Source organism: Selenomonas sp. WCT3 (assembly GCA_900100835.1).
Taxonomy (GTDB): Bacteria; Bacillota; Negativicutes; order Selenomonadales; family Selenomonadaceae; genus Selenomonas_A; species Selenomonas_A ruminantium_E.
On record FNCM01000010.1, the window covers coordinates 1 to 84254 of the forward strand.

Sequence of the window (84254 nt, forward strand, 5' to 3'; positions counted from 1 at the left end):
CACAAACTGGAAAAACAGGGAATGACACAAAGCATGTCCCGTGTAGCCCATTGCATTGACAACGGTCCTATGGAAGGATTCTGGGGCATCCTTAAGCGGGAGATGTACTACGGCAGACGTTTTACCAGCAAGTGTGAACTTATGCGTTCGATTGAAGCATACATTCATTATTACAACCACAAGCGTGTGCAACGTAACCTTGGTATCCTAACACCGATAGAGAAACATACCTTGTATTTAGCCGCATAAAAAGGCCGGCAGACGAATCTGCCGACCAAAGAAATCTTATATTTTTTTATTGTCCTCTTGACGGGGAGCAGTTCACATTGACTTACGGTAAAAGTCAATGGGCTTTTTATAGATTGCAGTTTGTAGGATAGTGAGTCTTGGTTCGAAGCAACTCTTCGCCGGCGCTAGGGGCAGTGCCAACACTACGCCAAGATGTTTTCCTAAACGAAATTTTTATCTTAAATTAAGCATCGGAAAAATCCAAAACGCGCTTCGCTTGGACGGTAGAATTTTTCCGACGAAAAGGGAGGATAAAAATTTCATTCTTAACGGAAAACATCAAAGCTTCGTTTATGGCACTGCCCCTAGCGTCGGCTGACTTCTGGAACAAAAAGCCTTCCCCTCTGGGGAAGGTGCCCCGTCAGGGGCGGATGAGGTAGCAACTTAAGTTATTATGCTTATCGTAATGCGTATAAAGGGACCTCATCCGAGCGCTTCGCGCCCACCGCCCGGGATGTCCACCGGACATCCGCAACTTCGTTGCCCCCAGAGGGGAAGGCAGTTTTGTAACGGCTCTAACCTAGGCGGCGAAGGACACAGTACCATAAGCGTAACCTTGACGTTCCGCGTGAAGCAAGAAATTTTTGCCAGCGTTCTCGTTGGAAAAGCAGTTTCGTTCAAGCGAAGCGCGTTTAACTGTTTTCCAACTCTTAATTAAAAGGCAAAAATTTCTTGTAGCGGGTTGTCACCGGTGAAGCGTTGGTACTGTGTCCCTCGCCGCCGGAGAAACACTTCGCCCCCATTTCTCTCCCCCACAAACTGCAATTTTATGCTTTTTCAAAGGTAAAGGTTCCATTCGAGAAGCCAATATTTACCGTATCGCCCTCCTGTACGTCTCCCTTGATGATTTCTTTGGACAATGCCGTTTCCACCGTATGAACCAGCAACCGGCGAAGGGGTCTTGCGCCAAAATTCGGGTCAAAGCCCTGCTCAGCCAAGGCGTCCAGTGCCGCCTCATTCCAGCCCAGAGTAATCTTAACCTGTTTCTGCAAACGCTCACCCAATTTCTGCAAGAGGATGGCGGCGATATTTTTGACCTGTTCCTTGGCCAATGCCTTGAAGACGATGATGTCATCCACTCGATTCAAAAACTCCGGACGGAAATACTCCTTCAAGATACCATCCACAGCCTTCTTGGCCTCCTCGTAATCCTTGTTCAAGATTTCTTGGGAACCAAGATTGCTCGTCATGATGATAACGGTGTTTTTGAAGTTAACCACCCGTCCCTTGCCATCGGTCAAACGGCCATCATCAAGAATCTGCAGCAGCACATTGAACACATCCCGATGGGCCTTTTCAATCTCATCGAGCAAAATGACACTGTAGGGACGACGACGGACGGCTTCGGTGAGCTGACCGCCTTCATCGTAGCCTACATATCCCGGAGGCGCACCAATCAAACGGGATACGCTGTGCTTCTCCATGTATTCACTCATATCAATGCGAATCATGCTGCGCTCATCATCAAAAAGACTCTCCGCCAGAGTCTTGGCAAGTTCTGTCTTGCCAACCCCTGTAGGTCCAAGGAAGATGAAGGAACCGATGGGACGATTGGGATCCTTGATGCCCGCCCGTGCCCGCAGAATTGCTTCACTGACGGAGCTTACCGCTTCTTCCTGCCCAACGACTCGCGTATGCAGAACCTCCTCAAGATGGAGCAGTTTCTCCCGCTCGCCCGTCATCATCTTGGCAACGGGGATACCGGTCCAACGGCTGACCACCTTAGCGATATCTTCCTCGCCCACCTCTTCTTTGAGCAGCTGTTCATCCTTGGACTTCTTCCCGATTACCTCTTCTTCCTCCTGGAGTTTCTTCTGCAGCTCTGGCAATTTGCCATATTTGAGTTCCGACAAGCGGTTGAGGTCGTAGGAGCGTTCCGCAGCTTCCATCTGGCTGTTCACTTCATCGATTTCCTTCTTGATTGCCCGAACTCGCAAAATGGCCTGCTTTTCTCCCTCCCATTTGGATTTTAACCGTTCCTCCTGTTGCATGAGTTCCGCTTTTTCTGCCGCCATGTTATCGAGTTTTTCTTTGGAAGCGGCATCGTTCTCCTTCTTAAGGGCCTGCTCTTCGATCTCTAGCTGCATGATTTTACGGCGAATCTCATCCAATGGTGCTGGCATCGACTCAATCTCCGTGCGCAGTTTAGCCGCCGCCTCGTCGACCAGGTCAATGGCTTTATCCGGCAGGAAGCGGTCGGAGATATAGCGGTCCGAAAGAACTGCCGCCGATACCAGCGCCGCATCACGAATCCGTACTCCGTGATGAACTTCATAGCGTTCCTTAAGGCCGCGCAAAATGGAAATCGTATCCTCCACCGTCGGCTCCCCCACCATTACGGGCTGGAAGCGGCGTTCCAGCGCCGAATCCTTTTCAATATACTTGCGATACTCGTTGAGCGTCGTCGCACCGATGCAGCGAAGCTCACCACGGGCCATCATGGGCTTTAAAAGGTTACCGGCATCCATCGCACCTTCTGCGGCACCAGCACCAACCACCATATGGACCTCATCGATAAAGAGCAAAATCTGTCCATCCGATTTGACGATTTCGCCCAGAACAGCCTTTAAACGTTCCTCAAACTCTCCGCGAAATTTCGCCCCAGCAATAAGGGCCCCCATATCCAGGGAATAAAGCGTCTTATTCTTCAAAGATTCCGGTACATCACCGGCTACGATGCGGCGTGCCAGCCCTTCGACAATCGCCGTTTTACCAACGCCCGGTTCACCAATCAGCACTGGATTATTCTTGGTACGGCGAGACAGAATCTCCACCGTCCGGCGAATCTCATCATCACGGCCAATAACCGGGTCGAGTTTTCCATGACGTGCCGCCTCCGTAAGGTCGCGACCATACTTCTCCAAGGATTTGTAGCCCTCCTCTGGATTCTCATTGGTGACATTCTGTTTGCGGTTCTTTTTGATGGAACTTTGGATGCCGCCCTTCGTCAGTTTAAATTCCCGGCAAACTGCCTGAACTTCATCACTGCCATCGATTACAATAGCCAACAGCAGATGTTCCGTTGAAACATAATCATCTTTCATTGACCCCGCCAAGGCTTCAGCCCGCCCTAAAACGCGAACCATATCCATGCCCATTCCCAGGCGATCCGAACCTTTTACACTGGGTATCTTATTTAAAACCTGCTCCAAGGATGCCTTTAGCAGCGGCAAATCCGTCTGGCATTCTTCAAAAATCGTTGCCAGCAAACCTTCCGGTTCTTTGGCCAGTGCCAGCAGCACATGTGCCGAGGTAATTTCCTGATGATAGCGCATTGCTGCCAGCTGCTGAGCCGACTGCAATGCTGCCATCGTTTTTGTCGTATATTTTTCCTGACCCATATCTATATCCTCCGTTATCTTATACGCATTTTAAACGGTTCCGTTTCTAATTCTTATTATACCGCATAAGGTCAAAAAGTCAAATGTTATTTTGACTTTTTGACCTTAAAGTCATTAATTCAAATTTCGCGATATTTATCCATTTTTGAGGATACCCAACTCAATACAAAATAGGTATAATCAATAGCGTAATAAGAAACATTCATGAGGGGGATACCAAAATGAACAAGAAAAAATTATTAGCCTGCGCCTTAGCTGCATCCATCGCTTGGGGATTTTCGATGGACACCCAGGCAGCTACCCGCAGTGAGCTGGCGGCTATCCAAGTAAGTTCGGCTAAAGACTTTCACTACTGGACTGCAAATGCACCCGCCAAAGAGCAGCTCATCGCCTATGTAAAAGATGTGACCAACAAAAAGAGCAAAAACTTCATTCCCGTAGAAGACCGCATCGCCGTCTTCGATTGCGATGGCACCCTGCTCTGCGAGACAGCACCCTTCTATTTCGACTGGATGCTCTACATCCATCGCCTGCAGGACGATCCAACTTATACGCCAACCGCTGAGGAAAAAGCCCGTGCCGCCCAGTTCAAAGAAGCTATCGCGACACATAAAGTAACCGATGAAATGGATGAATTCAAGAATCAGACCTTCCCCAGCGTATTTGCTGGCATGACGCCAGAAGAGTACAAGGCCTATGTAACGGATTACATGAACAAGACCTATGTTGAAGGCCTTTCCAACCTAAAGACCGGCGAATCCTTCTACCTGCCAATGGTAGAAGTTGTTTCCTACCTCAATAAAAATGACTTTACGGTCTATATTGTCTCCGGCTGCGAACGGGAGACCGTCCGCGCACTTGTCAAAGATGTCATGGATATCGCGCCGAATCACATCATCGGCACGGACCACTCCTTCCGCGCCATGAAGCAGGGCAAAGATGTCCGCGCGGACTTCCATGATTTCCAAAAAGACGATAAACTCGTCCGCGGCGATAAACTGGAAGATATCAACGTCAAGATGGAAAAGGTTGTCAAAATCGAGCGCGAAATCGGCAAAAAGCCGGTGCTCGCCTTCGGCAACAGCTCCGGCGATTCTAGCATGTTCGAGTACACGATTACCAACAACAAATACAAAGCAGCTGCCTTTACGCTGCTCTGTGACGATACCACCCGTGAATTCGGCAAACCAGCCAAAGCCGATAAAATGAAAAAATCAGCCGAAGCAAATGGCTGGACTGCTATCTCCATGCGAGATGATTTCAAAACCATCTATGGCGATAACGTAAAACGCACCAAATAATCCGCGTTCCCCCAATACCCCTTTATTGATTTTATAACCCTTAACAAAAGAAGTCTTGCCTCCACAAGGATTGGCAAGACTTCTTTTGTTTACAAGCGTTTCCACAGTTCCGTCAATTCCCGGGCTGCTGCCGCGGGATTATCGGCGCCAGCCACCGCGCTGATAACAAAGAAACCATCAACACCGGCGGCTTTTAGTGCCGGCAAATCGGCGGCCTTCACCCCGCCCCCCACTACCACGGGGACCGGACTTATGCGATGAAGCTCCGTCAATTCCGCAATGGTTCTCGTATGGCGGCTGCCATCCGCAGCTACCCCAGCATCCGGTTTTGAAGCAGTTGGATGCAGCGGGCCTGCGCCAAAATAATCGATATCCTGGGTATCAAACTGGCGGACATAATCCAGCAATTCATTGGTCCGGGCTGAAAGACCAATAATTGCATCCTCCCCCAAATACTTCCGACAAATATCCGGTGGAACATCCTGCTGTCCCACATGGATGCCATCGACTTTGATGCCCTGACTTCTAGCAGCCAGCACCACATCCAAACGGTCATTGACCAGTAGTGTCACCGAATTACTTTTCCCCGCTGCAGCAATGGCCTCAGCTGCCTTCCCACAAAGGCCTATAAGTTCCCGGGCCGAAGCCGTCTTCGAACGAATCTGTACGCAGGTAAAGCCCTGTTCCACCGCCATGCGGACAATATCCGCCACGGGGCGTCCCTGCGTATTTTCTGGTCCAACAATTAAATAGGAAGAAATATCCAACGCATTTTCTCGCTTCATGGGTTCCAACCACTTTCCTTTCCTCCGGATACAAAAAACCTGCTATCTTAATGATAGCAGGTTTTTCTTTCTTTATGAATGCTTAAAATCAAACATTCCATCATAACGAATCGATGCAATAAACATGCGATGCCAAGGGAAGGTCACCTGAAGAGAATCCACCTGCTTGAACTCTGGCAGATGGTCTTGACAGAACTGGCGCAGTAGACGGGTGGAGTCGGCCTCCATCTCCGGCTCATATTCACCAAGATACAGGTAAACCATGGGATTGCCCAAGCGTTCTATCTTATGGGCCATGGCCGTACGGACATTGGCCTGATAAGCCCAATCATCCAGATAACGGGTCATCAGGAGCTCATTGGCTTTCTCCTGGGGCAGACGGCTGGCCAGCATGCCCTGTCCCAAAGCAAAGCCAAGGCTGTTCGTTCCCGTATTCCAGCCGGAATAACTCTTCAATTTAAACAACAACTTGTTGGCCTTGAGATGGTACATCAAAACATTATCCGAACCGTTGGAAAAAGCGATATCGGCAATTCCCACCGCGCAGCCTTTGCGAATCAGCGTGCTGACCTGGTCCAAAAAAGCATAGGTTCCCGGACGATTCTTCCAGTTGTTGAGCGGAGCCGGCTCCCAGTCGCGAACGTGATTTGCCTCACCTGTTACGCCCTCGGGGGTCGTATTGACCAGCAGGGTAAAATCGGCCAATCCCGGCGCATCCACCAACTGTCCCCCAGCCACTGCCAGCTCCGTGCGAAGGGTAGCTTCAATGCGTTCATCGGAATAGGTGGGGATGGTATCCCCGCCCTTGCCAATATTGTAGCGGATAGCTACCTTCGGTACCACCTGCTCCCACTGATTGACTGCCCTAGTCATCAGCAGCATGGCGAATTCATCAATGCCCGCCACAATGTGGAAACGGCTGTCGGGAATATTCTTGGCATACTCCCGGAGCCACCGGTCTTCGCGATGGGTCTGAGAAAGGCTTGCATTATCGTCTTTGCCAATCAGCAGATAATCGATTTTGCCAGCCCGGGCATCATCAATCAGCATTTTGGTTGCTTCTAGATTATGCTGACGGCGCCCCAGCCAGTCCTTCAGGACTGGCGCTGGAATATCCTGGGTCAGCTGGGTAAGTTCTTGACGATCTTCCTCCGATAGGCCCTCCATCTCGGCTTTATCCATCAAAGCCGTATAGCGGAAAATCTTAGTGCCATAGGTGAAATAATAATCCGGGTCCTCGCCCCCCGACGCGGCGCCACTGCGCGGCGTCCGCATCAGCGACGTAAAGGCATAAATCTTCAACGAGGGATGAAGCGCCCGAAGCTCATGCAGGCGATTGGCCCGTTCCTTCAGCTCAGCCCGGGGAATCTCATGAACCCGCGAAGTTACCAACCCGCCATAAACCAGGGAATCCGTTGCTATGACAGCCACTTCCGCAGTCTTGGCATTTTCCTTTGTCCACTTCCAAAGTTCTTCCGTATCCCCCTTGGTGGTAAGCCCCCCCAAAAGCTTTTTGTCCGGCATGATGACCTCATACCCCAGCTCCTGAACGACCGCTGCGGTCTGCTCGCAGGAAGTTGGACGATTATCATGGGGAATGAATAATATCTTAGCCTTATGGTCCGGTGGTCCCGGTGGCTCCTGCGGTTCAACTTTTTGCTGCCGATGCCCTCCAATATTCCAGCGGGCCTCACCAACCGTCAGAGGCAACAACAAGAGTATCAGCAATCCCAATATGCCAGCCTTGGCTAACGTCTTTCGCATGAAAAAATCCTTTCGTAAATCGATTCTAAAGTCCTAATTTGACGAGATACGAACACTATTATACCATACTCAAACAAAAGAAAAAGCCTTTCCCAACGGAAAGGCTAATAAAATATTAATTTTTTATTCCTTTTGCCATGACGTTATACTCTATAACTGTGCCAGGAAATTCTGCATCATCCTATGCCCATCCGGCGTCAGAATTGACTCGGGATGGAACTGAATGCCTTCAATCGGATATTCCTTGTGCCGGACCCCCATAATCATGCCGTCAGCCAATTCGCTGGTGACTTCCAAACAATCCGGCAGAGTTGACCGGTCAATAATCAGCGAATGATACCGGCCGATGGGAATATCCTGAGGCAGTCCTTGATAAAGGCCTGTCCCCTGGTGCCGAAGGGGCGACGTCTTGCCATGAATCACTTCCCCCGTGCGCACCACCCGGGCACCAAAGACTTCGCCAATGGCCTGATGTCCAAGACAAATCCCCAGCATGGGCACCGCCCCTTTAAGCGTATCGATAAGCTCTTCGCTAATGCCAGCGTCCTTAGGCACACCTGGCCCCGGGGAAATCACGATGCCATCATAATGCCTATCCGCAACTTCCGCCACAGTAATCTGGTCGTGACGAACGACTTCCACTTCAGCTCCCAGCTCACTTAACAGCTGATAGACATTATAGGTAAAGGAATCATAGTTATCAAGCAAAAGTAACGACATCGTTTTCCACCTCCTCTACCACTTCAAACAAAGCCTTGGATTTCTGCAGGATTTCCTGATATTCCTTTTCCGGCACCGAATCGGCCACAATGCCAGCGCCAGACTGGATGACTGCCGTATCATCGTTTTCGATGCGCATCGTCCGCAGGGTGATACACATATCCATGTTGCCAGCAAAATCCATATACCCCACCGTTCCCGAATACGTGTCCCGCTTCACCGGCTCCAGTTCATGGATGATTTCCATGGCCCGAAGTTTGGGAGCACCACTGACGGTTCCCGCCGGGAAGGTTGCCCGCAGAACATCCATGGGCTTATATCCCTTCTTAATTTTTCCCGTAACCTCGGAAACCATATGCATGACATGGCTGAAGAATTCCACCTGCTTCAGTTTTGTCACCTTGACCGTTCCCGGTTCACTGATGCGGCCAAGGTCATTGCGGGCCAAGTCCACCAGCATGGAATGTTCGGCGACTTCTTTTGTATCGGCCTTGAGCCCTGCCGCCAATTCCTGGTCTTCCGCAGCATTTTTCCCCCGGCGGCGGGTGCCTGCGATGGGATACGTGTAGACATTATCCCCGGCTACCTTCACCAGCATCTCCGGCGATGCTCCCACCAATTTCACACTACCGAAGTTGAAATAAAACATATAGGGGGACGGGTTCACCTGCCGCAAGCGGCGGTAAAAGTGGAAACACGGCTTGGTTATTTTCTGCCGGAACTGGCGGGATGGTACCACCTGAAAGATATCCCCAGCAAAAATATAATCCTTGGCTTTGCGAATTGCTGACAGGAAATCGGCAGGAGCTTCGCCGTACTTTTTCAAAAAGTCCACCGGCTCCCGCTTGACCGGCGTCTCGATTTTATGTGGCTTGACGGGTTCCGCCAGCCGCTGCTTGAGCGCCGCCATTTTATCTTCAATAGCATTGTAGACCGCGTCGAGGTTTTCCGCCTCTTTGACATCAGCAAAATAAATCAGCCTGGCGTTATTGCGCAGGGCATCGTATACCACCAAAATACGGCAAATCATAAACTGGCCAAGAAGCTCCTCCTCGCCAAGGTCGAGTCCACGCACCCGGTCAAAGGTAGAGACAATCTCGTAGTTGAAATAGCCCACCATGCCGCCATTCGCCAGCGGAATCGCTGCATCTTCCAGTGCCGGGCTGAAGCGGTTCATGTAATTCCGGATTGAAGCTACCGGTTCCCCCTCCACTGTTTTCATCAAATCGTTCTCTTTGATAATCAATCGGTTCTTAAATACCTGCAGCCGGGCAAAGGGTTCAGCACCGATAAAGGAATAGCGGCCAAACTGCTGATGTGTGGTATCCACCGATTCTAAAATAAAGCCCTTGTGCTCATCCACCAATTTATAATACACCGATACCGGCGTATCCATATCCATATTGATTTCGGTTGAAACTGCGATAAGATTCTTTTCCTTCGCCAGCCGGCAAAAACCAGCGCGTGATGGTGTAAGTTCCATCCTGTCTCACTCCATTCTATAAAAAGGCCCCTGCAGGGAACGCCTGCAGGGGCTTTCTCCGGATCGTTTCATCATTACCGTTGCGGCAGATTAATCTCCTGGACGATTTTATGTTCATCGCGACCCAGGCACCATCCGAGGACTTTTATTTCCGAGTAGAGCATCACGCGCTGTTCACGGTTATCATTCTGAGACCGCATGAGCATCTGATACTGTTTTATGGCCTGCTGATATCGGGCCGAAATCTCCTGGACACTCCTCGGCTTCTCCGGACGGTTGCTGGCATGACGACGAATCATATCCTCTGCCGCATCAACGGTCTTAACATCTGTAATGATCATACTGGTCTTCCTTTCTGACTCATTTTACCTGATAGTATTATTCGTCATGAGAAAAGAAAACCCTTTTTCCTGCCAATCAGTGACTATAGCTGGCATCCAACGCATCGCGCATATCATGAATGAGCTGCATTGCCTCCGGCAGCTGTCCATCCAACAGCCGTTTGACCACAGCACTGCCAACAATTACGGCATCGGCATGAGCCGCCGCCGCCACAGCAGCTTCCGCCGAACCGATGCCAAAACCTACCGCCAGCGGCGTATCGGTGAACTTGCGGGCCGTTTCGCAAACGCCGCCAATCACGCTGTAATCCACTTTTTTGACGCCTGTTACGCCATTGTTCGATACACAATAGATAAAGCCACGGGCATCCTGGCAGGTATCCGCCATGCGCTGTTCCGTTGTCCCCGGCGTGATAAATTCCGCCAGCACGAAGTCATATTCCGCACAGATACGCCGCATTTCCCCAGATTCTTCATGGGGCACATCGGGAACGATAATGCCATCCATGCCAGCTTCCTTGAAATCTTTGACAAATTTCTCAAAACCATAGTGGTACATATTGTTGATATATCCCATGCCCACGATGGGAATGTCTGAGAACTTGCGGATTTCCCGCAATACTTCCAATTCCTTAGCCAGTGTCATGTTATTCTTCAACGCAATGACCGATGCCGTCTGGATTACCGGCCCATCGGCCATGGGGTCCGAAAACGGCAGTCCCAGTTCAATCAGACTGGCTCCGTTAGCTTCGGCCTGCTTTACGGCCTCCAGCGTCGTCGCTACATCGGGAGCACCACAAGTGATGTAGACGTATATTCCCTTTTTATTGGCCGCTTTGAGCTCGGCCATTCTCTTCTCGATGCGATTCATAACTCTACATCCTCCCCCAATGCTTTTGCTACCATTGCCACGTCTTTATCGCCGCGTCCCGACAGGCAAACAACTACCGTTTCCTCTTCCTTCGTCTGCGGCATGAGTTTTTCCAGATAAGCCAGTGCATGGGAACTTTCCAAGGCTGGAATGATTCCCTCGACCTTTGAAACACGCTGGAAGGCCTCAAGTGCCTCCGCATCCGTTACCGAAACATAGTCCACAATCCCTGCATCCTTAAAATAGGAATGCTCCGGACCGACACCAGGATAATCCAGGCCAGCAGAAATCGAATAAGCTTCTACGACTTGTCCATCATCGGTCTGCAAGAGATAACTGTAGGCACCGTGGAGGATACCCGGCTCACCAGCACCGGAAAGGGTTTTGGCATTGTCCGCCACCGCATCACTGCGGCCGCCAGCCTCAACGCCGAATTTCTTCACTTCCTTGTCGTTACGGAAATCATAGAAAGTTCCTATGGCATTGCTGCCGCCACCGACGCAAGCAACCATATAGTTGGGCAGGCCGCCAGTCTTTTCCTTGATTTGCTCCCGGATTTCCTCGCCGATAACTTTCTGGAAATCGCGAACAATAGTCGGATATGGATGGGGCCCAACCGCTGAGCCGATGATGTAATGGGTATCGGTAATGTTAGTCGCCCAATAGCGGATTGCCTCACTGGTAGCATCCTTTAAAGTACCCGTACCACTGGAAACCGGAATGACTTTTGCCCCCAAAAGTTTCATGCGGAATACGTTGAGTTTCTGCCGTTCCACGTCAACAGCCCCCATAAACACATGACATTCCATGCCAAAGAGAGCTGCCACCGTTGCCGAAGCAACACCATGCTGGCCAGCACCAGTCTCAGCAACAATGCGTTTCTTGCCCATGAGCTTTGCCAAAAGTGCCTGCCCCAATGCGTTATTGATTTTATGCGCTCCCGTATGAAGAAGGTCCTCACGCTTAAGGAAAATCTTCGCTTTGCCATAATGCTTTGTCAATTGTTCGGCATAATAGAGATTGGTGGGACGGCCTGCGTATTCGCGCAACAGGGAACGAAATTCCCGCTGGAATTCCGCATCATCTTTATATTTTTTATAGGCAGCCTCTAGCTCATTCAGTGCCGGCATGACGATTTCCGGTACATACTGTCCGCCAAACTTGCCAAATCTTCCTTTTGTATTCATGCTATTATCTCCTAATCTTCGGTATTTACAAAGTTCAATGGGAAAGCGTCCGGGTCATCGCCCCAATATCCTGGGAACGAACCAGCCCCTCACCTACCAGTATTCCATCGCAGCCGGCATCCCGGAGTACCTTGGCATCCTCGGCGCTAAAAACACCGCTCTCACTGATAAGGACGCGGTTGGAATCGGCGCTAGGAAGCAAATCCAAGGTTTGCTGAATATCGGTCTTAAAGGTCTTCAAGTTACGATTGTTGATGCCGATAAACTCCGCCGGCGTCGAAAGAGCTGCTTTCATATCCGTCTCATCGTGAACTTCCACCAAGGCATCCATCCCCAAACTCCAAGCCGTATAAAGATATTCCCGCAACTGCTCCGGAGTCAGGATTCTTGCAATCAACAGAATCGCATCGGCCCCCAACATCCGCGCCTCGTAAATCTGATATTCGTCAATGATAAAATCTTTCCGCAGCAGCGGCAGTTTTACCAGCTGGCGCACCTTGATAAAATCCTCATTACATCCTAGGAAATGCGGGTCCGTATGGACCGATAACATACTGGCACCACTTTCTTCATAGATGCGCGCCAACTCTTCCACCGTATGGGTCTTGTTAAGACGTCCCTTTGCCGGAGACTGAAGTTTGCACTCAGCGATGAGGTTCCAGTCACCCTTTTTAAATTTTTTGCTCATCCGGAAGGTATCCGGCTTTATCTTCGCTTTGATTTCTTCCAAGGGCATATCTGCCTTGGCTGCAGCGACAATTTCTCTTTTTTTCGCCACGATTTCTGCTAATATATCTTTCATTGACGCTTTCTCCCCCGCGGCAGGCTTCTAGCTCTTCGCATAAAGGCCTGTATCTTGCTGATAGATTTTTCTTCTTCTACCTCCAAACTGCCCGATACGTCCACTCCATAAGGATGGAACGTTCGCAGCACTTTCTGCAGGTTGTCGATGTTGATGCCACCGGCAATCAACACAGGTTTTTCCACTTTCGCTATCTCTTCGGCGGCGGACCGCCAATCAAAAGTCTCCCCGGTTCCACCGACCTTGCCTGGACGGAAGGCATCGATAAGAATCAACTCAGCCGGATACTCATTGGCTGCTTCCGCCGAAAAGTTGTCTCCATAACGGAATGCCTTGATAACGGAGCACTGTACCTTACGAGCATAAGCAGCGTTTTCGTGACCATGGAGCTGGACGAAATCAAGATGTACCTGGCGGACAATTTCATTGACTTTCTCGATATCTTCATCAACAAATACACCGGTTTTCCAAGAATGCTGCAACTGACTGCTGATTACGGCAGCGTGTTCCGGCTCAATATACCGATGGCTCTCGGGCCAAAAAATAAATCCAATGAAATCTGCGCCTGCCTCTTCGGCAACTTTTGCCGTCAACAGCGATTTCATACCACAAATCTTAACCTTCATCCACTCATCCCCTAATACTACAAAAGCCCCGACCGGAGAAATTCTCCAGCCGGGGCGAATCAGCTTCGCGGTACCACCCGTTTGCATGTATCAACTACATCTCATTCCGGCACAGGACAAAAGCCGATGCCGTAGCCCGATAACGGAGGCGGCCGTTCCAGCCTACTTGCAGACATCCATCTGCTTTGGGTGGACTCTCCCGGGACCATTCAGATTACCTCACTGACCGGACTTCACACCACTGGTCTCCCAGTCTCCGGCTCGCTTGACAGCTACCTGTAATCGTACTATTTCCCGTTCGTTGATTTTCCGTGTTAATCGACTGTAACTCTGTTAACCCGTCGATGTTTTACATCTTACACGCTTTTGTTTTCCTTGTCAATACATATTTTACATTTTATGTTGTTTTTTTGTTTTTTTGTTTATAAAATGAAACTATTGATTTTCCGACGAATAAGGTGGATAAAAATTTCGTTCTCAACGGAAACCATCAAACGCTTCGTTTATGGCACTGCCCCTAACGGCGGCTAGGACTGAAGCAATCCTAAAAAGGCAAAAACTCCCCTATGACGACAGTTTTTACTGCCTTCATAAGGGGAGTTTATCGAGTCAACGGGCTTTTATATCCTTACCTTTATTTACTTAGCCGGTTCTTCGGGAGCTGCCGGTGCGTCAACCTCGCCAGCTGGCGGTGGGCCGCCCTGCGGACCATGTCCATTCATATCCTGGGGACCGCGGCCAACATTCAGCACGCTTTTATCAACGCCCAGCTGGTCTGCTACATCACCCCAGCGATTGTTGATTTTCTTCATATCCAGAACACTCTGGATGTCCTTGTTGGCAGCTTTTGCCAGAACTCCTGCCGCCACAATATCCTGCGCATGATAGCCGTTTTTCAGCAGCGACGTGGCCGTATTTTCATCGATGCTGGCCTTCTCGGCAATCTCTTTTGCCTGCATCGTTGCCATCTTGTCCTGTACCTGCTCACGGGTGATGCCAAGCTCTTTGCCTACTTCCGGCCAGTCCTTGGTATCCGTCTTCATGCCCATGACATCCTTGAAGGATTTCCCGCTGATATTGGCAAACATAGCTGCCTGGCCAATATCACGGATATCCTTGCCCTCCTCAATAGCACTCTTGACTTCTTTCTCATCGACACCAAAGGTATCGTGAACTTTCTTAGCTGCATCATCTGCACTCATCTGTACCGGCGGACACGGTGCCATTTTGCCCTTCTGCATAACAGCCGGACGCTGGTGTTTGTCCGCATGGGAAACCGATTTGGCACTGGCGGCATTAACACCAATTCCCGTCAACATTGCACCAGCCAATATACCTGCTACCAATTTCTTATTCGCACGTTTCATATGTCACATCACCTTTCTATAAATAAACCTTTTCTTTATCCATTCCTCTTGCTGAATGGTATGGTCTAAGTATAACGAAGGGTATTTAAACTAGTTTTAAATGTCAATTAAATTCCAATTCGAATTCGATGGAAACCAACTGAAAAGATAACTATCATTTATTTTTAGAAAAAACAAGGAAAAATACGAGGAGATGTCGTATAATATATAATAGATTTTAGGAAAGAGGTGACTGTGTAATGACGGAACAGGAAATTGAAAAGCTTGTCCGGGAAAAACTTAACGATGCTTATCAGTCTGAGGAGCATCCGAAAAAATTCTTCATTACGGAGAATGGTCGTGGTGTTACGGACGGTGGCGATCTGTACAACGCTCTGCTTAACGACATGATGCGTGTTACGGAAAAAGCCCTGACGGAAATCCTGAAGGAAGCTCTGAAGAAGTAATTCCAAAATTGCAACATAAAGAACGAGCCAAGCGCTGCTTGGCTCGTTCTTTTCTATTATATATGCCAGGTAACGTAAAAAATCCCACCAGTCCAAAGACTGATGGGATTTTCCAATTCCGTATAAAAACGCAAGAATCAACGTTTCGAGAACTGAGAAGCCTTACGAGCTTTCTTGAGACCGTATTTACGGCGCTCTTTCTCACGCGGGTCACGCGTTACGAAGCCAGCTTTCTTCAGAGCCGGACGGAGCTCAGCATCCATTTCCATGAGTGCACGGGTGATGCCATGACGAATAGCACCAGCCTGACCAGTTACACCGCCACCTGCAACGTTAGCGATGACGTCATACTTGTCGTTAGTCTCCGTAAGGTTGAGCGGCTGACGAACAATCAGTTCCAGCGTACCCAGACCAAAATACTCTTCCATGCTACGACCATTGATCGTAACTTTGCCTTCGCCTGGAACCAGACGAACACGGGCAACGGAAGATTTTCTGCGGCCAGTGCCGTAGTAGCTTACTTGTGCCATTTAGAAGTTCCTCCCTTTCCAGATTAGCGAATGTTCAGCTCGAGCTTTTCCGGCTTCTGAGCTGCATGCGGATGCTCGCTGCCAGCATAAACGCTGAGCTTACGATACATCTGAGCACCGAGGCGGTTGTGCGGCAGCATGCCTTTGATAGCGTGCTCCAGAACGCGCTCCGGGAACTTCTCGAGCATCAGGCCAGCAGACGTGAACGTCGTGCCACCCTGGTAACCGGAATGACGGAAATAAGTCTTGTCCGTCAGTTTCTTACCCGTGAATTTTACTTTCTCTGCATTGATGACGATGACGTAATCACCCGTATCAACGTGCGGAGTAAAGGTCGGTTTATTTTTACCGCGAAGAACTTTTGCGACTTCAGCTGCGAGGCGGCCGACAGTCTGGCCTTCAGCGTCTACAACATACCATTTGCGCTCGATATTGGATGCATTTGCCATAAACGTTGTCTTCATGCGATTTCCCCCCTAATAATTTCATTTCTAATTTTATCGGTATATGATGCTCTTGTGTTCGGCTTCCGGGGCTAATGGATGCCTGATTCCGTAACATCACATAGAAATATTCTACTCATAAAAGTGCAACAAGTCAAGGACTTTTTTGCATTTCTCCAGAAATTTTCTCGAAGTTATCCACGAGCTTTTTGTGGATAACTTAATCTTTCCCTGTGAAATGTTTGATGGTCTTTTTTAGTCCCTTTTTTATGCTCGTGCGCGGTGTCCAACCAAGTTTCTCCCTGGCCTTTGCACAATCTAATATCAAACTCCCCAGAGATTGGCTGCCTGCTGCCCCAACCGAAACCTCCAGTTTTTTCCAAGTTACATCTTCCAGCAGCCGAACCAATTCTTTGGTATCTATCCCTGTACCGGAGCTCAGATTGTAACTTGTATTGACTTCCGCAGTCAACAGGGCCGCATAGATACCATCCGCTACATCACCGGCATAAACGAAATCATGAGACCTGCCATTGCCATAAATCGTTATCCCATTACCTGCCATGATTTTTTTGATAAAGGAACCGATAATACCACCTTCCCCTATATCTTGTTGAAATTCCCCATAGACATCTGCTAACCGCAGGATGATGTAATTGAGTCCATATAGGCGCTGATACATAATCAGATACTCTTCCACCGTCTTTTTACTAAGACCATAAAAGGAGCCAGGTGCCAGTTCCTGTGTCTCAGGAATCGGCTGCTTATTTTCCGGCCCCCTGCCATATACGGCCGAAGCAGACGAAAAGACAACCCGCTGTACATCACTTTTGCGGGCTGCCTCCAAAATATTGACGGTTCCGATTATGTTTTCCATCGCATCAAAGGCTGGATCCGCCAAGGAATCCTCGACTGTGGTCTGGGCCGCCAGATGTACAATCCAGTCAAAGCGTGCCTTCATAATGCGCGGGATTACCGCAGCTGACCGGACATCCATTTCCCAGGACTCACAAGCGGCCGGCACATTATCAAAGTCACCGGTGCTGGCATTATCGAGCACCGTTACCATGTGCCCCTCAGACAGCAGCCGCCGCACTACATGCGAACCAATAAATCCAGCTCCACCTGTTACCAAAACCTTCATAACAGATTCCTCTCTTTATTCCCTGAATCCTCAGCGCAGTTCTCCCAAATGCGCGGTACTGTTCAGCAGTTCAACGGTAGGATTCGCCGCCTTATCATAGCGCACGATATTTACCGCTGTGTTGAACTGACGGATGCTCCAAAGATACTGCAGCGGCATGTGAAGTGCCGCCGTCAGCATGGTACGCAGTACAGCCCCATGGGCTGCAATCATAATGGTCTCTCCCTCATGTCTATGAATCAGTTCCCGCAGCCGCGACATGGCGCGCTGCTGAACTTCGGGAAAAGATTCCCCATGGGGGATATTCAAAATATCCGGGTGCGCCAAGAAATTTTCCATGGCATCCGGCCATGAGGCAACGATCTGCTCATAGGTAAGACCTTCCCAATCGCCAAAGCTCAGCTCCCGAAAAGCAGGCTCCAAGTTTACCCCCAGACCGAACCGCTTCGCCACCGTCTCAGCGGTAACCTGCGCGCGAATGAGGTCACTGGAATAAATTGCATCGATATGCTCCACAGGAAAATTGGCCGCCAGTTTTTCCGCCTGCTCAATTCCTACTGCCGATAAGGCCACATCCGACTGACCTTGATATCGGCCGCTGACATTCCACTCCGTCTGTCCATGACGGACAAAAACAACTTTTACCATGTATTAAAAATCCTCCAATGCAGCCAGCAGCTGCTCGTTTTCAGCCGGCTGGCGGACGGCGATGCGCACATAGCTTTCGCCATCTAATCCTAAATAATTGGCACAATCCCGCACCAAAATTCCCTTCTCGCAAAGCTTTTGGGTAAATTCGCCGCTATTAAGTCCTGTGCCACGGATATCCAGCAGCATAAAATTGACACTTGGCCGATAAGCCCGAATCCCCTTGAATCCATTAATCCGCTCGTAAAAGCGCTGCATTTCCTCTGCGATGAATTTCTTGCTCTGCTGCTGGTAATCCTTATCCTGCAGCGCTGCCACACCGGCCTTCTGGGCCAGCAGGTTGACATTCCATACATCCTTGCCGGCATTGAGCTTTTTCGCCAGTATCGGGCCAGCCACGCCGAAGCCTAATCGCAAGCCGGGCAGGGCATAAAATTTCGTCAGCGACTGTATCACAAAGAGATTTGGATATTCCTCCACCAAATCGCGCACCGTATAGCGGCTATCATAGGGAAGGAAGTCCAAAAAAGACTCATCCACCACCAGCCACTGATGACCGCCACGCATCTCGTCCAGCAAGTGAACCAATTCGTTACGGGTAATGAGGGACCCTGTGGGATTGTTGGGATTTCCCAAAATGATGCAATCTGCCACCGCCAAAGCTCCCATAAAAGAATCCCAGTCGATGCGGAAATTATCATCAAGGTCCATCTGGAAGCAATTCACTTTCGCCCTTGCCGCCAGCGCCGCCCGCTCATATTCGCTAAAAGAAGGAACCGGCAGCAGCACATTGCGCGGACGAACCGTCTGCAAAAAAAGATAAAAGAGCTCCGATGCACCATTGCCTAACACCAAGTCATAGGACGGAACGTTATAACAGGCCTCAATCGCTTCTTTCAATTCCGCAGCGTTCGGGTCAGGGTAATGAACCACATCCTTTATTCCTAACGAAACAGCTTGATATACTGCTGAGGATAACCCCAGCGGATTAACATTTGCCGAAAAATCCAACCATGCTTCGCCATTGTCACGAGCAGTATAGATATTTCCACCATGCTCAAACTTATTCATCATACCTAATCACTCTCTTTCTTTTTCCAGCTTCCATGCCAGACATTTTTCTACGAATGATTTCGCAGCCTCCGGGCAGCCGGCAAAATGAAGATGCAAATAGCTGCCCAAGGCATTTTTACACTGCTGCCCAGCCCCATAGGTCTGGTTATTACGCAGCTTCGTGAAGCAAAATGGCCGCTTTCCATCCTCCGCAGCTTGTTCCACCGAAAAATGAAATTCGTGGCCATGAAGCTTTGTTCCCTTACTCCCCAACAGGGAATCCCCCATCAGGATGGCTTCCACATAGCCAACCATCTGCAGTTTCTTGGTCATAACCGCCTGTCCCGAAAACACGCCGGTCATGGCATGAACCTCGCCGGCAAAATCCTGCAAGCTGTCCATCAGGTACATATAACCACCACATTCAGCATAAATAGGCATACCTGCTGCTGCCTTTTCCCGAATTTCCTGCCGCAAAGACTTATTAGCAGACAATTGCGCCGCAAACATCTCAGGGAAACCGCCACCGATAAGCAAGCCATCTACCTCCGGCAGGCTGTTATCCCGAAGCGGACTAAAGGGAACGAGTTCTGCACCAAAGTGTTTCAGTATATTCAAGCTGGTGGGATAATAAAAAGAAAACGCTTCATCCTGGGCTACCCCCAGACGGCATACCGTCGGCTTCTGCTCATTTTCCAGGAAAAGTTCCTGGAAAATGAGCGGTTTTGCTGCCTTCGCCAGCTCCAGCAGTGCCTCAAGGTCTAACTGGCTCCCCACCGCCTGTCCTATCTTGTCAACTACGTCTTGTTCTTCATTTTCCTGTACGGGTAAAAGCCCCAAATGGCGCTCTGGCAGCTTCAGTTCCTCATTTCGCCGCAGCGCACCATAAACCTCCATATCGATTGCCTGCATGGCTTCACGAATCATGGCCTCATGGGTATCCGACCCCAAGCGGTTCAAGAGAACACCTGCCAATTGTACCTCGGGGTCATAATCCCGAAAGCCCTGAGCAATGGCCGCTGCCGATGCTCCCATAGATTTTGCATCTATGACCAAAAGCACCGGGGCATCCAGAAGCTTTGCCACCTGAGCCGTGGAACTCACCCCCCGCCGGCCCCCATCGTATAGGCCCATAACGCCTTCCACCACAGCGATGTCAGCCCCTTCACAAGCGGCGGCAAAAATTGCCGGCACAGCCTGCTCCGGTGTGAGCCAGGTATCCAGATTATGCGCCGTCCGGCCGCTGGCTAGTTTATGATAGCCCGGATCGATATAATCCGGGCCAACCTTAAAGGACTGCACCTTTAGGCCGCGTTCCTTAAGTGCAGCCAGCAGCCCCGTAACGATTGTCGTTTTTCCCGACCCCGACTGGGTTGCTCCAATGACAATCCGCGGGATGGAATACTGATTTGCGTACTGCAACGAAACACCTCTTCTGCTACGATACTTTGCTTATCTAAAAAGTTCTACAAACTCTTCACGTTTTCCTTCTGCCACCTGGACGCCACCGCTCTGCAACCTTGTCTGCATCATCAGTACCAAGTTGGGAAAACGATGACGAATCGCTCTAGTTGCCAGCTGCAGAGACGCATCGGGGAAATGCTCTGGCCAAAGGACGCCAATCACCGTGCCACTATGGGCGATATTAATCCCCAATGCCCCTTGTTCCCTGGCAAAAGCTAACAGCTCCTCCAAACCAGCTTTGTACAGAAGGGGTTGATTATTCAACGCACTCATAACTGCCGCCTCAGCAATCAGAGCCTCATCCTGTGCCTGCCAGCCTTTCTCGAATAAAGCCAATGCCTCAGCCGAACGATTTTTCCCACCATCATCCTTTACCTGCTCATGGTAGCGAAGGGTATCGACAACACCACCCGTATCGAAAATGGAAATACGAAAAGCCGGCAAGCCCTGATAACTTGCCAGCCAATCGCCATTCATATGGTTGATGCAGACCACCTGCGGATAAAAAATCCCATCGGTAGGTTCGATACTGGCGGCCAAGCGCATGATTTCCTCCGGATAGGTGCGATAGTCAAAGGCCAAAGCCACCGCCGCTACCGTTGCGGCAATATCCGCACTAGAAGAAGCCATGCCCTTCCCCCGTGGCAAGCTGGATTCTAAGCTAAGGCCCCAGGGAAGCTCCTCCTTCCCCAGACTCGTCAAAGTCTTCTCCAAGGCCATCAGCGATTTTCGCCCCAATCCATGAATCCCCGATAGCGCATCGGAAATCCGGACCGTCGTATAGCTTCCCACCGGACAGGTGACAAGAAAAGGGTTCCCGGCTTTCATCCCCTGCAGGAGTTCCCCACAGGAGCCAGGAACGCGAACCGTCAAATCCATACCTTACGCTCCTAAACAACTGCTTTTCAGCGCCACAAAATATGCAGACCCCCAGGAATCCAGGAAGTCACCAGAAATACGACCAGCACCATGGTCTCGGTTAAGGTCTCCACCGCTCCATAGGTATCTCCAGTCAAACCGCCCAGTTTACTGGTGAGCCATGCCCCCAGCAGCCAAGCAAAGCCCAAGCCTACAGCCAGGGCAGCAATGGCAGCTTGGCCCCAAGGAACTACGAACAGCAGCGTTGTAATGCTGGCAACTGCCAAAGTCTTCTTATCGGCCATATCCGAAAAGGCCTTGCCCATTCCTTCCGGACGAGCATAGGGAAAAAAGGCAATGACCATGACCATGGCCATGCGGCCGATAACCGGCATGACAAAAAGTGCCGTCATGAGCAGCACGAGCTTGATATCCCGCAACACTGTCCAATTTATCATCATCAACAACACCAGCGCAATGACTCCGAAAGCCCCTACACGGCTGTCCTTCATGATTTCCAGTTTCCGTTCCCGGCTGCGGGCGGAAAAAACGCCGTCGGCTGTATCCATATAACCGTCAAGCAACAGCCCCCCGGTCATGACAATCGGCAACAAAACCAAAACCGTCGTGACGAAATTGGCCCAGCCGAAAACCGCCACCAGACACCAGGTCACCAGCATGTAAATCAAGCCCAAAAGCCCCCCCACCAACGGGAAAAATTTTGTACTGCGGCCAAAATCTTCCACGGTCAAGTCAGGCTGCTCCTTCACATGAATGCGAGTCAAAAATTGCAATGCCGTAATAAATGATTTCATTGATAATATCCTCCTATATCTTCTGATACTATCTTTATCATAACCCAAACATGGCATAGGCAATAAGGATAAACATCACTGTCACGGTGTACATCATGCGAATGGATTCCATAATATGTTTGGGGGCTATCATCTCGATGACATCTCCCATATATGCCCGGAAATGTTTCTTGCCAAAGTACGAATTGACGCCGCCCAAGCGGACGTGCAAAGCCCCTGCCACAGTAGCCTCGGCATAGCCGCCATTGGGGCTCGGATGTTTTTCCGCATCCCGTAACATCACCCGATAGGCATTCTTGTAATCAAAGCCCAATATCCAGGCGGCGAAGATAAACAACACGCCTGTGAGGCGCGCGGGAATATAGTTTAAGGCATCGTCAAGCTTAGCTGCCGCCCGGCCAAAGTACAGATATCTGTCGTTCTTATAGCCAATCATCGAATCCATGGTATTGGCAGCCCGATAGAGCACCGCCAACGGCACCCCGCCGATGATAAAAAAGAAAAGCGGCGCAATAATGCCGTCAACAGTATTTTCGGCAATTGTTTCCACGGCAGCCCGGGCAATTTCTGAATCGTCGAGATTCTCCGTGTCCCGGCCAACAATCCAGCCAACTTTCTTGCGGGCTTCCTCCAGTTCACCGAGAATGAGCAGCGTATAAATCCCCTTCCCCGCCTTAGCAAGACTCTTTGGGGAAATGGTAAAGGACAGCAAAACACCGCCCACCACCGCTGGCCCAAAGGACCAGGGGATATGGTAAGACAACATCATGACAGCAGCAGCCACCTCATAGGAAACCAACAGCGTAATCAACACCAGCATGGCGCCCATCGCAAATTTTTTTCCATCGCTGTCTTCGTTTCGGTAAAATAACTTTTCCAAGGCACCGATGAGTTTTCCCATCAGCACCACCGGATGCCAGCGGCTGTTGGGGTCGCCGATAATGGTATCCACCAGAAAAGCGATAATTGCAGTCATCATAGTTTCTCTCCCATGATGGCTGCCAGCTTTTCCATATCGAGACTCTGGCGAACCACCGCTGCCAAATGATTATAAGCCTTTTCCTTTTCCGCTCTCACATTGCGCTGGATGGCAAGGGGCGCCATCCCCTTGCGGCCGCGCAGGGCATTAATCACCTGACGGCGGAAACCGTCGTGGTCAAAAATCCCATGAATATAGGTGCCGACCACTTCGCCCTGTTGGTCATCCTTTTCTCTTGCCACTGCGCCATCCCAGCTGTCCGCTTCCTGGGCAGCTTTGGCGCGGATATGGAAGGGATGATACACCGCCAGCCCGAACTCCGTCTTGCCCATATGAATCTCGTAGCCCGGCATATCCTTAGCCGCAAGCATTTGTCCCAGGAAGGGCAGCTGTACACAGTCTGCCACCACCTGAGTTGTGCGCTTCTGCGCTGCAAAGGTTGTCTCCATATCCAGATACCCAAGACCCTCAATATCCTCATGATCCGACTCGGTGTGTTCCGGGTCGTGGATGGCCTTTCCCAGCATCTGATAGCCGCCGCAGATTCCCCAAAGGGGCGTACCGCTTTCCACCCGGCGGGAAATTTCCGCAGCCATTCCCGTTTCTTGCAGATGAATGAGGTCCTCCGTCGTGTTCTTTGATCCTGGCAAAATAATCATATCCGGTTCGTCCAGTTCCTCTTTGCTGGAAACATAATAGAGAGATACATCCGGCTCTGCAGCCAAACTGTCAAAATCGGTGAAATTCGATAACTTCGGCGTCCGGATTACCGCAATCTTTATCGGTGCATCCACAGGAACCGCCTGCTTCTCCTCTAGGGAAACCGAATCTTCATCGTCGATGCCCAACGCCTCAACGTGAGGTACTACCCCTAAGACCGGTTTGCCGGTCTTCTGCTCCAGAAAATCGATGGCCGGTGTCAAAAGACTCACATCACCACGAAACTTATTGATGATAAGTCCCTTGACCAAATCCCGTTCGTCTTCCTCTAAGAGCTCCAAGGTTCCCACCAAAGCGGCCAAAGCTCCCCCTCGGTCGATATCCGCAATCAAAAGAACCGGCGCCTGTAAATATTTAGCCACGCGCATATTTACAATGTCATTGGCCTTGAGATTGACCTCGGCAGGACTCCCCGCGCCTTCGATGACAATCGTATCGTATTCTGCCTGCAGCCGTTCCAGGGATTCTTTCACCGCATCAAAGGCTTTCAGACTGTACCCTTTATGGTACTCGCGGGCACTCATGTTGCCGATTGGCTTTCCCATCAATACCACCTGAGAGCAGCTGTTGCCAGTAGGTTTCAACAGAACCGGATTCATGTCCACCATCGGCTCTAACCCTGCCGCTTCCGCCTGAGCCACCTGCGCCCGTCCCATTTCCTTGCCGTCACGGGTGACGTAGGAGTTAAGCGCCATATTCTGCGCCTTGAAGGGAACGACCTTGCGCCCCTGTTGATGGAAAATGCGGCAGAGGGCCGTGGTGATAATGCTTTTGCCCACATGGGAACTGGTCCCCATGAGCATAATAGCGTTGGACATGTGGATTCCTCCTTAAGCTAATGCTTTAATATTTACCGGTATTCCTGCTATAACCGCATAAACATCAGCAGCTGCCTTAGCCAGCTGCTGATTGGCCAGTCCGCTGATATCCCGATAGATGCGGCTGAGCTTATTTTCGGGAACGATTCCTGCCCCCACCTCGTTGGTGACAAATACCACTACTGCCCCTTGAGCAGCAGCAGCCTGAGCAGCTGCGATAAGCTGGCTGATTTTTTGATGGGTCAGGGCATAGATTTGCTCTGGCTTATCCAGCTCCTGTTCCTCCAGCTGACAAAGAATATTGCTAAGGTAAATCGTAATGCAGTCAAACAAAATGGCATCATGCTGCTTGGCTGCCGCTTCAATGGCCTGCTGGGCATCAAAGGGAGCCTCGTAAGTCTGCCAATCTGCCGGCCGACGCTTGCGATGAAGCGCTACGCGAAACCGCATCTCTTCATCAAAAATTTGTGACGTGGCAATATACGCAATGGCATGCCCGCTTTGCGCGACAATTTTTTCGGCAAAGGTGGATTTCCCCGAGCGGGCGCCCCCTGTCACTAAAACAATTTTGCCTGCTTTTTCCTCATCCATATCAGCCTCGGTCATTGTTAATCAAATACATCATAGCATTGATGGCAGCAGCGGCAATGGGGCTTCCCCCTTTAGTTCCCTCAACCGTTATATAGGGTACCATGCCATTTTCGGCCAGTTCTTTTTTGGAATCGGCAGCCCCCACAAACCCCACTGGAATTCCCACAATGCAGGCAGGACGGACGCCCTCTTCCCGAACGAGCCGAAGGACTTCAAACAGTGCCGTAGGCGCATTGCCAATGGCCACAATACTGCCATCAAGCTTTTTGCCGAACCGGCGCATGGCAGCCATCGAACGGGTTATTCCCTCAGCCTTGGCCTGTTCCGCCACCTCAGCATCGGCAATCAGACAGTGAACTTCGCCGCCAAAGGAAGCCAGCTTGCGCTTGTTAATGCCCGTGCGGACCATCTCCACATCGGTATAGATATCGGAACCACTGCGAAGTGCCGCCATGGCTTTTTCAATAGCTCCCTCACCGATGCGAATAATGGGCGCGTATTCCACATCCCCAGCCGCGTGGATAATACGGCTGTAGACTTTCACGGCCTTCTCATCGAGGTTCAGTCGATCAAGATAAGGGGCGATGATTTCCATACTGCGCGTTTCAATTTCCATCGGTTGTTTGATAAACTCCATATCCGTATCGCTCCTCTGCAAACTTCAGGATTTCCTCATAAGTCCTGCCAACATTTCCATAATCCATTACCGGCCGGTCGATGACAATGACCGGCAAATCCAGTTCGGCCGCCGCCGCAAACTTTGTATCGGTTCCGCCAATGGTGCCGCTGTTTTTGGTAACGATAACATCGGCGTTATACCGCCGGTATAATTCCTTGTTAAGCTCCTTGGAAAAAGGGCCCTGCATGCCGATAATCTGTCCTGGCGTAAGCCCTAATCCTTCGCACAAACGCATGACCTCCGCCGTAGGCAGTACCCTGGCAATAATATGGCAGTCGCGCAGGTGCCTTGACGTCGTAAATTTTTCCAGATTGCGGCTGCCGGTGGTCAGAAAAATATTCTTGCCCAATTTTGCGGCTAATTCTGCCGCCGCTTCGTAGTCATGCACCACCGATAACCGGTCATAGCTGCTAGATGTCAAATCCCGCTCATAACGGATATAGGGAATCTGCAAATTCTTGCAGGCCTCCAAGCCATTTTTTGACATATTCACCGCATAGGGATGGCTCGCATCCACAAACAAGCGAATGTCATGAACCTGCAGATATTCCTCCAATTCCTGCTGGTCCAGCGGCTTATCGTTGATGATGAAGTTACGGCCACGACAATCAGCCAACAACTGTTCCCCGTAGTGACTCACCACCGATGCCGCAACATCATAACCGTTATCCAACAGATATTTTGCCAATTCGCGGCCATCCTGGGTGCCGGCAGCGACAAAAATCATAAACCGTTCTCCTTATTCTGATACCCACGCGGGGTAATCATCCAGCCATCCTTTACATAAGTCTGGCTATTGCCGATGACCACCAAGGAAAACATATTGATGTCCTCTTGGGTGAAGTCTTCCAAAGTCGAAATGACCTTCGTCTCTTTATCACGGCTGGCGGCCGTGACAATTCCCACTGGGGTTTTCGGATCGCGGAATTTCAACATGATTTCCCGAACCTCTTCAATGTTTTTCACGCGCTTTTTGCTTTTGGGATTGTAAAGGGCGGTGACAAAGTCGCCCTGAGCCGCCATCTCAACGCGTTTGCGAATGAGTTCCCAAGGGGTCAGCAGATTCGAAAGACTGATAACCGCAAAATCGTGCATCAGCGGCGCCCCGAGAACCGAGGCGGCTGCATTGACTGCCGAAACGCCAGCAATAACGCCGCCAAATTCTGGACGCTGTGCCTTTTCCCGCTGGAGAATGAGTTCCAATACCAGACCGGCCATACCGTAGACGCCGGCATCACCGCTGGACACCACCACCGTATCCCGGCCTGCTGCCGCTTCATCCACCGCCATGCGGCACCGATCTATTTCCTGCATCATCGCCGTTCCGATGACCTTCTTGCCCATCAGCAGCGATTCCACCAGCTTGATATAGGTATTATAGCCTGCGACTACTTCTGCCGCTTCAATCGCTTTTCTAGCCCGCGGGGTCATATCCTCAAGACTTCCCGGACCGATACCGATTACTGTTATTTTTCCCATAATAAAGCTACCGTCACTTTCTCAAATTTGGTTTTGCGAAGGGCCATTCGTCCGCCACGCTCCCCCACGCAGCAATAAGCCGCAGCTTCGCAGACATTGCCGACGCCAAGGGTTTCTTTGACAAAAGGAGACTCCTCCAACTGATATTTGGCAATGGTCTGTTCCAATTCCGCTTTTTCATAGAACCGCACTGGCCGCGCCAAACTGTCCGCCGTGAAAAGGATTCCTGCCTCATGGCTCTTGACCGACGAACTGGCAAGGATATCCACAAAGGACCTGTCCCGGCCAATCATACGACAAGCCGTATCAATCGCGGACATGACCACTGCTGCCGGCGTGCCCCGGCGACAGCCCACCCCAGCAATCAGGCGGCGTGGCGACAGGCAAAGCACATTGGGCGGCAATTTCGAAAGCTCCGGAAGATTGGGTTCCGAAACAACAACCGCATACAGTTCCTGCTGCGCCTCCGGCTGGATGTTCATCAGCTGACTGGTAATGCACAATTCGACCTGCTGTCCTGCCTGCTCCAACATCCGTTTATAGAAAACGCTGTGGGGCAGCGTTTTATCAATGCGCCAATTGACGTTTTTCCCTTCTAGCACCGCCGAATTGAGGGTACCAATGCGAACCTTGGGCCAGGGGCGCAAGCTCAGCCGCGCCGCCAAAGCGTCTGGTGCCAAGCACTTATTGACATCTGTTGCCGTGGTGATGACCGGTGCTGCTCCCACTGCCTGGCAAAGCTGCTGGGTCAGTACGTTGGCGCCACCAATATGCCCCGACAACAGGCTGATACCATGCTGACCCCGCTCATCAAACACCACCACCGCGGGGTCCTTCAACTTGCTCTCCAATAGCGGCGCAATGGCCCGCACGACAATTCCCGTGGCCATGATGAACACCAAGCCGTCATAAGTATGGAAGGCTTCGGCTACCACCTGGGAAAGCTTGGCAAAACTGCGCGTCCCTTCCAGGGATTCCTGTTCCTTGGTCATGGCCTTCTCCGACACATAAATGGTCATCGTGCTGTCGAGACTTAATTGAAAAGTTTTGGCTAATTCATAAGCCTTTTTCGTTAAAACAAAACAAGCGGTTCTCATTTGCTGGCCTCTCGAAACATATGGGAAAACTCCGGCGCATAAAGCCGCGAAAGCTCATAATCGGCACCAAGACAGCGGCTGACCACAATCATAGCCGTGCGGTCAATGTTTTTGTCCCGAATGTCCTCCACAATCGTAGCTAAAGTTCCCCGGACAATCTTCTGCTCTGGCCAGGACGCCCGCTGCACGATGGCAATCGGCGTATCCGGTGTATAGCCGCCCGCTATGAGTTCCGCCACCACCTTATCCAGCATGGTAATGGACAGGTAAATGCACATTGTGGACTGATGTGCCGCCAAACTCCGGAGTTTTTCTGCCTCCGGTACCGGCGTACGTCCCTCATTGCGGGTGATGATAACGGTCTGGGAAATCCCCGGCAGGGTGTATTCCTGCTTGAGGGCTGCCGCAGCAGCAAAGCAGCTGCTTACTCCCGGAACGACATCGTAGCCGATATTTTTTTTATCAAGGGCATCCATCTGTTCCTGGATTGCCCCATAAACCGAGGGATCACCAGTATGAAGGCGAACCGTCATTTTTCCTTCCTGCTCGGCTTTTTCAATCACACCAACGACATCGTCCAGGGTCATGAACGCCGAGTTATGGATTTCTGCCCCTTCCTTGCAAAAATCCAGCAGGGCCGGATTAACCAAGGAACCAGCATAAATAACCACATCCGCCTCGGAGAGATACCGCTGCCCCTTAACGGTGATGAGCTCGGGATCCCCAGGTCCCGCACCAACTATATGTACCATGAGATGTTCCTCCCATCTGTATTGCTAATGTCTTTATTTTTCCATATATCGCATCTATATATTATACAAATGACCGTCCAATAAGTCCATAGCACAAACACGAAAGCCCGGCAGAAAAATCTTCCTGCCGGGCTTTCCCAACTTAACTCAGAACTTATAGGTGTAATTGAATAGATAACTGGTCGGTGCATCATAATAAGCCGACGCCGAATGGGAGATAATATCCTGACGGTTGAGCACATTGCGGATCATCAGGCTGAGTTCGTTGGCCTTATCTGGAGCATAGGTCGTATTCCAGGTCGTAAGCAAATACGGTTTCGTATCAAAGGAATGATCACTGGATGGTGCCTGTACGCGTTTGCACAGATAAGAAGCCTTGAGATTCGATACCCATTTATCCTTCTTATAGGTTATCCCCGAAGTCAGCTGAACCCGGCCGTATTTACGATCCCAATAGCCCTTCTTGCTGCTCTTGCTTTCCGGGTTCTGAACCGTTATTCCCCAATGATAGGAAAAGGGCTTGGCGTCCTTGATATCCCAGCCAAGTTCCACGCCCGTGTTGCGGAAATCCTCATTGGTATATTCATACTCATTCTTCGCCGATTTCCAAGCGGCACTGATATTATCCTTGATATCCATGTGGAACAAAGCCGCTTTCCACTTGTGGGCACCATGATTCTGCTTCCAGCCAAGCTCGTAGTTGACGCCCTTCTGGGGCTTCAGGTTGTAGTTCGGAACAGCCTTTTCGGATGAGCCATACATCTGGGCAAAGGTCGGCATGATGAAGGACTGGGAAACATTCACATAGAGATTGTTGGCCTTGTCCATCTTGTGAAGCCACTGGCCCGAAGCGCTGAAGTTATGATAATTCTTGTCCATCCAAGCCCCATTGGTCCAGGTCTCACGCACGCCAACAATACCGGTATTCTTTTCATCAAAGGCCTGCTCAAGCTGAGAGAACAAGCCGAAGTTGTTACGGGCATACTGGGCCGCCGATTTGGTCGTATAGGTGAGCAGCTTATCGTACTGCTCACGCTGCACCGAACTGCCGAGAATCCATTTGGTTTTCGGCGACAACGTCCAACGGCGCTGCACATCGGCACCATAGGTTATATTTTTCTCGCGGGTATTATAGCGAGGTGCCTTGGTTTCCTTATCGCCCTTTGCCGTATCCTTAAAATTCGTCACACCCTTTGACTCCACCGTACCCGTATTGAAGTAGACACCGGCCTTAACCTTTTTGTCTTTGTAGTTGAGCTGAGTGATATGACGTTGGGTCGTATACTTGCGGTTGTTGAAAAGATCCCCCTGGGCAATCGTAGAACCTGCCTTGACAGCATCAGCGTAACGGCTGAATTTGCTCTCCGTCTCCAGATAATTATAGAGGAGCGACAGATGGTCATCAAGCTGATAGCTAATCCCGGCACTCTGTTTTTGCACATCGGTAAGGGTCGTACGCGTACTGCCGAATTTCGTCGCGGTCTTAGAAACATCCACGCCATGGCGCCACTCATTGAAATTGTAGCTGACTGCCAAACGGTCATCGCCTACATTTGCCGCATAATGATGCTGGCCCGAGCTGCCGATGCCAGCCGTAACCGTATTGGCAGCCCCCTTCTTCGTGATGATGTTTACCACACCAGCCATGGCTTCACTGCCGTACAACACTGACCCAGAGCCTTTTACAACCTCGATGCGCTCAATACTGTCAGCAGGGATTGCCGACAAGTCATATTTGCCGCGCCAGGAAATCGGATTGCCATTAACCAGAACCAGCGTGCCATTATCGATGCCACGGATATTGACGGAGTTATCCATCGTGCCCATGGCGGCACCATTAGGGCCGAAAGCGCCATAGGCGATGCCATCGACTTTCGACAGCGCCTCCCCGGCCGTCTGCGCGCCGCTGTCTTTAATTTCTTCGGCGGTGATGATTTCCGTTGCCGCTGGAACATCCACATCTTTTTTCTGGGAACGAGTAGCCGTTACCACCACTTCCCCCAGATCCTCCGTCACCTTTTGCTCCGCAGCAGATACATCCGCCGGAACAGACCAATACATCGCAGCTGTCAATCCAGTTGCAACACTTGCCACCAACTTCTGCTTCATTTTCTTGTTCATATAATCCTCCTAAACTTGCACTCCCATTAGCATTTATCCTCAAGAGACAATTGGTCACTTCCCTTTACCAGTCATCTCCATCTGTCATTTGGAACCGGTAGCGGATTGGATAGACACCGCTGCCCCGGAACTGACAGCGATAACCGGCAGCAATCGCTGCCTGGTCCATCGCCCCATACCCCGAAGAACTCGTCACCACCACATTGGTGACGGAACCAGCCTGCACATAGATAAGCAAGGCTACCACGCCTTCAGCGTTTTGCGATCGCAGGCTGGCAGGATACACCGGCGAAGCTTTGGCAATGCACTTGGCCGGTTCTGGTGCCATTTGGCTTTCCCCAGCACCGGTTCCCCCGCCGCCATTACCGACACCAGTGCCTGGGCCATTACCATTTCCCGCACCACTACCAGATAAATTGCCGTTGCCAGAGCTTCCCGACTCGGAATTTCCCGGCACTGCGCTGCCTGACTCCTTCGACTCGCGTTTTGCTCCATCCTCCGTTACCTGATGCTGCTTACGGTAATCTTTCTTTTTCTCCGGATGGCGCGTGTAATCTTCGGTAATTGCCGGCAAATCAGCCGCTGGTAGCATGGCAACTTCCATTGCCGCCGGGGCGGAAGCGGCAGGAGTCTGCCCGCCACCACCACTTCCCGCAGCGCCAGCTGACGCGTCAAGCCAAAGGGTATTTTCCGGCACTGATTTATCGGCCGGTCTTACCAGCAAAAAGAAGCCTGTTGCCGCCACCAGCAAGAAAAGGACTAGGTGGAGCAGTATAGAAATTCCCCAGGCCCGCAGTTTTGCTTTCTGTTCCTCCTCACGCATATCACTTTCCCCCATCAGCAGCCAATCCGATATGCGTAATTCCCAAAGCCTTGAACTCATCCAACAGGCCAATCACCATTCCGTAATCGAGCCCCTGGTCCGCCCGAACCACAACAGCAAACTGCGGGTCCCGCTGATAAGACTGCTGTGCCTTTGTCAACAGCTCCGCTTCACCGATGGGCTTGTCTTCGAGCCATAGGGAACCATCTTTGCGAACCGTCACTACGTAAGTCACATGAAGTTTTGTCTCCGCATGCTGTGCCGCTGGCATATCCACATCCACCGTTTTCATATTTACCATGTACAGCGTACTCATCATAAAGAACACCAGCAGGAAAAACATGATATCAATCATGGGGATGATAATAAGAGAAGGCTGCTTGATTTGATGACGTTCACGCAAGCGCATGCTGAGCACCTTCCTCTTCCTTGCGGACAGTCCCCGCAAACGCTGAGGGATTTGTCTCCATGAGCGAGAAGCAGGACTCCATGTCCGTCACGATATTTTCCAGCCGCTGGGAAAAATAAGCATGAATCATAAGGGCGAGAATTGCCACACAAAGGCCAAAGGCCGTTGCAATCAAGGCTTCACCCACGCCCCCCGTAATCGCGGCAGCCTGGGACGAATCCCCGTTGAACACACTAAAGGCCGAAATCATGCCGCTGATGGTTCCCAAAAGCCCCAAAAGTGGCGCCATCGTAACCACCACACTCAAATAGTAGAGGCGTTGACGGAACCGGGCCAAGGCCGTTCCGGACTGAATCTCCAGATAAGCGGCAATATCCTCATGCCCATCGGCATAACGGGTGGCCGCCTCATGGAGCAACCGGCTTAAGGCGCCGTAATGGCTGGCAGCTAACGTCATGGATCCGGCGTAATCCGCCTGGGCAGCTAGGGTCATAAACTGACTGGCAAACTTCCGTCCCGAATCCTCACGGTGAAAATACTGCCAGCGTTCGATGCCAACAGCCGTTACGAATAGGGAACAGAGCAGCAGCACGTACATGATAAAGCCGCCCTTTTGAAATAGCGCCACACCCGCCATAATACTTTCCATAAACTCCTCCTAGTCCAATTTCTGTTGATATTTTCGCAACAAATATAAAAAATACGGGGTTCCAATAAAGGCTGTCATAATTCCGACTCGAACCTCATAACCTGGCAGGATAACGCGTCCCACGGCATCACAGAGAACCAGGAAAGCCGCTCCCGCCAAAAGGCTTGCCGGCAAAAGCCGACGGTGGTCAGGGCCGACGATGAGCCGCATCATATGCGGCACCACCAAACCTACAAAGCCGATATTACCGCTTATGCAAACACTAGTCGCCGTAGCCATGGAGGCCAATACAAGCATCAACAGCCGATAGCGTTTCACCGCCATTCCCACGGCCTTGGCTTCATTATCCCCCAGCACCAGCACGTTGAGCTGTCGTGATAGTACCAGCATGACGGCCGAACTGATAAGTATCGGCCCCAGTCCCAACATTACGTGTTCCCAGCGCCGGTAATCCAATCCACCGATGGTCCAGAAAAGGTATTCCTGTAGCTTGTTCACATCGAGGATTGTCAGCACTGCCGCTGAAAAAGCCGCCAAAAACATACCGACCACCACGCCGGACAGCAAAAGCGTCATGACGGGAATACGTCCATGCCGCCAAGCCATCGCCACCGTAAGCCCCACGGCGGCCAGAGCACCCACAAGCGCTCCCACCGGCAGGGCAAACATCGTAGTCCCAGCTGCCCCCGTGGCAATCGCCAGCACAGCCCCCACCGAAGCACCGCTTGACACGCCGATGATACCAGGGTCTGCCAGCTGGTTGGCAAAAATCCCTTGAAGTACCGCACCAGAAATTCCCAGTCCGGCTCCTGTCAACAAGCCAACGATGGTTCGGGGCAGCCTAATATGCCAGATTACGGCCATCTCATCTGCCGGCACGGGCACCTGCGCCAAAATTGGAAGCTCCATTCCCTGGGCAAGCCCTGCCACCACATGAAGGAAGGGAATCTTCATCTGCCCCCAGCTAAGAGAAAGAACGCCCGCCACCAGAAGGCAGATTCCCAGAACGAACACGATAATTCCATATCGCCTCATTCCGTCACCTCCCTGCCCAACACGGTTGCCAATAGCTTTGCCCGACGCTCATCCTGGCGCCCACTGCCCGTTGTATAGATATCCATATGCCCGGTAAGAGGATTTTCCGTCACCGCAATGGAAGCCCCATAGGCTTTGGTCAAAAGCTCCGGCGTAAGCACCTGCTCCGGCTTCCCATCGGCCAAAACAGTTCCCTGGGAAAGCAGCAACAATCTGGAACTGAACCGGGCTGCCAGGGACAGCTCATGAACAACCATCACAATTGTCCTGCCTGCAGCACAAAGTTCCCGGCAAAAGCGGAATATCTCCTCCTGATAAATAAGGTCCAGACCTGTTGCTGGTTCATCTAGCAACAATACCGGAGTCTGCTGGGCCAAAACCTTCGCTAAAAAGACCCGCTGCTGCTGGCCACCGGACAATTCCTGCACCGGACGGTCCAAAAATTCTAAGGCACCCGTATAAGCCAGAGAAGCCCGAATGATTTTCTCATCCTGCTTCCCGGGCTGCTGCCACCAGTGAAGATAGGGATACCGCCCCGTCTGCACGATTTCCCGCACAGTATACGCAAAGGGCACCTGCATTTGCTGCTGTAAATAACCAGCCCGCCGCGCAAACTCCCCCTCGGAGAGCTTCGTGATATCCGTTCCCTGAAGAAATATTTTCCCCGGAAGGACCGGCAGCAAGCCACGGATTGTCTTCAACAGAGTGCTCTTGCCCGCCCCATTTGGGCCCACCAGACTCACCAGTTCTCCCTTTCCCACCGAAAAGGAAACATGCTGCAAAATCGTCTTTCCCGAATAACCAGCCTGCAAGTCACGGATTGATAAAACCATAAGCCCCTTCCTTAGAACTGATAGGTCATGCCCAGCTGGAAGAAGCGACCTGCGGCCGGATAGCGGTAACTGCTGTAAACCGAATAAGCCTGATTGGTGAAATTCAACGCTTTCAAATAAACCGTCAACTGCTTGCTGGCCTCATAACTCGTATTGAAATCCCATACGGCAAAGTGGCGATTGCCGTAACTTGCCTTATCAAGCCCCGTTCCCACGCGGCTCATGAGATTTGCCTTCCAAGCCCCCTGCTGATAGTGAAGGCCGAGACGGTAAGCGTTTGGCATGCTGTTATGACGCAAATAGCTACTTTTTGCCGAAGTATCCGTAGCCGAAGTATCGGTATCCGTATAGGTATACCCGATATCATAGCTCCATGCCGGCGTCAGTTTCTGCTGCCACGAAAGTTCAATCCCCTGCCGTTTTTCGTGGTCAACATTCGTCGCCTCAGAGTTCTTACCATCCGCAGCATACCAAGTAATCGCATCGTTTAAGACACTGTGGAAATAGCTGGCCGACAGCGTCGACTTGGCATCGAAGTCATGGGAAATTCCCAAGCTCTCCGTATGTCCGGTCTCTGCCTTGAGGTTCGGATTGCCCTTCCAGGTCCGATCACCGTAAGCAGCAAAATAGAACATATCATCAGGTGTTGGTGCCTTATAAACACGTCCCCAGGAGGCAAACAATTTCGTTGCCTTATCCGCCCGATAATTAAGACCTGCCTTTGGCGTCCAATGCGTACCGAAACTCGTATGATTATCTACCCGAACCCCTGGCACAAAGAACCATTTGGGATTCAAGCGCATCGTGTCCTGAACATAAGCGGCTTTGTTGATGATTTTTTTATCTTCATAGCCACTTTGCTTATTGCTGGAATTGCTGTGATGGTACTCCAGCCCAGCCACCATCTTATTATTCGCATCGAGTTTCCAGCCATTCTGGTAATCGATCCCCTGCAGTCGCGTGCTGAATTTGCCACTAAAATCAGCCGATTTATTGTGGTCAAAATAGCGCAGGAATCCTGGCAGCTTCGTATCTTCCTTAAACTTCCAGGTAAGCGAACCATCGTTGAAATTATTCTGCTGCTTGTCCGATGCCACAAAACCAGCAGGAACTTGATAATCTTGATAATAATACTGATTTCCGTTAATCAACTGATGATTGAAGCGAAGCGTCAAGGACTGGGCCGGCGTCAGTTCCTGTTTTACTTTCACCGACAGGTTGTTGTTGCTGTAATCACTGCTTGGCATACGATGACTATCCCCATCCGTTCCCTTGTACGAGAAATAACTGCGCTTGTTGAGGCCACCTACCAGCTGCCAGCTGGTCTTCCCCTCACGGCCTTCATTCGACAGTACATAATTATGGGTATGCCAAGAGCCCGTGTTCATATCGAGAGTTGTTTTATTTTTCGTCGGCGTCTTGGTGATGATATTTACCACACCGCCGATAGCATCACTGCCATAAAGAGCCGAACTGCCGCCCTTTACAATTTCAATGCGTTCCACATTTTCAATCTGCGGAATACGGGAAAGCGTTGCACTTGCCCGGCTCATGGACCCCTGGTCATCGTTTATGCGCTCGCCATCTACTAGAACGACTACTCGCTCCTCACCCTGAATGCGGACGGTTTCATCATAGCCATCACCGCCATTCGTCATAACGACTCCATTGATATGGCTCAGCGCTTCGGCAGTCGAGCGATAATGGTTGTCCTTGATATCTTCCGCCGTTATAACGGTTACATCGGCCGGAACATTCTTAGCCGCAGCCGGAATCCGCTCCGCTGTTACTACGACCTCGCCCAAATCTTCCGTGTATTTATCCTGCTCAGCCGCTAAAGCGGTACCGAAACATAACGTGCTCAGCGTCAAAGTCAATGCGATTGATTCCTGCAATTTTTTTGTTGCCATAATAGTTTCCTCCCTATTTCTCTCCATTACTCATCTACTGCTGTCAAATGCTCTGTTTTATCTTGTTTGAAGTCATCACCGTATACCTGATAGGCAATTTCCTGAACCCCAAAGACAAAATCCTGTGAACAATTATATAGATAGCCCTCATAGGGGTCACGCAGTCCATTGTTGCGTATCGCCTTTAACGATTTTAGCGCCGGATCTTCCAAATACCCCGCCCGGAATTTTTCGATATCGTATTTACCGTGATTCGTATAGGTTGGCAAAAACAGATAATCCGGATTGATGGCCACCAACTGCTCTTTGGTCATCGCCTGCCCGTTATGAATATCCAATTTTGCCATACCATTCTTTACTCCGGCGTATTGACAGGCATCGTCAAAGGAACAGCCAATCCCGCCATAGGATTTCATCAGCGATATCAAGACCACGGATTTTCGTTCCGCTTCTGGTATCTTTGCCACCTTCGCCTGTATCTCAGCCAGCTTGCTATCCATCTTACCGATAAGCTTTTCCCCTCGGTCTGGCTCACCGACTGCCTGGGCAATCAGCCTTACCGTTTCCTGGACCTCTTCGAGATTTTTCGCCCCTTTACAGACCACCACTTTAATCCCTAGGTCGCGCAGAGACTGGACCCTTGTCACGTCCCCCCAGTCCGGCACGATGACCAAATCCGGCTGCAGTGCCGCGATTTCTTCCACCGATGGATTTCGGACTTTCGTCTCCACCTGCTGGGCCAAGCTCACGACATTGGAACTTATCGGGTCATCCAACATCTGATTGACCGCCACCATATGGTCAGGCTTTACTAAGCCCAACACGATTTCATCCGTGCTCATCGAAAGGGTCAAAATGCGATGAGGTTTAGCTGGCATTTCCACCACCGTTCCCTGCTTATCCGTAACGGTATAGGCGGTTCCCCCGGCCCTTGCCCCTAGTTCCATCCCCTTGCAGCCCGTGCAAATTGCCGCCACCAGAATACATAAAGCGGCAGCTTTCCATAATTTCTTTATCATCAGCTCGGACAAACTCATTCCTCCCTTTTTCACGCACACAAAAAGACCCTTCCATATACTGAAAGGGTCTGATATTCCACACAAAAACAGCCCGTCACCTGATAACAGTTGACAGACATCAATCCCCTCCCCATCCTTCGTAGATCTACGGTGATTGTAATCAGGCAGTTCTCCTGGCTCCAGGTCATCGTTCCTCTGCGCCTTCCCAAAAGATGCACCCATCTCCCAGTGACGTACCTTATGCAGATTCACTCGCTGTTACAGTGGCGGGACCGCGCCGGCATCTTGCTCTCCGGCTTCCCTATTAAGTCTTTCGACACCTGATTTTCCCTATTTGATTTACTGGTGATAACTCACGTTTTCTATGGTAGCATTACTGCTGTTTATTGTCAAATTCTTTCCGATTACTTTTTCCAACAAGTCACAATGTAAATCGGATTCTCGGCCTTCGCCATATCGTAGGAGCCAATGGACTTCAAGCGGCTCACCTGCACCTGTATCGCTTCATACTCATAAACGTCAGCATGCTGGCGCATATAATCAATTCCCTGCATCAAGGTCTGCACCGTAATGCAGTTTAACACAATGCGCCCCTCCGGTTTGAGCTTTGGCGTTACGGCATCGAGAATCTCCTCAAGTCTACTGCCACTGCCGCCAATCAATACCGTATCGACATCGGGAAGCGTATCGATGCCAGCGGGAGCCTCGGCTTCCTTGACCACCACATTGGAAACCATAAAGTTAGCAGCGTTAGCCCGAATAAGAGCGACTCCCTCCGGATTGCGTTCCAAGGCGTAAACCGTCCCCTGGGGTGCTAACCGCGCTGCCTCCACCGACAGCGACCCCGTACCGGCTCCAATATCGTAAACCACAGCATCCGGTTTAATCCGCGCCTTAGCCAAACTCAAAATGCGAATCTCCTGTTTTGTCATCGGCACATTCTTGCGGATAAAAGCCTCATCATCAATTCCCAAATAATTCATCCGAAGACCTCCATTACTTGCCCAACATATTACTCTGTGCTAATCTTAGCAGATTCCCCCTTAAACCTCAATGCTTGGGCAAAATGTCTCCTCATTTTCCCAGTATATCCACCATGGCCTGCTGCGCCATTTCAATGGCTAACGTGAGTTCTTCCCGCGTTATATTGAGCGGCGGATTGAAGTAAAGCACATCCCCTAGCGGCCGCAGCACTAAGCCATACTGCAACGCCTTTTTATAAATGGCATAGCCCGTGCGCTTTGCCTCGGCAAACGGTTCTTTGCTTTCCGGATTTTGGACAAGTTCAATGGCGTGAATCAAGCCGATGTGACGGATTTCTCCAACATTTTTGTGATGGCCAAAGGCTTTTTCCATCTCAACCGTCAGCCACTTCGCATTTTCGCCTGCCGTTTCCAGCACCTGCTGCTCGCGGAAAATTTTCTGCACGGCCAGCGCTGCCGCACACCCCAAAGGATTGCCTGCATAGGTATGACTGTGCATAAACGCCCGGCCTTCACTGTAATCCGCATAAAAGGCGTCATAAATCTCTTCGCTGACACAGGTCACCGACATCGGCAGGTATCCGCCTGTAAGCCCTTTGGAAATGCACATAATATCCGGACTGATACCGGCCTGCTCGCAGGCAAACATTGTTCCCGTGCGGCCAAAGCCCGTAGCAATCTCATCAAGAATCAGCTTCACATCGTATTTATCACATAGCGCGCGCAGTTTCTTCAGGTAAAGCGGCGGATAAATGCGCATGCCGGCACTTCCCTGCAGCAAAGGCTCCGCAATCATGGCCGCCGTCTCATGACCATGCGCGGCAAAAGCCGTCTCCGCCTTTTCAAAGCATTCACACTGACAGCATTCCCGCGTCTTGCCATAAGGACAGCGATAACAGTCCGGAGCTTCAATATGGATGTTATCCATCATCATCGGCTGGTATAGCTTTGCATAGAGGTCCAAACTCCCCACGGAAAGCGCCCCGATGGTTTCCCCATGATAGCCTTCCGTGAGGCACATGAAGCGTTTTTTCTCGGGCTTTCCTCCCTGCTGATAGAATTGAAACGCCATTTTCAGCGCACATTCTACCGCCGCCGAGCCGTTGTCATTGAAATGAAACTTCTGGATTCTTGGCGGGGTTATTTCATTTAACTGCTCAGCCAGTTCGATGGCAGGCTTATGGCTAAAATTGGCAAAAATAACGTGTTCCAGCTTATCCAGCTGTTCTTTTATTCCTGCATTGATTTCCCGATTGCAATGGCCCAAAAGATTTGCCCACCAGGAACTGACGATATCCAAATATTTCTTGCCGTAAATATCATACAGCCATACGCCTTCGCCATGGTCGATGACCATGGGCGGCAGAGTCTCATAATCTTTCATCTGGGAACAGGGATGCCAAATCAAAGCCAAATCCCGCTCTTCTAATGTCTTCTGCATGTTTCTCCCTCTTATTCGTATAGTCCTTTCAACACCTCGACCCGAATGTCGAGGTCTCTATCGCCTTTTTTTACATAGGCCAATACCTTAACCCCCGTCATTTCCTCAATCATCCTAGCATTATCCTCCTGCATGATGTCCTGAGGAAGATAGTTGTTAAAGACAATCCCCCGTATAGGAATCCCCCTTGCCCGCAGGTGTTCAATCGTGAGCACCGCACTATTGATGGTTCCTAGTCCCGCATCGGCCACAATCAGCACGCCAAGGTTCAAGTGCTTTACCAAATCATCTAGAACCATATGCTGCGACTCATCCCAGCGAAGGGGACAGATGATACCGCCGCTGCCCTCCATTGTCAAGTATTCATATTTCTCCTTGGCCCGGCGATAATCGGTTTCCACCCGTCCAAAGTTGATGGGTTCCCTATTGATCTTCGCGGCCAAGTGGGGCGAAACGGCCTCTTCATAAATGTACGAGACGAGATTGGATGCTTCTTCGCCAATACCAGCCACTTTTTTGACATAAAGCGCATCCCCTGGCTGAAGTTCTCCTCCTTCATCGCGAACGGCTCCTGACAGGGCGGCTTTATAGTAGCCGCCATTTAGCCCCGCATCCCGAAGCTTTTTGACAATCAATGCCGTTACATAGGTCTTGCCAATATCCGTTCCTGTTCCCGTAATGAATAACGCCTTTCCCATGCTCACGCCTCCCTTGCCGCTTCGCTGGTTTCACGGACAGTCTGATCCTCCATCAGCCAAAGACCCGCACGGTAGCAGCGCAAGGCCAGCCCTGCCGCAGCCATGCAGAGAAGAAAATCTGGACCAGCCTGCAATATACCGCAGTAAAAAATAGCAGCCCAAAGGGCAATCGGAGCATCCACCACATAATTGGAAAAGAAATAAAACCAGCTGATTCCTAGCAAATAGACAATGACCATTCCCCCGAAATTCACGACCAGCAGAGAGGGAAAAGAACGCTTGCGGAGTTTTCGCGAAAATTTCCCGCAGAACCAGGCCTGCCACACAAAGCCTAACAGATAACCAAAGGTGGGCTGCAATACATAGGCCGGGCCACCACCTGAGGCGAACACTGGAACCCCCATGAGCCCCAATACAATATATGCTATTACGGCCACAGCTCCTAAACGGGCTCCCAATATAAGCCCAGCCAGCAGCGTAAACAAAAACTGCAGCGTGTAGACATCGGTTCCCACCGGAATCCGCACAAAGGTGCCGATAGTAATCAGGGCAATGAAAAGGGCACAGATTATCATTTCCCGCAGCTTGAGTTTTTTCATAAACAACATCTCCTAATCGAAATAAACCTACAGACATTAGCATACGACTCTCATAATTAATTGTCAACCAATAAGTTATTAATAAGTTTACTAATTGTAAAACATTATTAACACTTTATCCCAGGTCTTATCCCTTTCAAATATATTTTGTAGTATTCTTGTAACATTTTATAGTTTTTTGTAGTCGCCAACTAAAATTATTTATGGGTTCATAATAAAAACTTATTATCAGAAAGGGTGTTGTGTATGAAAATGAAACGTCCATTGGTGGCCATGATGTTGGCCGCTATGATGGTCAGCGGCCAAGGGTATGCTGGTGCTGCCGACAAACCAGATGTCAAAGTTCTGGCAACCGGGGGAACGATTGCCGGAAGTGCTGCTTCGGACACCAAGACCACCGGTTATAAGGCCGGTGCCCTCGGCATCGATACGTTATTAAATGCCGTTCCCGAAGCCAAGAATTACGCGGACTTGTCCGGAGAGCAGATTTGCAGCATCGACAGCAAAGATATGACCGATGATATCTGGCTCAAACTGGCAAAACGCTGCAATGCACTGCTTAGCGATAAAAAAGTTGATGGCATTGTTATCACCCATGGCACCGATACGCTGGAAGAAACGGCTTACTTCCTGAACCTTACGGTTAAGAGCAATAAACCAGTAGTCATTACCGGTGCCATGCGTCCGGCTACCGCCATCAGCGCCGATGGCCCGATGAATCTTCTGAATGCCGTTCGCATCGCAGCCGACAAAAAATCCGCCGGCCGCGGGGTGCTGGTGGCGCTCAATGACCAGATTGATGCAGCCCGCAATGTCACCAAGACGAATACTACTTCCGTCAACACCTTCCAGTCTCCACTGTTTGGATCCCTTGGCGTAGTTAACGACGGAATCCCTGAGTTCTATGGCCAGACCACCAGACTCAACACGGTTAAGTCAGAATTTGACGTGTCAAAACTCGACAAGCTCCCCTATGTCAAAGTCATCTACGGCACGGCTAATGACGATGCACTGTTTGTCGACGCCGCCATCAAAGCTGGTGTAAAAGGCATCGTCTATGCGGGTACGGGCAATGGCTCCGTCCATAAGGACGCCGAAAAAGCTCTGGCCAAAGCCAGCGAAGCGGGCATTGTCGTCGTCCGCAGCACGCGCCTTGTTTCCGGTTCCGTCATCCCCGCCGAGCAGTCCTACATCGACGAGCATTTCATCGACGGCGATTCCTTAAACCCACAGAAATGCCGTATCCTACTGCAGCTGGCTTTGACTAAGACCCACGACCTAAAAGCCATCCAGGAAATGTTCCACAAATATTGATTTTTGAGGATAAGCACTTCTTCTCATTCCCCAAAAAGAAAGGTCCATTGACTCGAGCCAAGAGTCAATGGACCTTTTTTTTAATTGCCGAGGATTAACCTTCCACAAGCAAAATGCCGTTTTTCGCCTCGGGATAGTTTTCTGCCTCCCTAAGCCGTATGGTCACTACCTTTTCATCGTCATAGGACAGCCGCGTGCAAATGTGAAGCTTTGCCTCCCCAGGCCAGCCGCATTCCATCAAAATGAGTGGTATCGTTCGCGAGGTGAATTTCGCATCGGTCAACATGCCCATAACTGCCCCCTTCTGATACAAAAGGGCCGATCGTTCCGGCTGACGCCCATGGAAGCTCACCAAGCGAGCATCATGCCAGGGAAGATTCATTCGGGCAAAGGCCAGCTGCATGGCACTAATTCCCGGAATAACCCGGATGCACTCTGACGGAAATTTTCGCTTAATCGCATCCAGCAACGAATAATAGCCAGGATCTCCCGACACCATGACCACCACATCACGTTCATGGAGTTCTTCTTGGATAAAGGCCATCACGGCCTCAATGTCCCGGGTCACCGCCATGATATGTTGCCCGGCACCATCGCTGGCCGCATATTGGGCCAGTGCCCGCCGACCTCCCACCAGGGCTTTTGCCCCGGCAATTGCCTTGCAGGCGGCTGGTACCAGATAATCCGGATTGCCCGGACCAATTCCAGCAACAATAATCTTATGCACTACTCCGGTATGTTCCATCCAAATGCCTCCCCAATTTCTCTGGCCGTATCATCCATCCCCAATAACTTACCCTGCAAAGTTACCATAACCGTTCCAACTTTCATTTTTCCAAACAGATAGCGCTCTGCCCTGGCGCTGGCCCGCTTGGCCAGCGTCCGGCAAACCCTTTCCTTTAGTCCCGCCTGTTCTAACACCACTAGCGCATCTTCGGTGGTATTGGCGGCCAGCAACTGCTGCACCTTTTCCTGGCTTAAGCCGGCCGCTGCAGCATAAGCGGCCATGGTCTCGAGCCGTCCATCGGCGATGCGGTTGTGGGTATAAAAAACACCGGCGGCCACTTTGCTGAGCTTACCAATATGGCCAAAGAGCAGCACTTTCTCCACCTGGCGCTCCGCCGCCGCATCGAGCATAAAGCCGATAAAGTTGCTGGTCTGCACCATAGCCGCCCGGGGCAGCTTCCAAGCCGTAGCAATCCGCTCGCCGATCTTGCCTGGAACGAATATCAGCTCACGAAAACCTGCGGCCTTCGCCACATCAATTTGCGGCACCAAGGAATTCTTAAAGCCCTCCTCCGACATAGGCCGCAATACCCCGGTGGTGCCAATAACCGAAAGCCCACCCTCAACGCCGAGAATCGGATTCAGTGTCTGCTTGGCAAGTTCCACCCCGGCAGGAATGGAGATGGTCACCTCCAAGGGCACGTCTTCTCGCCCCAGCACCTCCGATACCACATTGCGGATTAACTGCCGCGGTCCGGGATTAATGGAAGGTTCCCCCACCGGCACGGACAAGCCTGGCTTCGTCACCGTGCCAATGCCCTGCCCAGCTTTAAAAACCAACGCTGGTTTTTGACCGGTCAAATGACGGGTCAAGGTAAAGACCGAAACACCATTGGTAATGTCCGGGTCATCACCGGAAAATTTCACCACCTCAGCCAACAAGCCGCCATCGGTTTCCTGCACCCCTTTTATCGGGATGGTAAGCTGCGTTCCATCCAATGCCGTAAGCTCCACCACCTGCCAACTTTCACCGGCTTCGTAAAGCAGAGCGGCCTTTACGCCAGCTGCTGCGCAAGCGCCAGTCGTATACCCACTGCGCAGTTTCTTTTCCATGGGCTCACCTTCTCATCTTTCCTATAAACAGAATGCCTTCTTCTCCAGAAGAAGGCATTTTTTACTTATTCAACTGCCGATTCAGGAAGTCGCGGCCAAATACAGTCAGCGTGTAATACAAGCCAATCAGAAAGGGAATGTATTCGGCGATAAGCCGCCAGCATACGGCAATTATCCCCACGGTACCTGCCGGCACCGTTTCGCTGAACAGATAGACGAAACCACCTTCCGCCACCCCGGAACCTCCAGGCGTCGGCGTGAAATAGAGCAGCATATTCAAGAAAATCATACGCCCCATTACCGTATACCAATCGGCATCGGTTACCCCAAGTCCTAAGAGCAGGCAGGGCACGATGGCATAGATGCACAAAAGATTCAAGCCCGACTCGGCAAATACCAGCAGCATGCACTTAGGCGCCTTCGACAACAGGCTAATGGCACACTTGGTATCGCGATAGAAGGCAAACACCTTGCGGCGGCGCTGATTCTTCATGCCTTTAGTAACCTTCATCACCACGTAATCGAGATACCCACGGCGGGCACCGATGACGATGACCAAAATGACCACAAAGGCCGTAAGGGTAATCCCCATCAACGTGGTATTGGACACGCCGGGCAGAATCCCCTCATCGTGCAGGAATATAAATGGCATACAAAGTACCAGGAAAAAAATCGACAACAGGGTACGCACAATGACCAGTACCGTTGCCTTTCCCGTTGGTACGCCGGCATGACGCAGGAACATCAGCTGAGCCACCGCCCCGCCGGTTGCGCCTGGCGTCAACAATGCCAGAAAGTAATTGCCAAATACCACCTGTACCGCCTGGTACAGGGTTATTTTCTCATTTGAAATTTTTACCATATGCATCAAGCGGCTGCCATCAAAAAACATGCCAAGACTGACTGCCAGCACCGCCAATACAATCGACCACGGCTGAAACTTGTCCAGATTTTGCAAGGTATTGATATCCACCGTCGAATAAATGACGATGCCAGAAATAACCAGCACCAGCAAAATCAAAAACACAAACCGCTTATAAAATTTATTCATGCAAACCGTCCCTTAGGATAGCTTTTCATCAAGCCAACGTTTCCTCATGCGAAGCATACGCGCTGTGATTGTGGATGGATTCATAGTTCTCACATTCTACGGAGAACCAAGCCAGCCCCTCCAGCCCGCGCATGACCAGCACGGTATCGCGAAGAATATCTTCAACAAATTTCGGATTCTCATAAGCTGCTTCCGTGACAAATTTTTCATCTTCACGCTTCAGCAGCGGATAGATTGGCGAAGAACCCTGCTTTTCCACCAGTTCTGCCAAATCCTCGATATAGATACACTCCACACCCTTTTGAAACCGCAGCTGAATCCGGGCTACCGAACGCTGATTATGAGCTCCATACTGGGAAATTTCCTTACTGCAGGGGCATAAGGAGGTAAAGGGTACCTCGACCCCCAGCTGAAATTCCAACTCGCCGCCCCGCTCTTTCCGGCCCATAAAACAACAGTCCAAATCCAGTACCGATTTCCGTCCGCTGACCGGAGCAGTCTTTTCCACGAAGTATTTAAAGTTAAGCTCCACCTCTGCCGACTTTGCATCCAACCGATCCAAAGCCTCCATCAGCATCTTGTCCATCTCCGGCTCAGCTAATGGCTTCTGACTCCAAGGCATGAGGATTTCCAAGAAACGGCTCATATGCGTTCCCTTGTATTCGCTGGGCAAAGCTACCGTGAAGCGTATGCGGGCCAACACCTGCTGGAACCCGCCTTCTTTTGTTTTGATCAGGAATGGCAAATGGGCGTCCTTGATTCCGACGCGCTGTATGGCAATCCCCCGGGCATCTTCCCGGTTTTGTACATCCTGCATATCCGCTTTCCTCACTGACCGAATCAACCGCGAATCGCCTTGATTGCCTCGCTGACATCATCGGCACCATAGACAGCCGAACCAGCTACCAAGACATTGGCACCAGCCTCACGAACCAGTTTGCTGGTCTCCGCATTGATACCGCCATCTACCTCAATGTCGCAGGTAAAGCCCATATCCTGAATCGTATGGTAGAGCATATGAATCTTCTCGAGCTGGGACTGAATGAACTTCTGACCGCCAAACCCCGGATTGACCGTCATGATAAGAACCATATCCAGGTCGGCAATAAGTTCTTCAATCATGGCTAAGGACGTTCCCGGATTGAGGGCAATACCGGCTTTGCAGCCAGCGGCCTTAATCTGCTGGATGATGCGGTGATGATGTTTCGCTGCCTCCACATGGAAGGTGATACTATCGGCACCAGCCTCAGCAAAAGCCTCAATCTGCGTTTCCGGATGTTCCGTCATCAGATGAACATCAAACACCGCCTGGGAGGTTTTGCGCAGGCTTTTGACCACCGGCGACCCCAGCGTGATGTTCGGCACGAAGGTGCCATCCATTACATCGATATGAACGTATTCTGCCCCAGCATCGGTGACTTTTTTTACCTCATCTGCCAGATGAGCAAAGTCCGCCGACAGAATGGAAGGTGCAATCTTAATCATTTATATTCCTTCTTTCGCGCAATCTTTTGATTCTCTTTGATTTCTTCGTAAATATTCACATAAGCGTCATAGCGTTCCTGGGTAATGTCGCCAGCAGCCACCGCCTGCTTTATGGCACAGTCCGGCTCATGGGTATGACTGCAGGGAGCAAAGCGGCAGGCCGAAAGATATGGACGGAACTCGGGGAAATAGCCCGGCAGTTCCTGAATGTCCAGCTCCGTTAATTCCATGGCACTAAAGCCCGGTGTATCCACGATAAAGCCATCCCCATAGGCAAGCAATTCGGCTACCCGGGTGGTATGACGGCCGCGCTTTATCTTTTCACTGACCTGACCAGTCTGCAAGGCCAACCCCACATCAATGCGATTGAGAAGGGACGACTTGCCAACACCGGAAGGTCCGGCAAAAACCGTCACTTCGCCGGAAAGGCACTGACGCAGGGAGTCAATGCCCTGGTTTTCCTCGGCGGAAACCCGCAGCACCTTATACCCGATGGCTTCATACTCCTTGAGGAACGCGGAAATATCCCCTTCGTAGAGGTCCTGCTTGTTCACACAGATGACAATCTTCGGAATCCCGGACCACTCCGCCAGAACCAAAAACCGATTCAAGAGCAGCGGGTGAAGGTCAGGCTGGGCTGCAGCAAAGGTCAGCACCACCTGGGATATATTGGCAACCGCCGGACGTTTCAATAGGCTCTGACGGGGAAGCTGCTCTTCCACAACCCCGCTGCCATCGGGCAAGCGATTGATGCGAACCAAATCCCCTGGAACAACGCCAGCGCTGCGCCGGGTCTTTTTGAACTTCCCCCGCAGCTTGCAGGTAACCATTTCCGGTCCTTCCGGCCCTTCTGCCAGCACATAGAAAAAACTGTTATATGCCTTTATAACTCGACCTTCTTGCATGAACGCTCCTTTTTCTAAACAGTTACGATTGATTAGCGGCTCTTGGAGCCCTCACCGTTACGGGATACCGACGGATTATCCTGCTCCTGTTTTCCGTTATCTTTGCCAGGTTCCTTGCTGCTGGATTTCTTGGGTTCTGCCACCACCAGCGTGATGGTGGAACCAGCTGTTACCGAGCTGCCGCCTGCCGGGGTCTGACTGATAACCGTGCCAGCCGCTTTCGAGCTCTCTTCTTTCGTCACACTGACTTTAAAGCCCGCACTGGTCAAGGCGGCTTTCGCGCCCTCCACCTGCAGGTTCGTTACATCCGGTACGGTGTTCTTGGTTTCTTTTTTGCCCTTGCTCACCGTGATATCAACGCTCTGCCCCTTGGTAATCTTACTGCCAGCCTTCGGGTCCGTAGCGATTACCGTCCCCGCCTCTTCATCGGAGTTTCGCTCATAGACCGAGCCGACTTTAAGGCCCATTTTCTTGAGTTTTGCCTCGGCATCGGATTTATTGAGGCCCTTGAGGTCTGGCATTTCCAAACTTTCCCCGCCCTTGCTGACGTGGATGGTAATGAGGCGTTCCTCTTTTACCCTAGCGCCCCCCTCCGGGTCCTGGGACACAACGGTGCCCGCGGGAACACTGGCATCAAAGGTCTCCACCACATTGACCCGCAGTTTCTTGTCCTCAAGAATCTGACGGGCCAGGGTCATCTGCTTACCCGTAACATCTGGCACAATGACTTCCTCGGTGCTCCAGAACTTGCCATAGCTCAGAAAAGCCCCCACAAAGAAGCCCATGAACAGTACCAGGATAAGGCCGGCAATGAATTTTTTCGATTTGAACACCGAACTTTCTGGTTCCGGCTCATCGTAATCATAGCCTGAAGGCATGCTGCGCATATCCCGTCGCGATGACATGGAAGCCATTGGCTCATCCATCCGGGGCAATACCTGGGTAGCAAAGGGATCCGGCTGAGCAGCTGCATATCCCATGCCGCTGCTCACCATCTGCTCGGCCTGCTGGATATCCTTGACGATTTCCGAAGCATCCGGACGCATGGCCGGGTCTTTACTCATAGCCCGGGCAACAATTGCCTCTACCACTGGCGGAATTGACGGATCAAGCTGACGAACTGGCACCGGCTCCTCCTGCAAGTGCTTCATGGCCACACTGACCGGCGTTTCCCCCGTAAAGGGCAGGGAACCCGTAAGCATTTCATAGAGCACAACCCCCAAGGCGTAAACATCGGATTTCGGCGTAATCATCGTGCCCTTGGCCTGCTCGGGGGAGAAGTAGTGGACCGACCCCACCACATTCCCCGTATAGGTCATAGTGGATTCCGTAACGGCACGGGCAATGCCAAAATCGGCCACCTTGGCACTGCCGTCCGGCATCATCAAGATATTGTGAGGCTTAATATCGCAATGAACGAGATTGTTGGCATGGGCATGAGCCAGCGCACTGGCAATCCCCTTGGCAACAGTCAGGGCCTCCGCCACCGATAAATGCCCTTCCTGCTTGATTTTATCCTTTAAGGTCCGGCCCGGAACATATTCCATGACAATGTAATGCGCCCCATCCATCACCCCGACGTCGTAAATGTTGACAATATTCGGGTGGGACAGGCGGGCGGCAGCCTGAGCTTCACGATTAAATTTATCGATAAATTCGGTATCGCTCTTGAATTGATCATGCAGGATTTTAACGGCTACCGGCCGGTTAAGGAGCAGGTCATTTGCTTTGTAAACGTCGGCCATACCGCCGCCGCCAATCTGCTCCTGCAGCTCGTAGCGCTGATCTAAGACACGCTGTATCATTCATGTTCCTCCTAGTTAAAGATATAGTATCAGAAATCCCTGCCGGTTAATTCTGCAGGGACAGGATTACCTTGCGGGCAATCGGTGCCGCCTGGGTTCCGCCACTACCGCCATTTTCAACGATGATGGCAAAAACAATGCGGCGGTTACGAAGCTCGGCTGAACCAATGAACCAGGCATGGTCTTCACCAGCGGCATTCTCTGCGGTACCAGTCTTACCGGTTACCCGCACGCCGCTAACCTGAGCAGCCCGGCCCGTTCCCTTGGTAACAACATCCTCCATGAAACTGTCAATCTTGGCAGCCATCGTCGGCGTCGTAGCCGTCAGCCATTTGGTGGGGCGTGTATCCTGAATCACCGTGCCCCCCGGCGTAATGACCTGCTGAACCAAATAGGGTTTCATGACCACACCGCCATTGGCAAAAGCAGCCGCCATCAAAGCCATGTGCATGGGAGTGACCAGCAGGGAACTTTGACCGATACCGATCTGGGCCAAATCGCCATTGCCCAATTTGCCAAAGGCTGGCAGATGGGAGCCCTCCATGAGGACTTCGCCCCCCAGCTCCTTGTCGAAACCAAAGCGCTCAAAGGATTTCTTGAGTTTCTCATCCCCCAGGCGCATCCCCAAGGTACCGAAAGTCACGTTGCAGGACTCGGTAAGGGCCTTGCGCAAGTTCACTTTGCCATGAACCTCGCCATGGCTCTCCCGAATGGTCTCACCAGCTCCAACGTCCAGCGTCCCCGAGCAGTCAAAAATTTCCTGCTCATTGGTCACCCCTTCCGTCAAAGCGGCATCTGCAATCATGGGCTTGATGGTCGACCCCGGCGGATACATGCCCTGAACGGCACGGTTTAAAAGGGCTCCATCGGCCTGCTTGGAAAGAGCCTGCCAATTGGCCTCTATATCGTTGGGGTCATAGGAGGGGGAGCTGACCATGGCCAGCACTGCTCCCGTTTCCGCATCGAGTACCACCACGGCCCCTTTGCGGCCATCTAGGCCATCATAGGCCGCCTGCTGCGCATCAGATTCAATGGTTAGCTTAACATCATTGCCCTGTTCCGACTGAAACAACTGGGATGCCGGGCCTAAATGGCTTAAATCATCGGAAAGCCCTAATAGTTCCCGGTTGGCATGACCTTCCACCCCAGCGCTGCCGATTTTTTCGCCATTATAGCCAGTAACTGCCGCCATGGATTCCCCCATGGGGTAACTGCGGCTGCCATCGGCCCGATTCTGGGCCAGGACTCTCCCCTTGGCATCGAGGATAGCCCCCCGGCGGATATCCGCCCGGGCCGCCGCCCCGCGCATGTTCAGGGAATTATTGGCCAAACTGTCGGCCTCCCAAGTGGACAGATAGATAATATATGCGGTCAAAAGACCTGTCAGCACCAGTAAAAACGATGCCGCCTGCAGGATTTGCCGCTTGATTTTCCAATCAGCCATGTTCCTGCTCCTTTGATAATGAAATTAAAAGTCCCAGCAGCACAAAACTGGAAACCATCGAGCTGCCGCCATAACTGATAAAGGGCAGCGTGATGCCAGTCAGTGGCAAAAACTTCGTGACTCCAGCGATGATGATAAAGGCCTGCAAAAGCATCAGGGAACAGCAGCCTGCTGCCAGCAGCACTTCCTTTTCCTTGCGGCAGGAAAGGGCTGTCTTTATGCCGCGCCAGAAAAATAGCACATAGCAAGTCATCAACATCATGGTCGCAATAAGCCCCATCTCTTCGGCAATTGCCGCAAAGATGAAATCCGTATGAACCTCAGGGATAAAGCCCGGATGTCCATAGCCAAAGCCCGTGCCCCAAATGCCGCCTGTGCCAAAGGCAAACAGCGACTGCACGACCTGATAAGCCATACCGTTTGGGTCCTGCCAAGGGTTCAGCCAAATGTCAAAGCGCACCCGCACATGGCCAAAAGCAGCATAGCTGGCAGCCGCGGCCACCCCCATAAACGCCATGGCCAAAAAAACATAGGATTTGCTGCCCGTAGCCATATAGGTCATGAGCACCGCCATGCCGAAGAACAGCAGGGCTGATCCCAAGTCCTTCTCCACGACAAACATCAAGACCGCCATCCCCCAAATGCAGATGAGGGGAGCAATAAAGCGCAATGGCGGCAGCTGCAGCAAAAAGATGCGATGGGCCGGAAGCGTCAATACGCGCCGGTGGTCTGACAAATACGCGGCCAAGAAAAAGACAATCAATATCTTGCCAAACTCTGACGGCTGAATCGAAATTGGTCCCAAGACCAACCAGTTCTTGCTGCCGCCGATTTCCGTACCAAATAGCAGTGGCAGCCCAAGCAGGAATATGCAGGCCACCCCCAACAAATAAGGATACCCCAGCATGCGCCGGATGCGCCCCCAGAACCTCAGCACTAAAATCATCACCACCATGGCCACGCAAAGCCATTGCAGCTGGCGGACCAAAAGGGCCGGCTTTAAGCGGGCGATTTCCACAATGCCGACACTGCAAAGGGTCAGCACAATAGGAAACAGGAAGGTATCCTCCCGTCGCTTGATGATAACAGCCTGAATAAACAAGGCCAAAAGTATCACCGCGGCCAGCCATGGCACATAATTAAGCGGTCCCTGAAGAACTTCTGCCGTAAGTTTAGAACCGCCCGGATTCATTTTCAAATAAAGCACGCTCATGCCGAAGAGGACGATGCCCAGCGGAGCTGCCATTAATCCCCAGTTCTTCATGAATTGTACACCACCACAATTACCGTAACATTATCATTGCCGCCGGCATTAAGTGCCCGCGTCACCAGTTCCTTGGCCGGGTCTTTCGGCGAAGATGCCAGCACCTGACGGATTTCTTCATCCTCCACCAGTTTCATGAGGCCATCGGTGGCCAGCATCAAGACATCCTGGGGTTCTAAGGCAAAGTGCCCCGAATCCACCGTAAGATCCGGCTGTACTCCTACAGCCCGGGTCAGGAAGTTGCGCTTGGGATGAACCTTGGCCTCTTCCTCCGTAATCGTTCCTTCGGCTACCAGTTCTTCCACATAAGAGTGATCCCGGGTCACCTGCTTCATCTCACCGCCCCGCAGCAGATAAAGACGGCTGTCACCGACATGAGCCCAGCAAGCTTCATTTCCCTCAATATGCATGACCGTTGCCGTCGTGCCCATGCCCTTATAATCGGGATGGTCTTTCTCACTTTCCAGGATTGCTTGATTGCCAGCCAGAATTGCCTCGCACAACGCATCCTCCCCGATGGCTGCTGTACCGGTCAGTTTCCGCCGTACACTATCTACCAGCATGCGGCTGGCAACTTCACCTGCCACGTGACCGCCCATGCCATCGGCAACCACATAAGTTGCCGGTTCAAATACATCCGCACTGTCCTCGTTGCCTTTTCGCACCAGGCCAACATCGGTAGCCTCATATACCTGAATCATCTGCTCACCTCTCGAATCTCAGTGCGACCATGCCGATGCGGACAATATCCCCCGACTTAATATAGGCTCTGCCTTGGAGCACCTGATCATTCACATATGTATGGTTCACGCTGCCAAGATCCTCAATGACATACTGGCTGCCATGCTGATAGATGACGGCGTGATGGTGGGATACAAATCCCTCTGGAATCATAATATCATTATCTTCGCCACGGCCGATTGAAATCTGCTCACTGAACGCAAACCGGCGTCCGGCAAGATTTTCTTCATTGGCTTCCACCACCGAAACCACCGCTTCGTTCTGGCTGGTTTCCGGCCGGCGCTGCCGAATGGATTCCTTGCGCACCTCGCGAAACATTCTCTTCGAAAGTTTAAGGGCAAACCACAACAGCCAGAGCAGCATACCATACTCCAGCACCACCCGGACACCCTTTAAAATAACCGCCATAGTTGGCAAATCATATCACCTCGTAAACTAAAACCGTTGAGCCTATCTGAATCTCATCCCCTGGCACCAGACAGTGGGTATCAATCCGCCTGCCATTAACATAAGTACCATTGGTGCTTTGCGCATCGTGCAGGATGTGACGGTGATCCTCATAGGTAATCCACGCATGGAGCCGCGAAGCATTAACATCCGTCAGGATAAACTCGTTCTTATCCCGCCGCCCGATGTAGATTTGCTTTTCCCCAAATTCCAGATAAGCATCAAGGTCTGCCCCTTCGATTACGGTGAGCGAAACCACTTTATGCTCAGTGGGCAGATTCAGCGGAGTAGACGCTGAAAGACCTGGCCGTTCCAACACGATGGTTTGGGAGGAAACCTCCTTCGTCCCGCCCGAATCATCTTCTTCATAGCGGGAGGTCAAATCATAGGTTCCCTTGATTCTTTCCTTTTCCTTCTGGCAGCTGACCTGCAGCTTTCCTTCCATGCGATAATTCTGCAAAATAACCTGCTTTTCCACCGCACTATAGAGTTCCTCGATGACCCGCTGGGCACAAAAGCGCTGATAGTCATCTTCCGCCAGCGTAAAGACATATCGGTTCGGTACCAGATGCATCGCCTTGCCACGGCCCTGGCGACCGATTTCTTTTTCCAGGCCTTTCATAAGCTCTGCCAGCTCCAAGTCACTGCTGAAGCGTTTATTGAAAAATCCCTCGATATGTCCTTCGAGGAAAGATTCCAGCTTACCAATTCCCATGAAATAAGACTCCTTTGTTTTCGCCTTTTTCCTTCTGTCCATTATAGCAGAAAGCTACTATAATGCCTAGGTTTCATTTTCCGGTGCCTTGTCCTTGAGATGCTTGTTGCGAAGCTGTCCACAGGCAGCCTGAATGTCCACGCCCATCTCCCGGCGGACTGTGACATTGACATGATGGTCGCGAAGGTACTTCTCAAACCAGTCAATGCGCGCCTTGGAAGGACGCATAAGATTGCGCTCCACCACCGGATTGATGGGGATGAGATTGACGCTTGCCAGCTGTCCCTTCAACAAGGCCGTAAGTTCTCTAGCCTGTTCTTCCCCATCGTTTAAATGGTCGATTAAAATGTACTCGTAAGTCACCCGGCGCTTCGTCTTATCCGCATAGTTCTTGGCCGCCGCTATGACGTCCTGTAACGGATACTTGCGGTTAATGGGCATAATCTGGGACCGAAGCTCCTGATTGGGCGCGTGCAGCGACACCGACAGGGATATAGGCATCCCCTCTTCCGCCAGTTGCAGCATATTGGGGACAATGCCCGAAGTGGACAGGGTGATATTGCGATAGCCCATCCCCAGCGTATAATCTTCATGGATGAGCCGCAAGAAGCCAATTACGTTGTCGTAATTCATCAGTGGCTCTCCGGACCCCATAATGACCATCGTATCCACCTTGGCCCCGTCTTCCTCTTCCCGCAGCATGTCGTCAATGGTAACGGCCTGGGCAAGGATTTCCCCCTTAGAAAGGTCCCGGGCCATACCATGCAGGGTTGAAGCACAAAATGCACACCCCATGTTGCAGCCAGCCTGGGTCGAAACACAGATGCTATTGCCATAGGGCTGACGCATAAGCACCGTTTCCACAGCAGTTCCATCGGCAAATTCCAGCAGGAATTTGGTGGTATGACCATCCTTAGAATCCAACCGATCCTTGATTTTTGGCCGGCCGATGAAAAGGCCTTCGGCCAGCTCCTCCCGCAGTTTTTGGGATAAATTCGTCATCGCAGCAAAATCCCGGGCGCCGCGCTGGTACATCCACTGGGCAATCTGTTTTGCCCGGAACTTCTGCACCTTATAGGGCACCAGTACCGCCTGCAGCTCCTCAAGGGTCATGCCAAATATATCAATCATTATTTCCTCCGCATTCTGGCAATGAAGAATCCATCGGTTCCATCCACCTGGGGGTAGAGCTGAATCATCTTCTCATCACGCTTTTCTCCCGGCAGGAAGGAACCGGTTTTTTCCAAATAAAATTCCGGATTCTCTGCTAAAAACGCCGTTACAACTTCTTGGTTTTCCTGGGGCTCAATGGTGCAGGTGCTGTATACCAAAACACCGCCGTCCTTGACAGCCTGGGCCGCACTTTTAAGAATTTCCAACTGCAGCGCCGGCAGAGCGTCGATTTCCTCCGCCGTCTTATTCCAACGGGCATCGGGCTTCCGCCGCAGTACCCCCAGCCCCGAGCAGGGAGCATCCACTAAAACCCGGTCAGCCATGGCCTGGTATTCTTCCCCCACCTCCCGGGCGTCCAGCAGATCCGTCTCGATAATCGAAATTCCCAGGCGCGCGGCATTCTCTTCAATGCGCGCCAATTTATGCTCGTAGATATCCCCCGCGACAATCCGGCCCTTGTCCTGCATCAGCGCTGCCAGATGCGTTGTCTTGCCCCCGGGCGCGCTGCAACAGTCAATGATAAACTCACCAGGCTGCGGGTCTACCACATGGGCCACCAGCATGGAGCTTTCGTCCTGAACCTGACAAAGACCCTGCTGCAAGGGCAATAAGTCATCCAGGGAACCATGTTTCGTGATGATGAGGCCCTCCGGAGTCCAGGCAGATTCGCTAGCCTCAGCTCCAGCCTGCACCAGCGCTGCCTGCAATTCTTTGCGGCTGCCCTTTAGCGTATTCGTTCGCACCGACAATGGAGCCTCGCTATTGTTAAAGAAACAAAGATCTCTGGCACCATGAAAGCCAAATTCCTTCACCCAGCGTTTTACCAGCCAGTACGGGTGCATGCTCTTAAGAGCCAATTCCTCCACACTGTGCCCCTTGCCACTGGGGAATGTTGCCTTTTCCGGTTCGCGCACGGCGGTGCGGAGCACGGCATTGACAAACTTGGCCGTACCCATATTGCTGTACTTTTTTGTCAGCTCCACCGCCGTATTGCAGGCTGCCGAAACCGGCACTTTATCGAGGTAAAAAATCTGATAGATACCCAGGCGCAAAATATCACGGACCATCGGCTCGATTTTCTTTAGGGGACGGTTCACATAACGGCGCAAAATCCAATCCAGCGTATCACCGGCCTTTACGGCACCGTAAACCAGTTCCGTCACAAAACGGCGGTCCATATCCGAAAGGTCTGCCCGGCGCAATTCCCGCGCCAGGGCCACATTGGCATAGGCCCCCTTCTCGTGTACCTCATGTAAAATTCTAACCGCGGTATTACGCGCTTTATCCATAAAATCCTCCTCTGTGGATTTAGCTCTCAATCCTTTTCCTTAGGAAGTATAATCTTTTCCAGCTGGGCTTTTACTTCCTCGATGTCCACATGGGTGTTATAGCACGGCCCATTGGGACGGATGTTTAGAACCCCCACTGCTGGCAGTGGGTATACATCCTGAATGCCACTCATAAGGTCCCGTTCACAGGCAATGGCCAGCACAGCCTTTGGCCGCATCTTATAAATGATTTGCCGGGCCAGCGTGCCTCCTGTAGCGACAAAAAAGTGAAAACCCATTTCCTCTGAAAGGGTCACGAGAGCCCCGATATCACAGCCGCCACAACGCTTGCAATTCCCCGGGTCGCGGGTAATCTTATGAGGACAGGTTGCCAGCTGCAGGCAATGGGGAGTCACCACCAGCAGACGATTGGCCGGCACACGAATCCCCATGCGGTTAAACATCCGGTTACTCGTGGCGATAAAGGAACCTTCCAAACGGCGCTTACTAATGCCAAACAACTTGGCCAGCCGCACCGACACCGGAAATAACAGATTGACCAGTTCGTAGGTCTGCCGCTGCAAAAGGGGCAGATAAGGCCAATCGGACACCGCCAATCCCATATTCAATATTCCCAGCCACGAAATTACCACACTGACGGCAAAGATGCCGCCGACAATAGTCGGCAGCACCTTTGCGATGTTGGCAAGCCCCGGGTTGGCAATATACCAAATACCGTAGAGCAATGCCGCCGCCAGCACCGCCGCCAGCGACAGCATACCGAGGAACAACCGCTTCTTCGGCCGCCCCGGGATCACGATTTTCTTTTTTTTCTGTTTGGATTGATCTGTCATTGTCTACCTCCAACAAATCTCACCCGAAAAGAATTCCTGCTTCCCTTCATCGTAAAAATCCCATCAAACAAAAGCCGCCGGCAGGCTGATGCCATGTCCATTAAGATAATCGGCAGCCTTCATCTTTTTCTTACCCGGTGCCTGAAGCTCCACGATCTGCAAGAGTTCGTCCCCCGCAGCCACCCAAAGGCCTTCCTTCTTGTCGGCCTTGACGATGGTTCCCGGCACCGCCGAAGCCTTCTGCCCCGTCAACTTCGTCAGCCAGATTTTGTATTTCTTATCATCCATTTCCGTAAAAGCCCCCGGCCAGGAATTTAAGCCCCGGACGAGATTGTGAATCTCCTGGGCTGGTTTTGACCAGTCAATATGCCCGGTTTCCTTGGTCAGCATGGGCGCATAGTTCGACTCTCCCGTCTGAGGGGTACGCACCAGAGTGCCATTGGAAAGCTGCTCCAGCGTATCCATGAGGACGCCAGCTCCCATAGCCATAAGACTGTCATGAACCTCCTCTAAGGTCATATCCGGCCCAATGGGAAGCTCTTTTTTCAGCAACATATCCCCCGTATCGAGGCCGGCATCCATGAACATGGTGGTCACGCCGGTTTTTTCTTCCCCGTTGATGACACACCACTGCATGGGCGCCGCCCCACGATAACGCGGCAAAAGGGAGGCATGAACGTTGATGCAGCCGTATTCCGGAATATCCAAAATGCGCTGGGATAAAATCTGTCCAAAGGCAACGACTACCATCAAGTCCGGGTTGAGTTCTTCCAGCTTAGCCGTAAACTCCTCCGTCTTGATTTTCTCCGGCTGGTATACCACCAGACCATGTTCTACCGCCCAAGCCTTTACCGGCGACGGCATGAGTTTCTGCCCGCGCCCCCGCGGCTTATCCGGCTGCGTAATGACGCCGATAACTTCGCATTCCTTATGCAGTGCCTCAAGGCACGGGACAGCAAATTCCGGCGTGCCCATAAATACTACGCGAAACTTCTTCAAGCCTGATTCCCCCTATGAATGCTCTGTGCGATATCAATAAAGAGCTGGCCCTCCAAGTGGTCAAGCTCATGCTGAATGCAGCGAGCCAGCAGTCCCGTTGCGGTCACGCGCTGCTTTTTTCCCCGGCGGTTCAAAAATTCCACCTTAACCTTCGCAGCCCGCTCTACTTCGCCATAAATATCGGGAACCGAAAGACACCCCTCCGTATCGGTCTCCGTCCCCTCGCGGAAGGTAATAACCGGATTGATGAGCTCCAGCAGACCGTGTTCGTCCTGACAGTCGATGACCACCAGACGGATTGCCCTGCCCACCTGCGGAGCAGCAATACCAACGCCATTGCTCTCATACATGGTTTCTGCCATATCATCCAGGAGTTTTTTCAGCTGCTTGTCGATTTTCTCCACCGGCGCACAGACCTCTTTTAATACCGGATCGCCTGCCTTTTTGATATCCAATAAAGCCATAAATTATCCTTTTTCCTTTCTCTTTATGAATGAACTGTATTCTTCTCCGTCAATTTCAATCGATAGATGCGCAGGGCATTCTCATAGAATACCGCTTCCCAATATTTCTCCGGGATAATCTCCTTGGTAAAGGCGATATAATCGCCAAGATTTGCCAGGGGCCAATCGGTGCCAAACATGAAGCGGTCGTAACACTCCAGGTATTCCAGCCAGCCCCTCATCCGTTCAATATAGAACTGCTTCTTTTGGCAAAAAGCGGCAAAATCGGGAATCTTTCCCGTGAGAATCCCCGACAGGTCTGCCGTGACATTGGGATTTTTCTCCATTACCGCTGCTGCATCTTCAAACCAAGGCTCACCGAAATGGCACATGACAAAATTCACCTTGCGGAACTTCACCGCTGCCTCATCCATAACCATCGGGTGGCTGTATTTCAGCAGGGCATTATTGGTGGCCGTCAGCCCCATATGAACTGCTACCGGCTTGTCATATTTCTCCGCCAATTCATAGAAGGGCTTCAAACAATCCTCATAGATATAGAAGTAATTGTAGCCTGGATAGAGTTTTAATCCCACACATCGGGGATTCTGGAAATGCTGTTCCAGCAAAGCGGCCTGCTGGCGTATCGTCGCCCGGTCAAAGCCTTCCCGGCTGTCAATGCCAGCGCAGTAACTCACAAAGGGCGGATAATCCGGGGATAAATCCCAAAGAGGTCGATTCCCCATGACAATCCCATGAACCATACCATGTATCCGATACTGTTCCATTAAGTGTCCACTATTGTTTTCATGGCCAGCGGCCTTGGCGATAACATCAAAATAGGCATCATCGCCAAAATGAAAATGCGCATCGATAATTTTCATAACGATTCCTTATTTCTTTAACGCTGCCGCTCCAACTGCAATGCCTAGAACCGTCTCCCCAGCCTTTTTGAGGGAGTTCAGCGGCAAATACTCAAAGCGGCCGTGGAAGTTGGCACCACCCGTGAAGATATTCGGGCAGGGAAGCCCCATGAAGGACAGCCGGGCGCCATCCGTACCACCGCGGATTGGCTGCACATCCGGCGTAACGCCTGCAGCTTCCATTGCCTGCTTAGCCAATTCCACTACATACATATTGCCATCTTCGATTTTCTCTAACATATTGAAATATACGTCATGGGGTGTCACTTCCACGGTGCCTTCACCATATTTCTTGTTGAAGAAATCCGCCATGTCGTCTAAATAAGCCTTGCGCTGCTCAAATTTCTGACGGCTGTGATCGCGGACCAGCATGTTCATGGTGCACTGTTCCACGCCACCGGTTATCTTATAGACATGGAAGAAGCCCTCGTAACCTTCCGTATACTCTGGTTTTTCCCCAGCCGGCAGCAGCTGCTGCCACTCCGCAGCCAGCGTAATGGCATTAATCATCTTGCCCTTGGCATCTCCCGTATGGACGCTGCGCCCATGGAAGGTAATGACCGGATTGGCAGCATTGAAATTCTCATACTCAAGGCCGCCCAGCTCTCCGCCGTCGATGGTGTAAGCAAAATCAGCCCCAAACTTTTCCACATCGAAACGGTCGGCACTGCGCCCCGTCTCCTCATCCGGCGTAAAGCCTACGCGAATCTTGCCATGCCTGATTTCTGGATGATTTACCAAATACTCCATGGCACTGACGATAGCCGTTACCCCAGCTTTGTCATCAGCCCCCAAAAGGGTCGTGCCATCGGTAAACATAATGTCCTGGCCTTTATATTTGAGAACCTCTGGAAAGTCCTTCGTGGAAAACACAACGGGGCCATTTTCATTGAGAACGATATCCTTGCCATCGTAATCCTTGACAATCTGCGGTTTAATCGGACCGCCAGCAGCATCCGGGCTCGTATCCACGTGAGCGATAAAGCCAACTACCGGGGCATCCGCCGCTCCGTTTGCCGGCAGCGTCGCCATAACATAACCATGATTGTCCAGATCCACTTCCGTAAGGCCAATAGCTTTCAATTCTTCAGCGAGATGTTTCGACAAGACCATCTGTCCCGGCGTACTGGGGCAAGCTTTGTCATTTTCCTCATCAGACTGCGTGTCAAAGCCGATGTAGTCCTTAAAACGTTTTACCATTACATCCATATCTAATTCCATGGATAAACACCTCGATTGATCTTTTATTCATACATCCCTATATTATATCATTCTCCCTAGAAAATGTCATCCGGCCAGAAACACCACTTCGTCATTCCACCACCAGCTTATTCGTCGTCTTCAAGAACTTCGCCGGGATGGGGTCGTCAAGTTTCCAAATGATACGCACGGGTTTGCTGCCAGAGTGACTGACGTAATTGGCTGTCCCTAGGAACATAAAGGGCGCAGCACCTGCAGCATTTTCCTTATATTCACGGACGAAGAGCAAAATCTGATGTTTGTTTTCTTTATGCTGGAAATAACGCTTTGCTGTCGGCGAAGTATCGGAAGTCGTACTCTGCGACTCCCAATGAAATAACCATTCACTCATCGAATAGTCCTGATACATCGTCGAAGGGGAATAATCCTTTTCGCTCTTGTTCAGCGTGATCAGGAAGATGTCGCAATGTTTCTCCTTGTGATAGTAGACGCCTTGCCGCAGGGTTGTCGGTTTAAACATATCCATGGCCGCACAGAGCTGGTCACGGGTATAGTGGCAATGCACCTCCAGGGGGCAATCGAAGGACAACCGATTCGGCATGCCAATAACCTGCAAATGATGCAAACGATAAGCGGCAATTTCCTGAATCTCTGCTAACATGGTCGGATTTTCCCCCAAGCTTTGCAGCCGCTCATAAATCTGTTCCCGTGCCGATCCCTCCGCAAGGCTATCGTTCCAAATCGTATAATAGGTCATCTGCAGCAGCCGCTCTTCCCGGGCCGAGAAGTGATTCACCGAAAGATTCGAAAGCTCTGGCAAAATCTGCAATAAGAACCGCAGCCACTCGGCTGAATCAATGGCAGCAAACCGTGAGCAAGCCGCTGTGAGCTTTTCTTCCGCAGGTTCCACGAAGTTTGGCAATACCTCTGCCAGTACACAAAGGCGATGAAAAGATACCTTGGCACCCTTGCAATATATCTTTTCCATATCCAGCTTGTAATAACACAAAAAGTTTTCCAACGTCAACGGCATTCCTGCCTCCTGGGAGAACTCCCGGATTTTCTGCACCAGACCCCGTCTGTTGTTCAGCTGCCCTTTGATGTTATCCAGTACAAACTGCTGGGCTTTTTCTTCAAGCTGAATGTAGCAGCCATGGGGTACCGAAGTAATGCCCGTGCGAATTTCCTCTGCCACCCCACGACGGGTATTTCCCAGCAAAGCCCGGAACTTTTCCTCAAAACGATATTTTTTATTGGCCTGACCGATGAAATCCAGCACCGTCAAGCAATCTTTATCATCGGCCAGCCGCAGACCGCGGCCAAGCTGCTGCAAAAAAATAGTAAGGGACTCTGTGGGCCGCAAAAACAAAATCGTATCGATATTGGGAATATCCACACCCTCATTGTACAAATCCACTACAAAGATAAACCGGATATTTCCCTGCTGCAAGGCCGTTTTAGCCTCTCGCCGCACGTCATCCGGACTAAGCCCCGATAAATCGATAGAAGGGATATTCTGTTCATTAAAGAAATCGGCCATAAACTTGGCGTGTTCCCGGGAAACACAGAACCCAACGCCGTGAACTTCCATAAGATTGGTTACATAGCGCTTGACACTCTGAATAATCAAATGGGCCCGCCGGCGTGCCTTTTCATGTTCAAATACGTAGACGCGATTGAGCTCACTCCGGCGATAACTGCCACGCTCCCATTGGAGCGAAGACAGGTCTACCACATCGGTGACGCCAAAATAGTGAAAGTGGCAAAGCATCCCCCGCTCAATAGCCTCGGGCAGCCGAAGCTCCGTGGCAATATGACCGCCAAAATACTTGGTAATGTCCTGCCCATCCATGCGCTCCGGCGTCGCCGTGAGTCCCAATAAGATTTTAGGCTGGTAGTAGCTAAGTAATTCCTGATAGGAAGGCGATGCCGCATGGTGGGCTTCGTCAATTACGATATAGTCATAAGCAGTTGCCGTTGTCATATGAGACCAAGCCTGCGCATTGAAAGTCTGAATTGACATGAATAAATGCTCGAATTCCGACTGGGTCTGCGGCCTCGATGTACCCACAAATTTCCCGCCGAAATTTGCATCCTGTAAAATTGCCTGAAAGCATTGGCGGCTTTGATCTAAAATTTCCTCGCGATGGGCGATAAAAAGCAGGCGGTTGGGCTTTCCAGGATTTTGCTCACAAAACCGCTTATAATCAAAGGCTGCCAGCACCGTTTTTCCCGTTCCCGTTGCCGCCACCACCAAATTGCGGAAATTTCCTTGAATCTTGCGGTCAATCTGAAGTTCATCCAGCATCTGACGCTGATACGCATAGGGACGGATGGTAAATAAATAGGCCCTGGCTTTCTCACGGAAGCAATCAGGATGACGTTCCCGCTCAATTGCAGCATTTAAATAATCATGATTAGCCTGCGTATACGGTTCAAAATCCGGCGAATGCCAATAGGAATTAAAGGTCGCCTTTACCTTATTCATGGTCGCCGGTGAATCATACGCCGTAATCTTAACATTCCATTCGAGCCCATTTGAAATAGCTGCATGGGACAAATTGGAAGAACCGATATACGCCGTGTCATAACCAGTATCCCGATAAAAAATATACGCCTTGGCATGCAGGCGCGTACGCTTCGTATCATAGGATATGCGCACGGAAGAATTCATAAGCTCTGCCAACTTGTCGATGGCCTTTACATCTGTTGCCCCCATATACGAAGTGGCAATCAGCCGCAGCTGGCCCCCTCGACGGCTAAAGGATTCCAGCTCCTCCATAATCATGACCAGCCCGCTCCATTTGATAAAGGACACCAGCATGTCAATGCGGTCGGCTGATAAGATTTCCTTTTTTAATTCATGAAACATAGAGGGCTCTTTTTGTGCCCCGGTAAAGAGGGAGGTTTCAATCAACGAAGTCTCGGGACGCGGCAACTCACACTTCTTTTTCACCTGCTGCAACGAATTTTCCGGTGCAATTCCCAATAGCTGCCGGCCAGCCCCTTCTACGAGTTCATGCTGCAAATCCTCATTTTCGGTTCTGGCCTTTATCAACGCAATAATATCATTGGCCAGTGCAATTTGAGCGGTAAGCCGCTCTGCCTTATCATGCTGATCCGCAGTATGATCCAAGCCCTTCTTGATGATATCCTTTAGATACCCCGTCAGAATAACCGAAGCTTCTTCTTCATCCATCTTATCGATTTCAACACGGTTCGCAGCAATTTTTTCTAACCCCTGGGCAACTCCCTCATTGATAACCTGTTCATATATGCCAGGCGCTAAGTCTTTTTTCATGCCAAACACCTCTTTACGGCAAAATCATTCTGCCATTATCCGATAATATTTCTGGCCAGCACCGCCAATTGGCGGAACAGCGAATCGTCACCTGCCCCCTTCGAAAAGAGTTCCGCTTCCTTGCGGGTGGCACCGCTTTGCTGCCAGGACTCGCCGTGCTGCAAAAGGGTCATGGTAAAGACGCGCTCTCCAACTTGAGCAGGTGAGCGATTTTCTTGCACGGCTTCATCAAAGCCTGCCTTTTGCTGCTGATACCGGATAAGCCGTTCAGAAATCCCTTGAATCTCGGCAGCAATATCCGCCTCGGCCTCCCGATGCAGGAACCAGTCGACAAGATAAACATACTCACAAGTCGTCCAGGGAATGACGGCCCGGTTCCGATGGGGCACTTCTTGTTCTTCCTCATCTGCCAGTTGTTCTTCCGCCACAAGTTTCAGCATCTCACCGGTTCCATCCTTCGTAAGCGAATCAAATTCTGCCGCCGTCACCGGCTCAGGTACCCATTCTTTTAGCGATACGGTTTCTATTTCCGGCAGCAAAGGCTCCTCGGGTGCAACGGGCTCTCTTTCTTCCAGCATCTTTTCCTCAGGCATTTTTTCTTCTAACAAACTTTCTGCGGACAAAGCTACTTCGGGTAACACCTCTTCGGGTAAATTTTCTTCTTCCTCGCCACTTTCCCGCAGACGGCGCTGGTGGCAAAGCCATGAGCGCGCCTCCCGCTCGTGCTGCTTTACCTCTTCTTCCGCCGCGATAAATTCCGCCGCCAGCCCTTGCTGTTCAATTTTTTCCCGCAAGTCATCGGCGTATTCTTCCGCCGTAAGTTTTGGCAGCAACAATTCCGTTTCCCGCCTGAGCCGTTCAAACAAGTCAGGTTTTTCCTGTTTAATCGCTGCGAGTTCATAAGCAAGACCATTTGCTTCCCCCGTTTGCTCTGGTGAATGACATGAAGCAAACTCATGATATTGACGTTCCAAAGACTGCGGCGAAAAATCTTCGAACCGGTACGCATCGGTTATCTGATGGTACAGAAATTTTTGCACGGCAGCTGCCAGCTGCTCAAAAAAAATCCCACACACTTCCTCTGGCAGTGCTTCTTCCGCGAAACGCTCCTGAAGCGCCAAAAGTTTCACCGCTATCATGACCTGGCAATCCCATTGGGCAGAATCCATGCCCTCGTTTTCCGTTAAGATAATGCCCTCTTGCGGCAGATATTCCGTCTTGGCCGTTTCATCGAGTTCTGCCTCCGCAGCTGCCATGCTTTCGTAAGCTTCGGTATAATTTCCTGCCCATCGTACCGCATCGGCAAAAAGCGGCGTGCGGTACGCCGCCGCCTGCGGCTCCCGCATCATTTCGATATGCTGTTGCACGGCCGCCAGCCCGCGATAGCTCGCGTCAACGGCAAAGCCGCGTTTTTCCGCATAGCCGCGCAGGCACGAAGAAATCAGCTCTATCTCCAATTCATCGCTTTCGCCCTCGTGATTCTTTATATGGCGCATGGCCTGGTACACCTTGGCGCGCTCGGTTTCATCCCAGGGAATCCAGCGCTTTTCGCCCGTCTCCAGCCGTAAATGAAACGATTCATCGATTATCGGTCTATCCTCGTTTGCCCTCTGCGGTTCTATCGCTGCTGTCATTTCGTCATATCCTTTCTCACGCGGGGTACGTTCTATAATTACTCCTATTATAGCATACCGTTTGACAAGTCAAAAAATGACCGGTCAAATCCAACAAAAGTCAGATTTGACCGGTCATTTGTCAAAAGTCAAATGTCAATTTTGACCGATTAGCACATTTTAGCGCCAGCCGGGATATGCGGATCAAGCTGGAGAAGATGCAGTTTCTCTTCGCCTTCCTCCGTGTGAACGGCGGAAATCAGCATACCGCAGGACTCAATGCCCATCATAGCACGCGGCGGCAGGTTGACGATTGCCACGAGCGTCTTGCCGATGAGCTCTTCCGGCTCATAGAAAGCATGAATGCCCGAAAGGATCGTACGATCCGTGCCCGTGCCATCATCCAGCGTGAACTGCAGGAGCTTCTTGCTCTTCTTGACAGCTTCGCAGGCTTTAACTTTCACAGCGCGGAAGTCGCATTTGCAGAACGTATCGAAATCAACCATATCCTCGTAAAGCGGCTCGACTTCAACCTTCGAGAAGTCAATCTTCTCCGGAACAGCTGCTGCCGGATTTTCCGGACGCTCGATATGCACCGGCGCATTGAGCGGCTTCATCGTCGGGAACAGCAGGACGTCGCGGATCGAAGCGGCGTCCGTCAGGAACATGACGAGACGGTCAATACCGATGCCGACACCGCCCGTTGGCGGCAGGCCATATTCGAGTGCCATGACGAAGTCTTCGTCCATGCCATGGGCTTCATCGTCACCAGCTTCACGCTGTTTGAGCTGGTCTTCAAAACGGCCCTTCTGGTCGATTGGGTCATTGAGCTCCGTAAAGCCGTTAGCGAGCTCGCGGCCATAGATGAAGAACTCAAAGCGATCCGTGATGCGCGGGTCATCTGCATTACGTTTCGCCAGCGGCGAGATTTCCGTCGGATGGCCCGTGATGAAGGTCGGCTGCATCAGCGTCTCTTCTACCTTTTCCTCGAAAGCGGCGTTGAGGATACCGCCGATGCCATGGCGCTCCTCGTAGGGTACACCGATCTCATCGGCCATCTTGCGGGCTTCTTCCACCGTTTCGCAGGACATGAAGTCTTTGCCCGTAGCTTCTTTAACCGCATCATTCATGCTGATGCGTTTAACCTTGGAAAGATCAATCTCCACACCCTGGTAATTGATAACCGGTGTGCCCAGAACTTTCATGGCCGCATTGACGACGATACCCTCAGTAAGGTCCATCATATCCGTATAGTCAGCAAACGCCTGATAGAACTCGATGGAGGTGAATTCCGGATTGTGACGGACGTCCATGCCCTCATTGCGGAAGATACGACCGATTTCATAAACACGATCCAAACCGCCAACGATGAGACGTTTGAGGTTCAGCTCCGTGGCAATGCGCAGATACAGGTCAATGTCCAGCGTATTGTGATGCGTGATAAACGGACGGGCAGCAGCACCGCCGGCAATCGTCGACAGTACCGGCGTCTCTACTTCAAGGTAGCCGCGCTCATCGAGATATTCACGAATCGAGTTGATGGTCTTCGTGCGGCGGCGGAACGTCTCGCGGACATCCTGATTCATGATGAGGTCGAGATAACGCTGGCGATAGCGGATATCCACATCCTGCAGGCCGTGGAATTTCTCCGGCAGCGGACGCAGGGATTTGCTGAGCAGTTCGAAATCCTCAACGCGAACCGTAACCTCACCGCGATGAGTCTTGAAAACCACACCACGAATGCCGACGATATCACCAATATCGAGTTTGCGGAACTGCTGCTTGTATTTCTCCTCACCGAGGACATCGATCTTGAAATAGACCTGAATGTTGCCCGTACGGTCATTGAGCGTGCAGAAAGAAGCCTTGCCATGGCCACGGATAGCCATAAGACGGCCGGCAATATTTACCTCTGGGCCCTCTTCGTCACCTTCCAGGCCATCATTGTTCTTCTTGATGTCCTCGGCGTAATCCGTCACCTCATAGCGATGGCCAAAGGGTGCAACGCCAATTTCCTTGAACGCTTCCATTTTCTCGCGGCGAACCTTAAGCATCTCATTGAGATCCTGCTCCTGGCTCTGCTGCGCATTTTCTTTGTTTTCTGCCATAAAAGCAATTACTCCTATCTATACGGCGATTCTTAGCCTTTGATTTCTTCAATCTTGTACTGAATGATGCCAGCCGGAGCGTGTACATCAACCGTAGCACCGACCTTCTGGCCCAAGAGTGCCTGGCCTAGCGGGCTCTCGTTAGAGATTTTACCCTCGTCCGGGTCTGCCTCGGTGGAACCAACCAGCATAAAGGTCTGCGGGCCGTCTTCTGCGAACTCTACATCGAGAACGACGACTTTTGAACCCATCTGTACCGTATCGCTGCTGCCAGCTTTAATGATATCGGAGTTGCGGATTTTCGCCTCGAGTTCCTGAATCTCACCTTCGAGGAATGCCTGCTCGTTTTTCGCATCATCGTACTCGGAGTTCTCCGAAAGGTCACCGAGGGCAATTGCTGCCTTCAGGCGCTCAGCAATCTCAATACGGCGTACGCTCTTGAGATAGTTAACTTTTTCCACCAGTTTATTATAGCCGTCTTCGGTCAGCATGACCTTTTTATCTGCCATGTAGAAACGCCCCTTTGCAAAATCAGATTAATATTCCATAGTAACTTATTTATTATAATTTTTTTTTGAATCCTTGTCAATGAGAGCCAGCTTCTGTGCGCGCGTGAGCTGCTTAATCTGCCACTCACGGCTCTGGGCCGCCTGCTTATCCGCAAAGGTCTCGAAATAGACAAGACGCACAGGCAGGCGGGAGCGCGTATACTTCGCGCCCTGCCCGGCATTGTGCGTCTTCACCCGTTTCCCGAGATCGTTGGTCCAGCCGGTATAGAGGCTGCCGTCCCCACACTCAAGGATATAGGTGTAGGCCTCAGCCATTATTCTGCGTCTTTGATGGTAACCTTTTCCATCACCACGTCGTGAACCGGACGGTCCTGGAAACCAGTCTGCGTGTGACCGATATCGCGAACTACATCCATGCCCTTTATGACTTTACCGAAAATCGTGTGACGGTTGTTAAGCCACGGCGTTTCATCCAGCGTGATAAAGAACTGGCTGCCGCCCGTGTGGGGCATCCCCGTGTTAGCCATAGCCAGGATGCCTTCGCCGTCAAAGGTCAAGTCATCCCGGAACTCATCTTCAATCGTGTACCCCGGGCCACCCGTACCAAGACCATCCGGATCGCCGCCCTGAATCATGAACCCATCGATGACGCGATGGAAGATAACACCATCATAGAAGCCCTTCTCGGCAAGGTCAATGAAGTTTTTCGTCGTAATCGGCGTCTTATCTTCGAAGAGCTCGATTTCAATCGTTCCTTTATTCGTCTGGATTACTGCAATGCGATTTGCCACTTTTTTGTCTCCTCCATTATCTGAGCCGTCCGCTGCCAGGCACCCACCAGTGAGTACCAGAATACTTGCGAGCAGCAAAATCATTATTTTCTTCATTTTACCGTAATACCTCCAGACATTTCAACCAGTTTTTTCTCGCCGGAAACAGCCGGTGACCACACGGGGAACCGCTTCCCTTCCGGGAAAAAGTCCGCCCCTGGCTTCCAGCCGGATTCCTCCAAGTCGTGCATGGTGATCAGCGCACCGATATCCACCACCCGGATGAACTCGCGCACGCCTTTATCCTGCATGGGGCCAAGGCGGCCATCCACCGGAAAGAAGGCCAGGTCTGCCTTCATACCTTCCAGCCTTTTGAGCTGTTTGCGAAAGGCATTTTCCGCCAGCTTGCGGTTCTCTGCCGTCTCCCCAGTCCAATCCCACCAGTTAAAGTCCCCGGCGTGGAAAATACTCTTGCCCGTGGCCTTTTCCGTAACCCGGAAAGCCACCCCCACATCGGTGGAGTCATAGGACTCCACTTTGAGGCAATCATCTTCCCATTCCTCATAGGGCCGCATATAGGTGACTTTTTCCTTAGGGAACAAGCGAGCGCGCTTTGTCCGCCTTATGTCATAGCCAAAAATATAACGGGAGGTATCCTGCTGATAGTTTCGGATATGCGCATCGAAATGGTCAAAATGGGCATGGGTGGCAAAGATATACAGGGCATCATATTCCTCCCTTGCCTGGATGGCCTTGCCCACCACATCCTGCTGGTCCTCAAAATCGTCAAATACCAGCAGCGTGCGGCCAACGCGTACAAGAAACCCGCTGTTCAAAAGATACGTGACTGCAATATCCATTAGGTATCCTTCCCTTCATAACGCTTGATGACGTTGCCAACCCGTATGCCTGGGGAACTGAATCCCCGTCCCATGACCTCATTGGCCGACATGATAATCATGAAGGCATCACTGTCGATGGCATTGGCAATCATCTTAATTTTCGCCACCTGGGTAAGCGTCACCACCACAAAAACCACATTGCGTTCCCGCCGGGTGAAAGCTCCCTGTCCATGCAAAAACGTAACGCCGCGGCCCACTTCCATGATAGCTTCGGCGATATGCTCCGACTGATTCGAAACAATAAGTACCGCCTTGCGGCTGTTGAATCCGGCGATGACCTTATCGGTAACCATCGCATTCATATACATGCAGATAAGGGTGAACATTGCCGGCGCAACGCCAAAGAGAAAACCGGCCACCAGCATAATCAAACAGTTAAAGCCAAAGATTACGCCGCCCATGTTGAGGGAATAATACTTCTTCACAATGGCACCGATGATATCAAAACCGCCGGTACTGCCGTTCATGCGGAATACGATACCATAGCCGATGCCGTTAAACACGCCGCCAAAAATCGCCGCCAGCATGATGTCGTTGACCGGAGCATAGGCGTTTAAAAACCGCGTGAAGTCCAGACAGAACGAAAATATGGCCGTACCGATGATAACATCAAAGGTATAGCCGCGCCCCAAGGTCTTCCAAGCCGCCGCCAATAAGGGCAAATTATAGGCGAAGGTCTGTAAACCAATGGGCAGATGGGCTAAATAGTAAACAATAATAGCAATGCCCGTCGCACCGCCTGTAAGCAGGTGTGCCGGCACCAGGAACAGATTGATGGAACAACTGGCAATCAAGCAGCCAAGGGTAATTCCCAAATAGCGCAGTATGCGATGTTCCAGCATCCGCAGCTGAATCATTCTGTCAAACCTCCCAGTCTGATTGGCTTATCCTCCGGCATTGCCGACATATCGATTTCCTTCTCGCTGGGAATGAACCAGACGCTCTTCTGTTCTTTCTCCCGAAAAAGTTCCGGTTTGCGGATCATGAGTTCCTGCCGCTCCGTATCATCGACGGGAAGCGCCGTAATGCGCATGACCAAAAGCGAGTTATCCTCCGTATTCATCTGAAGCATCAAATGCTGGAAGCGGTCTTTGGGATTGTCATAAACGAAGAACTTATTCCCATCAATCCGCCGTGCTTTCTTCGCTCCATAGGTCTGCTGAATCCAGGCAGCGGTAGCACCATAGCGAACCCCATTGCGAGCTTCATACTTCTTGTTCTTGATGGTAATATCCACCACCTTGCCGGTATTTACCGCAAAGCCGATGGTAAAATCCCCGTTGAAGTCGCATTCCTTCACCAAAATGCCGGCAATGCGAACCGTACGATCATAAATCGGGTTCCCAAAAGCCTCGATTACCTTGGCATCATCATCCCCAAGGGCCACCGTATTGCAGATAAAATCCTCATCAAGCAGTTTTGCCTGTGCTCCTGCCGGCATTGTCCAGACCGTCAGCAGACTAAACACCAGCGCCAAAAGAACGCCAGCTGAAAACCATTTTTGTTTCATAACAGCCTCTTTCCCTGCGCCATCGCGCAGATTTTCCTTATAAGTCCGGCCACTATTATACCGTATTCAAAACAAAATCGCTACAGCTTGTCAAAAGGCGAAATTGCCATTCTGGAATACCGGAATCTTTTTCCCATCCTTCGTCGTGCCAACAATATCCAGGTCGCGAGTACCAATCATGAAGTCTTCATGCAGCAGCGAATCGTTGACACCATGCTGCAAAAGAGTCACGCTGTCCATCGTCTCTCCGTCCTTGATGCAAGTCGGATAAGCCTTTCCCAAGGCCAGATGGCAGGAAGCATTTTCATCAAAGAGGGTATTGTAAAACAGGATGCCACTCTTTGAGATTGGCGAATCATACGGTACCAAGGCCACTTCTCCCAAATAGCGAGCACCTTCATCTGTTTCCAGCAAGCCCTTAAGAATTTTTTCGCCCTTTTTCGCCGAATAATCCACCACCTTGCCATCCTTAAAGGTCAGCTTGAAGCCTTCAATCAGATTGCCGTTGAAGTTGAGGGGTTTTGCTGCCACCACCGTACCATTGACGCCATCCCGTTTCGGCAGAGTATAGACTTCCTCCGTCGGCATGTTGGCGGCAAACTCAATGCCCAGTTCCGAAAGCTCGGCCCCGCCGGCCCAAATATGGCCTTCCGGCAGCTCGATGGTGAGGTCCGTGCCGAGATTGTTGGTATAATGAAGCGACGCAAAATCATGGTCGTTCAGGAATTTTGCCGCCTTCTGCAGGAAAGCGATATGCTCCTTCCAGGCTGCTACCGGGTCTTTATCCTCCTCAATGCGAACGGTCTGGAAGATGGCTTGCCACAATTTTGCCACAGCCTCTTCTTCCGAGCAGTTCGGAAATACCTTTGCTGCCCAGCTCACCGTGGGGACAGAAACCACACACCAGGTATTGCGATTGTTCATCAACCGAGCCCGGTATTCTAACAAAGCAGCCCCAGCTGCCTGCTGAGAAAGTTTCAATTTTTCCGGCTCAATGTCGTTAAATATCTCCGGATCCCGAGCCGCAATGGATACAAAGGCCGCTCCCTGCTCGGCATAATCCATGTAGAATTTTTGCCGCCATTTGGGAAACTCCGTAAACAGTTCTTTTTGGCCCCGTTGGTAGCGGATATGCGCCAGCAGCTCATCGCCCCAGCTTACCACCACATCATGAGCTCCGGCTGCAAAAGCCTCCTCAGCAATACTGCGGGCAAACTCGGCGCATTCAATCGGCGAATTGATGACAAGGATCTGATCTTTTTGCAGATTGACACCAACCTTTACCACTAGCCTTGCATATTTCTGCAACAATGTTTTTTCCATCACATTTCCTCCGTATCAAAAAGCAGGGTTACCGGACCATCGTTAACCGATTCCACCTGCATGTCCGCTCCGAACTCACCGTGTTCCACCGCAAAGCCCTTGTCCCGCAATTCCTGCATAAACTGTTCATATAGTACATTAGCCAATTCTGGTTTTGCCGCATGACTAAAGCCAGGACGGCGCTTCTTTAAATCGGCATAGAGGGTAAACTGAGAAACCACCAGGAAAGCGCCCCCCACCTGGTCGATGCTCAGGTTCATCTTGCCAGCTTCATCGGAAAACACCCGCACATTGGCGACTTTTTCCGCTAGCCGGGCGCAAATCTCCGGCGTATCCTCCGGGCCAACCCCCAACAAGACTAAAAAGCCCTGCTCAATCGCACCATTTACCTTTCCTTCAATCATCACCGACGCCGATTTTACTCGCGTGACAACAGCCTTCATACCTTACTCCTTCGTTTCCATATAGGGTCTCACAAAATCATTGACCGTCTTGAAATATTTTTCCTGCTCTTTTTGCGATGCGATAGCATGGACGGCTCCATCGATAATCAACAGCTTCTTTTCCGGGGCTTCTGCCTGTTCGTATAACGTCTCCGCCATATCCACCGGCACCAGTGGATCTTTAGAGCCATGAATAAAGAGAATCGGCAGCTTGGATTTTTTCACCGCTGTGACGGGCTCTGCATCACGCAGGCTAAAGTCCGCTACCTTTTGGCAGCGCCAATCCAAAAGCTGCATGGCCGGAAAGGCTGGCAAGCCAAAGGACTCCGTTATCTGATGCACCAATAAATCAAAGGCGCTGGTATACCCACAGTCCTCGACACAAGCAACAGCCTGAACGGGCAAATCATCCCGGGAAGCTGCCATCATCACCGAAGCCGCCCCCATGGACACGCCATGCAGCACAATCTTTGCCTGAGGATGGCGCCTAGCCACCAGCCTTGCCCAAGCTGCGATGTCTGCGCTTTCCTTACAGCCCATCGTCAGGAACTTTCCTTCACTGTCACCGGAGGCTCTAAGGTCAGGCGTCAGCACGTGATAGCCCATCATGAGATAATTTTCGGCGATATACCAGGAATTCTGCTGAGTGCAGCCATAACCATGGGCAACGATGACCCAACGGTCGCTATCCGTATCCGGCATGAAATGCGTAGCCGTCATCGCCAAGCCATCAAAAGAAGTCATGTGCCAGGTCTCATCGGTATAGTCTGGCTTGTTAAATCGCCGTGCCTCCGGCGGCATCAACAGGGCATAGGCCCGCGGCGGTTCCTGGGGATTATCCGCCGTGCCCCGTTCCAGACCAAAATGAACGGCATAATTGCCAATAAAATATCCTGTCCCCATGACGAAGGCCGTCACAGCAACGATTATCGTAATAATCGCTGTCAGGAGACAGGATAAGAAAAGCTTCTTCATGGAATCACCCTTTTATTTATCACACCAAACAAAATGCGATTCCATTATAACATCTTTTTCCTAAGAACGGATGAAATTTATTTACCGGCTTTCATGCGATTGATGGCACTGATTAACGCCTGGATGGATGCGGTAATGATATCGGTATCCATGCCAGCACCCCAAGTGATGTGCCCATTTTCCGCCGTAATGCCGATATACGCCATAGCCCGGGAATTCTGCCCCACCTCCATAGCATGTTCACTATAGGTCAAGTCCTTATAGACAATTCCCAGATTTTTCTGCAGCGCATTGGAAACGGCATCCAAACGGCCGTTGCCGCGAGCCTCGTAGGTAACTTCCTTCCCCTCTACCTTGAGGTCTACCGTCCCCGAACGCGTTCCATCCGGCTCTTTTTTCAGCAGGAAATCCACCAGTTCATAGGGCTCCACGATGTTGACATACTCATTCTGGAAAATCTGAAAGATTTCATCCGGCATGAGTTCTTTGTGTTTGTGGTCGGATACGCCCTTGACGCAGTAACCAAAATCCTCCCGCATCTTCTTCGGCATCTCAATGCCGTATTTTTGCTCCATGATGAAGCCAACGCCGCCCTTGCCCGACTGGCTATTGATGCGGATGACATCCCCGTCATATTCCCGGCCCACATCCTTCGGGTCGATATAAAGATACGGAAGGGTCCATTTATCGGGATTCTTTTCCTCTTTCCACTTCATGCCTTTGGCAATGGCATCCTGATGGGAACCGGAGAAAGCCGCAAAGACCAATTTACCAGCATAAGGCTGACGATAGCTAACTTCCATTCGCGTGAGCCGCTCATAGGTATCAACCAGCTCTGACATATGGGAAAAATCCAATTCCGGGTCAACCCCCAGGGCAAACATATTCATGCCCACGGTCACAATATCCACATTGCCTGTGCGCTCGCCGTTGCCAAAGAGCGTTCCTTCCACCCGGTCAGCACCAGCTAAGATTCCCATCTCCGTATCGGCTACGCCGCAGCCCCGGTCATTGTGCGGATGCAGGGACAGCACGACGTTCTCACGGTATTTGAGATGCTTATTCATATAGGCAACCTGCATGGCATATACATGGGGCATGCTCATCTCAACGGTAACCGGCAGATTGATGATGGCCTTGCGGTCAGCCGTGGGCTTCCAGACATCTAAAACCGCATTGCAGACCTCCAGCGCATACTCCGGCTCTGTTCCCGTAAAGGATTCCGGCGAATACTCAAAGCGATAATTGGCACCGGCCTCCTCGGTAAGCTGCTGCAAGAGTTTTGCCCCATCCACAGCCATCTGTTTAATTTCTTCCTTCGATTTGCGGAATACCTGCTGGCGCTGAGCAACCGAAGTAGAATTGTAAACATGAACGATGGCATTCTTGACGCCCTTAAGAGCTTCAAAGGTCTTGCGGATGATATGCTCACGAGCCTGGGTAAGTACCTGAATCGTCACATCATCAGGAATCAGGTCATCCTCTACCAGCCGGCGCAGAAATTCGTACTCGGTTTCGGAGGCCGCGGGGAAGCCCACCTCAATTTCCTTGAAGCCGACTTTGATGAGCATCTTGTAGAATTCCAGCTTTTCCTCCAGGTTCATTGGCGTAATAAGAGCCTGGTTGCCATCACGCATATCCACGCTGCACCAGATTGGCGCATGGTCCGGGGCGTCCTTCTTCGCCCATTCCAGGTCAATCTCCGGCGGCATGAAATAACCTTTGCTGTACTTCTGATAATTCATCATCTGCGAATCCCTCCTAAAAATAAAAGCCTTTCATCTCTAAGAGACGAAAGGCTAGCTTACGTGTTACCACTCAAATTCGTGCCTGTCGGCACCTCATACAGACTCCATCAAGTCCTCCTGTTCGATAACGGTCAGGAACCGTTCCGGTCTACTCACCCCGTCGGGCTTTCAGCGGACTGCTTCAAGGTGAGTTCCGTATTCATCAACTATTGTCTTTCACCAACCGACAACTCCCTGGAAATATCCGAACACGTACTATTCCTCTGCAATGCATTTCTCTGTGTTGCATACTACGATATCACAATAAAATACATTTTGCAAGCATTTCAGTGTAAAACTGTAAACTTTTTTTATTTTTTATGACTATCTTCCGGTACTCTCGGAGATTTCTTCGCCGCCAGACGGGCATTTTCCTTCTCGCGCTGGATTCTTTTGCGCTCTTTGTGCGCCTCATAGCGACGACGTCCATCTTCAAAAGCCCTTTTTGCTTCTTCCGTGTCAAGAATCAACGGCGGAACGGATTTTGGGCGTGCATTACGGTCCAAAGCCACCATCGTGAAATAGGCAGTCAATGCCCGCTGTGGTTTTCCCTCCTGCTCCAGGTCCTCCACATCCACATTGACGGCTATTTCCATCGAACTGTGCCCCACAAAAACAATTTCCGCTGAACAAGTCACCAAATCGCCAATCAAGATAGGCAGATGAAATTCCAACTCGTCAACACGAGCGGTAACTACATTGGAACGAGCATAGCGGCGAGCAGCAGCATAAGCCGTTGAATCCATCATTTTCATGATTTCCCCGCCATGAACATTGCCATTCGGGTTTGCCTGACTCGGCATCATTACCTGACTGATTACGATTTTATTCTGTGCCATAAATGGGACCTCCTAGGAAACGAATTCCATACCTTTGAATTATTACTATATTGTATCACGTATCAATATGAAAATATATTTTTTTTATTAATATACGCCATCAACAACTATTCTAGCATAGCGGATTTTCCCTATTTTTACCGTAACATGTATCACAAAACAAAAGGCATTCTTCCTTGGAAGAATGCCTCGGCAATCAATCTCCTACACTCTTGCGAATGGCATCACAAGTCTTACGATAAATTACGCCTACCGAATCGGCCAGCTTTTGGATTTCCTCATGGTCTTGGGTAGTGCGAATAGCCTGTACCGTATCATCCGCCGCCCGGAATAATTTCATCAAACTGAGATTACCAGCTGTTCCCTTCAAGGTATGAACACTCTTTTCGGCCATGGCCATGTCCGGAACGGAAAGACTGGTGACAAATTCTTCATAGGAACCATCGTTAAGGAATTTCAACAGGAACTTATGATAAAGCGCCACGTTTCCCATAAAACGCTCCAAGCCTTTGTCATAATCTACCCCAGCCTGTTCCAGCGTTGCTTTTATCTGAAGTTGTTCCATAATTGCCCTCCTCCCTTGACCAGTTCCTTATTTCATGAACTGGTCAATCGCTTTGTTCAATTGCTCAAGAGCTTCTTTATCATTATCCCGTACCGCATCAACGACGCAGTGTTCCAAATGATCCTTGAGGATAATCTTACTTACGCCATTAATGGCACTGCGTACCGCTGATAGCTGCACCAAGACTTCACTGCAGTCCCTGCCATCTTCCACCATACGCTTGATTGCTTCCAGATGACCAATAAGCCGTGACATACGGTTTAACACTGCCTTGGTTTGAGTATGGCTATGCTTATGCCCATGGGTATGCCGGATAATCGTCCCATCTGCCAATTGATGCGTGTGTTCATGTTCCTGCTCATGTCTCTGCTGCGTATCAACTGATTCCCATTCTAGTTTTTTCTCCATGAACCGCCCTCCTCAATTAGAATCTTGTTTATCTATTCTTTTTTTTATGGAAATTTCCTGCCAACCAGCCAATAATTCTAAAAGAAAAACCTTCTCGCAGGCGGAGAAGGTTTTCCCATTCAACGGAAACAATTATTTTACGGCAATCGTAAGGGATTCACCGTTGATGTTCCATTCTTTTTCTGTTCCCTCAAGACTACCATAGCATACCGCATCGGCCAGCGTGATATCCTTCAGATATTGCTCGTTTTTCTTGACGATAGCTTCGAGCTTTTCATTGCCGCTGAGGCTGACCGTTATATGGTCCGTGACCTCAAAGCCGTTTTCCTTGCGCATGGTCTGCACCTTGCTGATGACCTCGCGCACAAAGCCCTCTTCCAGCAGCTCTTCAGTCAGCGTCGTATCCAGGGCAATCGTCACGCCGTTGTAGCGCTGGCAGTTGAAGCCCTCTTTCTGAGCCATCGAGACCTCAACGTCTTCCGGCGTCAGCGTGACTTCGCCGCTGGACAGCGTCAATTTGAGGGTTCCCGTGCTGTCAAGCTCAGCCTTGGCCTTCGAACCGTTGAGCTTGCCAAGGGCAGCCTTGATCTCGCCAATCTGCTTGCCGACCTTCGGTCCAAGGACGCGGAACTGGGGCTTGAAGCTGTAGGAGAGATATTCCTCCATGTCTTCCTTGAAGGTCACAGCCTTGACGTTGAGCTCATCTTCGACAATCTTCTTGAAGAACTCCGGCAGCTCGCGCTCGGCATGGACAAACATGTTGGCCACCGGCTGGCGGTTCTTGATATTCGTCTCGTTGCGGGACGCACGGCCCAGGACGACGATTTCCAGTACAAGTTCCATATTGGCCTCAAGCTCTTCGTCGATCCAGGAATCGTTTGCTACCGGGAAGTCAGCCAAATGTACGGACTCCGGTGCCTGCGCATCAATGCTGCAGACGAGGTTGCGGTAGATGGACTCCGTGATGAAGGGAACCATCGGCGCAGCCGTCTTAGCCGTGGTGACCAGTGCCGTCCAGAGCGTCATATAGGCATTGATCTTATCCTGCTCCATGCCCTTAGCCCAGAAGCGACTGCGGCTGCCACGAACATACCAGTTGGAGAGCTGGTCCACAAATTCCTGCAGGGCTTTGGCAGCCTCAGTTACGCGATAGCTTGAAAGGTCTTTGTCCACTTCCTTGACCATCGTGTTGAGACGGGAAAGAACCCATTTATCCATGACGCTGAGCTTGTCGTAATCCAGCGTGTATTTCGTTGCATCGAACTGGTCGATATTCGCATAAAGCACGAAGAAAGCATAGGTATTCCAGAGGGTACCCATGAATTTGCGCTGGCCTTCCTGTACCGCATCATCATGGAAGCGGTTCGGCAGCCACGGGGCACTGTTCTCATAGAAGTACCAGCGGATAGCGTCGGCACCATGCTGGCGCAGGGCATCCATCGGGTCAACGGCATTGCCCTTGGACTTGCTCATCTTGCGGCCGTCCTTATCCTGGACATGACCGAGAACGATGACATTCTTGTAGGGTGCTTTGTGGAACAGCAGCGTCGAGATAGCCATCAGCGAGTAGAACCAGCCGCGAGTCTGGTCGACAGCTTCGGAGATGAAGTCAGCCGGGAAGCGCTTCTCAAAGATGTCCTTGTTCTCAAACGGATAATGCCACTGGGCAAAGGGCATGGAACCCGAATCGAACCAGCAGTCGATAACCTCGGATACACGATGCATTTCTTTGCCGCACTGCGGGCATTTAATCGTCACTTTATCAATGAACGGACGATGCAGCTCGATTTCCTCCGGGCAGTTGTCCGACATGGACTTGAGTTCCTCAATGGAACCAATCGTATGCTGATGACCGCATTCGCACTCCCAAACCGGCAGCGGCGTACCCCAGTAACGGTTACGGGAAAGGCCCCAATCCTGGACATGCTCGAGCCAGTCGCCGAAACGGCCCTTGCCGATGGATTTCGGGATCCAGTTGACCGTATTGTTGTTGGCGACGAGTTCGTCTTTGACATCAGTCATCTTGATGAACCAGGTCGAACGCGCATAGTAGAGCAGCGGCGTATCGCAGCGCCAGCAGTGCGGATAGCTGTGGGTGAATTCCGGTGCCTTGAAGAGCAGCCCCTTCTTCTCCAGATCCTCCAAGATCATCGGGTCCGCCTTCTTGACGAATACGCCGGCCCAATCCGTCTCCTCCGTCAGTTCGCCCTTGCCGTTGACGAGGTTGACAAAAGCGATGTTGTACTTCTGGCAGACCCGGTTATCGTCTTCACCAAAGGCCGGAGCCAGATGAACGATACCCGTACCATCTTCCGTGGTAACATAATCATCACAGGTTACAATATGTGCCTTCTTGCCCGGCTGTTTGGCAACTGCGGCATTGGCAAAGGGATAAAGTGGCTCATAAGCACGGCCCTCAAGTTCCTGCCCCTTGAATTTTGCCAGGACTTCCCGCTCGCCTTCCACACCGTCAAAAACGCTTTCAACCAACGCCTCAGCCAGGATATATACCTTGCCATTTACGCGGAGTTTTACATAATCAACCGATGGATTTACGCAGAGGGCGAGATTCGACGGCAGCGTCCACGGCGTCGTCGTCCAAGCGAGGAAATACGCATCCTCATCTTTCACCTTGAAGGTGACCATGGCCGATCGCTCCGTGACATCCTTGTAGCCCTGAGCGACCTCGTGGCTCGAAAGCGGGGTGCCGCAGCGCGGGCAGTAGGGAACGACCTTATAGCCCTTATACAGGAGGCCCTTGTTCCAGATTTCCTTGAGCGCCCACCACTCGGACTCGATGAAGTTGTTCTCGTAGGTGATATACGGATTGTCCATATCCGCCCAGAAGCCGACGACATCGGAGAATTCTTCCCACATGCCCTTGTACTTCCAAACCGATTCACGGCACTTCTTGATGAAGGGCTCGATACCGTACTCTTCAATCTGTTCCTTGCCATTGATGCCAACAGCCTTCTCTACCTCCAGCTCAACCGGAAGCCCATGAGTATCCCAACCAGCTTTGCGCAGGACCTTCTTGCCCTTCATGGACTGGAAGCGCGGCAGCATATCCTTGATGACGCGGGTCAGAACATGGCCGATATGGGGCTTGCCGTTAGCCGTCGGCGGGCCATCATAGAATGTGAACGTATCGCAGCCTTCGCGCTGGTCGATAGCTTTCTGGGCAATGTTGTTGTCTTTCCAGAACTTCAGGACTTCCTTCTCCCGTTCCACGAAGTTCAGGTTGGTGTCTACCTTACTGTACAAAGCGGATTCCTCCTCATAATAGAAAAAGCCTGCATCCCAAAACAGGATGCAGGCTGTAATACCTACACTAAAACCACCTATTTTTCACGTACCATCATACGCTATTCCGTAACGGGGAATACCGGCCCGGCCTAATCGTCGTCTTTCAGCCTGCTGCTCCGAAGTGATTTTCCGCTTTCCCTACTCGTTCCCGGCTCTCACCTGCCCCGGTTCGCTTCAACTTTCTGTAAAAGCATACTCTCTTCATCCACGCATTTACATGTTAACATGACATATTTTACCATAGGCGCGAACAGATTTCAAATGATATTTTCCCCAGTGGAATAAAAATACTTCCTGATTTGACTTTGGCAAAATGGGAAGTATGGCGTTATAATGGAGGATGAATTTAATCTATTTTTCAGGAGGCTATACATGCATCAGTATTTGTTTTTTATAGGTGACTTTCCCGTTCGCGCTTACGGACTGGTCTTGTCGCTTTCCATTATATTGGCTACCGGCGTCGGCTATTTTCTCGTAAAAAAAGAAGGCCGCGGCGATGAAAAATATCTAATAGACCTTGGCATCTACTGCGGAATTGCCGGTCTTATTGGAGCCAGACTGTGGGATGTATTCTTTTTTGACTGGGATTATTACAGCCATCACCTTACCGAACTATTCAACGTTTGGCAAGGGGGCATGGCCATCCAGGGCGGTATCTTCCTCGGTGTACTGACCGGAGTCCTCTATTGCCGCCACCATAAGCTGGACACGGTCCATCTCATGGATGTATTAGCTCCTGCTATCATCCTCGGCCAGGCACTTGGCCGCTGTGCCAATCTCTTGAACGGCGATGCCTTTGGTGCCCCCACCGGCAGTTCCTTCGGAATCGTATACCCTGCCACCACCCTTGCCGCTCATACCTATGGCGCCCAGCCCCTTTGGCCCGCCGAAATCTGGGAAGGTCAGCTGGATATGGTTATCTTCGCTTTACTCTTAATGTTCCGCTGCACCAATCATGCAAAAGGACAGTGCTTTGCCCTCTACGTCATGCTCTATAGTGCAGCTCGTTTCACATTAGAATTTCTGCGGGGGGATTATGCCGAAAAGGTCTTGGCCTTCATGACCAGTGCCCAAACCACCAGCTTCATTGCCTTCACCGTTGCCCTGCTTATCTTTTTGTATTTGAGTTGGAAAAAAGCCTCTTCTGCCCCGAACACTTGACTGTCATCCATGCGATAAACTATAATATAAATAAGTATGTATTGACAGAAAAGGAGCGAAAAATATAGTGAAAATCTTAGCCCGTCATTTAACGGCCGATTTATTCAACTGCAAAAACAATAAACTTACTGATATAGAACTCATAAAAACGATGCTCGACGATGCTCTTGCCGACAACAATCTCAAGGTCATCGATACGAAAATCCAGCAATTAGACGAAGATCATAATTTGCTTATGGCTATCCTGCCCGATGGTCATATCACCCTTCATATCTACGCGGATCTTAAATATGTTGCCCTGGATATTTTCCTCTGTCAGGAAGATGCCGAGCCGGATAAGCTCTCCAAGGAAATCCGCAACTTCTTCAAACCCGACAAGACGAAAACCACCGTTTTAAAACGTGGCAATTTTGGCAACGCTAAGGAAATCAAGCCGAAAGTAAAAACCAAGGTTGCGCCTCTGCGTAAGATTCATAACACCGGTGCCAAGGTTATCCGCATCTTAGCTAGAAGAAATCATCAATAAGACATGTATAAAAAGCAGCTAACTAGAAATGAGTCAGCTGCTTTTTATTGTGCGGATTTTATACAACGGACAAAACATTGCAGACACAAAAAAAGCGAGCCACCAGCTCGCTCAATCATGACTATGTCAACTCAAAACTATACAGAAGAAATTCGAACATTTTAGATGAAAAGTTAAGCCCTCGACTTATTAGTATTGGTCCGCTACATGCCTTACAGCACTTCCACTCCCAACCTATCTACCTTGTCTTCTTCAAGGAGTCTTACTAGATTAACTCTATGAGATACTTCATCTCGAGACGGGCTTCACGCTTAGATGCTTTCAGCGTTTATCCCTTCCGGACGCAGCTACCCAGCTATGCTTCTGGCGAAACAACTGGTACACCGGCGGTCCGTCCACTCCGGTCCTCTCGTACTAGGAGCAACC

General features: G+C 51.0%; 81 protein-coding genes, 1 rRNA gene, 1 riboswitch and 2 other annotated features. Of the genes, 6 read left to right on the top strand and 76 right to left on the bottom strand.

Annotated elements, in window-relative coordinates; genetic code table 11:
- The coding region (locus tag BLQ36_RS09365) for an IS3 family transposase (protein WP_143558652.1) at nucleotides 1–249 on the top strand (249 nt) is incomplete at its 5' end.
- 806 nt (nucleotides 250–1055) lie between these two features.
- Here the strand turns inward: BLQ36_RS09365 and clpB are convergent.
- Nucleotides 1056–3629, bottom strand: coding sequence for an ATP-dependent chaperone ClpB (clpB, locus tag BLQ36_RS09370; protein WP_074515345.1), 2574 nt, complete (start codon nucleotides 3627–3629; stop codon nucleotides 1056–1058).
- Between the two features lie 221 nt (nucleotides 3630–3850).
- Here clpB and BLQ36_RS09375 point away from each other — a divergent pair, with 221 nt between their 5' ends.
- Nucleotides 3851–4930: a haloacid dehalogenase-like hydrolase gene (locus BLQ36_RS09375; protein ID WP_074515346.1), complete on the top strand. Its 1080-nt coding sequence runs from the start codon at nucleotides 3851–3853 to the stop codon at nucleotides 4928–4930.
- A gap of 89 nt (nucleotides 4931–5019) precedes the next feature.
- On the opposite strand, the gene BLQ36_RS09380 is transcribed toward BLQ36_RS09375, so the two are convergent.
- The 10 genes from BLQ36_RS09380 to BLQ36_RS09425 all read right to left on the bottom strand — a co-directional run bounded on the left by BLQ36_RS09380 (nucleotide 5020) and on the right by BLQ36_RS09425 (nucleotide 14876).
- The gene (locus tag BLQ36_RS09380) at nucleotides 5020–5715 is read right to left on the bottom strand and encodes a thiamine phosphate synthase (protein ID WP_074515414.1); all 696 of its coding nucleotides are present in this window, start codon (nucleotides 5713–5715) and stop codon (nucleotides 5020–5022) included.
- Nucleotides 5716–5787: 72 nt separating this feature from the next.
- Entirely contained in the window at nucleotides 5788–7479 is a 1692-nt protein-coding gene (locus tag BLQ36_RS09385) for a DUF4127 family protein (RefSeq protein ID WP_074515347.1), read from the bottom strand.
- 150 nt (nucleotides 7480–7629) lie between these two features.
- Nucleotides 7630–8199 (bottom strand): anthranilate synthase component II, encoded by a 570-nt coding sequence (locus BLQ36_RS09390; protein WP_074515348.1) that lies wholly within the window; start codon nucleotides 8197–8199, stop codon nucleotides 7630–7632.
- Nucleotides 8180–9682 (bottom strand): anthranilate synthase component I, encoded by a 1503-nt coding sequence (trpE, locus tag BLQ36_RS09395; protein ID WP_074515349.1) that lies wholly within the window; start codon nucleotides 9680–9682, stop codon nucleotides 8180–8182. The genes BLQ36_RS09390 and trpE overlap by 20 nt, the downstream gene beginning before the upstream one ends.
- A 74-nt stretch (nucleotides 9683–9756) precedes the next feature.
- Entirely contained in the window at nucleotides 9757–10023 is a 267-nt protein-coding gene (locus tag BLQ36_RS09400) for a hypothetical protein (protein WP_296784448.1), read from the bottom strand.
- A 76-nt stretch (nucleotides 10024–10099) separates the two neighbouring features.
- Nucleotides 10100–10894, bottom strand: a complete 795-nt coding sequence (gene trpA / locus BLQ36_RS09405; RefSeq protein WP_074515350.1) for a tryptophan synthase subunit alpha — start codon at nucleotides 10892–10894, stop codon at nucleotides 10100–10102.
- Complete coding sequence (trpB, locus tag BLQ36_RS09410; protein WP_074515351.1) at nucleotides 10891–12081, bottom strand: tryptophan synthase subunit beta; 1191 nt, start codon at nucleotides 12079–12081, stop codon at nucleotides 10891–10893. Before trpB ends, trpA begins: the two co-directional genes overlap by 4 nt.
- A gap of 34 nt (nucleotides 12082–12115) precedes the next feature.
- Nucleotides 12116–12883: an indole-3-glycerol phosphate synthase TrpC gene (gene trpC, locus BLQ36_RS09415; RefSeq protein ID WP_074515352.1), complete on the bottom strand. Its 768-nt coding sequence runs from the start codon at nucleotides 12881–12883 to the stop codon at nucleotides 12116–12118.
- Nucleotides 12880–13509 carry a phosphoribosylanthranilate isomerase gene (locus BLQ36_RS09420; RefSeq protein ID WP_074515353.1) on the bottom strand — a complete coding sequence of 210 codons (630 nt, stop codon included), beginning with the start codon at nucleotides 13507–13509 and terminating at the stop codon, nucleotides 12880–12882. Before BLQ36_RS09420 ends, trpC begins: the two co-directional genes overlap by 4 nt.
- A gap of 47 nt (nucleotides 13510–13556) precedes the next feature.
- Nucleotides 13557–13820: a binding site (T-box leader), on the bottom strand.
- A gap of 327 nt (nucleotides 13821–14147) precedes the next feature.
- Entirely contained in the window at nucleotides 14148–14876 is a 729-nt protein-coding gene (locus tag BLQ36_RS09425) for a hypothetical protein (protein ID WP_074515354.1), read from the bottom strand.
- Nucleotides 14877–15115: 239 nt separating this feature from the next.
- On the opposite strand from BLQ36_RS09425, the gene BLQ36_RS09430 reads away from it, so the two are divergent.
- The gene (locus tag BLQ36_RS09430; RefSeq protein ID WP_074515355.1) at nucleotides 15116–15322 is read left to right on the top strand and encodes a hypothetical protein; all 207 of its coding nucleotides are present in this window, start codon (nucleotides 15116–15118) and stop codon (nucleotides 15320–15322) included.
- A gap of 137 nt (nucleotides 15323–15459) precedes the next feature.
- Here the strand turns inward: BLQ36_RS09430 and rpsI are convergent, their stop codons facing one another.
- From rpsI to BLQ36_RS09570, 28 genes are all read right to left on the bottom strand, one after another.
- A complete protein-coding gene (rpsI, locus tag BLQ36_RS09435) occupies nucleotides 15460–15852 on the bottom strand; it encodes a 30S ribosomal protein S9 (RefSeq protein ID WP_033170484.1) in 393 nt (130 codons plus the stop codon).
- Nucleotides 15853–15875: 23 nt separating this feature from the next.
- Nucleotides 15876–16316, bottom strand: a complete 441-nt coding sequence (gene rplM / locus BLQ36_RS09440) for a 50S ribosomal protein L13 (protein WP_033170485.1) — start codon at nucleotides 16314–16316, stop codon at nucleotides 15876–15878.
- A 199-nt stretch (nucleotides 16317–16515) separates the two neighbouring features.
- Complete coding sequence (locus tag BLQ36_RS09445; RefSeq protein WP_074515356.1) at nucleotides 16516–17439, bottom strand: NAD-dependent epimerase/dehydratase family protein; 924 nt, start codon at nucleotides 17437–17439, stop codon at nucleotides 16516–16518.
- A gap of 30 nt (nucleotides 17440–17469) precedes the next feature.
- A complete protein-coding gene (locus BLQ36_RS09450; protein WP_074515357.1) occupies nucleotides 17470–18087 on the bottom strand; it encodes a histidine phosphatase family protein in 618 nt (205 codons plus the stop codon).
- 3 nt (nucleotides 18088–18090) lie between these two features.
- Nucleotides 18091–19161: a threonine-phosphate decarboxylase CobD gene (gene cobD / locus BLQ36_RS09455; RefSeq protein WP_074515358.1), complete on the bottom strand. Its 1071-nt coding sequence runs from the start codon at nucleotides 19159–19161 to the stop codon at nucleotides 18091–18093.
- Nucleotides 19162–19167: 6 nt separating this feature from the next.
- Nucleotides 19168–20562 (bottom strand): cobyrinate a,c-diamide synthase, encoded by a 1395-nt coding sequence (locus tag BLQ36_RS09460; RefSeq protein WP_074515359.1) that lies wholly within the window; start codon nucleotides 20560–20562, stop codon nucleotides 19168–19170.
- Between the two features lie 30 nt (nucleotides 20563–20592).
- Nucleotides 20593–21483, bottom strand: a complete 891-nt coding sequence (locus BLQ36_RS09465) for a hypothetical protein (RefSeq protein WP_074515360.1) — start codon at nucleotides 21481–21483, stop codon at nucleotides 20593–20595.
- A 26-nt stretch (nucleotides 21484–21509) separates the two neighbouring features.
- Nucleotides 21510–22277, bottom strand: a complete 768-nt coding sequence (cobS, locus tag BLQ36_RS09470; RefSeq protein ID WP_074515361.1) for an adenosylcobinamide-GDP ribazoletransferase — start codon at nucleotides 22275–22277, stop codon at nucleotides 21510–21512.
- Nucleotides 22278–22314: 37 nt separating this feature from the next.
- On the bottom strand, nucleotides 22315–23256 hold the full coding sequence (gene cbiB, locus BLQ36_RS09475; RefSeq protein ID WP_074515362.1) for an adenosylcobinamide-phosphate synthase CbiB: 942 nt from the start codon (nucleotides 23254–23256) through the stop codon (nucleotides 22315–22317).
- Complete coding sequence (locus tag BLQ36_RS09480) at nucleotides 23253–24794, bottom strand: cobyric acid synthase (protein WP_074515363.1); 1542 nt, start codon at nucleotides 24792–24794, stop codon at nucleotides 23253–23255. The genes cbiB and BLQ36_RS09480 overlap by 4 nt, the downstream gene beginning before the upstream one ends.
- Nucleotides 24795–24806: 12 nt before the next feature.
- A complete protein-coding gene (gene cobU, locus BLQ36_RS09485) occupies nucleotides 24807–25385 on the bottom strand; it encodes a bifunctional adenosylcobinamide kinase/adenosylcobinamide-phosphate guanylyltransferase (protein ID WP_074515416.1) in 579 nt (192 codons plus the stop codon).
- Nucleotide 25386: 1 nt separating this feature from the next.
- Complete coding sequence (locus tag BLQ36_RS09490; protein ID WP_074515364.1) at nucleotides 25387–26022, bottom strand: precorrin-8X methylmutase; 636 nt, start codon at nucleotides 26020–26022, stop codon at nucleotides 25387–25389.
- Nucleotides 25991–26791, bottom strand: a complete 801-nt coding sequence (gene cobK, locus BLQ36_RS09495) for a precorrin-6A reductase (RefSeq protein ID WP_074515365.1) — start codon at nucleotides 26789–26791, stop codon at nucleotides 25991–25993. The genes BLQ36_RS09490 and cobK overlap by 32 nt, the downstream gene beginning before the upstream one ends.
- Nucleotides 26788–27543: a precorrin-3B C(17)-methyltransferase gene (cobJ, locus tag BLQ36_RS09500; RefSeq protein ID WP_074515366.1), complete on the bottom strand. Its 756-nt coding sequence runs from the start codon at nucleotides 27541–27543 to the stop codon at nucleotides 26788–26790. The genes cobK and cobJ overlap by 4 nt, the downstream gene beginning before the upstream one ends.
- Nucleotides 27531–28640, bottom strand: a complete 1110-nt coding sequence (locus BLQ36_RS09505; RefSeq protein WP_074515367.1) for a cobalt-precorrin 5A hydrolase — start codon at nucleotides 28638–28640, stop codon at nucleotides 27531–27533. Before BLQ36_RS09505 ends, cobJ begins: the two co-directional genes overlap by 13 nt.
- Nucleotides 28637–29392, bottom strand: coding sequence for a precorrin-4 C(11)-methyltransferase (gene cobM / locus BLQ36_RS09510; protein WP_074515368.1), 756 nt, complete (start codon nucleotides 29390–29392; stop codon nucleotides 28637–28639). Before cobM ends, BLQ36_RS09505 begins: the two co-directional genes overlap by 4 nt.
- Before the next feature lie 147 nt (nucleotides 29393–29539).
- Nucleotides 29540–31513, bottom strand: coding sequence for a TonB-dependent receptor plug domain-containing protein (locus BLQ36_RS09515; protein ID WP_074515369.1), 1974 nt, complete (start codon nucleotides 31511–31513; stop codon nucleotides 29540–29542).
- A gap of 64 nt (nucleotides 31514–31577) precedes the next feature.
- Entirely contained in the window at nucleotides 31578–32336 is a 759-nt protein-coding gene (locus BLQ36_RS09520; protein WP_074515370.1) for a TonB family protein, read from the bottom strand.
- A 1-nt stretch (nucleotide 32337) separates the two neighbouring features.
- Nucleotides 32338–32745 (bottom strand): ExbD/TolR family protein, encoded by a 408-nt coding sequence (locus BLQ36_RS09525; RefSeq protein ID WP_074515371.1) that lies wholly within the window; start codon nucleotides 32743–32745, stop codon nucleotides 32338–32340.
- The gene (locus BLQ36_RS09530; protein ID WP_074515372.1) at nucleotides 32732–33394 is read right to left on the bottom strand and encodes a MotA/TolQ/ExbB proton channel family protein; all 663 of its coding nucleotides are present in this window, start codon (nucleotides 33392–33394) and stop codon (nucleotides 32732–32734) included. The genes BLQ36_RS09525 and BLQ36_RS09530 overlap by 14 nt, the downstream gene beginning before the upstream one ends.
- Nucleotides 33395–33403: 9 nt before the next feature.
- Nucleotides 33404–34429 carry a FecCD family ABC transporter permease gene (locus BLQ36_RS09535; RefSeq protein WP_074515373.1) on the bottom strand — a complete coding sequence of 342 codons (1026 nt, stop codon included), beginning with the start codon at nucleotides 34427–34429 and terminating at the stop codon, nucleotides 33404–33406.
- Complete coding sequence (locus tag BLQ36_RS09540) at nucleotides 34426–35262, bottom strand: ABC transporter ATP-binding protein (protein ID WP_074515374.1); 837 nt, start codon at nucleotides 35260–35262, stop codon at nucleotides 34426–34428. The genes BLQ36_RS09535 and BLQ36_RS09540 overlap by 4 nt, the downstream gene beginning before the upstream one ends.
- 11 nt (nucleotides 35263–35273) lie before the next feature.
- Nucleotides 35274–37172 (bottom strand): TonB-dependent receptor plug domain-containing protein, encoded by a 1899-nt coding sequence (locus tag BLQ36_RS09545; protein WP_074515375.1) that lies wholly within the window; start codon nucleotides 37170–37172, stop codon nucleotides 35274–35276.
- 26 nt (nucleotides 37173–37198) lie between these two features.
- The gene (locus tag BLQ36_RS09550) at nucleotides 37199–38191 is read right to left on the bottom strand and encodes an ABC transporter substrate-binding protein (protein ID WP_074515417.1); all 993 of its coding nucleotides are present in this window, start codon (nucleotides 38189–38191) and stop codon (nucleotides 37199–37201) included.
- A gap of 145 nt (nucleotides 38192–38336) precedes the next feature.
- Nucleotides 38337–38530, bottom strand: a riboswitch (cobalamin riboswitch).
- A gap of 65 nt (nucleotides 38531–38595) precedes the next feature.
- Nucleotides 38596–39174: a precorrin-6Y C5,15-methyltransferase (decarboxylating) subunit CbiT gene (cbiT, locus tag BLQ36_RS09555; protein ID WP_074515376.1), complete on the bottom strand. Its 579-nt coding sequence runs from the start codon at nucleotides 39172–39174 to the stop codon at nucleotides 38596–38598.
- 91 nt (nucleotides 39175–39265) lie between these two features.
- Nucleotides 39266–40615 (bottom strand): adenosylmethionine--8-amino-7-oxononanoate transaminase, encoded by a 1350-nt coding sequence (gene bioA / locus BLQ36_RS09560; protein WP_074515377.1) that lies wholly within the window; start codon nucleotides 40613–40615, stop codon nucleotides 39266–39268.
- Between the two features lie 11 nt (nucleotides 40616–40626).
- Nucleotides 40627–41313 carry a dethiobiotin synthase gene (gene bioD, locus BLQ36_RS09565; RefSeq protein ID WP_074515378.1) on the bottom strand — a complete coding sequence of 229 codons (687 nt, stop codon included), beginning with the start codon at nucleotides 41311–41313 and terminating at the stop codon, nucleotides 40627–40629.
- A 2-nt stretch (nucleotides 41314–41315) separates the two neighbouring features.
- Nucleotides 41316–41912 carry a biotin transporter BioY gene (locus tag BLQ36_RS09570; RefSeq protein ID WP_074515379.1) on the bottom strand — a complete coding sequence of 199 codons (597 nt, stop codon included), beginning with the start codon at nucleotides 41910–41912 and terminating at the stop codon, nucleotides 41316–41318.
- A gap of 246 nt (nucleotides 41913–42158) precedes the next feature.
- Here BLQ36_RS09570 and BLQ36_RS09575 point away from each other — a divergent pair, with 246 nt between their 5' ends.
- Nucleotides 42159–43226: a type II asparaginase gene (locus tag BLQ36_RS09575; protein WP_074515380.1), complete on the top strand. Its 1068-nt coding sequence runs from the start codon at nucleotides 42159–42161 to the stop codon at nucleotides 43224–43226.
- A 94-nt stretch (nucleotides 43227–43320) separates the two neighbouring features.
- Here BLQ36_RS09575 and cbiE read toward each other — a convergent pair whose 3' ends face one another.
- The 36 genes from cbiE to ileS form a co-directional block, all read right to left on the bottom strand.
- Nucleotides 43321–43971 (bottom strand): precorrin-6y C5,15-methyltransferase (decarboxylating) subunit CbiE, encoded by a 651-nt coding sequence (gene cbiE / locus BLQ36_RS09580; RefSeq protein WP_074515381.1) that lies wholly within the window; start codon nucleotides 43969–43971, stop codon nucleotides 43321–43323.
- A complete protein-coding gene (gene cbiD, locus BLQ36_RS09585; protein ID WP_074515382.1) occupies nucleotides 43953–45065 on the bottom strand; it encodes a cobalt-precorrin-5B (C(1))-methyltransferase CbiD in 1113 nt (370 codons plus the stop codon). The genes cbiE and cbiD overlap by 19 nt, the downstream gene beginning before the upstream one ends.
- Nucleotides 45066–45126: 61 nt before the next feature.
- Nucleotides 45127–46116, bottom strand: coding sequence for a lysylphosphatidylglycerol synthase transmembrane domain-containing protein (locus BLQ36_RS09590; RefSeq protein WP_074515383.1), 990 nt, complete (start codon nucleotides 46114–46116; stop codon nucleotides 45127–45129).
- 28 nt (nucleotides 46117–46144) lie between these two features.
- Nucleotides 46145–46933 carry a GTP cyclohydrolase FolE2 gene (gene folE2 / locus BLQ36_RS09595; protein WP_074515384.1) on the bottom strand — a complete coding sequence of 263 codons (789 nt, stop codon included), beginning with the start codon at nucleotides 46931–46933 and terminating at the stop codon, nucleotides 46145–46147.
- A 23-nt stretch (nucleotides 46934–46956) separates the two neighbouring features.
- Nucleotides 46957–47601, bottom strand: a complete 645-nt coding sequence (gene rpe / locus BLQ36_RS09600; RefSeq protein WP_074515385.1) for a ribulose-phosphate 3-epimerase — start codon at nucleotides 47599–47601, stop codon at nucleotides 46957–46959.
- Nucleotides 47598–48506 (bottom strand): ribosome small subunit-dependent GTPase A, encoded by a 909-nt coding sequence (gene rsgA, locus BLQ36_RS09605; protein WP_074515386.1) that lies wholly within the window; start codon nucleotides 48504–48506, stop codon nucleotides 47598–47600. Before rsgA ends, rpe begins: the two co-directional genes overlap by 4 nt.
- A 32-nt stretch (nucleotides 48507–48538) precedes the next feature.
- Entirely contained in the window at nucleotides 48539–50311 is a 1773-nt protein-coding gene (pknB, locus tag BLQ36_RS09610; protein WP_074515387.1) for a Stk1 family PASTA domain-containing Ser/Thr kinase, read from the bottom strand.
- Between the two features lie 46 nt (nucleotides 50312–50357).
- Complete coding sequence (locus BLQ36_RS09615; RefSeq protein ID WP_074515388.1) at nucleotides 50358–51755, bottom strand: peptidoglycan D,D-transpeptidase FtsI family protein; 1398 nt, start codon at nucleotides 51753–51755, stop codon at nucleotides 50358–50360.
- Entirely contained in the window at nucleotides 51748–53019 is a 1272-nt protein-coding gene (locus BLQ36_RS09620; RefSeq protein ID WP_074515389.1) for an FtsW/RodA/SpoVE family cell cycle protein, read from the bottom strand. The genes BLQ36_RS09615 and BLQ36_RS09620 overlap by 8 nt, the downstream gene beginning before the upstream one ends.
- Nucleotides 53016–53720 (bottom strand): Stp1/IreP family PP2C-type Ser/Thr phosphatase, encoded by a 705-nt coding sequence (locus BLQ36_RS09625; protein ID WP_074515390.1) that lies wholly within the window; start codon nucleotides 53718–53720, stop codon nucleotides 53016–53018. Before BLQ36_RS09625 ends, BLQ36_RS09620 begins: the two co-directional genes overlap by 4 nt.
- 4 nt (nucleotides 53721–53724) lie before the next feature.
- Nucleotides 53725–54168, bottom strand: coding sequence for an FHA domain-containing protein (locus BLQ36_RS09630; RefSeq protein WP_081342306.1), 444 nt, complete (start codon nucleotides 54166–54168; stop codon nucleotides 53725–53727).
- A 10-nt stretch (nucleotides 54169–54178) separates the two neighbouring features.
- Nucleotides 54179–54922, bottom strand: a complete 744-nt coding sequence (locus tag BLQ36_RS09635; RefSeq protein ID WP_074515392.1) for an FhaA domain-containing protein — start codon at nucleotides 54920–54922, stop codon at nucleotides 54179–54181.
- Between the two features lie 66 nt (nucleotides 54923–54988).
- On the bottom strand, nucleotides 54989–56053 hold the full coding sequence (rlmN, locus tag BLQ36_RS09640; protein WP_081342304.1) for a 23S rRNA (adenine(2503)-C(2))-methyltransferase RlmN: 1065 nt from the start codon (nucleotides 56051–56053) through the stop codon (nucleotides 54989–54991).
- Nucleotides 56053–57384, bottom strand: a complete 1332-nt coding sequence (gene rsmB, locus BLQ36_RS09645; protein ID WP_074515393.1) for a 16S rRNA (cytosine(967)-C(5))-methyltransferase RsmB — start codon at nucleotides 57382–57384, stop codon at nucleotides 56053–56055. The genes rlmN and rsmB overlap by 1 nt, the downstream gene beginning before the upstream one ends.
- A gap of 26 nt (nucleotides 57385–57410) precedes the next feature.
- Nucleotides 57411–58217, bottom strand: coding sequence for a DUF116 domain-containing protein (locus tag BLQ36_RS09650; RefSeq protein WP_074515394.1), 807 nt, complete (start codon nucleotides 58215–58217; stop codon nucleotides 57411–57413).
- Between the two features lie 63 nt (nucleotides 58218–58280).
- On the bottom strand, nucleotides 58281–59216 hold the full coding sequence (fmt, locus tag BLQ36_RS09655; protein WP_074515395.1) for a methionyl-tRNA formyltransferase: 936 nt from the start codon (nucleotides 59214–59216) through the stop codon (nucleotides 58281–58283).
- Nucleotides 59213–59680, bottom strand: a complete 468-nt coding sequence (gene def / locus BLQ36_RS09660) for a peptide deformylase (protein ID WP_074515396.1) — start codon at nucleotides 59678–59680, stop codon at nucleotides 59213–59215. Before def ends, fmt begins: the two co-directional genes overlap by 4 nt.
- A 23-nt stretch (nucleotides 59681–59703) precedes the next feature.
- The gene (locus BLQ36_RS09665; protein ID WP_074515397.1) at nucleotides 59704–60543 is read right to left on the bottom strand and encodes an amidohydrolase family protein; all 840 of its coding nucleotides are present in this window, start codon (nucleotides 60541–60543) and stop codon (nucleotides 59704–59706) included.
- Between the two features lie 9 nt (nucleotides 60544–60552).
- Nucleotides 60553–61803, bottom strand: coding sequence for a peptidase T (gene pepT / locus BLQ36_RS09670; protein ID WP_074515398.1), 1251 nt, complete (start codon nucleotides 61801–61803; stop codon nucleotides 60553–60555).
- Nucleotides 61804–61894: 91 nt separating this feature from the next.
- Nucleotides 61895–65083 (bottom strand): DUF3427 domain-containing protein, encoded by a 3189-nt coding sequence (locus BLQ36_RS09675; protein ID WP_074515399.1) that lies wholly within the window; start codon nucleotides 65081–65083, stop codon nucleotides 61895–61897.
- 35 nt (nucleotides 65084–65118) lie between these two features.
- Nucleotides 65119–66717: a hypothetical protein gene (locus BLQ36_RS09680; RefSeq protein WP_074515400.1), complete on the bottom strand. Its 1599-nt coding sequence runs from the start codon at nucleotides 66715–66717 to the stop codon at nucleotides 65119–65121.
- A gap of 149 nt (nucleotides 66718–66866) precedes the next feature.
- A complete protein-coding gene (gene lysS, locus BLQ36_RS09685; protein WP_074515401.1) occupies nucleotides 66867–68804 on the bottom strand; it encodes a lysine--tRNA ligase in 1938 nt (645 codons plus the stop codon).
- A 32-nt stretch (nucleotides 68805–68836) separates the two neighbouring features.
- Nucleotides 68837–69313, bottom strand: a complete 477-nt coding sequence (greA, locus tag BLQ36_RS09690) for a transcription elongation factor GreA (protein WP_033170528.1) — start codon at nucleotides 69311–69313, stop codon at nucleotides 68837–68839.
- 45 nt (nucleotides 69314–69358) lie between these two features.
- Nucleotides 69359–69628, bottom strand: coding sequence for a GIY-YIG nuclease family protein (locus tag BLQ36_RS09695; protein ID WP_033170529.1), 270 nt, complete (start codon nucleotides 69626–69628; stop codon nucleotides 69359–69361).
- Nucleotides 69628–70200, bottom strand: a complete 573-nt coding sequence (locus BLQ36_RS09700; protein ID WP_074515402.1) for a peptidylprolyl isomerase — start codon at nucleotides 70198–70200, stop codon at nucleotides 69628–69630. Before BLQ36_RS09700 ends, BLQ36_RS09695 begins: the two co-directional genes overlap by 1 nt.
- Entirely contained in the window at nucleotides 70197–70943 is a 747-nt protein-coding gene (locus BLQ36_RS09705) for an MBL fold metallo-hydrolase (RefSeq protein WP_074515403.1), read from the bottom strand. The genes BLQ36_RS09700 and BLQ36_RS09705 overlap by 4 nt, the downstream gene beginning before the upstream one ends.
- Nucleotides 70943–71842, bottom strand: coding sequence for a YitT family protein (locus BLQ36_RS09710; protein WP_074515404.1), 900 nt, complete (start codon nucleotides 71840–71842; stop codon nucleotides 70943–70945). Before BLQ36_RS09710 ends, BLQ36_RS09705 begins: the two co-directional genes overlap by 1 nt.
- Complete coding sequence (locus BLQ36_RS09715) at nucleotides 71839–72495, bottom strand: hypothetical protein (protein ID WP_074515405.1); 657 nt, start codon at nucleotides 72493–72495, stop codon at nucleotides 71839–71841. The genes BLQ36_RS09710 and BLQ36_RS09715 overlap by 4 nt, the downstream gene beginning before the upstream one ends.
- Nucleotides 72496–72585: 90 nt before the next feature.
- A complete protein-coding gene (locus tag BLQ36_RS09720; RefSeq protein WP_074515406.1) occupies nucleotides 72586–73818 on the bottom strand; it encodes an aminopeptidase in 1233 nt (410 codons plus the stop codon).
- On the bottom strand, nucleotides 73818–74261 hold the full coding sequence (gene dtd, locus BLQ36_RS09725) for a D-aminoacyl-tRNA deacylase (RefSeq protein WP_074515407.1): 444 nt from the start codon (nucleotides 74259–74261) through the stop codon (nucleotides 73818–73820). Before dtd ends, BLQ36_RS09720 begins: the two co-directional genes overlap by 1 nt.
- A 3-nt stretch (nucleotides 74262–74264) precedes the next feature.
- Nucleotides 74265–75236, bottom strand: coding sequence for an alpha/beta hydrolase (locus BLQ36_RS09730; protein ID WP_074515408.1), 972 nt, complete (start codon nucleotides 75234–75236; stop codon nucleotides 74265–74267).
- Between the two features lie 77 nt (nucleotides 75237–75313).
- Nucleotides 75314–76984, bottom strand: a complete 1671-nt coding sequence (locus BLQ36_RS09735) for a 2-isopropylmalate synthase (protein WP_180364857.1) — start codon at nucleotides 76982–76984, stop codon at nucleotides 75314–75316.
- Between the two features lie 36 nt (nucleotides 76985–77020).
- Nucleotides 77021–77262: a binding site (T-box leader), on the bottom strand.
- 72 nt (nucleotides 77263–77334) lie between these two features.
- Nucleotides 77335–77862: an acyl-CoA thioesterase gene (locus BLQ36_RS09740; protein WP_033170535.1), complete on the bottom strand. Its 528-nt coding sequence runs from the start codon at nucleotides 77860–77862 to the stop codon at nucleotides 77335–77337.
- A 196-nt stretch (nucleotides 77863–78058) separates the two neighbouring features.
- On the bottom strand, nucleotides 78059–78427 hold the full coding sequence (locus BLQ36_RS09745; RefSeq protein ID WP_074515409.1) for an Hpt domain-containing protein: 369 nt from the start codon (nucleotides 78425–78427) through the stop codon (nucleotides 78059–78061).
- A 27-nt stretch (nucleotides 78428–78454) separates the two neighbouring features.
- Nucleotides 78455–78835, bottom strand: coding sequence for a metal-sensing transcriptional repressor (locus tag BLQ36_RS09750; RefSeq protein ID WP_074515410.1), 381 nt, complete (start codon nucleotides 78833–78835; stop codon nucleotides 78455–78457).
- A gap of 132 nt (nucleotides 78836–78967) precedes the next feature.
- On the bottom strand, nucleotides 78968–82099 hold the full coding sequence (gene ileS, locus BLQ36_RS09755) for an isoleucine--tRNA ligase (RefSeq protein ID WP_074515411.1): 3132 nt from the start codon (nucleotides 82097–82099) through the stop codon (nucleotides 78968–78970).
- Nucleotides 82100–82513: 414 nt separating this feature from the next.
- Here ileS and lgt point away from each other — a divergent pair, with 414 nt between their 5' ends.
- Together lgt and BLQ36_RS09765 are read left to right on the top strand one after the other, a co-directional pair.
- Complete coding sequence (gene lgt, locus BLQ36_RS09760; RefSeq protein ID WP_074515412.1) at nucleotides 82514–83302, top strand: prolipoprotein diacylglyceryl transferase; 789 nt, start codon at nucleotides 82514–82516, stop codon at nucleotides 83300–83302.
- A gap of 67 nt (nucleotides 83303–83369) precedes the next feature.
- Complete coding sequence (locus BLQ36_RS09765) at nucleotides 83370–83828, top strand: S-adenosylmethionine decarboxylase family protein (RefSeq protein ID WP_074515413.1); 459 nt, start codon at nucleotides 83370–83372, stop codon at nucleotides 83826–83828.
- 169 nt (nucleotides 83829–83997) lie between these two features.
- Here BLQ36_RS09765 and BLQ36_RS09770 read toward each other — a convergent pair.
- Nucleotides 83998–84254: ribosomal RNA gene (locus BLQ36_RS09770) — 23S ribosomal RNA — on the bottom strand; the annotation flags it as partial.

What these genes read in the sequence shown, in the direction of transcription:
- clpB (WP_074515345.1), bottom strand. Translation starts at nt 3,629, where the DNA reads ATGGGTCAGGAAAAATATACGACAAAAACGATGGCAGCATTGCAGTCG.
- BLQ36_RS09375 (WP_074515346.1), top strand. Translation starts at nt 3,851, where the DNA reads ATGAACAAGAAAAAATTATTAGCCTGCGCCTTAGCTGCATCCATCGCT.
- BLQ36_RS09380 (WP_074515414.1), bottom strand. Translation starts at nt 5,715, where the DNA reads ATGAAGCGAGAAAATGCGTTGGATATTTCTTCCTATTTAATTGTTGGA.
- BLQ36_RS09385 (WP_074515347.1), bottom strand. Translation starts at nt 7,479, where the DNA reads ATGCGAAAGACGTTAGCCAAGGCTGGCATATTGGGATTGCTGATACTC.
- BLQ36_RS09390 (WP_074515348.1), bottom strand. Translation starts at nt 8,199, where the DNA reads ATGTCGTTACTTTTGCTTGATAACTATGATTCCTTTACCTATAATGTC.
- trpE (WP_074515349.1), bottom strand. Translation starts at nt 9,682, where the DNA reads ATGGAACTTACACCATCACGCGCTGGTTTTTGCCGGCTGGCGAAGGAA.
- BLQ36_RS09400 (WP_296784448.1), bottom strand. Translation starts at nt 10,023, where the DNA reads ATGATCATTACAGATGTTAAGACCGTTGATGCGGCAGAGGATATGATT.
- trpA (WP_074515350.1), bottom strand. Translation starts at nt 10,894, where the DNA reads ATGAATCGCATCGAGAAGAGAATGGCCGAGCTCAAAGCGGCCAATAAA.
- trpB (WP_074515351.1), bottom strand. Translation starts at nt 12,081, where the DNA reads ATGAATACAAAAGGAAGATTTGGCAAGTTTGGCGGACAGTATGTACCG.
- trpC (WP_074515352.1), bottom strand. Translation starts at nt 12,883, where the DNA reads ATGAAAGATATATTAGCAGAAATCGTGGCGAAAAAAAGAGAAATTGTC.
- BLQ36_RS09420 (WP_074515353.1), bottom strand. Translation starts at nt 13,509, where the DNA reads ATGAAGGTTAAGATTTGTGGTATGAAATCGCTGTTGACGGCAAAAGTT.
- BLQ36_RS09425 (WP_074515354.1), bottom strand. Translation starts at nt 14,876, where the DNA reads ATGAAACGTGCGAATAAGAAATTGGTAGCAGGTATATTGGCTGGTGCA.
- BLQ36_RS09430 (WP_074515355.1), top strand. Translation starts at nt 15,116, where the DNA reads ATGACGGAACAGGAAATTGAAAAGCTTGTCCGGGAAAAACTTAACGAT.
- rpsI (WP_033170484.1), bottom strand. Translation starts at nt 15,852, where the DNA reads ATGGCACAAGTAAGCTACTACGGCACTGGCCGCAGAAAATCTTCCGTT.
- rplM (WP_033170485.1), bottom strand. Translation starts at nt 16,316, where the DNA reads ATGAAGACAACGTTTATGGCAAATGCATCCAATATCGAGCGCAAATGG.
- BLQ36_RS09445 (WP_074515356.1), bottom strand. Translation starts at nt 17,439, where the DNA reads ATGAAGGTTTTGGTAACAGGTGGAGCTGGATTTATTGGTTCGCATGTA.
- BLQ36_RS09450 (WP_074515357.1), bottom strand. Translation starts at nt 18,087, where the DNA reads ATGGTAAAAGTTGTTTTTGTCCGTCATGGACAGACGGAGTGGAATGTC.
- cobD (WP_074515358.1), bottom strand. Translation starts at nt 19,161, where the DNA reads ATGATGAATAAGTTTGAGCATGGTGGAAATATCTATACTGCTCGTGAC.
- BLQ36_RS09465 (WP_074515360.1), bottom strand. Translation starts at nt 21,483, where the DNA reads ATGGATTTGACGGTTCGCGTTCCTGGCTCCTGTGGGGAACTCCTGCAG.
- cobS (WP_074515361.1), bottom strand. Translation starts at nt 22,277, where the DNA reads ATGAAATCATTTATTACGGCATTGCAATTTTTGACTCGCATTCATGTG.
- cbiB (WP_074515362.1), bottom strand. Translation starts at nt 23,256, where the DNA reads ATGATGACTGCAATTATCGCTTTTCTGGTGGATACCATTATCGGCGAC.
- BLQ36_RS09480 (WP_074515363.1), bottom strand. Translation starts at nt 24,794, where the DNA reads ATGTCCAACGCTATTATGCTCATGGGGACCAGTTCCCATGTGGGCAAA.
- cobU (WP_074515416.1), bottom strand. Translation starts at nt 25,385, where the DNA reads ATGGATGAGGAAAAAGCAGGCAAAATTGTTTTAGTGACAGGGGGCGCC.
- BLQ36_RS09490 (WP_074515364.1), bottom strand. Translation starts at nt 26,022, where the DNA reads ATGGAGTTTATCAAACAACCGATGGAAATTGAAACGCGCAGTATGGAA.
- cobK (WP_074515365.1), bottom strand. Translation starts at nt 26,791, where the DNA reads ATGATTTTTGTCGCTGCCGGCACCCAGGATGGCCGCGAATTGGCAAAA.
- cobJ (WP_074515366.1), bottom strand. Translation starts at nt 27,543, where the DNA reads ATGGGAAAAATAACAGTAATCGGTATCGGTCCGGGAAGTCTTGAGGAT.
- BLQ36_RS09505 (WP_074515367.1), bottom strand. Translation starts at nt 28,640, where the DNA reads ATGAGAACCGCTTGTTTTGTTTTAACGAAAAAGGCTTATGAATTAGCC.
- cobM (WP_074515368.1), bottom strand. Translation starts at nt 29,392, where the DNA reads ATGGTACATATAGTTGGTGCGGGACCTGGGGATCCCGAGCTCATCACC.
- BLQ36_RS09515 (WP_074515369.1), bottom strand. Translation starts at nt 31,513, where the DNA reads ATGAACAAGAAAATGAAGCAGAAGTTGGTGGCAAGTGTTGCAACTGGA.
- BLQ36_RS09520 (WP_074515370.1), bottom strand. Translation starts at nt 32,336, where the DNA reads ATGCGTGAGGAGGAACAGAAAGCAAAACTGCGGGCCTGGGGAATTTCT.
- BLQ36_RS09525 (WP_074515371.1), bottom strand. Translation starts at nt 32,745, where the DNA reads ATGCGCTTGCGTGAACGTCATCAAATCAAGCAGCCTTCTCTTATTATC.
- BLQ36_RS09530 (WP_074515372.1), bottom strand. Translation starts at nt 33,394, where the DNA reads ATGGAAAGTATTATGGCGGGTGTGGCGCTATTTCAAAAGGGCGGCTTT.
- BLQ36_RS09535 (WP_074515373.1), bottom strand. Translation starts at nt 34,429, where the DNA reads ATGAGGCGATATGGAATTATCGTGTTCGTTCTGGGAATCTGCCTTCTG.
- BLQ36_RS09540 (WP_074515374.1), bottom strand. Translation starts at nt 35,262, where the DNA reads ATGGTTTTATCAATCCGTGACTTGCAGGCTGGTTATTCGGGAAAGACG.
- BLQ36_RS09545 (WP_074515375.1), bottom strand. Translation starts at nt 37,172, where the DNA reads ATGGCAACAAAAAAATTGCAGGAATCAATCGCATTGACTTTGACGCTG.
- BLQ36_RS09550 (WP_074515417.1), bottom strand. Translation starts at nt 38,191, where the DNA reads ATGATAAAGAAATTATGGAAAGCTGCCGCTTTATGTATTCTGGTGGCG.
- cbiT (WP_074515376.1), bottom strand. Translation starts at nt 39,174, where the DNA reads ATGAATTATTTGGGAATTGATGATGAGGCTTTTATCCGCAAGAATGTG.
- bioA (WP_074515377.1), bottom strand. Translation starts at nt 40,615, where the DNA reads ATGCAGAAGACATTAGAAGAGCGGGATTTGGCTTTGATTTGGCATCCC.
- bioD (WP_074515378.1), bottom strand. Translation starts at nt 41,313, where the DNA reads ATGGGAAAGGCGTTATTCATTACGGGAACAGGAACGGATATTGGCAAG.
- BLQ36_RS09570 (WP_074515379.1), bottom strand. Translation starts at nt 41,912, where the DNA reads ATGAAAAAACTCAAGCTGCGGGAAATGATAATCTGTGCCCTTTTCATT.
- BLQ36_RS09575 (WP_074515380.1), top strand. Translation starts at nt 42,159, where the DNA reads ATGAAAATGAAACGTCCATTGGTGGCCATGATGTTGGCCGCTATGATG.
- cbiE (WP_074515381.1), bottom strand. Translation starts at nt 43,971, where the DNA reads ATGGAACATACCGGAGTAGTGCATAAGATTATTGTTGCTGGAATTGGT.
- cbiD (WP_074515382.1), bottom strand. Translation starts at nt 45,065, where the DNA reads ATGGAAAAGAAACTGCGCAGTGGGTATACGACTGGCGCTTGCGCAGCA.
- BLQ36_RS09590 (WP_074515383.1), bottom strand. Translation starts at nt 46,116, where the DNA reads ATGAATAAATTTTATAAGCGGTTTGTGTTTTTGATTTTGCTGGTGCTG.
- folE2 (WP_074515384.1), bottom strand. Translation starts at nt 46,933, where the DNA reads ATGCAGGATGTACAAAACCGGGAAGATGCCCGGGGGATTGCCATACAG.
- rpe (WP_074515385.1), bottom strand. Translation starts at nt 47,601, where the DNA reads ATGATTAAGATTGCACCTTCCATTCTGTCGGCGGACTTTGCTCATCTG.
- rsgA (WP_074515386.1), bottom strand. Translation starts at nt 48,506, where the DNA reads ATGCAAGAAGGTCGAGTTATAAAGGCATATAACAGTTTTTTCTATGTG.
- pknB (WP_074515387.1), bottom strand. Translation starts at nt 50,311, where the DNA reads ATGATACAGCGTGTCTTAGATCAGCGCTACGAGCTGCAGGAGCAGATT.
- BLQ36_RS09615 (WP_074515388.1), bottom strand. Translation starts at nt 51,755, where the DNA reads ATGGCTGATTGGAAAATCAAGCGGCAAATCCTGCAGGCGGCATCGTTT.
- BLQ36_RS09620 (WP_074515389.1), bottom strand. Translation starts at nt 53,019, where the DNA reads ATGAAGAACTGGGGATTAATGGCAGCTCCGCTGGGCATCGTCCTCTTC.
- BLQ36_RS09625 (WP_074515390.1), bottom strand. Translation starts at nt 53,720, where the DNA reads ATGATTCAGGTATATGAGGCTACCGATGTTGGCCTGGTGCGAAAAGGC.
- BLQ36_RS09630 (WP_081342306.1), bottom strand. Translation starts at nt 54,168, where the DNA reads ATGGCGGTTATTTTAAAGGGTGTCCGGGTGGTGCTGGAGTATGGTATG.
- BLQ36_RS09635 (WP_074515392.1), bottom strand. Translation starts at nt 54,922, where the DNA reads ATGGGAATTGGTAAGCTGGAATCTTTCCTCGAAGGACATATCGAGGGA.
- rlmN (WP_081342304.1), bottom strand. Translation starts at nt 56,053, where the DNA reads ATGATTGATATATTTGGCATGACCCTTGAGGAGCTGCAGGCGGTACTG.
- rsmB (WP_074515393.1), bottom strand. Translation starts at nt 57,384, where the DNA reads ATGGATAAAGCGCGTAATACCGCGGTTAGAATTTTACATGAGGTACAC.
- BLQ36_RS09650 (WP_074515394.1), bottom strand. Translation starts at nt 58,217, where the DNA reads ATGACAGATCAATCCAAACAGAAAAAAAAGAAAATCGTGATCCCGGGG.
- def (WP_074515396.1), bottom strand. Translation starts at nt 59,680, where the DNA reads ATGGCTTTATTGGATATCAAAAAGGCAGGCGATCCGGTATTAAAAGAG.
- BLQ36_RS09665 (WP_074515397.1), bottom strand. Translation starts at nt 60,543, where the DNA reads ATGAAAATTATCGATGCGCATTTTCATTTTGGCGATGATGCCTATTTT.
- pepT (WP_074515398.1), bottom strand. Translation starts at nt 61,803, where the DNA reads ATGGAATTAGATATGGATGTAATGGTAAAACGTTTTAAGGACTACATC.
- BLQ36_RS09675 (WP_074515399.1), bottom strand. Translation starts at nt 65,083, where the DNA reads ATGAAAAAAGACTTAGCGCCTGGCATATATGAACAGGTTATCAATGAG.
- BLQ36_RS09680 (WP_074515400.1), bottom strand. Translation starts at nt 66,717, where the DNA reads ATGACAGCAGCGATAGAACCGCAGAGGGCAAACGAGGATAGACCGATA.
- lysS (WP_074515401.1), bottom strand. Translation starts at nt 68,804, where the DNA reads ATGGCAGAAAACAAAGAAAATGCGCAGCAGAGCCAGGAGCAGGATCTC.
- greA (WP_033170528.1), bottom strand. Translation starts at nt 69,313, where the DNA reads ATGGCAGATAAAAAGGTCATGCTGACCGAAGACGGCTATAATAAACTG.
- BLQ36_RS09695 (WP_033170529.1), bottom strand. Translation starts at nt 69,628, where the DNA reads ATGGCTGAGGCCTACACCTATATCCTTGAGTGTGGGGACGGCAGCCTC.
- BLQ36_RS09700 (WP_074515402.1), bottom strand. Translation starts at nt 70,200, where the DNA reads ATGAAGAAAATAATGATTTTGCTGCTCGCAAGTATTCTGGTACTCACT.
- BLQ36_RS09705 (WP_074515403.1), bottom strand. Translation starts at nt 70,943, where the DNA reads ATGGATATTGCAGTCACGTATCTTTTGAACAGCGGGTTTCTTGTACGC.
- BLQ36_RS09710 (WP_074515404.1), bottom strand. Translation starts at nt 71,842, where the DNA reads ATGATTCAGCTGCGGATGCTGGAACATCGCATACTGCGCTATTTGGGA.
- BLQ36_RS09715 (WP_074515405.1), bottom strand. Translation starts at nt 72,495, where the DNA reads ATGAAACAAAAATGGTTTTCAGCTGGCGTTCTTTTGGCGCTGGTGTTT.
- BLQ36_RS09720 (WP_074515406.1), bottom strand. Translation starts at nt 73,818, where the DNA reads ATGGAAAAAACATTGTTGCAGAAATATGCAAGGCTAGTGGTAAAGGTT.
- dtd (WP_074515407.1), bottom strand. Translation starts at nt 74,261, where the DNA reads ATGAAGGCTGTTGTCACGCGAGTAAAATCGGCGTCGGTGATGATTGAA.
- BLQ36_RS09730 (WP_074515408.1), bottom strand. Translation starts at nt 75,236, where the DNA reads ATGAAGAAGCTTTTCTTATCCTGTCTCCTGACAGCGATTATTACGATA.
- BLQ36_RS09735 (WP_180364857.1), bottom strand. Translation starts at nt 76,984, where the DNA reads ATGATGAATTATCAGAAGTACAGCAAAGGTTATTTCATGCCGCCGGAG.
- BLQ36_RS09740 (WP_033170535.1), bottom strand. Translation starts at nt 77,862, where the DNA reads ATGGCACAGAATAAAATCGTAATCAGTCAGGTAATGATGCCGAGTCAG.
- BLQ36_RS09745 (WP_074515409.1), bottom strand. Translation starts at nt 78,427, where the DNA reads ATGGAACAACTTCAGATAAAAGCAACGCTGGAACAGGCTGGGGTAGAT.
- BLQ36_RS09750 (WP_074515410.1), bottom strand. Translation starts at nt 78,835, where the DNA reads ATGGAGAAAAAACTAGAATGGGAATCAGTTGATACGCAGCAGAGACAT.
- lgt (WP_074515412.1), top strand. Translation starts at nt 82,514, where the DNA reads ATGCATCAGTATTTGTTTTTTATAGGTGACTTTCCCGTTCGCGCTTAC.